General features: G+C 60.8%; 98 protein-coding genes and 2 pseudogenes (2 of these 100 only partly in view). 57 read left to right on the plus strand and 43 right to left on the minus strand.

What is annotated here, in order from left to right; all coding sequences use genetic code 11:
- Both C5L10_RS00525 and C5L10_RS00530 read right to left on the minus strand, forming a co-directional pair.
- Window positions 1-724, minus strand: the 5' portion of a protein-coding gene (locus tag C5L10_RS00525; protein WP_105428068.1) for a sigma-54 dependent transcriptional regulator. 638 nt of this gene lie to the left of the window's left edge; 724 of the gene's 1,362 nt are visible here — the first part of the coding sequence; it begins with the start codon at window positions 722-724; its stop codon lies beyond the left edge, outside the window.
- A complete protein-coding gene (locus tag C5L10_RS00530; protein ID WP_105428337.1) occupies window positions 721-2,574 on the minus strand; it encodes an ATP-binding protein in 1,854 nt (617 codons plus the stop codon). Before C5L10_RS00530 ends, C5L10_RS00525 begins: the two co-directional genes overlap by 4 nt.
- Window positions 2,575-2,796: 222 nt before the next feature.
- Between C5L10_RS00530 and C5L10_RS00535 the strand changes: the two genes are divergently transcribed.
- Window positions 2,797-4,143 (plus strand): dicarboxylate/amino acid:cation symporter, encoded by a 1,347-nt coding sequence (locus C5L10_RS00535; protein WP_371411895.1) that lies wholly within the window; start codon window positions 2,797-2,799, stop codon window positions 4,141-4,143.
- A gap of 99 nt (window positions 4,144-4,242) precedes the next feature.
- Here the strand turns inward: C5L10_RS00535 and C5L10_RS00540 are convergent, their stop codons facing one another.
- The 4 genes from C5L10_RS00540 to C5L10_RS00555 all read right to left on the minus strand — a co-directional run bounded on the left by C5L10_RS00540 (window position 4,243) and on the right by C5L10_RS00555 (window position 6,262).
- Window positions 4,243-4,464, minus strand: a complete 222-nt coding sequence (locus tag C5L10_RS00540) for a hypothetical protein (protein ID WP_046605889.1) — start codon at window positions 4,462-4,464, stop codon at window positions 4,243-4,245.
- Between the two features lie 226 nt (window positions 4,465-4,690).
- The gene (locus tag C5L10_RS00545; protein WP_245447877.1) at window positions 4,691-5,695 is read right to left on the minus strand and encodes a sensor histidine kinase; all 1,005 of its coding nucleotides are present in this window, start codon (window positions 5,693-5,695) and stop codon (window positions 4,691-4,693) included.
- Window positions 5,696-5,702: 7 nt separating this feature from the next.
- Window positions 5,703-5,927 carry a hypothetical protein gene (locus C5L10_RS00550; RefSeq protein WP_105402738.1) on the minus strand — a complete coding sequence of 75 codons (225 nt, stop codon included), beginning with the start codon at window positions 5,925-5,927 and terminating at the stop codon, window positions 5,703-5,705.
- Window positions 5,928-6,052: 125 nt separating this feature from the next.
- Entirely contained in the window at window positions 6,053-6,262 is a 210-nt protein-coding gene (locus C5L10_RS00555; RefSeq protein WP_046632143.1) for a cold-shock protein, read from the minus strand.
- Between the two features lie 361 nt (window positions 6,263-6,623).
- On the opposite strand from C5L10_RS00555, the gene C5L10_RS00560 reads away from it, so the two are divergent.
- The 4 genes from C5L10_RS00560 (at window position 6,624) to C5L10_RS00575 (ending at window position 9,836) form a co-directional block, all read left to right on the plus strand.
- Window positions 6,624-7,232 (plus strand): J domain-containing protein, encoded by a 609-nt coding sequence (locus C5L10_RS00560; RefSeq protein ID WP_105428070.1) that lies wholly within the window; start codon window positions 6,624-6,626, stop codon window positions 7,230-7,232.
- Between the two features lie 172 nt (window positions 7,233-7,404).
- Window positions 7,405-7,701, plus strand: coding sequence for a co-chaperone GroES (gene groES / locus C5L10_RS00565; RefSeq protein ID WP_037079031.1), 297 nt, complete (start codon window positions 7,405-7,407; stop codon window positions 7,699-7,701).
- A gap of 65 nt (window positions 7,702-7,766) precedes the next feature.
- Complete coding sequence (groL, locus tag C5L10_RS00570) at window positions 7,767-9,401, plus strand: chaperonin GroEL (RefSeq protein ID WP_046632139.1); 1,635 nt, start codon at window positions 7,767-7,769, stop codon at window positions 9,399-9,401.
- 171 nt (window positions 9,402-9,572) lie between these two features.
- Window positions 9,573-9,836 carry a hypothetical protein gene (locus C5L10_RS00575; RefSeq protein WP_105428071.1) on the plus strand — a complete coding sequence of 88 codons (264 nt, stop codon included), beginning with the start codon at window positions 9,573-9,575 and terminating at the stop codon, window positions 9,834-9,836.
- A gap of 124 nt (window positions 9,837-9,960) precedes the next feature.
- Here the strand turns inward: C5L10_RS00575 and C5L10_RS00580 are convergent, their stop codons facing one another.
- A complete protein-coding gene (locus C5L10_RS00580) occupies window positions 9,961-10,263 on the minus strand; it encodes a YkgJ family cysteine cluster protein (RefSeq protein WP_080955013.1) in 303 nt (100 codons plus the stop codon).
- 189 nt (window positions 10,264-10,452) lie between these two features.
- Between C5L10_RS00580 and C5L10_RS00585 the strand changes: the two genes are divergently transcribed.
- The gene (locus C5L10_RS00585; RefSeq protein ID WP_105402733.1) at window positions 10,453-11,418 is read left to right on the plus strand and encodes a magnesium and cobalt transport protein CorA; all 966 of its coding nucleotides are present in this window, start codon (window positions 10,453-10,455) and stop codon (window positions 11,416-11,418) included.
- Between the two features lie 58 nt (window positions 11,419-11,476).
- On the opposite strand, the gene C5L10_RS00590 is transcribed toward C5L10_RS00585, so the two are convergent.
- The 3 genes from C5L10_RS00590 to pstS form a co-directional block, all read right to left on the minus strand.
- Window positions 11,477-12,499, minus strand: coding sequence for a DUF808 domain-containing protein (locus C5L10_RS00590; RefSeq protein ID WP_105428072.1), 1,023 nt, complete (start codon window positions 12,497-12,499; stop codon window positions 11,477-11,479).
- Window positions 12,500-12,619: 120 nt separating this feature from the next.
- On the minus strand, window positions 12,620-14,353 hold the full coding sequence (locus C5L10_RS00595; protein WP_105428073.1) for a Na/Pi cotransporter family protein: 1,734 nt from the start codon (window positions 14,351-14,353) through the stop codon (window positions 12,620-12,622).
- 100 nt (window positions 14,354-14,453) lie between these two features.
- A complete protein-coding gene (gene pstS / locus C5L10_RS00600) occupies window positions 14,454-15,539 on the minus strand; it encodes a phosphate ABC transporter substrate-binding protein PstS (protein WP_105428074.1) in 1,086 nt (361 codons plus the stop codon).
- Window positions 15,540-15,839: 300 nt separating this feature from the next.
- Here pstS and C5L10_RS00605 point away from each other — a divergent pair, with 300 nt between their 5' ends.
- Window positions 15,840-16,043 (plus strand): cold-shock protein, encoded by a 204-nt coding sequence (locus C5L10_RS00605; protein ID WP_037079265.1) that lies wholly within the window; start codon window positions 15,840-15,842, stop codon window positions 16,041-16,043.
- A gap of 120 nt (window positions 16,044-16,163) precedes the next feature.
- Here C5L10_RS00605 and malQ read toward each other — a convergent pair whose 3' ends face one another.
- Entirely contained in the window at window positions 16,164-18,059 is a 1,896-nt protein-coding gene (gene malQ / locus C5L10_RS00610) for a 4-alpha-glucanotransferase (RefSeq protein WP_105428075.1), read from the minus strand.
- Window positions 18,060-18,253: 194 nt separating this feature from the next.
- On the opposite strand from malQ, the gene C5L10_RS00615 reads away from it, so the two are divergent.
- Complete coding sequence (locus tag C5L10_RS00615) at window positions 18,254-19,165, plus strand: NAD(P)/FAD-dependent oxidoreductase (RefSeq protein WP_105428076.1); 912 nt, start codon at window positions 18,254-18,256, stop codon at window positions 19,163-19,165.
- 9 nt (window positions 19,166-19,174) lie between these two features.
- Here the strand turns inward: C5L10_RS00615 and C5L10_RS00620 are convergent, their stop codons facing one another.
- From C5L10_RS00620 to C5L10_RS00640, 5 genes are all read right to left on the minus strand, one after another.
- Window positions 19,175-20,092: an SMP-30/gluconolactonase/LRE family protein gene (locus C5L10_RS00620; RefSeq protein ID WP_105428077.1), complete on the minus strand. Its 918-nt coding sequence runs from the start codon at window positions 20,090-20,092 to the stop codon at window positions 19,175-19,177.
- Between the two features lie 24 nt (window positions 20,093-20,116).
- Window positions 20,117-21,064: an ABC transporter permease gene (locus C5L10_RS00625; protein WP_105428078.1), complete on the minus strand. Its 948-nt coding sequence runs from the start codon at window positions 21,062-21,064 to the stop codon at window positions 20,117-20,119.
- Complete coding sequence (locus C5L10_RS00630; RefSeq protein ID WP_105428079.1) at window positions 21,061-22,002, minus strand: ABC transporter permease; 942 nt, start codon at window positions 22,000-22,002, stop codon at window positions 21,061-21,063. Before C5L10_RS00630 ends, C5L10_RS00625 begins: the two co-directional genes overlap by 4 nt.
- Window positions 21,999-23,462: a sugar ABC transporter ATP-binding protein gene (locus C5L10_RS00635; RefSeq protein ID WP_105428080.1), complete on the minus strand. Its 1,464-nt coding sequence runs from the start codon at window positions 23,460-23,462 to the stop codon at window positions 21,999-22,001. The genes C5L10_RS00630 and C5L10_RS00635 overlap by 4 nt, the downstream gene beginning before the upstream one ends.
- A gap of 93 nt (window positions 23,463-23,555) precedes the next feature.
- Complete coding sequence (locus tag C5L10_RS00640) at window positions 23,556-24,572, minus strand: ABC transporter substrate-binding protein (protein ID WP_105428081.1); 1,017 nt, start codon at window positions 24,570-24,572, stop codon at window positions 23,556-23,558.
- Window positions 24,573-24,809: 237 nt separating this feature from the next.
- Between C5L10_RS00640 and C5L10_RS00645 the strand changes: the two genes are divergently transcribed.
- Complete coding sequence (locus C5L10_RS00645) at window positions 24,810-26,048, plus strand: GAF domain-containing sensor histidine kinase (protein ID WP_105428339.1); 1,239 nt, start codon at window positions 24,810-24,812, stop codon at window positions 26,046-26,048.
- Window positions 26,045-26,761 carry a response regulator transcription factor gene (locus tag C5L10_RS00650; RefSeq protein ID WP_105428082.1) on the plus strand — a complete coding sequence of 239 codons (717 nt, stop codon included), beginning with the start codon at window positions 26,045-26,047 and terminating at the stop codon, window positions 26,759-26,761. The genes C5L10_RS00645 and C5L10_RS00650 overlap by 4 nt, the downstream gene beginning before the upstream one ends.
- 215 nt (window positions 26,762-26,976) lie before the next feature.
- Here the strand turns inward: C5L10_RS00650 and C5L10_RS00655 are convergent, their stop codons facing one another.
- Window positions 26,977-30,117, minus strand: coding sequence for an efflux RND transporter permease subunit (locus C5L10_RS00655; protein ID WP_105428083.1), 3,141 nt, complete (start codon window positions 30,115-30,117; stop codon window positions 26,977-26,979).
- A 1-nt stretch (window position 30,118) separates the two neighbouring features.
- Window positions 30,119-31,249 carry an efflux RND transporter periplasmic adaptor subunit gene (locus tag C5L10_RS00660; RefSeq protein WP_245447878.1) on the minus strand — a complete coding sequence of 377 codons (1,131 nt, stop codon included), beginning with the start codon at window positions 31,247-31,249 and terminating at the stop codon, window positions 30,119-30,121.
- Window positions 31,250-31,459: 210 nt separating this feature from the next.
- Here C5L10_RS00660 and C5L10_RS00665 point away from each other — a divergent pair, with 210 nt between their 5' ends.
- From C5L10_RS00665 to C5L10_RS00680, 4 genes are all read left to right on the plus strand, one after another.
- Complete coding sequence (locus tag C5L10_RS00665) at window positions 31,460-32,131, plus strand: response regulator transcription factor (RefSeq protein WP_105428085.1); 672 nt, start codon at window positions 31,460-31,462, stop codon at window positions 32,129-32,131.
- On the plus strand, window positions 32,131-33,462 hold the full coding sequence (locus C5L10_RS00670) for a HAMP domain-containing sensor histidine kinase (protein WP_105428086.1): 1,332 nt from the start codon (window positions 32,131-32,133) through the stop codon (window positions 33,460-33,462). Before C5L10_RS00665 ends, C5L10_RS00670 begins: the two co-directional genes overlap by 1 nt.
- A gap of 101 nt (window positions 33,463-33,563) precedes the next feature.
- A complete protein-coding gene (locus tag C5L10_RS00675; RefSeq protein WP_371411896.1) occupies window positions 33,564-34,451 on the plus strand; it encodes a DUF3313 domain-containing protein in 888 nt (295 codons plus the stop codon).
- Window positions 34,452-34,855: 404 nt separating this feature from the next.
- Window positions 34,856-35,701: a MipA/OmpV family protein gene (locus C5L10_RS00680; RefSeq protein ID WP_105428341.1), complete on the plus strand. Its 846-nt coding sequence runs from the start codon at window positions 34,856-34,858 to the stop codon at window positions 35,699-35,701.
- A gap of 98 nt (window positions 35,702-35,799) precedes the next feature.
- On the opposite strand, the gene C5L10_RS00685 is transcribed toward C5L10_RS00680, so the two are convergent.
- A complete protein-coding gene (locus C5L10_RS00685; RefSeq protein WP_105428087.1) occupies window positions 35,800-36,615 on the minus strand; it encodes an ATP-binding cassette domain-containing protein in 816 nt (271 codons plus the stop codon).
- Window positions 36,616-36,880: 265 nt separating this feature from the next.
- Between C5L10_RS00685 and C5L10_RS00690 the strand changes: the two genes are divergently transcribed.
- From C5L10_RS00690 to C5L10_RS00710, 5 genes and pseudogenes are all read left to right on the plus strand, one after another.
- Complete coding sequence (locus C5L10_RS00690; RefSeq protein WP_105428088.1) at window positions 36,881-37,765, plus strand: helix-turn-helix domain-containing protein; 885 nt, start codon at window positions 36,881-36,883, stop codon at window positions 37,763-37,765.
- Window positions 37,766-37,926: 161 nt separating this feature from the next.
- A pseudogene (locus C5L10_RS00695) lies at window positions 37,927-40,078 on the plus strand (TonB-dependent siderophore receptor).
- A gap of 64 nt (window positions 40,079-40,142) precedes the next feature.
- Window positions 40,143-41,027, plus strand: a complete 885-nt coding sequence (locus C5L10_RS00700) for an ABC transporter substrate-binding protein (protein WP_105428089.1) — start codon at window positions 40,143-40,145, stop codon at window positions 41,025-41,027.
- Window positions 41,011-43,011 carry a Fe(3+)-hydroxamate ABC transporter permease FhuB gene (gene fhuB / locus C5L10_RS00705; protein ID WP_105428090.1) on the plus strand — a complete coding sequence of 667 codons (2,001 nt, stop codon included), beginning with the start codon at window positions 41,011-41,013 and terminating at the stop codon, window positions 43,009-43,011. The genes C5L10_RS00700 and fhuB overlap by 17 nt, the downstream gene beginning before the upstream one ends.
- A 177-nt stretch (window positions 43,012-43,188) precedes the next feature.
- A complete protein-coding gene (locus C5L10_RS00710; RefSeq protein WP_105428091.1) occupies window positions 43,189-43,398 on the plus strand; it encodes a hypothetical protein in 210 nt (69 codons plus the stop codon).
- A 12-nt stretch (window positions 43,399-43,410) separates the two neighbouring features.
- Here the strand turns inward: C5L10_RS00710 and C5L10_RS00715 are convergent, their stop codons facing one another.
- The 3 genes from C5L10_RS00715 to C5L10_RS00730 all read right to left on the minus strand — a co-directional run bounded on the left by C5L10_RS00715 (window position 43,411) and on the right by C5L10_RS00730 (window position 46,416).
- Window positions 43,411-45,405, minus strand: a complete 1,995-nt coding sequence (locus C5L10_RS00715) for a protein-L-isoaspartate(D-aspartate) O-methyltransferase (protein ID WP_105428092.1) — start codon at window positions 45,403-45,405, stop codon at window positions 43,411-43,413.
- A 295-nt stretch (window positions 45,406-45,700) separates the two neighbouring features.
- Complete coding sequence (locus C5L10_RS00725; RefSeq protein WP_205837001.1) at window positions 45,701-45,886, minus strand: hypothetical protein; 186 nt, start codon at window positions 45,884-45,886, stop codon at window positions 45,701-45,703.
- 278 nt (window positions 45,887-46,164) lie between these two features.
- Window positions 46,165-46,416 carry a glycine zipper family protein gene (locus C5L10_RS00730; protein ID WP_080955010.1) on the minus strand — a complete coding sequence of 84 codons (252 nt, stop codon included), beginning with the start codon at window positions 46,414-46,416 and terminating at the stop codon, window positions 46,165-46,167.
- 309 nt (window positions 46,417-46,725) lie between these two features.
- Between C5L10_RS00730 and C5L10_RS00735 the strand changes: the two genes are divergently transcribed.
- Complete coding sequence (locus tag C5L10_RS00735; protein WP_105428095.1) at window positions 46,726-47,163, plus strand: DUF2231 domain-containing protein; 438 nt, start codon at window positions 46,726-46,728, stop codon at window positions 47,161-47,163.
- A 2-nt stretch (window positions 47,164-47,165) separates the two neighbouring features.
- Window positions 47,166-48,734 carry a sorbosone dehydrogenase family protein gene (locus C5L10_RS00740; protein ID WP_205837002.1) on the plus strand — a complete coding sequence of 523 codons (1,569 nt, stop codon included), beginning with the start codon at window positions 47,166-47,168 and terminating at the stop codon, window positions 48,732-48,734.
- 113 nt (window positions 48,735-48,847) lie between these two features.
- Here C5L10_RS00740 and C5L10_RS00745 read toward each other — a convergent pair whose 3' ends face one another.
- A complete protein-coding gene (locus tag C5L10_RS00745) occupies window positions 48,848-49,816 on the minus strand; it encodes a mannonate dehydratase (protein WP_105428096.1) in 969 nt (322 codons plus the stop codon).
- Between the two features lie 386 nt (window positions 49,817-50,202).
- Between C5L10_RS00745 and C5L10_RS00750 the strand changes: the two genes are divergently transcribed.
- From C5L10_RS00750 to C5L10_RS00770, 5 genes are read left to right on the plus strand one after another with little or no spacing between them, the layout of a single operon-like run.
- Complete coding sequence (locus tag C5L10_RS00750; RefSeq protein ID WP_371411902.1) at window positions 50,203-51,747, plus strand: ABC transporter substrate-binding protein; 1,545 nt, start codon at window positions 50,203-50,205, stop codon at window positions 51,745-51,747.
- 26 nt (window positions 51,748-51,773) lie between these two features.
- A complete protein-coding gene (locus tag C5L10_RS00755) occupies window positions 51,774-52,802 on the plus strand; it encodes an ABC transporter permease (protein WP_046632091.1) in 1,029 nt (342 codons plus the stop codon).
- The gene (locus tag C5L10_RS00760) at window positions 52,799-53,701 is read left to right on the plus strand and encodes an ABC transporter permease (protein WP_105428098.1); all 903 of its coding nucleotides are present in this window, start codon (window positions 52,799-52,801) and stop codon (window positions 53,699-53,701) included. Before C5L10_RS00755 ends, C5L10_RS00760 begins: the two co-directional genes overlap by 4 nt.
- Window positions 53,688-54,533, plus strand: a complete 846-nt coding sequence (locus C5L10_RS00765; RefSeq protein ID WP_105428099.1) for an ABC transporter ATP-binding protein — start codon at window positions 53,688-53,690, stop codon at window positions 54,531-54,533. Before C5L10_RS00760 ends, C5L10_RS00765 begins: the two co-directional genes overlap by 14 nt.
- Window positions 54,530-55,267: an ABC transporter ATP-binding protein gene (locus C5L10_RS00770; RefSeq protein WP_046605861.1), complete on the plus strand. Its 738-nt coding sequence runs from the start codon at window positions 54,530-54,532 to the stop codon at window positions 55,265-55,267. The genes C5L10_RS00765 and C5L10_RS00770 overlap by 4 nt, the downstream gene beginning before the upstream one ends.
- Before the next feature lie 140 nt (window positions 55,268-55,407).
- Here the strand turns inward: C5L10_RS00770 and C5L10_RS00775 are convergent, their stop codons facing one another.
- The 10 genes from C5L10_RS00775 to C5L10_RS00820 form a co-directional block, all read right to left on the minus strand.
- Window positions 55,408-55,674: a hypothetical protein gene (locus C5L10_RS00775; protein WP_105428100.1), complete on the minus strand. Its 267-nt coding sequence runs from the start codon at window positions 55,672-55,674 to the stop codon at window positions 55,408-55,410.
- Between the two features lie 93 nt (window positions 55,675-55,767).
- The gene (locus tag C5L10_RS00780; RefSeq protein WP_172716847.1) at window positions 55,768-56,004 is read right to left on the minus strand and encodes a hypothetical protein; all 237 of its coding nucleotides are present in this window, start codon (window positions 56,002-56,004) and stop codon (window positions 55,768-55,770) included.
- Window positions 56,005-56,871: 867 nt separating this feature from the next.
- Window positions 56,872-57,783, minus strand: coding sequence for a bifunctional 2-polyprenyl-6-hydroxyphenol methylase/3-demethylubiquinol 3-O-methyltransferase UbiG (locus C5L10_RS00785; RefSeq protein WP_105428102.1), 912 nt, complete (start codon window positions 57,781-57,783; stop codon window positions 56,872-56,874).
- On the minus strand, window positions 57,780-58,496 hold the full coding sequence (locus tag C5L10_RS00790; protein ID WP_105428103.1) for a ThiF family adenylyltransferase: 717 nt from the start codon (window positions 58,494-58,496) through the stop codon (window positions 57,780-57,782). The genes C5L10_RS00785 and C5L10_RS00790 overlap by 4 nt, the downstream gene beginning before the upstream one ends.
- 64 nt (window positions 58,497-58,560) lie before the next feature.
- Complete coding sequence (locus C5L10_RS00795; RefSeq protein ID WP_172716849.1) at window positions 58,561-59,820, minus strand: HEXXH motif-containing putative peptide modification protein; 1,260 nt, start codon at window positions 59,818-59,820, stop codon at window positions 58,561-58,563.
- 456 nt (window positions 59,821-60,276) lie between these two features.
- On the minus strand, window positions 60,277-61,974 hold the full coding sequence (locus C5L10_RS00800; RefSeq protein WP_245447880.1) for a S8 family serine peptidase: 1,698 nt from the start codon (window positions 61,972-61,974) through the stop codon (window positions 60,277-60,279).
- A 33-nt stretch (window positions 61,975-62,007) separates the two neighbouring features.
- Window positions 62,008-63,030 carry a phosphatase PAP2 family protein gene (locus tag C5L10_RS00805; protein WP_105428105.1) on the minus strand — a complete coding sequence of 341 codons (1,023 nt, stop codon included), beginning with the start codon at window positions 63,028-63,030 and terminating at the stop codon, window positions 62,008-62,010.
- A gap of 39 nt (window positions 63,031-63,069) precedes the next feature.
- Window positions 63,070-65,022, minus strand: coding sequence for an SARP family transcriptional regulator (locus tag C5L10_RS00810; protein WP_205837003.1), 1,953 nt, complete (start codon window positions 65,020-65,022; stop codon window positions 63,070-63,072).
- Between the two features lie 343 nt (window positions 65,023-65,365).
- The gene (locus C5L10_RS00815) at window positions 65,366-67,087 is read right to left on the minus strand and encodes a M28 family peptidase (protein ID WP_105428106.1); all 1,722 of its coding nucleotides are present in this window, start codon (window positions 67,085-67,087) and stop codon (window positions 65,366-65,368) included.
- 177 nt (window positions 67,088-67,264) lie between these two features.
- A complete protein-coding gene (locus tag C5L10_RS00820) occupies window positions 67,265-68,065 on the minus strand; it encodes an IclR family transcriptional regulator (RefSeq protein ID WP_172716850.1) in 801 nt (266 codons plus the stop codon).
- 283 nt (window positions 68,066-68,348) lie between these two features.
- Between C5L10_RS00820 and C5L10_RS00825 the strand changes: the two genes are divergently transcribed.
- The 9 genes from C5L10_RS00825 (at window position 68,349) to C5L10_RS00865 (ending at window position 80,324) form a co-directional block, all read left to right on the plus strand.
- The gene (locus tag C5L10_RS00825) at window positions 68,349-70,001 is read left to right on the plus strand and encodes an ABC transporter substrate-binding protein (RefSeq protein WP_105428108.1); all 1,653 of its coding nucleotides are present in this window, start codon (window positions 68,349-68,351) and stop codon (window positions 69,999-70,001) included.
- A gap of 123 nt (window positions 70,002-70,124) precedes the next feature.
- Window positions 70,125-71,102 carry an ABC transporter permease gene (locus C5L10_RS00830; RefSeq protein ID WP_105428345.1) on the plus strand — a complete coding sequence of 326 codons (978 nt, stop codon included), beginning with the start codon at window positions 70,125-70,127 and terminating at the stop codon, window positions 71,100-71,102.
- Window positions 71,095-72,009: an ABC transporter permease gene (locus C5L10_RS00835; protein WP_105428109.1), complete on the plus strand. Its 915-nt coding sequence runs from the start codon at window positions 71,095-71,097 to the stop codon at window positions 72,007-72,009. The genes C5L10_RS00830 and C5L10_RS00835 overlap by 8 nt, the downstream gene beginning before the upstream one ends.
- Window positions 72,006-73,022, plus strand: a complete 1,017-nt coding sequence (locus tag C5L10_RS00840; protein ID WP_105428110.1) for an ABC transporter ATP-binding protein — start codon at window positions 72,006-72,008, stop codon at window positions 73,020-73,022. The genes C5L10_RS00835 and C5L10_RS00840 overlap by 4 nt, the downstream gene beginning before the upstream one ends.
- Before the next feature lie 83 nt (window positions 73,023-73,105).
- Window positions 73,106-74,008 carry an ABC transporter ATP-binding protein gene (locus C5L10_RS00845; protein WP_371411903.1) on the plus strand — a complete coding sequence of 301 codons (903 nt, stop codon included), beginning with the start codon at window positions 73,106-73,108 and terminating at the stop codon, window positions 74,006-74,008.
- A gap of 63 nt (window positions 74,009-74,071) precedes the next feature.
- The gene (locus C5L10_RS00850) at window positions 74,072-75,025 is read left to right on the plus strand and encodes an NADPH:quinone reductase (protein WP_172716851.1); all 954 of its coding nucleotides are present in this window, start codon (window positions 74,072-74,074) and stop codon (window positions 75,023-75,025) included.
- On the plus strand, window positions 75,025-76,911 hold the full coding sequence (locus tag C5L10_RS00855) for a hydantoinase B/oxoprolinase family protein (RefSeq protein WP_105428112.1): 1,887 nt from the start codon (window positions 75,025-75,027) through the stop codon (window positions 76,909-76,911). Before C5L10_RS00850 ends, C5L10_RS00855 begins: the two co-directional genes overlap by 1 nt.
- Entirely contained in the window at window positions 76,898-78,946 is a 2,049-nt protein-coding gene (locus tag C5L10_RS00860; RefSeq protein ID WP_105428113.1) for a hydantoinase/oxoprolinase family protein, read from the plus strand. The genes C5L10_RS00855 and C5L10_RS00860 overlap by 14 nt, the downstream gene beginning before the upstream one ends.
- Window position 78,947: 1 nt before the next feature.
- On the plus strand, window positions 78,948-80,324 hold the full coding sequence (locus C5L10_RS00865) for a M20/M25/M40 family metallo-hydrolase (RefSeq protein WP_105428114.1): 1,377 nt from the start codon (window positions 78,948-78,950) through the stop codon (window positions 80,322-80,324).
- 52 nt (window positions 80,325-80,376) lie between these two features.
- Here the strand turns inward: C5L10_RS00865 and C5L10_RS00870 are convergent.
- A pseudogene (locus C5L10_RS00870) lies at window positions 80,377-80,484 on the minus strand (aldo/keto reductase); the annotation flags it as partial.
- 108 nt (window positions 80,485-80,592) lie between these two features.
- On the opposite strand from C5L10_RS00870, the gene C5L10_RS00875 reads away from it, so the two are divergent.
- The gene (locus C5L10_RS00875) at window positions 80,593-81,351 is read left to right on the plus strand and encodes a GGDEF domain-containing protein (RefSeq protein WP_105428115.1); all 759 of its coding nucleotides are present in this window, start codon (window positions 80,593-80,595) and stop codon (window positions 81,349-81,351) included.
- 64 nt (window positions 81,352-81,415) lie between these two features.
- Here C5L10_RS00875 and C5L10_RS00880 read toward each other — a convergent pair whose 3' ends face one another.
- The 7 genes from C5L10_RS00880 to C5L10_RS00910 form a co-directional block, all read right to left on the minus strand.
- On the minus strand, window positions 81,416-82,522 hold the full coding sequence (locus tag C5L10_RS00880; protein WP_172716852.1) for a glycoside hydrolase: 1,107 nt from the start codon (window positions 82,520-82,522) through the stop codon (window positions 81,416-81,418).
- Window positions 82,523-82,544: 22 nt separating this feature from the next.
- Window positions 82,545-83,717, minus strand: coding sequence for a polysaccharide pyruvyl transferase family protein (locus C5L10_RS00885; protein ID WP_105428117.1), 1,173 nt, complete (start codon window positions 83,715-83,717; stop codon window positions 82,545-82,547).
- A 54-nt stretch (window positions 83,718-83,771) separates the two neighbouring features.
- Entirely contained in the window at window positions 83,772-84,950 is a 1,179-nt protein-coding gene (locus C5L10_RS00890; RefSeq protein WP_105428118.1) for a polysaccharide pyruvyl transferase family protein, read from the minus strand.
- A gap of 39 nt (window positions 84,951-84,989) precedes the next feature.
- Complete coding sequence (locus C5L10_RS00895; protein ID WP_105428119.1) at window positions 84,990-87,668, minus strand: glycosyltransferase; 2,679 nt, start codon at window positions 87,666-87,668, stop codon at window positions 84,990-84,992.
- Window positions 87,658-89,139 (minus strand): DUF6212 domain-containing protein, encoded by a 1,482-nt coding sequence (locus C5L10_RS00900; RefSeq protein WP_105428120.1) that lies wholly within the window; start codon window positions 89,137-89,139, stop codon window positions 87,658-87,660. Before C5L10_RS00900 ends, C5L10_RS00895 begins: the two co-directional genes overlap by 11 nt.
- Before the next feature lie 180 nt (window positions 89,140-89,319).
- Window positions 89,320-90,567, minus strand: coding sequence for a glycosyltransferase family 4 protein (locus C5L10_RS00905; RefSeq protein WP_105428121.1), 1,248 nt, complete (start codon window positions 90,565-90,567; stop codon window positions 89,320-89,322).
- Window positions 90,568-90,611: 44 nt separating this feature from the next.
- Window positions 90,612-91,124, minus strand: coding sequence for a MarR family transcriptional regulator (locus tag C5L10_RS00910; protein WP_371411904.1), 513 nt, complete (start codon window positions 91,122-91,124; stop codon window positions 90,612-90,614).
- Between the two features lie 255 nt (window positions 91,125-91,379).
- Here C5L10_RS00910 and C5L10_RS00915 point away from each other — a divergent pair, with 255 nt between their 5' ends.
- The 9 genes from C5L10_RS00915 to C5L10_RS00955 all read left to right on the plus strand — a co-directional run bounded on the left by C5L10_RS00915 (window position 91,380) and on the right by C5L10_RS00955 (window position 104,238).
- The gene (locus C5L10_RS00915; protein WP_105428123.1) at window positions 91,380-93,140 is read left to right on the plus strand and encodes a type I secretion system permease/ATPase; all 1,761 of its coding nucleotides are present in this window, start codon (window positions 91,380-91,382) and stop codon (window positions 93,138-93,140) included.
- Window positions 93,141-93,157: 17 nt separating this feature from the next.
- On the plus strand, window positions 93,158-94,558 hold the full coding sequence (locus C5L10_RS00920) for an HlyD family type I secretion periplasmic adaptor subunit (protein WP_105428347.1): 1,401 nt from the start codon (window positions 93,158-93,160) through the stop codon (window positions 94,556-94,558).
- A gap of 272 nt (window positions 94,559-94,830) precedes the next feature.
- Window positions 94,831-95,490: a calcium-binding protein gene (locus tag C5L10_RS00925; RefSeq protein ID WP_046632029.1), complete on the plus strand. Its 660-nt coding sequence runs from the start codon at window positions 94,831-94,833 to the stop codon at window positions 95,488-95,490.
- 65 nt (window positions 95,491-95,555) lie between these two features.
- A complete protein-coding gene (locus C5L10_RS00930; RefSeq protein ID WP_105428348.1) occupies window positions 95,556-97,811 on the plus strand; it encodes a glycosyltransferase family 2 protein in 2,256 nt (751 codons plus the stop codon).
- Window positions 97,808-98,647 carry a class I SAM-dependent methyltransferase gene (locus tag C5L10_RS00935; RefSeq protein ID WP_105428124.1) on the plus strand — a complete coding sequence of 280 codons (840 nt, stop codon included), beginning with the start codon at window positions 97,808-97,810 and terminating at the stop codon, window positions 98,645-98,647. Before C5L10_RS00930 ends, C5L10_RS00935 begins: the two co-directional genes overlap by 4 nt.
- A complete protein-coding gene (locus C5L10_RS00940; protein ID WP_105428125.1) occupies window positions 98,644-99,906 on the plus strand; it encodes a glycosyltransferase family 4 protein in 1,263 nt (420 codons plus the stop codon). Before C5L10_RS00935 ends, C5L10_RS00940 begins: the two co-directional genes overlap by 4 nt.
- Window positions 99,903-100,634: a hypothetical protein gene (locus C5L10_RS00945; RefSeq protein ID WP_105428126.1), complete on the plus strand. Its 732-nt coding sequence runs from the start codon at window positions 99,903-99,905 to the stop codon at window positions 100,632-100,634. The genes C5L10_RS00940 and C5L10_RS00945 overlap by 4 nt, the downstream gene beginning before the upstream one ends.
- A gap of 17 nt (window positions 100,635-100,651) precedes the next feature.
- On the plus strand, window positions 100,652-102,922 hold the full coding sequence (locus tag C5L10_RS00950; protein ID WP_105428127.1) for a glycosyltransferase family 2 protein: 2,271 nt from the start codon (window positions 100,652-100,654) through the stop codon (window positions 102,920-102,922).
- Window positions 102,919-104,238: a glycosyltransferase family 4 protein gene (locus C5L10_RS00955; RefSeq protein ID WP_105428128.1), complete on the plus strand. Its 1,320-nt coding sequence runs from the start codon at window positions 102,919-102,921 to the stop codon at window positions 104,236-104,238. The genes C5L10_RS00950 and C5L10_RS00955 overlap by 4 nt, the downstream gene beginning before the upstream one ends.
- An 81-nt stretch (window positions 104,239-104,319) precedes the next feature.
- Here the strand turns inward: C5L10_RS00955 and C5L10_RS00960 are convergent, their stop codons facing one another.
- Window positions 104,320-105,273, minus strand: coding sequence for a hypothetical protein (locus C5L10_RS00960; RefSeq protein WP_105428129.1), 954 nt, complete (start codon window positions 105,271-105,273; stop codon window positions 104,320-104,322).
- A gap of 371 nt (window positions 105,274-105,644) precedes the next feature.
- Between C5L10_RS00960 and rfbC the strand changes: the two genes are divergently transcribed.
- From rfbC to C5L10_RS00985, 5 genes are all read left to right on the plus strand, one after another.
- The gene (rfbC, locus tag C5L10_RS00965) at window positions 105,645-106,217 is read left to right on the plus strand and encodes a dTDP-4-dehydrorhamnose 3,5-epimerase (RefSeq protein WP_105428130.1); all 573 of its coding nucleotides are present in this window, start codon (window positions 105,645-105,647) and stop codon (window positions 106,215-106,217) included.
- 10 nt (window positions 106,218-106,227) lie between these two features.
- Window positions 106,228-107,289, plus strand: a complete 1,062-nt coding sequence (gene rfbB, locus C5L10_RS00970) for a dTDP-glucose 4,6-dehydratase (RefSeq protein WP_105428131.1) — start codon at window positions 106,228-106,230, stop codon at window positions 107,287-107,289.
- Entirely contained in the window at window positions 107,289-108,218 is a 930-nt protein-coding gene (gene rfbD, locus C5L10_RS00975) for a dTDP-4-dehydrorhamnose reductase (protein WP_105428132.1), read from the plus strand. The genes rfbB and rfbD overlap by 1 nt, the downstream gene beginning before the upstream one ends.
- A gap of 12 nt (window positions 108,219-108,230) precedes the next feature.
- Window positions 108,231-109,094: a glucose-1-phosphate thymidylyltransferase RfbA gene (gene rfbA, locus C5L10_RS00980; RefSeq protein WP_105428133.1), complete on the plus strand. Its 864-nt coding sequence runs from the start codon at window positions 108,231-108,233 to the stop codon at window positions 109,092-109,094.
- Between the two features lie 115 nt (window positions 109,095-109,209).
- A complete protein-coding gene (locus C5L10_RS00985) occupies window positions 109,210-109,428 on the plus strand; it encodes a transcriptional regulator (protein WP_105428134.1) in 219 nt (72 codons plus the stop codon).
- 334 nt (window positions 109,429-109,762) lie between these two features.
- Here the strand turns inward: C5L10_RS00985 and C5L10_RS00990 are convergent, their stop codons facing one another.
- Window positions 109,763-110,158 carry a helix-turn-helix domain-containing protein gene (locus C5L10_RS00990; RefSeq protein ID WP_105428349.1) on the minus strand — a complete coding sequence of 132 codons (396 nt, stop codon included), beginning with the start codon at window positions 110,156-110,158 and terminating at the stop codon, window positions 109,763-109,765.
- 151 nt (window positions 110,159-110,309) lie between these two features.
- On the opposite strand from C5L10_RS00990, the gene C5L10_RS00995 reads away from it, so the two are divergent.
- From C5L10_RS00995 to C5L10_RS33455, 7 genes are all read left to right on the plus strand, one after another.
- Window positions 110,310-110,720: a DoxX family protein gene (locus tag C5L10_RS00995; RefSeq protein WP_105428135.1), complete on the plus strand. Its 411-nt coding sequence runs from the start codon at window positions 110,310-110,312 to the stop codon at window positions 110,718-110,720.
- A 21-nt stretch (window positions 110,721-110,741) separates the two neighbouring features.
- On the plus strand, window positions 110,742-111,425 hold the full coding sequence (locus C5L10_RS01000; protein ID WP_105428136.1) for a glutathione S-transferase family protein: 684 nt from the start codon (window positions 110,742-110,744) through the stop codon (window positions 111,423-111,425).
- Window positions 111,426-111,482: 57 nt separating this feature from the next.
- Entirely contained in the window at window positions 111,483-111,665 is a 183-nt protein-coding gene (locus tag C5L10_RS01005) for a hypothetical protein (protein ID WP_245447882.1), read from the plus strand.
- 288 nt (window positions 111,666-111,953) lie between these two features.
- On the plus strand, window positions 111,954-113,387 hold the full coding sequence (locus C5L10_RS01010; RefSeq protein WP_105428137.1) for a deoxyribodipyrimidine photo-lyase: 1,434 nt from the start codon (window positions 111,954-111,956) through the stop codon (window positions 113,385-113,387).
- 503 nt (window positions 113,388-113,890) lie between these two features.
- Complete coding sequence (locus tag C5L10_RS01015; protein ID WP_105428138.1) at window positions 113,891-114,133, plus strand: DUF982 domain-containing protein; 243 nt, start codon at window positions 113,891-113,893, stop codon at window positions 114,131-114,133.
- 353 nt (window positions 114,134-114,486) lie between these two features.
- Window positions 114,487-114,666, plus strand: coding sequence for a DUF4189 domain-containing protein (locus C5L10_RS34855; protein ID WP_172716854.1), 180 nt, complete (start codon window positions 114,487-114,489; stop codon window positions 114,664-114,666).
- A 608-nt stretch (window positions 114,667-115,274) separates the two neighbouring features.
- On the plus strand, window positions 115,275-115,343 hold the 5' portion of the coding sequence (locus tag C5L10_RS33455; protein WP_172716855.1) for a hypothetical protein. Its footprint extends 117 nt past the window's final position; the window shows 69 of its 186 coding nt (coding positions 1-69); the start codon lies at window positions 115,275-115,277; its stop codon lies off the right edge, out of view.

Raw genomic sequence — 115,343 nt, forward strand, 5'->3', positions numbered from 1 at the left:
AGAGGGTGCCGCCGCTCGAATATTCGATCCTGCCGACACGCTTTTTCTGCGCGCCGGTAAAGGCGCCGGGCTCGTGGCCGAACAATTCGCTTTCGATGATGGTTTCGGGAAGCGCGCCGCAATTGAGCGCGACGAAACTGCCCTTCGACCGCCGGCTCCATCGATGGATCAGATTGGCGACGACCTCCTTGCCGCTGCCGGTCTCTCCGGTCACCAGAACGTCGACGTCGGTATCGGCGATCTGGCGGAGCGTTCTCCGCAGCCGCTCCATGGCCGCGGTCTGACCAATGAGCGGCAGGTCGTCGCGTGCCTGTTCGGCCACTTCGCGGAGCGTTCTATTCTCCAGTATCAGCCGCCGTTTTTCGGCAGCCCGGCGAATAGCCTGCACCAGACGGTCCGCGGCGAAAGGTTTGGTGATGAAGTCGTAGGCCCCATCCTGCATCGCCTTGACGGCCATCGGTATGTCACCATGGCCGGTCATCAGGATGACGGGAAGGTCCGGATCGAGCTTGCGGACGCGGTCGAAGAGCTGCAGCCCGTCGATCTCGGGCATGCGGATGTCGGAAACGACGACGCCAGCGAAACCATCGTCGATCCGGACGAGCGCGTCGGACGCCCTCGAAAATCGGGAGACCGCAAAGCCCGCAAGCTCGATCGTCTGGGCGGTAGCCTTGAGAAGGTCGGCATCGTCGTCAACCAGAACGACAGGTGTTGGATTGCTCATGATACCGCCTTGCGCAGATAGACAATAAAAGTCGTGCCGGTTTCGCCGCTTTCGACCTCGATGCGACCGCCATAGTCCGTGACGATATCCTTCGAGATGACCAGACCGAGGCCCAGGCCTCTTTCCTTGGACGTGTTGAAGGGCGAAAAGAGCGAACTTCTAACCGATGGATCGATACCGGGACCATTGTCGGAGACCCGGATCACGATCTCATCCGCAAACGTCTCTACGGAGACATTCACACTTGCCTCGGTTCTGCCCTCCAGCGCTTCCAAGGCATTCTGGAACAGATTGATCAGCACCTGTTCGAGGCGGACGCGATTGCCGGTGACGGCAAGGCCGGGTGGGGGCAGATCGATCCGGAGTATATCAAGCCTCCCGGCAAAGCGGCTCCTCAAAAGAACGACCGCGCCTTCAATAGCGCCCCGCAGATCGACGGCTTCGGGCGGCGTTCGCCCCTTGCGTCCGAAGGCCTTGAGTTCCTCGGTGATCATGCCGATCCGCTCGGTGAGGGCGGCGATCTCGCCGAGATTTTCCTCCGCCGATTCCTTCCGGTTCCGTTGCAGGAAGACACGTGCATTGTCGGCATAGGCCCGGATCGTCGCGACCGGCTGGTTGATTTCATGGGCAACCCCGGCCGCAACCTGACCAAGGATCGCAAGGCGATTTGCCTGCACGAGCTCCTGCTGCACGACCTGCAGTTTCGACTCGGTGCTGCGATGGTCGGCGATCTCTTCCTGCAGGAGGTCCCTCGCGCGGCTTAAATCCACGGTCCTTTCCGCGACACGGCGCTCCAGTTCCACGCGCAGGTTTTTCTCCGCGGCGATGCGAATGGTGATCATCTGCCGCCGCCTCAAAAGGAATGCGATCAGTGCCAGGATCGGAACGAGCACCGCAAGTGCAACCAGCCGCGCTTCGCGGACCGCAGCGGCGACGGAAGGCTCGGTCGGCACGAGATATTCAAGCCGCCACGATGTCGAAGGGACCGGCGTCAGAAGGCGAAGATATTCTCCCGTGCTCGTTCCCGGCAAAACCGCCGAAACGATCGACGCCTCCTCCGAAAGCGGTTCCTGCCGCACGATCGGAAGAGGCGCCAATGGCGCATTGCCGAATTGCAGGCTTTTGCGGATGGCACCCAGCCGGTTCGCAGGCAGCGGCGCGGCGGCCATGAAACGCCAGGACGGAATGCTAGTGATCAGGACGACACCATCGGCGTCGGTGACATAGACGGGACGATTGGCGTCGTGCCAATCGCCTTCGAGCTGATCGAATTCCATCTTCACCACAACGACGCCGAGCGCACCGGCCTGATTTTCGGCGCGCCGGGAGATGTACAGGCCAGGTCGCTTGCTGACGCTGCCCAGGGCGAAGTGCTCTGCCGTTCCGTTCTCCATCGCCCGTTGGAAATATTCCCGGAAGGAATAGTCGTTGCCGACGAAACTCAAGGGTTCGCGCCAGTTGCTGGATGCGACCGCAATGCCATCCCTGCCCGTGACGTAGAGAACGGAGGCATGGGTGCCGGCCACGAGCCTTTCCAATTTTCGGTCCAGGGCACCGACGGTCTGTGTGTTTCTCGACGCCAGCGCGCCGACCACCTGTTGATCCTCGGCCAGAAGCAGGGGAAGCGCTCGCGGTCTTTCCAGCACCGCACGCAGCAGCGCAACCTTGAGATTGGCATCGGCGCGGCCCTGGTCGAGGAGCGCCCCGATTGCGGAACCGCGGCCGTAAAGACCGGCGGCATAAAGAGCGGATATCAGGATTGCGGCAGCTGCGAAGGCAAAGACAGGCCATGGTGTCCACGCGAAGGCGGGATCCTTGACCGATTTCTCTCGACGGCGCTGCTCAAGCATCGCCGGATGTGTGCATAAATCCGCATAAAAAGCAAAGGTCAATGGCGGAAATCCGCACGTCAGGTTTTCAGGACCCACTCCCGTCGCTCAGTCTGAACATGGAATATCAATGGGTTAGGCATCAGCCGCCTCTCTGGCACGCATGTTGCTCCAGCAAAGCCAGCAGCACACCTGCAGCAACCGTAACGCCACTGCCCCGGGAGGCCAATTGGTTGGGGCGCCATGGAGGACATGATGAACGCAACGATCTCCGACGTGCCAACGCACGACAAACTTCCTTTCTACCGCCACCTTTATTTTCAGGTTCTCGGGGCAATTGCCGCCGGCATCCTGCTCGGTCATTTCTACCCGGATGTCGGCGCTTCGCTGAAGCCGCTCGGCGATGCCTTCATCAAGCTGGTGAAGATGATCATCGCGCCGGTGATCTTCCTGACGGTGGCAACCGGTATCGCCGGCATGGCCGACCTGCAGAAGGTCGGGCGTGTCGCGGGCAAGGCGATGATCTACTTCCTGGCCTTTTCGACGCTTGCGCTCGCCGTTGGCCTCCTCGTCTCGAATATCGTCCAACCCGGCGCCGGCATGCACATAGATCCGGCCACGCTCGACGCCAAGGCGGTGGCGACTTACACGGCGAAGGCCCATGACGCCACGATCACCGGCTTTCTGATGAACATCATCCCGGATACGATCGTCGGCGCCTTCGCACAGGGTGATATCCTGCAGGTGTTGTTCTTCTCGGTTCTGTTCGGCATAGCCCTTGGCATGGTCGGCGAACGCGGCCGTCCGGTTCTCGATTTCCTGCAGGCATTGACCGCGCCGATCTTCCGTCTGGTGACCATCCTGATGAAGGCTGCCCCGATCGGCGCTTTCGGCGCCATGGCTTTTACGATCGGCAAATACGGCATCGGTTCAATTGCCAACCTCGCCATGCTGATCGGCACTTTTTATCTCACCGCGCTCCTTTTCGTCCTGGTCGTCCTCGGCGCCGTCGCCCGATACAACGGCTTCTCGATCATCTCGCTTATCCGCTACATCAAGGAAGAACTGCTGCTTGTGCTTGGCACTTCCTCGTCGGAAGCGGCCTTGCCCGGCCTGATGGCAAAGATGGAACGCGCCGGCTGCACGCGCTCGGTGGTCGGTCTGGTTATTCCGACCGGCTATTCCTTCAATCTCGACGGCACGAACATCTATATGACGCTTGCCGCGCTCTTCATCGCCCAGGCAACCGACACGCCGATCACGCTCGGCGACCAGGTCCTGCTGCTGCTGGTCGCGATGCTGAGCTCGAAAGGAGCCGCGGGCATTACCGGCGCCGGCTTCATCACCCTGGCGGCGACCCTTTCGGTCGTTCCATCCGTGCCCGTCGCCGGCATGGCGCTGATCCTCGGCATCGATCGCTTCATGTCGGAATGCCGGGCGCTCACGAACCTGATCGGCAATGCGGTCGCGACCGTCGTTGTCGCGCGCTGGGAAAACGAGCTGGACCAGACGCAGTTTTCAGCCGCCATGGCAGGCGGCGGCGACGGCGAAAACGCGGTATTGATTCCGTCGGGCCAGCCTGCCGAATAATCGCCTGCTCTATCGCAGCCGAAGAAAGGTCGCCGACCAGCCGGCGGCCTTTCCCGTTTCCGTAGAACACACGTGCTTTTGCCTCGGAATAAGCGGGCTCTACTCTTCAGGCACGCCTTCGAGCAGACCATCATACACCTCGATGAGTGCATTGGTGATCGCCTGCCCCAGCGCATTGCCGGCGACGCGTAGCTCGTCCTCCGTGCCGCTCCGCGAAGCGTTGGCCAGGTCGAAACCCTGTTCGCTGACGATCTGCTTGGCCACCTCGATGGCCCAGAGCCCGAAATCGCCGCGGTTGTCTATCTTGATCGAGTCATCCATCGCGATCTGCCTGTTGCTGAATGGCTTCTATATCGCCTCCGCGATGATGGCCAGCATCCATCAGCATAGTATTCAAGCTGCCCGAAAGAAACGGGCGAAGGATCATCAGCTGGTTAGATATTCTGAACAGCCGGCCAAATCGCCCCGTTTCCGCAGCTCATCAATGAAAAAGGTCAAATATTGAAGGCACCGACGCTGGAGTGCAGGCGTGTTCGTTCATTGAAGGCTAGAGCGACAGTCGAACGCCATCAATGCGCAGGGTGACAAGCAGTCCTTCCGCCGACCATACGTGCTCAAGGCTGCCGCCAAGACGACCAGCCAGCGTGCGGCGGAGAAGCTCGCTTCCATATCCACCAGGCCCCTCAGGGGCGCTGACTTCAGGCCCCCCTCTTTCCGTCCAGCGAATTTCGACGTCATTGCCAACCATCGTCCCCGATACATCGAGCGTGCCTTCCGGCACCGATAGTGCGCCATACTTCAAGGCGTTGGTTGCCAGTTCGTGGACGACGAGCGCCAGACCCGTCGCCGCCGCCTCGCCGACGCCGAGACGCGGAACGGCTACTCTGATTCTTCCGGCAAATGCTCCGTCGTCATCATAGGGAGCGAGTAAAACGGTAAAGATGTCTCCGAGAAGTGCGGCGTCGCCTTGGCCACTCGGCAGCGGCCGAACAAGATCGTGCGCCCGTCCGAGTGCGGTCAGCCGGTTGGTCAGCTGCTTCGTCATGTCTTCGATGGACGCAGAGGATCGTGAGGTAATCAGAGTGAGACCCGACGCGATGGCAAGCAGGTTTTTGACGCGGTGGCTCATTTCGCCCGCAAGGAGTTCATGGCTTTCTTCGGCCTGCTTGCGCCCCGTAACGTCCAGAAAGATCCCCGTCATCGCCCGGTTCTTGATGCCCGCATCACTGCCCTGTCCCCGTGCCGATACCCATCGCACGTCCGATCCGACGAGGATGCGGAAGTCGATCTCGTAAGGGCCGATCACGGCGCGTGTCGCGACAAAAGCCGCCCTCACCCGATCCCTGTCGGCGGGGTGTATTTTCTCGGACAGGTGCTCGAAAGTCAGGGTAACATCGTGTGTGACGTTCCAGAGAGTAAAGCCGTGACCGTCCATTACGAAACGGTCAGTGTCCACGTTCCAGGACCATAGGGCCACGCCCGCCGCATGGATCGCGCCGCGCAATTGCTCCAGTCCCCATTCGGGATGTCCGGCGGGGCGGCTCTCGGTCACGGCGTTGCTACACCTGCCTCTGTTTCGCGCGCTTCGCGAGAGCGATGGCGAGCGCTGCATTCCGATCACGCTCCTCCCTGGCAAGGCGGGCTTCACGAAGACGCAGCGTCTTCGCCTCCCGTACCTGCGCGACATAATCCAGCTCTTCGACCGCGTGGTCGCGCGCGAAGAACTGCGATTGAACCTGGTCGAAGGCCATCTCGGCCTGCTGCCGGGTCTTGCTGTGCGTCATGATTGCTCCTGTTTGCAAACTATGCAGGATCGAAAACCAAAAAGGCCGGACATAATGCCCGGCCTTAAAAAATCAGCTTCCAGCGGTGCCAGTACATCCGTGGTCAAAGCGGAAGCCGCTTTTGGTTAGGCAGCCTGCAGGTTGCAAGCCGACATCTTGCCGGACTTTGCGTCGCGCTCGAGTTCGTAGCCGATTTTCTGGCCCTCGACGATTTCCCGCATTCCGGCGCGCTCGACGGCAGAAATGTGTACGAACGCATCAGCGCCGCCATTGTCAGGCTGGATAAAGCCGAAGCCCTTGGTGGAATTGAACCATTTAACTGTGCCTGTGGTCATGATGATGAACCCTTTCAAAGCAAGATTGAGTGACTGACCCCAGAGCGAAAGCCCTGCGGATGGTGATAGCGATTGATTTTGAAAGGGAAGTTCGTCAGGCGCGGTGCCAATCGCGCGGTAACCAAAGTTCAGCAAGCAAAAGATCGATAAACCGTAAATAGAGGTTACCCGCCCATATGTCAACTTTTAGTTTTGAGGTCCCGGTGGATTTGCATTCCTAGCCCAGCAACTTAGCGAAAAGGCTCTCACGGGTGACCTCGGCCCGTTCGGCTGAGAGCGGAACTGTGGCACAACGGACTGGTCTGCGGTTGACCCGTCCATAATCCTTGCCTGCTGACGCAGTACCGCCATATAAGGCGCGATGACGTCTGATTCAAAGATATTTGTCGGCCTACGGTCGATCCGCAAAAAACCGGCTCCGCACCACGAACCCAACCATCCGAAATGCCAATGGGACGGATGCGAAAAGGGTGGCACTCATCGCGCACCTGTCGGGCGGGATGCCGAAGGGCTTTATCTGCTGTTCTGTCCTGAGCACGTAAAGGAATACAGCAAAGGTTATAACTTTGCGCCAAATCTCTCCGACCCTTTGATCGCGCGCTATCAGAGGGAAGCGGCAAGCGGCAGCCGCCCGACCTGGGGCACCGGCATCAAAAAAGCCTCGGAGATGCCGCTCCCCTCCATGGCCCGCTCCGGTTCCGCAAAGGCGACGAACGCACGCAAAAGCGCTGCACAACGCCAGGCCGCAAACGTGGATCTTCAGCGACGCAAGCTCAAGGTGCTGGAAGCCAAGGCTTTCGAGACGCTTGGCCTTTCGCCGGATGCAACGCCGGAGGAGATCAGAAGCCGCTATAAGCAAAGGCTCAAGATGCATCATCCGGATGCGAACCACGGCGAGCGCAACTCGGAGGATCAGCTTCAGGCGTCGATCGACGCCCATAAGATCCTCAAGCTCAATGGCTTCTGCTAGACGTGCGGCAGTGACCCGCTGGCGGTCCTCGATGTCGGCCGCCCATCCTCAGGCGAAGAGAGCCAGCGTCGCCGCGGAGGCACGAATGGTGCTAGCACTCTCAGCATAAGAGTGCTAAGGATATCCGATCGGGAACCCGCCATTGGGCTGCGCTCTCGCTAAGGAACCCAAAATGAACAATACCAATTTTCGGCCGTTGCACGACCGCGTCGTCGTGCGTCGTATCGAGGCTGAAGCCAAAACCAAGGGCGGCATCATCATTCCCGACACCGCCAAGGAAAAGCCGCAGGAAGGCGAGATCGTCGCCGTCGGCACCGGCACCCGCGACGAGAGCGGCAAGATCGTTCCCCTCGATGTCAAGGCAGGCGATCGCATCCTGTTCGGCAAGTGGTCCGGCACCGAGATCAAGTTCAATGGCGAAGACCTGTTGATCATGAAGGAAGCAGACGTCATGGGCGTCATCGCCTGATCTTCGGCCGCTTCCTTATTTCCTTTTGACGAAGACCATGGGGCCAACGGCCCGGGAGTTTTTCCATGTCTGCCAAACAGATCAAATTCGGCCGTGATGCACGCGAAAAGCTGCTGCGCGGCGTCGATATTCTTGCCGACGCAGTGAAGGTGACGCTCGGTCCGAAGGGCCGCAACGTCGTGATCGACAAATCGTACGGCGCACCGCGGATCACCAAGGACGGCGTCACCGTCGCCAAGGAAATCGAACTTGACGACAAGTTCGAGAACATGGGCGCCCAGATGGTCCGCGAAGTCGCGTCGAAGACCAACGACATCGCCGGCGACGGCACCACGACCGCGACCGTTCTTGCCCAGGCTATCGTTCGCGAGGGCGGCAAGGCCGTTGCAGCCGGCATGAACCCGATGGACCTGAAGCGCGGCATCGACCTCGCCGTTACCGCCGTCGTGAAAGACCTGCTTGCCAAGGCCAAGAAGATCAACACATCGGAAGAGATTGCCCAGGTCGGCACCATCTCGGCCAATGGCGAGAAGGAAATCGGCCAGTATATCGCCGACGCGATGCAGAAGGTCGGCAACGAAGGCGTCATCACGGTTGAAGAAGCCAAGACCGCCGAAACCGAACTCGAAGTCGTCGAAGGCATGCAGTTCGACCGCGGTTACCTGTCGCCCTACTTCGTCACCAATGCCGAAAAAATGGTGGCTGAGCTGGAAGATGCCTACGTGCTGCTGCACGAAAAGAAACTCTCCAACCTGCAGGCCATGCTTCCTATCCTGGAAGCCGTCGTCCAGAGCGGCAAGCCGCTGCTGATCATTTCCGAGGACGTCGAAGGCGAAGCTCTTGCGACGCTCGTCGTCAACAAGCTGCGTGGCGGCCTCAAGATCGCTGCCGTCAAGGCTCCGGGCTTCGGCGACCGCCGCAAGGCCATGCTGGAGGATCTGGCGATCCTGACCGGCGGCACTGTCATCTCCGAAGACCTCGGCATCAAGCTCGAGAACGTCACGCTCGAGATGCTCGGCCGCGCCAAGAAGGTCTCGATCACCAAGGAGAACACCACCGTCGTCGACGGTGCGGGCACCAAGGCGGATATTGACGGACGCATCGGCCAGATCAAGGCTCAGATCGAGGAAACCACCTCGGATTACGACCGCGAAAAGCTGCAGGAACGTCTGGCCAAGCTGGCCGGCGGCGTTGCCGTGATCCGCGTCGGCGGCTCGACGGAAATCGAAGTCAAGGAAAAGAAGGACCGTATCGACGACGCTCTCAACGCGACGCGTGCAGCAGTCGAAGAAGGCATCGTGCCTGGCGGCGGCACAGCGCTGCTTCGCGCCTCGATCGTTCTCGACATCAAGGGCGAGAATGACGATCAGAATGCCGGGATCAGCATCATCCGCAAGGCCTTGCAGTCCCTGGTTCGCCAGATTGCCGAAAATGCCGGTAGCGAAGGCTCGATCGTGGTCGGCAAGATCCTGGAAAGCGATACCGACAACTTCGGTTATAACGCTCAGACCGGCGAATTCGGCGACATGATCACCATGGGCATCGTCGATCCGGTCAAGGTCGTTCGCACGGCTCTGCAGAACGCGGCTTCGGTTGCCGGCCTGCTGGTGACGACGGAAGCCATGATTGCCGACCTGCCCAAGAAGGATGCTGCCGGCGGCGGCATGCCTGACATGGGCGGTATGGGCGGCATGATGTAAACGGTTCCCATCGGGAACTCGATCACGTCTTCTGCTATGAAGGGCTCCGATCGATCGGGGCCCTTCGTTCGTATATGCAGGAAATCGATCGGCAGCCCTGGTGGCGGCGGACGCGGTCTGGGCCGCAGTTATCTGCCAACCGTTCAGGCTGCACCATAAGATGAGGGTGAAATGGTTGTATTGAACAGGCCGCGCAGTTCCGAACCCTATCCGGACAGGGATATCGGTTGCCAGGAAGCCCTGGAGCAAGTCTTTCTTCAGCTTGCAAAGGGACTGACGCCGGACGATATCGTGGCGACGGCCGGCGGCAATCTGCCGCCCGTGTTGGCCGGCCTTGCAAAACGCGCCGAGAACGTCGGCTGGAGCCTGGAAGAAGCGGAAACCGCCATCAGCGAACTGGCTCAAAACCTGCTGGATGACATGTCGCAGATGTAGCCTTTTGGCGGTCCATGAGCGATCCGTATCCCTACGCCTCGGGAAATTGGCCGGCGAGAAACCTGAGATGGCGATGAAAACCTGCATCCGATCGCCGGGGACGGGATAGAAATGTCGGCGAACTCTAGGCGGAATTCAATGCGAAAGCGTCACGCGCCATCAAGCAGGCATCGTCTCCCGGAAGGCATTCGCGACAAACGTCAGGCCTGATATCGTAGACCATGCAGGATGTGCCGACACCGACCTGCCCTGACAATGCGGAACAGCGGGATCCTTCACAACGCATTCCTCCTTCGTCCGCGGCGACGAAACGTGCCGGCAACAGATCGAGGGCGGCTTCGCTTTCCATGGAGAATCGTGGCCAATCGGCGGAAAACGAACAGCACGCACCGCATGACTGGCAATCAAAATCGTTCGATAAGGTCATAGCCGTCTCATATCACGGTGCCGACCGAAACTCCACAAAGGTGCGCCACACGTGATGATCCCCGACCACGATCCAGTAAACCTGGCGGTCGGCGTCGCATAGTCACAAAAGGGTCGTGAGATTGCGGGTATCACATCGCAAGGCATGCCCGTAAGGGCGCCGCATGATCATGGTAATCCAGGAGGCTGCATGAGCGTCGCCGCATCTTTTCTCTATCGCGACGGCCGGCGAGTTGAAGCCGTGCCGTTCGACGAGGCGGCGATCCCCGCAATGGACAACGAGTTCGTGTGGATCGGGCTGCACAAGCCCACCCGCGACGACCTTTTGATGCTGCAAAGCCGTTTTGGCCTTCACGAACTCTCGATCGCCGACGCGCTCAGTCCGCTGCAGATGCCGAAGCTCAGCGTCTATGACGATCAGTTGTTCGTCATCGCGAAGACGGCGCAGCTGGAAGCCGACCATATCACCTATGGTGAAACAGCGATTTTCGTCGGCAAGCGCTATATCATAACGGTCCGCAATGGCTCGGAGCGCGGACATCAAGAGCTGCGCGGCAGGCTGGAAACATCGCCGCAGACATTGTGCCATGGTACCGACTACATCCTGCACGCCATTCTCGATTTCATTATCGACGGCTATCTTCCCATTGTGCGCACGATCGAGGATTCCGTGCTCGACATGGAAAGAAAGATGCTCGATGCGTTTCTGGACCGCAACCAGATCAAGCGCATTTTCAAGCTGCGGCGGGAAATCATCCTGTTCCAGCGGGTGCTGGACGCAATGCTCGACCTTTGCGGAAAACTCTATCACCTCGATTTGCCGTCGCTTGACAGGGAAGCCAAGCCCTATTTCCGGGACGCACTGCAGCACATGCACCGCGTCGAAACGATGGTCGCAAGCTTGCGTGACGTGATCACGTCGGTTTTCGAGGCGAGCAATCTGCTGGAACAGCAAAGACAAGGCACAATCACGCGGCAACTGGCGGCATGGGCCGCCATTCTCGCCGTTCCGACAGCGATCGCCGGCATATACGGCATGAATTTCGACAATATGCCGGAGCTGAAAACCAGCTACGGCTATTTTGTCGTTTTGGCAGTTATCGCCGTCATGTGCATCGCGCTTTTCATTCGGTTCAAGCGCGCTCGCTGGATCTGACGCCTTCAACGATGCCCCGCCATCCGCCCATCGATCATTGCTGCCGATGGACCCAGCCTCATTTCTTCTCGTCCGCCAATGCCTGCTTGCGCCGGCGACGCGGCAGGAGTGATTTGAAATATCGCCAGGTCGGCGAGATGACGTAGCTTGCGACCGGGATCGTGACAAAGCCGAGGACAATACCGACGATGCCCGCTCCTGCCGCTTCGACGATCCAGCGCAGCACGGAGGGCAGAACGGGGATCGCATGCGCGGTCACCTCCCCGGCATCATGGATCAGATGCGCAAGACCACCGAGACCATAAGCCTCCAGCCCGTGAACGATGATGCCGGCGCCGACCCAAATCATCGCGGCCGTTCCCACGATACCCAGCATTTTCAGGAAATAAGGCATGCCGGTGACAAGCCCTCTTCCGATGCCGCGCACGAGCGACCCTATCGGAGGCGCCGTCTGTGCACGCGCCATCATCACGCCCAGATCGTCGGCCTTCACAATCAACCCCACGCCACCATAAACCATGGCCGTTATGCTCAATCCGACGGCCGCAAGGATAAAGGCCTGCGTGATGACGCTACCTGACGGCACCGCCGCGAGCGTAATGGCCATGATTTCGGCCGACAGGATGAAGTCCGTCTTGATCGCGCCGGCAACCTTCTCGTCTTCGAGCGACTGGGCGCCGAGACTTGCCGTTTCAAGGGCTGTTTCGTGCGTGTGTGCGGCATGCGGCAGCAGCATTTCGTAGATTTTCTCCACACCCTCGTAACAGAGGTAGAGTCCACCGATCATCAGCAGCGGCGTGATGGCCTGGGGTGCCGCCAGGCTTAAGACGAGCGCGGCGGGAAGCAGGATCAGAAGCTTGTTCTTCAGCGAACCGAGCGCGATCTTGCCGATGATCGGCAATTCGCGTTCGGCCGAAAATCCGGTGACGTAGCGGGGCGTGACCGCCGCATCGTCGATGACGACGCCTGCCGCTTTCGCACCGGCCTTGGCCGCCTGTCCGGCGATATCGTCGAGCGAGGCGGCAGCCACTTTCGCCAAGGCCGCGACATCGTCAAGAAGGGCGATCAAGCCAACGCTCATTCGAGCCTCCGTGGGTTAAGAGATTGCGCAGCGGCAACGGGTAGCCGTCATCCCTTAACGCGAGGACGTGGCATCTTCTATCGCGAAGATGCCACGTGCGGATCTTAACGGCAATGTCCGTTACTCAGCAGGCATTGGACTGAACCCGCCCTCGTTGCTGACGGGTCGAGCCTGTTCGTCGCGCTGGCGCGGCACGCGCGACAGGATTCTTTGCCGGTTCACAGACTTGCGCTCCGCATCGATCCGGTGGATTAGGATCTGCGCCCGTTCGATCGAACCGAGCAGTGCAAGGATGGTGCCGCGTTCCGCAGCGCCGGCATTGGGCCCGAGTGCCAGCGTGCGGGTACGCAGTTCCTCGACTTCGGGAAGGCTGACATGGCCGGCCGGCATATCCGGGCGGGCGACGCCGTGATCGGGCATGATTTCCTGTAGGGCAGTGCCCAGCTTGTTCAACGCGACATCGACGATCGCCTGGGCCTGGCTGCTAAACTTTTCACGCCTTACCCGCCGGGCCACCTGATGCATCGATTCCGTCAGGGCCGCGGTAAAATCCGCCTCCTCGATCAGGCTTGCTACGAGATCGAGCTGCTCGTAGGGCAAGTCTTCTTTCATCAGCGACGCTGTATAGTCGCGAATATCGCGGCTGAGGATATCGGTGGCGAGATAGTGTTCACCCGGATCGGAGGGTGCCGACTTGGCGGAACGGGCGATGTCCAGAAACATGGCGCCGGCCTGAAGATGCCGAGCGGTTTCCTTCTGCACGGCCGGAACCGCAAGGGCAAAGTTGCCGGCAAGCTTGCGGTCGAGAAATTTCGGTGTCGAATAATCCTCCGCATCCTCGGAATCCGTGCGCCCGATCCGCGACAGGACCCGGTCGAACACGCCGACGAAGGGAAACAGCAGCGCCGTGTTGAAGACGTTGAAGAACGTGGAGTAGAGACCGACGGCCACGGGAACCAGCGGAAACGTTTCCTTGCCCTCGATCACGACGGCGACACCCGGATCGCCACCGAACCATTGCATCGCCCATGCCAGCACGTCGATCGAGACGAAGAACAACGGCACGGTGATGCAGACGCCGATAATGTTGAAGGACATATGGGCGTAGGCGGCGCGTTTGGCATTCTTCGAAAGATTGAGGGAGGCGATCCACGAGGTGATCGTGGTTCCCAGATCGGCACCCAGCGAGAAGGCAACCGCCGTCGTCCAATCGAGGACACCGGCCGCGCCGAGACCCATGACGATGCCGATCGTCGCGGACGAGGAATGGATCATCGCGGTGACGCCGGCGGCGATCAGCACGCATTTGATCAGGTTATAATAGGAGTCCGCCGTCAACGTCGACAGAACGGCCATGACCTCGGGTATGTTGCGCAGCGGGCGAAGGCCTCCCGTCATCAGATTGAGGCCATAAAAGATCAGCGCGAAACCCATGCAGGCCAGTGCGATGTTGCGCACCTTCTCGCTCTTGGCAAAACAATAGACCAGCGAGAACGTGCCGGCGAAGATCAGACCGAGGGGACCAAGCGGCAGGGCGATCAGGCCGTTTCCAAGGGTCGTGCCGATGTTGGCACCCATGATGACGCTGATGGCCGGCCGCAGGCCGACGACGCCCGCGTTGACCAGGCCGACGACCATGACGGTCATGGCCGTGGAGGATTGGATGACGCCGGTGATGACCGTACCAGCAATTACGCCCTTGATCGGCGTACCCGCAGCCTTGGCGAGGAACGCCCGCATCTTGTTGACGGAGAGTGCCTGGATGCCGTTCGACATGAACTCGAGACCAAGCATGAAAATACCGAGGCCGCCGATGACGGGAACCAGGATATCCTTAAAGATATCAATATTCATAACGCCTAACCCCTTTTGACGCCGTGGCGGCACGATCCAATGAGGCCTTTCGCAACCGGCCGGAGCCCGGAGTGAAAAACCTGGCTACGAAAGCACCAGCCTACTGGCTGGCGGCAGTGTCCTTCTTCAGCCAGTACTTGACGATCTGGCTGACCATTTGCGGCGTCACGGGCACGTAGCCCAGCGCCTCGGCGTCCTTGCCACCGTTTTCGAATGCGAGGCGGAAGAAGTCTTGAACCCGCCCGAACCTGTGCGGTCCTATCTTCCTGGAAACGACTGCGAAGGTCGCCCCGACGATCGGATAGGCGCCCTCCGCCGGCTGGTCGGTCAACGACACTGCGAAATCTTTCGCGTCATCCCAGGAGGCCGCGCTTGCAGCGGCGCGCACACCTTCCGGCCCCGGCTCGACGAACTTACCCGCCTTGTTACCGATCGCCGCGTAGGGAAGATTTGCCCGTTTCACCTGGCCGAAATCGGCATAAGCGATGGCGCCTTTGGTCGCCTGCACGGCGCGTATGAGATCCTGGGTGCCCTCCACGGAGGCTCCGACGGGCCAATTGATCAGGGTATCTGCACCATGGGTCGCCTTCCACTCCGGGCTGGCGGACGACAGATACTCCGTGAAGATGAAGGTGGTACCCGAGCCGTCCTTGCGCGTGACGGCGCTAATCGCCAAGTCGGGGAGCGCGATATTGGGGTTTACGGCCTTGATCGCAGGATCGGCCCAGGACCTGATCTTTCCCAAATATATGTCGGCAAGAACAGGTCCGGTAAGGTTGATCCCGATTTTTTCGACCCCGTCGAGATTGACGGCGACAGCCACGCTGCCGAGCACGATCGGAAACTGCTGACGATCATGCTTTGCCAGTTCCTCATGCGAAACGGGCACATCTGATGCAGCAAAGTCGAGCTCCGGCTGGTCGAGGCGCATCAGACCCGCCAGGGAGCCCACCAGCTCGTAGTCGACGGCCCAGTCCGGCGAGCTGAAATCGCCGTCGTCCATGCGCGCCTTCTCGTAGTTCTCGGCCCATCTGGCGATGATTGGCGCAGCAAAGGTCGATCCAGCCCCTCGGATCGGATCGGCCGTGACCACTGTCGGGCAAAACACCAGAGCGAGGGCGATGAGCCCGCAAAGATGGGCGGTGGCCGCACTCAGTCCCCGCATCTGTCGGAGGAAACGTTCCATCGGTTATTTCCCTCATGGCCGTTATCTGTATCCGACCGAATGGCCAGACGGCCGGACATAGTTATTCCGCAGCGAGTTGCCCCGCCCTCTGCACCATCTGAACAGATATTCCGGGGATTTAGGTATTTACCTTTGTTAACATCCTGATGACGGCTTACATCCGACAAGCTCGGCCTAGCCGCGAAGCGCCCAGCAAAGCCACTCTACTTAACAACGAGGGCGCTCACGCCTTGAAAGCGGGAAGAATGCGCTATAGGCTCCCGCTTGCGGCAACGGCCGTGCAAAAAATCAGGAGCCTTCATGCCTACCGGTACTGTCAAATTTTTCAACGAAGACAAAGGGTTTGGCTTCATCACGCCCGAGAATGGTGGAGCGGATGTGTTTGTGCATGTCTCTGCACTGGAACGAGGCGGATCTTTGAGAGAGGGACAAAAGGTAAGCTATGAGCTAGGCCAGGACCGCAAGACCGGAAAGTCAAAAGCCGAAAACGTCAGCGCCCTTTAATCGGCAATGCGCGTTTAGACTAAAAAACGGGGCGAGCTGAAAAGGCGAAGCCAGTGAGATGCCGGCGCATCAATTGACAGCCGCCGGCCTCTCCCACCGTTTGTCGTGAATGCCTTCCCCTCATCTTCGGTTCGATTGCGCCCGCGTTTCTCCCTGATCGGGTCGACCGGGGCATGTAGAACGACGTTCCTCGCCAACCGCGGCGATGATGGGATGGCTGTCGGCCAGCCCCGCAAGTTCCTCGATGGTCATCGCTAGTTTGGGTTTCCAGTTCGGGTAAGTGTCACTGGTCCCTGGCACGTTGGTGGGCTGTTTTTCGTCCGTCACATCAGCCAATCGGGCTGCCACCAGCAACGAAGGCGTCTTCGCGATGAAGCGGTGCGCCATGACAGCCAGTGCCGCAATGTCATTCTCGCGTGCCGTCGCTTCGCTCATTGCGGTGACAGGGAGACCGGCCGTCTTGAATGCCCGCAGAACCTGTCGCCGCTCCCTCTTCCGGTCCCTGATCTGCTGGCGGCCAGCGTCGCCGGAAACGAGGCCGTGGCTGATGCGCATCTCGACGTCTGCCGCCTTCCACCATCCGGCAAATGTCTGGTGATCATGGGTCGACACACAGGCAAGCGCGAGGGACGGATAATCCTCCGGCAGCTTAAACCCACTCTTGGTCTGCTCGTAGGATATTATCCGATAGGAGAGGATATTCGCCGCTGCCAATTGGGCTTGCAGGCCCTTCGGCAGGTTACCGAGGTCCTCTCCGATCACCACGCAGCGGTATCTCTTAGACAGCGCCGCCAGCGTGGCGATCAACGACCGCTGAGGGTAACTGACATAGGCTCCCTGGTCGGGTCCATTCTCGGCGGGGACCAGAAATAGCCGGCGCAGGGCGGCGGCATGATCGATACGGACAGCGCCGGCATATCGCATGACCGCAGACATCAACTTTTCGAACGGTGATGGCTCGCCTTCGGCAATCGCCGACGGGTGAAACGCCGCCAGCCGCCAGTCCTGCCCGCCGGCGGCCATCGGGTCCGGCGGGCTACCGATGCTCGCTCCCTGGACATAAATCTCGCGATTGCTCCAGGTCCCGGAGCCGTCGAGAGCTTCGCCAACCGCGACATCGAGGTATAGTCCTATACGCATCCCCAATTGCCGCGCGTGATCGGCAGCCTCCGAGAGCTGCCGATGCGCCAGCCATTGAAGCCATATATGAAACTCGACCTCATCGGCGTGTTCTTCTTCGAAGCGCGAGACGGCCGTGCTTTTCGGATCACGGTATTGTTCCGGCCACCCGTGCCAGCCCGCCTCTCCGCCCGAAACGACCTGGGCCTCGGAAATGGCTTCGAACAGCGCGTGAAGGCGAAGATCGTCGCCGCCACCGCGACGGAACTCGGAGAATTCGCCGTCGGCGCCGCTCTCTTCCCTTCGCGGTTCTCGCGAACTCCGCCAGATTTTCCGCAGCACGTCGAGCTTCATGCGCGCCACCCGTGGGTAATCCACCAAGGGCAGGAGCCGTAATTGCTCGATCTCGTCCTGCACCTGCCGGGAGGCGGTAAAACCCTCGACCCTGTCGATGGCGATATAGAGCGGATTGAGGAACTGGCGGTTGGAAGGCTCGTAGGGGCTGCATCGGTCGGGTGCGGCAAGGAAAGGGGCGTGGAGAGGATTGAGGCCGATAAAGTCGGCTCCCCAGGCCTTTGCCAGACCGATGACCGACCGGAGATCGGTGAAATCGCCGATACCCCAGTTCCGTCCCGACCTCAGTTCGTAAAGCTGGCACGACAATCCCCAGACGCGATCGGTGCTTGCGAAATCCGGAAGGAAGCACTTCGGGAGGTTGGAAGCGAGCTGCCGGGTCTGGGCAGGCGGAAGCGCCTTCAATGCCGCCAGTATTTTGTGCCGGCCGACTTCCGAGACAGGCACCTCCTCGCCGTTTGGCGAGGGCCGTCTCGCCTCCACCCCGTATTGGTTCGCGAGCTCATCCTGTTCATTCGGGGCCTTCGATCCGCCTCTTCTCATCGAACCGACTTCCAACGAAATGATCCATCGATCTGATGCATCGCGATCCCTTTCTCCCCGCTCTCGTGCAGATCACGAAGCAAGAGCCATGGAACTATCACGGCGGCCAAGTGTTCCGGCGGGCGAGCGAATAACGGGATGACCCGCGCCGCAGAACTGGAAAACGCCGATGCGTGAGTGCATGAGCGCCTTTGATGTTTTATGATTGCGCGGTCATCGGTGGCGGTCCGGCGGGGCTAACCGCCGCCATTTATCTTGCCCGTTTCCATCTCAAGGTGATCGTGCTGGATGATCGGCGCGGACGAGCGGTCACGATCCCGATGACCCGCAACCACGCCGGTTACCCGGAGGGTATATCTGGATACGAGCTGGTCGAACGGATGCGAAGTCAGGCTACGCGCTTTGGCGCGGAGTTTCGCTTGGCGGAAGTCGTCGCTTTGGAGAAGGGCACAGACGGCTTTGTCGTCTCAAGCAAAAGCCACGTCATCCAGGCCAAGACGGTGCTTCTGGCAACAGGCGTCGTCAATCACAGGCCACCTATGCCCGTTCAGATCCACGATGAGGCCTTAGCCAAAGGCCTCATTCGTTATTGCCCCGTTTGCGATGGGTTTGAGGTCACGGATCAGGCCGTCGGGGTTATCGGAACCGGCGAGCACGGTTTCAGGGAGGCGCTATTTCTCCGGAGCTATACCGCGGATGTTTCCCTGATCTCGCTTGATGGTCGTCATAACCTGTCGGAAGACCAGACGGAGCCCCTGATGCGGCACGGCATCGAGATAGTGACCGGGCCCGTTACAGGCTTTGCTCTACACGCCGACGCAATCACTGTCGAAGTCCCGGCCGGAGCGCTGAGCTATTCGACTATCTATCCGGCATTGGGCACCGAGGTGCGCTCGCGCCTTGCAAGGTCGCTTGGGGCGGACTGTACCGAAGAAGGGTGTGTGGAAGTGGACCGCCATCAGCGAACCACCGTAAGCGGCCTCTACGCAGCCGGCGACGTCGTGCCGGGCCTGGACCAGATCAGTCATGCCATGGGTCAGGCTTCCGTCGCTGCGACAGCTATCCGGAACGATCTGTCGGGCCAAAATCCGATACTGCGTTTCTGAGCGGCGCAACTAGCCCAATGCCGCGCCGTTGGTCGCCACGAATACGGAATAGAGTGATTTGGTGGCGGTGATGAAAAGCCTATTCCTGCGTGGGCCGCCGAAGGTGAGGTTCGCAACCGTCTGCGGCACGAGAATCTTGCCGAGCAACACTCCGTCGGGCGAGAAGCAATGGACGCCGTCGCCGGCGCTCGTCCAGATATTTCCCTTTACATCGACACGGAAACCATCCGGCAGGCCGTTGTCCAGGCTGCAGAAAATCCGGTCATTGGAAAGACGCCTGCCGTCGATGACATCGAACACCCGGATGTGCCGCGGCGCCTTGATGTCGTGGCTGGAGGCGGAGTCGGCGACGTAGAGTCTTGTTTCGTCCGGTGAGAAGGCAAGGCCGTTCGGCTGTCCGAAATCGGTGACGGCCGCCTCAAGGTCACCGCTCACCGGATCGAGGCGGTAGACGTTGCGTGTATCCTGTTCCGGCTCGGCCCGGTAACCTTCGTAGTCGGACTTGATGCCGTAGGTCGGATCGGTGAACCAGACGCTGCCGTCCGAGCGCACCACGACGTCGTTTGGCGAATTGAGGCGCTTGCCCTGGTAGCGGTCGGCCAGAATGGTGATCGAACCGTCGATCTCGGTACGCGTCACGCGTCTGCCGCCGTGCTCACAGGAAACCAGCCGGCCCTGCCGGTCGCGCGTATTGCCGTTGACGAAATTCGATGGCGAGCGGAACACCGAAACACCGCCCTCCGGTGCCCAGCGCATCATGCGCTGGTTCGGGATGTCGCTCCAGATCAGGCAATTCAGGTCCGCGAACCAGGCCGGTCCCTCGGCCCAGCGGCAGTCGGAATAAAGCTCCTCGAGTGCTGCACTGCCGACGATCAGCTGCCGGAAGGCTTCGTCGTGGATCTCGTAGATGGAGGTTTTCTGCGGCATGGAAATATGTCCGATTGGAGTTGTTCATCGGTTGGCTTGACGGCCGCCGGCGAGGAGAATGACGGCGATGATGATGAGGCCCGTGAGGATGAGGCGGAACCCGGCGCCGAAGCCATAGGTGTTGAGCATCGACACGACAAGGAACATGAACAGCGAGGCGCCCCATATGCCCGGAATGTTGGAATTGCCGCCCGCGACGGCGGTACCGCCGATCACGACGACGGCGATCGACATCAGCAGGTATTCGGAACCCATATTGAGCGCCGCGCCGCCGGAGAAGCTCGCAAGCAGGTAGCCGCAGATCGAGGCGAGGACGGCGCAAAGAATGTAGGTGACGAGCCGCGTGCCATCGACCGGGATGCCAGTCATGCGGGCGGCAAACGTGCTCTGTCCGATCGCCGAGATCCACCGACCATAGATTGTCTTTTCGAGCACGACCCAGGCGATGACGGAGAGGATGAGCGCGACGATGGCGATATTGGGGACGCCGAACAGGTTGGATGTGGTGAAGCTCGCCAATATCTCCGGCGGCTTGATGCGCAGGCCGCGGTTCGTCCAGATCGCCGTCGACTGGATGATGAAGCTCATGGATAGCGTGGCGATGATCGGCGGGATGCGCAGCAGCTTGATAAGCACGTAATTGCCGATACCGATCCCGAAGCCCAGCAGGATCGCAACCACCAGGCCGACGACGATCATGCCATCCTCAACGTCCATCAGCTTCAGCACCAGCGTGCCGGAAAGCGTCATCGTAGCGGGCACGGAGAGGTCGATATTGCCCGGGCCGAGCGTGATGACGAACATCTGGCCAAGCCCGACGATGACGGAGAACGCTGCGAATGTAAGCGCCGCCTGCGACAGACCGAGCGAGCTTGCTCCGCCGGTGAAGAGGACGGTGACGATCCAGACGGCAATCGTGGCCGCGAAAGACCAGATCCAGGGTTTGGAGAAGAAAAGGCGCGCGCCGTTCATCGGCTCTTCTCCCGCTTTTCCAGCCGGTTGAGGAGAAGGCGCAGCCCCAAAACGACGATGAGGATTGCGCCCTGAGCGCCGATCTGCCAGTCGGGTGAAATGCGCATGAAGGACAGGAACGAACCGGCGAGCGTCAAGGTCAGCGCCCCGATGACGGCGCCGATCGGCGAGACCTTGCCGCCGACGAACTCGCCGCCGCCGAGGATGACACCCGCGATCGACAGCAACGTATAGCGCAGAGCGATATTGGCATCCGCCGAAGTCGTGAGGCCGACGAGCGCAATCCCGGACAGAACGGCGAAGAAACCGGCCAGTGCATAGGTTCCCGCACGGATGCGGATGACCGACCAACCGGCGCGTTCAACCGAGCGGACATTTCCGCCGACGCCGCGGATCAGCACGCCGACGGAGGAGCGCATGATGACGAAATGGGTGACCAGCGCGATGACGATGCTGGCGACGATCGCCATCGGCACGAAGGGTGGCCGGGAGGTCATCAGCCAGCGGGCCCAGCCCGGAGCTTCGCCGCCCGGAGATGGCAGCATGAGAACCGCAAGCCCGCCCCAGACGAAGCTCATGCCGAGGGTCACGACGATCGAGGGCAGTTCTCGAACGTGGATGACAACGCCGATCACAGCGTAGGCCGCAATAGCACCAAGGAAAATCAGCACCCCAACCGCCGGAGAAGCCTGCACGAACGTCGCCGTCACGCAGGCGCAGAAGCTGACGAAGGCCCCCATCGACAGGTCGAGGTCGTTGACCGCCATGATAAGCATCTGCGCCACCGTCGCCAGTGCGATCGGCACGGCGAGATTGAAGAGCAGGTTCAGGCCGGTATAGCTCATGGCGCGCGGCTGCATGTAAAAGACGGCGGTGAGCAGCAGTGCCAGCGACGCGGCAGGGATGACAAGGCGGATCGAGCCGGTGGATATCCTCATGCCGCTTCGCCTCCGCTGAAGGAGGCTTCAAGCACATTCTTCTCGGTGATCTCGTCACCTGCGAGTTCGGCGACGATCGCTCCTTCCCGGAAGACATAGACCCGGTCGCAAAGGCGTATCTCGTCCATTTCGGTCGAATACCAGATGAAGGTGCGGCCGCCTGCCGCTTCAGAGCGGAGGATGTCATACACTTCCTGCTTGGTGCCGACATCGACGCCGCGCATCGGGTCGTCCATCAGCACGATCCTCGCGCTCGTCGCCAAAGCGCGGGCGAACAGCACTTTCTGCTGGTTGCCGCCGGAAAGCGACAGGATGCGGTTTTCCAAATCCGGCGTGCGGATCTCGATGCGCTTCTTCCAGCCGTTGCCGAGCGCGCCTTCGCGGTCATGGTCCACGATGGTCCGGGAGGAAAAATCGCCGAGCGAGGCGATGCTGAGATTCTTCAGGATGCTCCAGAGCGGAAATATCCCGTTCAGGCTGCGGTCGCCGGCGACGAAAGCGATCTCTTCGCGGCGGGCCGGCCACCAGTTGCTGTTGCTGGAAAGATAGAGATCGAGAAGCGTTTCGGTCTGGCCATGACCTCCGAGCCCGGCAAGGCCGATCATCTCGCCACGATGGGCTTGAAAGGCAAGGCCGTGCCCCCGTCGCGGTGGCATGGCAAGCACCGGCGCTCCGTTGCGCTTGTCGCCCGTGCGCTGCCATTCCTTTTCGCGCGCCACGTTACCCATGGCTTCGACGAGGCTGCGTTTGCTGAACTCCGATGCGGAGCGGTCGGCGACGACCCGGCCGTCCTTCATCACCACGATGCGGTCCGAGGTGGAGAGGATTTCGCCCAGAATGTGCGAGATCAGCAGGACCGCGCCCCCCTCGCCGACGAACTTCCGGATATAGGCCATCAGCTGCGCCGCCAGCCCTGCGTCGAGCGACGATGTCGGCTCATCGAGAATGACGAGTTTCGGCTTCTGGTTCAGGCCGGCGAAGCTGACGGCGATCTCGACCATCTGTCGCTCGGCGATCGAAAGGTCGTCGATCGTGCTGTCGCAGTCGATGCCGTGGCCGGGGAAAATATCCTGCAATTGCAGTCTGACGAGGGCGCCCGCCCTGCTGCGCCAGTTCCAGCCGGCGAGTTCCGCGAGCATGATGCGGGCGTTCTCATTGACGGTCAGATTGGGGCAAAGCGACAGCTCCTGGAAGACGCAGCGAACGCCATTGGCTCGTGCGGTCGAGATGCCGTGCTGGGTGCTGACACCGCCATAGCTGATTTCGCCTGCATGAGGGTTCAGGCCGCCGTTGATGACGTTGACGATCGTGGATTTGCCGGCGCCGTTATGCCCGACCAATCCGACGCATTCGCCGGCATGGATGACAAGGTCGGCGCCGTCCAGTGCCTTGACGGCGCCGAAGGTGACCTTGATGCCGCGGGCGGCAACGACCTCTTGTCTTGTTGTCACTTCATTCATGCGAAACACGTCGTCGACAGTTCGGGAGGCGGCCGGGCACAGATCGGGACACGGCGCGCAACGGCGCCGCATCCTGTCTTGGGGAGGATCAGCTTACTTGGCTGCGCTGATGACTTTCTGGGCGTCTTCCAGCGAATACTCGACGTTGGCGACGCCACCCTTCTGGGTGCCGGCGAGATTGGTTTCGAGATTGCCCTGGTCGATGCGCAGGAAGGGCACCACGAGATCCTTCTTCACCTGCTTGCCGTCGAGGATCTGCTGCGCCACCCAGAAGGCGAGCGTCGAAACGCCGGGAGCGATGGAGACGGACATCGTCTCGTAGCCGTTCTTGTCCTTCTGCTGCTTCCACCAGACGAGTTCGTCCTCGCGGTTGCCCATGACGATGGTTGGAGTGGGACGATTGGCGGCGGCGAATGCCTGGGCCGCACCGTAACCGTCACCGCCCTGGGTTACGACGGCGGTGATTTCCGGCAGGCTCGGAAGGATGCCGGCGACGGCGCGCTGCGCGACGTCCTGTGCCCAGTCGCCGTTGACGGCACCGACGATCTTGAACTGCGGGTTTTTCCGAACACCAGCCTGGATGCCCGCATGGATTTCGTCATCGACCGAAACCCCTGCGAGACCGCGGATCTCAAGAAGATTCCCACCTTTCGGCAGCTTCTTGGCGAGATATTCGACCTGGCTTTCGCCCATCGTCTTGAAATCCACCGCGATGCGCCAGGCACACGGCTCGGTCACGATGCCGTCGAAGGACACGACGGTGATGCCGGCGTTACAGGCTTCCTTGACGGCGCCATTGAGCGCGGTCGGCGATGCTGCATTGATGACGATCGCGTCATAGCCCTGCAGGATCATGTTCTGGATCTGGGCGGCCTGCTCGGTCGCCTGGTTCTCGGCCGTCGTGAACGGATCGGCGGCAGCGACGATCTTCTTGGAGACAGCCTCCTTGGTGATCTTGTCCCAGCTTGTGAGCATGGCCTGACGCCAGGAATTGCCGGCATAATTGTTGGAAAGGGCGATCTTTTTGCCCGAAGTGTCGGCCAGGGCCGAGACCGGCCCGGCAACGCAAGCGATAGCGACAGATGCGAAAAGCATCTTCCTGATGATCATGATTTCCTCCCTAGAGTTCTCGACGGGTTCTTTGGGCCGCTCCTCAACGGTTATCCGAAGATAGTGATTGCGCTGAGCCCCGTTTGCTCAGTAAAGCGAGCATGGAGGAGAAATCAGATGTTGTATAGGCGCATACAAGCAACCTCTCTGCGGGTATTCGCGCAAAATTTGCGGGTTCCCGCAAGACAAGAGCAGCAGCGAGGCGTCTAATAATTGGAGGACTGGAGGATGTCCGTCATGCTCAATCCGGCGCCAAATGCATTATTTGATCGCTATCTCGGAATTTCCAGGCTGCTGGCAGGCCAGCTCGATTTCAACGCGATCATCCAGGCGGTGGCAGCTGAGATCAGCCATATCATTCCGCACGATCATCTCGACGTGTGCATCAAGATGCTGGACGGGAAATACCACATCGCCTACGAGAGCGGGCTTGCAACCGCCTGGAGCCAGCAGCCCCCGGCGCTGCTGACCGGCAGCCCGATCCGTACGCTCCTGTCCGGCGAGGTGGATTTCCTGCTTTCGCCGGATGCTTGTGCCGATCCGCGCTTTCATTTCGACGGCGCGTTTTCGAGCCCGATAATCGAACTGTCCCTGAGAAGCCGGCTACATGTGCCGCTCAAGGTCCAGGGCGATATCATCGGTGCCCTGAGCTGCTCCAGCCATGAGCACGACAGGTACTCGATGGACGATGTCGAGAACGCCCGCTCGATCGCCGACCTTTTGGCACCTTATTTCTTTGCGCTGAGGGCTGCCGAACAGGCCAAACGCTCGGCGATCGTCGAGACGGAGGCCCGCGCCCGCGAAGAGGGGTTGCGGCTGGGCGCGCTGAAACTGACCGAGGCGCTGGAGGCCGAACGGCAGCGAATCGGCATGGACCTTCACGACCAGACGCTCGCCGACCTGACACGGCTCGCGCGCCGCATGGAGCGGCTTTCAGGACTACCGGACTTGCATGGAGATGCGCTCGAACCGCTCTGCCGCACCCTCCAGCAATGCATGCACGACCTTCGCCAGATCATCGAGGAGGCCAAGCCGACCGTTCTGCAGCTTTTCGGCGTGGCAGAGGCGATCGAGAACCACCTGGAACGCTCGGTACGCGAAAGCGGTCTGCCCGTCGCCTGGCGGATGGTCGACGAGACGGGTGGAGCATTGCTCGACCTCGACAGGACCGTGGCGACCGCGCTGTTCCGCATTGTCCAGGAAGCCGTCAACAACGCGATCCGTCATGGGCAACCGAAGACCATCCTGGTGCATCTGCGTATCCAGGGCGACGCGCTGTCGATCGAGATCAGCGACGACGGGAGCGGCCTGCGCAACGCCCGCGACAAGGCGGGGCACGGGATAGGCAATATGAAGACGCGAGCGAGGCTGATCTCGGCAAAATTCGAGATCGGCCCCAATCCCGGCGGGCGCGGCACGACGGCCAAGGTCATGCTGTCGATGGAACGCCGACATGTTGCGGAGAGGTTGGCATGAAAGTCTTGATCATCGAGGACGATCCGCTGCACCGGTCCTACCTGCATGAGGCGGTGCGGGCAGCATTGCCGGAATGCGACACGGTCCTGGAGGCGGAAAACGGCCATGTCGGTGAGGTGCAGGCGCGCCAATCCCGGGCCGAGCACGTGGTCATGGACTTGCAGATGAGCGAGCGCAACGGGATCGAGGCCGCCCGCACCATCTGGCGCGAACGGCCGGATACCAAGATTCTGTTCTGGTCGAACTATTCCGATGAGGCCTATGTGCGTGGCGTGGCGCGTATCGTTCCGGAAGGTGCGACATACGGATACGTGCTGAAATCCACCTCCGACGAGCGGTTGAAGCTCGCATTGCGCGGCGTCTTCATTGAATCGCAATGCGTTATCGACCGCGAGGTCCGGGGCATCCAGCAGAAAAGCCTCGGTACGGCGCACGGCCTGAGCGACGCGGAATACGAAATCCTGGTGGATGTGGCGCTCGGCCTGACCGACAAGGCGATAGCCCAGCGGAAAAAGCTCTCGTTGCGAAGCGTCCAGAACCGCCTTCAGCAACTCTATGAAAAACTGGACCTCTACGAGGAGCCCGGCAATGGCCCGGAGGGCTGGTACAATCTTCGCATGCGCGCCGTCGCCGTCGCCCTTCTCCGCAAGGTACTGAATGCCAGCGCGCTCGAAAGAGGCGAGCGTGAATTGCGCAGCGCGCGCGGGAATTAGGCATCAGGGCTGAATTGCCTATCGCAGCACAGCGTTTCGGTGCCGGTGGCAGTTCTGCGATCAACAGGTTTCGGTTTTCCTCCAAGCGTGACGTCACTACATGGTGAACCGCCTCGAGAGAAAAATCAGGAGCACAAGCGGTCCTCCAAGAAGGGCCGCCAGCATGATCGCGGATAGAAGGAACCTGCCGAAGAGGCGGAGAATAGTTTTACGGATCATGGCTGTGCCGATTTCGGCGAGTGAAGTTCGTCTTCGCTGGCCGAATGCGTCCGCACCCTCCCCGCAATCCAAAGTGTCAGACTGTCGATGTAGGAGAGGATGACGGGCACCACGATCAAGGTCAGAAGGGTAGAACTGACAAGGCCGCCGATGACGGCATGCGCCATCGGCGCCCGTTGCGCGCCGCCGCCACCGGCCGCCAGCGCGAGCGGGATCATCCCGGCGATCATCGCGAGCGATGTCATGATGATCGGGCGGAACCGTACCGCGCCTGCATTGACGAGCGCCTCGCTGAGGCTCGAACCCTGCCGGCGCTCCCGGTTGGCGAAGTCGACCAGCAGGATGCCGTTCTTGGTAACGAGCCCCATCAGCATGATGAAGCCGATCATCGAGAACATGTTGATGGTACTTCCCGCGACCATCAGACCAAGGACCACGCCGATCAGCGACAGGGGAAGTGCAGCCATGATGGCGATCGGCTGGGCGAAGCTTCCAAACTGGGACGCCAACACGACATAGATGAAGATCACCGCCATCGTCAGCGCCTTGAAGATGCCGCCTGTCGCTTCTTCGATGTCCTCGGAATCGCCACCGAATTTTATGCGGTAGCCCGTCGGAAGATCTTGCTTGGCTACCATGGCCTCCAGTTCGGCTGTGACATCCCCCGCGGCTCGGCCAGATATATCCGCCGAAATCAGGATCTCCCTGGACATGTCGAGACGACGGATCTCGGAAGCCGCCGGGACGACTGCGATGTCCGCGACCTGATCCAGCCGGACCATGCGCGGGCTGCCGCTTGCGTCATCGCCCGGGACTTTGATCATCAACTCCCCGAGGGCTACAGCGTTGGTGCGCTGGTCGCGGGGAAGCCGGACGACAACGTCGTAGGTTTCTCCGCGCCTATCGGTCCAGGTGGAAACGTCTTCGCCGCCGATCAGCGGCGAGAGCATTCCGGCCAGTTCGGCGATACCGATGCCCAGATCGCTCGCATGCTCGCGCTTGAGCCGGACGGAAAGGATGGAGTTTTCCTCGCCAGCGCTTGAATTGATGTCCACCATGCCGGGCATCCCGCGCATGCCCGTGGTCAGATCCGCGGCGATCTTTTCCAGTACCCGCTGATCGTCACCTAGGACGCTCAGTTGGATCGGACTGGCGCCTCCGCCCAGGCCCTCCTGGATGACGGCGATCTTGATCCCCGGTATGACGGAAAGACGCTTTCGGACGGGACCCGCAATGGTGGCGGGCGTCCGTTTGCGCTGCTCCAACGGCACGAGGCTGACGAGAATGGCGGCTTTGTGTTTGCCCATGGCGCTGCCGGTATTGATCGTCGAGTAGATCGAAGCAACCTCCGGAAACTCATGCAGCGCCTTCTCGATCTGCCCGACCTTGGTGCGCGTGTAGTCCAACGAAGAACCGGCCGGCGTCGTCACGTTGATCTGGAATCGACCTTCGTCCGCATTGGGAACGAATTCGACACCCACCAGAGGAACCATCAAAATGCTGCCGACGAAGATGCCGCCGGTCAGGCCGAGCGTGACCAAACGATGTCGCAGCGTCCAGCGAATGATCCCTCGATAGCGCTCGGCGAGCCTTTCGAACCCGGCATCGAAGCGCGAAATCAGCCGTCCGACCGGTCCGCGCCTTGCGCCGGGCTCAGCATCGGGATCATGCCAGACACTGGAAAGCATCGGGTCGAGGGTGAAGGCGACGAACAGCGAGATCAGCACGGCAGCGGAAACTGTGACCCCGAATTCGTAGAAGAAACGGCCAACCATGCCTTCCATGAACGCGACGGGCAGGAAGACGGCGACGATCGTGGCGGTCGTCGCAGTCACGGCGAGCCCGATTTCGTTGGTGCCATCGAGAGCCGCCTTCAAATGCGACTTGCCCATGTGCAGGTGGCGCATGATGTTCTCGCGCACCACGATCGCGTCATCGACAAGGATGCCGATCGAGAGCGTCAACGCCAGTAAGCTGAGCATATTGAGGGTGAAGCCGAGAAGGTCGATGACAGCGAGCGTGCCGATCATGGCGATCGGAAGCGTCAGCCCGGTGATCACCGTGCTTCGCCATGAGTTGAGGAACAGGAAAACGATGGCGACCGCCAATGCCGCTCCCTCGATCAGTGTCGATTGCACCTGGCCGAGCGATTCCTGAATGGGGGCCGAGGCATCCGTGATGATATGAAGCCGCACGTTTCGTGCGCCCAGTTCGGCGTTCAGCTGATCGAGCCGCTTTCGCACATCGCTCACCACCTGCACGGTATTGGCATCCCGGACCTTGACGATGGCGAGCGCGAGCGCTGTTTCGCCGTTATAGATCGCCAGGCTTCCCAGATCCGCCGCGCCATCCTTTACGGTGGCAACATCCCGGAGATAGACAGCCCCGTCGCCGCGGCGGGCAACGATCATATCCAGAAAGTCTTTCGGCTCCGCAATCCGTCCCTGCACCTGAATGGTACGGTCCGTGATACCGCCGATCACGTTTCCGGCGGACCTGTTCTGGTTGGTGGTCCGAAGGGCCTCGATGATCTCGTCGATGCCGATGCCCAACGCGCGCATTCGCGTCTCGTCGATGCTGATGTCCACCTGCCGTTTCTGACCGCCGATCAGCGTTGCCTGCCCCACCCCGGCTATCCTCGTCAGTTGGCGCAACACGCGCTGGTCGGCGATGGTGGTGAGTTCCGGCATTTCGAGAGAGGGCGAACTGATCGCCACCGAAAGTATCGGTTCGTCCGATGGATTGAACCGCGCCACGACAGGCTTGTCGGTTTCTTCGGGAAGGTCTGCTTCGAAGGCCGCTATCTTGTCGCGGACGTCCTGCGCTGCCGTCGTGCTCTCCACTTCCAGCTTGAACTGGGCGATGACGACCGACCGTCCTTCGTAGGAGGTCGACGTGATCTCATCGAGCCCACTGATCGTATTGAGCGCCTCCTCGATGGGGCTGGTCACCTCAGTCTCGACGGTTTCGGGCGTCGCACCCGGGTAGGTCGTCGTGACCACGACAACCGGAACGTCGACATTCGGAAACTGGTCGACGCCGAGGTGCTGGTGGGAAAACGCGCCAAGCACAAGCAGCACCACCATCATCATGGTGGCGAAGACGGGATGAGCGATCGAAATGCGGGCGAGAAACATGTCAGCCCGCCTTCGAGATCGTGACGGTGACGTCCGGTCGCAGCTCGGGCAGCGGTACGGTCACGATCGTGTCGCCGTAAGCCAGGCCTTCGGAAATCTCGAGGCTGTCACTCCCGCCCCATCCCGATCCCACGGTCACGGGCTGGCGGACGAGACGGCCTTTTTTCAGTTTGAGGACATAGTCTCCCGTCTCGTCCTTGCGCAGCGAGATGGCCGGTATGATGATCGCGTCTTCGTTTTGCCGGATCAGGATCGTGCCTGTCGCGAACGATCCGCCCCGCAGACGGGCGCCACCGTTGGAGAGCTGGATATAGACGGGAATGAAGCGCGTGCCCTGGTCGGCGACCGGACTGATACGATCCACGCGTCCGACAACGGTTTGCCCATCAAGCCCGTCGATATGCAATTCTGCCCGCTGGGCGATCGCAACGCGGTGCACGTCGCGCGTGGAGACCAGGACTTTTGCTTCCAGAATGCGCGTATCGACGATCGTGAAAAGTTCTGCGCCGGCGCTGACGCGGGAGCCGTGATTGATCGCCCGGTTTGAGATCACCCCGTCGAACGGCGCCAGAACTTCGGCGTCCCGCAACGCAGTCCGTGCGATATCCGCCTGGGCTGAAAGGCTTTTTAGTCTGGCGGTCGCGGCGGCAACCTCGCTTCGCGCCTTGTCGAGCTGCTCCTGGCTCGCGATGTTCTTATCCGCAAGTTGTTCGATCCTGTTGAGCGACTGCATGGCGAGCAGCATCTCCGCCGCCGCGACATCGCGATCCCCTTCACGCTGCTTGAGGTTCGATTGGAGATCGTCCGTCTCGAAACGTGCCAGCACGTCCCCTGCCTTGACCGCCTGTCCCGCAACGGCGCGAACCTCGATGATCTTGCCCCCATCCTTGGCGTGCAGGACGGCCCGATTGATCGGCTCGAGGTCCCCGCTGACGCGCAACCGCTCCGCCATCGACGTGGGCCTGATATCAGCAATCTCCGAGAGGGCCAGTTCCAGCGGTCTATGGAGCTGGTTCGCCGCGACCGCCGCGACGACCTCTTTCACCCGCTCATTCGCATCGACCGTTTCGCGTGCGGGATCGATAAACACGACAGCGAGGTAGACGCCTCCCAGAAGCATCCCTGCCTTCATCAATCTCATCGTCCATTTTAAAGCCATAGCGACATCCCCTGGATTTAAAGCACGGCCACCTGCGGGCGGCGCCTCGCATTTCGCGACTGGATGGCTCCGGTTGCTAGGCTTCGACAATTGCAGCAGCATTACCTGATGGTTCCTTTGTCCCCCGTAATGCTGCCGCAATCTTCGCGGCGGAGAAGGACGGGACAGGAGAGCCAAGGGACGATGAGACTTCTATTAATAGAGGACGAGAGAGAGCTGGCCGACGCTCTGTCGGGGGCGCTGAGCAAACACGGCATCGTCACTGATCACACCACGCATCTTGCGGACGCTTTCGAATTGACCCGCCAGAATAGCTACGACGCGATTCTCCTGGATCGGCGTCTGCCTGATGGCGAAGGACTGACCTTCATTCCGATGCTGAGGCGGACGGGCACCGACACGCCGATCATCGTGCTGACGGCGCGCAACGAGCCGTTGGAGCGGGTCGAAGGGTTGGATCTCGGTGCGGACGATTATCTGGGCAAGCCGTTTCTTGTCGACGAGCTGATGGCCCGGTTGCGGGCGGTTCTGCGACGGCCGCCAAGTCTGACGGAACTTCAAATCACGGTGGGCCGAATGGTGATCGATCCCCTGCATTTGAGCGTGACCGTCGAATCGATCCCGCTCGATCTGCCGAGGCGCGAACTTCTCGTCCTGGCGGCGCTGGCCAAGCGGAAAGACAAAACTGTTCTTCGATCGACCCTCGAGGCTGCGGTCTACAATTATGAAGAAGAAATCCAGTCGAACGCGCTCGATGCGCATATATCAAGATTACGCAGACGACTGCTGGATGCCGGCGCCGGTATCACGATCCACAATATCCGCGGCGTCGGATATCTCCTGAAGGAAGAATGATGCACGACAAGGCTACCCCTTCGCTTTGGTGGAAGCTGAGTTGGCAACTCAGCCTGGTCATCGTCGCAGTTATTGCTGCGGTGATCCTCGGGCTTTGCGTATGGGCTGCTACGATCATGTCGCCTAACATTGCCATGGAGGAGAAGATCGGTTCTGCGATGGCCGCGGCCACAACACGCGACAGCCAAGGGGGATTGGAGCTAAGAGATACGCCGGGGCTGACGGCGCTCAAGGAGCAGAATAGCTCCCTTTGGTATGTGGTGGCCACGATAGATGGTGCGTCGGTGTCCTATGGCACCATCCCTCCACCTTATGCTGAGCTCGCCCATCTGGTCCATCTGTTCGACGACGCGGACATACGGGGATCCACTGCGACAAAGGAGGTCGCGACGATTGACAGTGCCGAGGCGGCCGTCGGCGAGATTCGGATTCTGTTTGGCGGCGTGGCCGACAAAGGCTCGCGAGTCTTCACCCTTCTGGCAAGGGCTTACCCGATCTACGTCTCTTTGCTGGCGGTCGCTCTGCCTGCGATCTTCCTCGCCGTCCCGCGAATTGTGCGGCGCGCCCTTGCACGGGTGAGCGATGTCGCTGACAAAGCATCGCAGATCCAGCCACGCCAGCATGGAGCACGCCTGCCGGTGGCAGGTATTCCCAAAGAAGTCGCCCCGCTGGTGATTGCATTCAACGGTACGCTCGAGCGGCTTGAGAGTGAGTTGAAGAAACGCCAGCGCTTCCTGATCGACGCGGCGCATGAGCTCAGAACACCGATCGCCATCATGCAGACGCGGATCGATGGGACGTCCGAGGGCCAGGAACGCAGGAGATTGTTGAACGACGTTGCGCGTTTGGCCGAGACCGCCGAACAGCTCCTCGATTTTGAGCGAAACGACCAGGCGACCGAGCTCCATGAACCGGTCGATCTCGTCGAGATCGCACGGACGGTGGTTGCCAACCTCGCGCCCCAAGCGATCGCCGCGGGCTACCAGATCTCCTTCCAGAGCGAGGTGGAAAGCGTTGAGCGGCGCGGCAGCCCTTCCGCTCTGCCAAGAGCGATCAGCAACCTGGTTCGCAATGCGATCGATCACGGCGGCAATAGAGGAATGATTACCATTTCGGTCTCGGCCGGCGGGCGGATCACCGTGGCCGATGAAGGGTCAGGCATACCGGCCGAACATCAGGAGCTGGTTTTCGAACCCTTCTATCGCGTCGCCCCCAAAAGCAGAGGCGCGGGCCTTGGTTTGAGCCTGGTGAAACAGATCGTCGCAAACCACCGGGGGCAAGTCAGTCTCCAAAGCGGCTCGACCGGAACGCAGGTTGCAATCGAACTCTGACAGACGGCACCGTGCTCGCCCCGTGGCGATCCTCTGTAATGCTGCGGCAATCCTTGCCCCGCACTGTCACCCCAGTACATCCGTGACGGAGACCCGAAGGCGTGCGCAGCAATCCATCCATTGAACCATTTCCCCGATTTGCCGGATCTCCATCCAAATCAGCTTTCAGATCTCTATGTTTCGCTTTGCCCCTGACGCTGGCGGTAACGGGATGCACCTCGGTGCCGCTGAAGGAGGCGGGCACACTGTCTTCCTACAGCAATCTTGGTGCGCCGAAGGGAACGCTGGCCAAGAAACGCCTCTACGTCGATGGGCGACATCTGGCCACGGTCAAGACGGTCAGCATCGTGCCGACAACCTTCTCTTTCAGCGCCGCATCCCGCATCAGAACGGAAGCCGACCGCTCGCTGGTGTCTAACGTTCTGGACCGAGCGCTCTGCGTCGCCCTCAGCGACAAGTACCAGATCGTCCCGGCCGGCCAACCGGCGGATCTTACAATACGATCCGTCGTCACCAATATCGTACCGACGAACAAGACCGTGGCCGGGGTCGCAACCGCCGTCACCGTCGGCACCGGTTTTGTCCTGCCGGTCAGCGTGCCGCGCCTGCCCATCGGCCTCGGAGGATTGGCCGTCGAAGCGGAGGCCGTCGACGGCAGCGGCATTCAGAGCGCGGCAATGGTGTGGGCCCGCGGCGCAAATTCGATCCAGGACAAACCCCGCGTTTCCGAAGTGGGGGACGCCTATGGCCTCGCCTCCAAGTTCGCGTCCGACTTTTCGCGAATGCTCATTTCCGGCAAGGAGCCGAAAGGATTGGACATCTCCCTTCCTTCAGGGCAGCGGATGCGATCCTGGCTCGGCGGAAAACCCAAATACCCGGCCTGCGACGCCTTCGGGCGGGCGCCTGGATTGGTGGGAGCCGTGGCGGCCAAATACGGCGCGCCGCCGGAATGGGCCGACAGGAAGCCGAAACCGGCCATTACACACTGACATATTATCCGAGTGGACCGGCACACGCGTCAGGCGAAGCCGTTGCACTTTTACGGAGGAACGGCGGTCGGACCCTCCAGCGACCGGCCGGCTCCGTAAGTCGGCACGGACGGACGGAACACTGGCCGGCACCCCCAAAGCCTTGCTCCGTTCGTCCGCTGCTCGCCGGCATTGGCAGCAGGATTGGCCGCTATCGCTTCGCCTTGCCGCACCGACATTGCCGGCTGGTTTTCATCTCGACTTGTAATGCTGCGGCAATTCTTCAACCGCAACTTCTCCCCGAAACCAGACCCCGGTTTCTTAAGCTTTTATAATCAGGAGTTAATTTGGTGAGCCAGCACGATCAACATCATCCGGAAGACCGGCACCGCTACACGGTCTTAAGCGGAGTTGGGGCTTCCGACATCATTCAGCGACGGTGGACGATAAAAATCTCGATTGCGGCATTGGCCGCAGCCTCGGCACTCTTGCCGGTCACGGCACTCGCGGCTGACCTTGAAGCAACCGACGCGGCGATTGCCCCTCCCCAGCAGTTCGATACCGCACGCTACGGCGGCATTCGCGGCAAACTGCATGACTGGAAGGTAACGATCGGCGTCGGGGCAGTTTACCTGCCCGAATACGAAGGATCCGACGAATTCGAGGTGCAGCCGTTTCCGCTTATCTCCGCCCAGTTCGGGGAGCGCGTGCATCTCGATACCAGTGGCCTCACCGTCGATCTTTTCGAAACAAACGGCTTCAGGATCGGCGTGACCGGTGGCGTCGAGATGGGTCGCAAGGAGGACGACTCGGACTATCTGCGTGGTCTGGGCGACATCGACATGGGCGGCGTCATCGGAGGGATCGTCATCTATGAGGTCGGTCCATTCGGCGTCTACGCCAAGCTGGACAAGACCATAGGCGGCAGCGAGGGACTGACCGGCACGTTCGGCGCGAAGGTTTCCCATCGCTACGAACGGTTCATCTTCTCCGCCGACGTGTCCGGCACATGGGCCGACGACAAGCACATGGAGTCATATTTCGGGGTGACTTCGATCCAATCAGATCGGTCCGGCCTGGGGGTGTACGAAGCGAAGGCGGGGGTCAAGCGCGTCGATCTCAAGGGCTCCATCACCTACATGATGACCGAGAACTGGAGCGTCACAGGCGCCGGCGGCGCCGGCTTCCTGCTCGGCGATGCCAAGGACAGCCCGATCGTCAAGGACGACGTTCAACCCTTCGCAATGCTGGGAGTAGGATACAGGTTCTAGAAAACGAGTGAGATCGTGCGGCAGCTGTTATGGCTGCCGCTATTCCGTAGTGGGGTTACCGCCTAACGAAACCCACCGGGCTGCTTGCAGACTTGAAATTACTGGGCCAGCGCCACCAACCGGCCGTTTGAGGGCTGGCATATGATATCCATCCGGACGTCGTAGATGCGAACCAGTTCCTCGGTCGTCATGACCTCTCGCGGGGTGCCATGGGCAATCAGCCGGCCGGAATGCAGTGCGACGATCTCATCGCAGAAGCGGGCGGCCATGTTGACGTCGTGCAGCACGGTGATGATGGTGATGCCCTTTTCGCGGCAAAGATCGTGCGTCAAGGACAGGACTTCAAGCTGATGGCCGATATCGAGCGCGGAGATGGGTTCGTCGAGCAGAAGGCAGGCGGCATCCTGTGCCACGAGCATGGCAAGCCAGGCACGCTGGCGTTCGCCGCCCGACAGGCTGTCCACCATCCGTTCTGCAAAAGAGCCGATACCGGTGAGCTCGATTGCCTCCTCCACCTTCTGCTTGTCGATGGCGCTGAACCGGCCGAATGCGCCGTGCCATGGATACCGGCCGAGCGCCACCAGTTCCTTGACCAACATGCCGGGCGCGGCTGGCGTCCGCTGCGGCAGATAGGCGAGCCGGCGGGCGAATTCGCGCGCACTCCAGTCTTCAAGCGGTTTGCCCTCGAACCGGATAGTGCCCCCGCTCAACGCCTGCTGCCGGCCCATCAATTTCAACATTGTCGATTTGCCGGAGCCATTGTGACCGATCAAAGCAATCGACCTGCCTGCCCGAAGATCGAGCGTCAGCGGATGTAAGAGGACGCGGCCTTCGATGGCAAAGCTCGCCTCCTTCAATGACAGGAGAGGGAGATTTGCCTTGGCGATCTCACGCTCGTTTGGGTTCAGCGGCATCGTTACCATCCGTACGTCGTGTTTCAAACCGGAAAATTGGACTCATGTTTCTCCGAATCTGACGCTCCGGTCAACCGACGTCCTTTGCCGTGCCGGTGGTCGCGTTGCCGCCGACCAAGCCCCATGCCGAAGCGCCTGCCACTGTGTGTATTTGCCCCTGCGTGCCGCGCAGATCGGGATGATGCTGCATCCGCAACGCCCGCGGGATTGATACACCGAATTAAAGTTGATAAAAACATGCAAGTTTATTTATTCGGATAGCTGCATGATCTTTCAACCGCGGATGCAGAACAGGATCGAGGGTTTTTCGGTCATCGGGGGGCTGAGGCGCCGTTACTGGAACGGCATCACCGCCGACCTCTGGGAGGTGGAATGCGCCGCCTATGCGGGCGGCCATTACGTGGCGCGGGACCCGCGACTGTTCATCCTGCTCGACCAGCGCGGCCGGGGGCGCCCTGTCGTAAAGCTTTCCCCGAGATCCCGCGGCACGCCACAGGACAGCAATCAGAGCCCGATCTCCTACATTCCCGCCGAGATGGACCTTTGGCTGGACATTGCCGACGTGCAGTATGTGCGCCACCTCGATATCCATTTCGACGCGGACATCCTCGGCCGCCGGCTGATGGAAGACATCAACCCCAAAAAGCTCAAGGATCCCCAATTGCTGTTCTCCGACCAGCGCGTCATGGCGCTGGCCGGACTGATCGCCGCCGAGATTTCGAACCCCGAGCCGTTGCATGATCTCTATGGGGACGGGCTCGCCCTGGCGCTCGTCATCGATGTCCTGAAGATGGTAAAGGTACCACCTCGGCGGCGTGGAACGCTGGCCGTGGCGCAGCTGCGGTGCGCCACGGATTTCATCACCGAAAACTGCATGCGCAATATCCGCCTGCAGGAACTTGCCGCCCTGACGGGACTGTCGCCATCGCATTTCAGCCATTCGTTCAAGGCATCGACCGGAATGGCCCCCCACGACTGGCAGATGAATGCCCGGCTGGAACGCGCAAAAGCCTTGTTGGCGTCGGACGCCTGTGCCTTGACCGAAGTTGCCGCCGAAACCGGTTTCTCGGACCAGGCGCATTTTACCAAAGTCTTCCGCAAACATGTGGGGACCACCCCAGCCCGCTGGCGGAAGGCCAGGCAGTCGTGATGCACCTCGCAAATATTTGCACATTCCTTCAGAAATTGCCCAAAAACGTCCAATTGCCGCCGATCGAACCAAGCCGAAACTTTAAATATGAGTTAACTGCTCACCTTATTGTCGCGCCTCTTCCGGAGAGCGGCGAAAAGTTCGCGTGAGTGGGGCATAGAATGAACAAGAGAAAAACAGCCTTGAGGGCAAGGCTCGGCCTGGGTGCAGGCGTGGCTGTTATCGCCCTTTGCAGCGGGTGGGCGGCTTATGCCCAGGACGCCGATACGACATTGGCGCCGATCGTCATTCGCGGCGAAGGCGAAGGCGACGGAACCGGCCCGGTCAAAGGTTATGTCGCGCGGCAGTCGACCACCGGTTCCAAGACCGATACGCCGCTCAGGGAAATCCCGCAGTCCGTGTCGGTCATCGGCCGGGAAGAAATGGACGACCGCGGCGCCGTCAGCAAGATCGACCAGGTGCTCCTCTATACGCCGGGCGTGTTCGGCCAGCCCTACGGTTCGGACCCTGACACCGACTGGATCTATGTCCGCGGATTCAATGCGTCGCAGACGGGCGTTTTCTTCGATAGCCTCGCGCTCACCAGTCATGCCTATGGCGGCTTCCAGATCGATCCGTTCATGCTGGAGCGCGTCGAGGTCCTCAAGGGCCCCGCCTCCGTCCTGCTCGGCGGCGCCAATGCCGGCGGCGTCGTCAACCTGATCCGCAAGCGCCCGACCGACGAGCCCTACTCCTACACCGAGACCGGCATCAACACGAATGGCAACGCCTTCTTCGGTTTCGATATTTCCGACAAGGTCACCCCGGACGGCAGCTTCAGCTATCGCCTGACCGGCAAGATCGCCGGTGGCGATAACTATACCGACTACAGCGAGGACCTGCGCGGTTTCATCATGCCGCAATTCACCTTCTCGCCGGACGCCGGCACCAGCCTGACGGTCTGGGCCTATTTAAGTGGCCTCGACCAGGTCCATACGACCAACGGCCTGCTGCCTTACGGCGGCACGGTCGTCAGCGCCGGTTACGGCAAGATCCCGCGCGACCTGTTCCTCGGCGAGCCCGACTTTGACAACGGCCGTGTAGTACAGAAAATGGTCGGCTACGAGTTCGAGCATGAGTTCGAAGGCGGTTGGAAGTTCACCCAGAACCTGCGTTACGGGCATCTCTTCAAGCGCGAACAGTATGTCTATCCGTTCGACCTCAACCAGGCAGATGCGGTGGTCGGCCGCTACAGCGAGGATATCACCTCGACCGCGGATGCCTTCAACGTGGACAACCGGATCGAAAACGAATTCGATTTCGGCGGCGCATCGCACAAGATCATGGCGGGCCTGGATTATCGGTATTATCGCCTCCACAGCGATCAGTTCGCAAGCGCTTTCGGATCGGTCCCCGCCTTCGATCCCGCCAACCCTGGCTATGGTGTGGTTCTGCCGCCGCTCAACCGTAACCTCAACCAAGTCTATACGATCAACCAGGTCGGCATTTACGCCCAGGACCAGATCAAGTTTGGCGACGGCTGGATCGCCACGTTCAACGGACGCTACGACTATGTCCACAACGAGATCGAGAACCTGTTCGCGGGAACAGCGAATTATTCCAGCAACGACCGTGCCTGGAGCGGCCGCGCGGGCCTGGCATATGAGTTCGACAACGGCCTGACGCCCTATGTCAGCGCCGCTACCTTCTTCAGCCCGATCGTCGGCCTGACGGGCGGCGCGGCGCCGAAACCCGAGGAAGGCCACCAGTTCGAGGCAGGCGTCAAATACGAGCCTACCTGGCTCGACGGCAGCCTGACGGCCTCCGTCTTCGACATTACCAAGAAGAACTACACGATCACCACCGGCGGGGTAACCAGCCAGCTTGGCGAAGTCCGCTCGAGGGGCGTCGAAGTGGAAGGCAAGTTCAATCTGAACGAGAACTGGAAGGTCATCGCGGCAGCGTCGTATACGGACATCGAGATCACCAAGGACGATCCCACGCTGGTCGGAAATACGCCAAACGTCGTGCCTGACGTTCTGGGTTCTCTCTGGCTCGACTACACCATCACGGAAGGTCCGCTTGAAGGGGCTCAGCTTCGGCGCCGGCGCCCGCTATCGCGGCAAATCCTGGGCGAACAATGCGAACACCCTGCGCGTTCCGGAGGCGACGGTCTTCGATGCGGCTATCCGCTACGAGAAGAACGACTGGAAGGCGTCCCTGAACGTCACCAACCTGCTCGACAAGGACTATGTCGCAGGCTGCAATACGGAGTATTTCTGCGGCTACGGCGAGGCCCGCACCGTCAACTTCAAGATCAGCAAGGTCTGGTAGTTCGACGATCTGAAACACGTTCTGCAGGAAGGCCCGGCTGGGGCCTTCCTATCCCTTTGGAGACATGCCGAGAGTGCAGCAATTTACCCGCAGAACCATGCTTTCAGCCGCAGCCACCTTGGCGGCGGCGCGCACTCTGCGGGCGCAGGAAACAGGGCCGCGGGTTGCAACGCTCGACTGGGCACTTCTCGAAACGCTGCTTGCGATCGGCGCCAATGTCGTGGCGGCGACCGAGCTTCGCCAGTTCCGCCAGGTTGCGATCAGGCCCGATGTCCCTGAGAGCGTTGCCGATCTCGGCCTGCGCGGCACGCCTAATTTCGAGGTGCTGCGCTTTGCCCGGCCGGACCTTATCCTCAACTCGAATTTCTATGCCTGGGCCGATCCGCTGATGAGCTGGATCGCGCCGGTCGAAACCCATTCGATCTACAAGCCGAGTGAAAACCCGTACATCCTTGCAGAACGGGCAACGCTGGCGATCGGCGAGCGCTTGCGGCGGCCGGCGGCCCGCAGGATGGTCGAAGAACTCGCTGCCCGGCTCGATCGCTACAAGAACCTCCTTGCCAGGGGTGACGGCCGACCTATCCTGCCGATCAACCTCGGCGATGCGCGCCATTACCGCGTCTTCGGTTCCGACAGCATGTTCGGCGAAGTGTTGAAACGCGTCGGGCTGGTCAATGCCTGGACGGGCGCCACCAGTTATTCGGCCATGGCGCCGATGGGCATCGAGACGCTAGCCTCCATGCCCGAGGCCTGGATCGTCCTCATTCCTCCGCATCCGGAGGAGGCCTTTGCGACGCTGACCGAAAGCGCTTTCTGGAAGGCCCTGCCTGCGGTGCGGGAAAACCGCGTACTGACGGTCGAATCGATCAACCCCTATGGGGCACTGCCGGCCGCCAGCCGTTTTGCCGATTTCCTGGCGGAAGGGTTTTCCCATGCCCGCAACGGCTAGTCTCCCGATGCCCATGGGCGCAGGCCTGCCCCACGTTCTTCCTGCAGCCGTGCTCGGCATCGCCTGCGTTGTCTCCTTCACTCTGCTTCTGGCATTTCGCCCGCACGTTCCCGGGGCAGCGGCGACTGCGGCTGCGCTCGATGCGATCCTGCTGTGGAACAGCCTTCTGCCTCGTGCCGTGATTGCGCTGATCGCCGGTGCAGCGCTCGGTCTTTCCGGTGCGCTGCTGCAACGGGTATTGCGCAATCCGATCGCCGATGCGTCAACTCTTGGCATCGCCTCGGGAGCACAACTGGCGCTGACGCTCGGCCTTGGTTTTCTGCCGCTTCTGACCGGCCTCTCCCGCGAGCTGCTCGCCTTTGCCGGCGGCTTTGCCGCGGTGGCGATCGTGCTGGCGCTGAGCTGGCGGCGCGGGCTCGATCCGGTCACGGTGGCGCTCTCCGGCATGATCGTCAGCCTGATCGCAGCCTCGCTCAGCGTGATGCTGATTCTGGCGCGCGGCGAATATGCCATGTCGATCCATATCTGGGGTGCGGGCGCGCTCAACCAGCAGGATTGGAGTGGTGTCGTCTCGCTGGCGCCACGGCTTGCGGCGGGCATCCTCGCCGGGGCACTGCTGCTGCGGCCCCTGAATGTGCTGGCGCTTGACGATTCCAGTGCCAAAAGCCTCGGTGTCGCGATGCATGGTATCCGGTTTTCGATCCTCGTCCTCGCCGTCTGGCTGTCCGCCTCGGTCACGGCGACAGTCGGCATCGTCGGCTTCCTGGGGCTCGCTGCACCCGCTATGGCCAGGTTCTGCGGGGCACGAACCACCGGACAGGTGATGATGGCCGCGCCTCTCACGGGAGCTGCGGTGCTTTTCCTGTCCGATTGCCTGACTCAATTGCTTGGACCGGGTTTCTCCGATCTGGTGCCGGCGGGTGCCGCAACCGCGCTGCTCGGCGGGCCTTTACTTCTCCTGCTCCTGCCGCGCGTCCACGGATTTTCTGCCGTGACCGCAACGGCCGACGCCGCCGATCGACAGCTTCGAAATCCTGCTGGCGCATTGTCGCTACTTGCCTTGGCGCTTTTCACCATCTTCGTCCTCGTACTCGCGCTAGGTCGGACGGATCACGGCTGGAGCGTCGCAATCGGCCCGCTCTTTTCCGAGCTTCTGCCGTTTCGTCTGCCGCGTATCCTGGCGGCCGGCGGTGCCGGCGCCATGCTCGGAGCAGCCGGCTTCATCATGCAACGCGTGACCGGCAATCCGATCGCCAGTCCCGAAGTGCTCGGTGTTTCGAGCGGCGGTGGTGCCGGGCTGACGGTTGCTCTCTTCCTGTTCAGCATCCCATCGCCGGCCATCATGCTTCTCGGCATGGCGATCGGCTCGCTCGCCGCCTTCCTGGTGATGATCGCGATTGCTGGCCGCTCCGGTTTTTCGGCCGAACGACTGCTGCTCGCCGGCATCGCCATCAGCGCTTTCTGCATGGCGATCGTCAGCATGGTGCTCGCCCAGGGCGATATGCGCAGCTATATTCTGCTCACCTGGATGGCCGGATCGACCAATCGCGCCGGCATCTTCGAAGCCTCGACGGCGATGATCGCTCTCGTGGTGTTGACCGCGCCGCTCTTCTTCATGATCCGCTGGCTCACCATCCTGCCGCTCGGGACTAGCCTTTCCCGCAGCGTCGGCCTTCGCGTCCTGCCGTCACGCCTTGTGCTCGCCGTCCTTGCGGCATTGATGACCGCTATCTCGTCTTTCCTCGTTGGCCCGTTGAGTCTGACGGGCCTGATCGCGCCGCATCTCGCTCGGCTCATCGGTTTCCAGAAGCTGCATCACCAGCTTGCCGCGGCAATCCTGATCGGCGCCGGCGTGCTCATGGTGGCCGACTGGCTGTCGCGGGTCGTCATCTATCCCTATCAGGTCCCGGTCGGCCTCTTTGCGGCGCTGATCGGCGGACCTTATCTTCTCTGGCTGCTTGGGCTAAAGGAACGTTCCCCGTAGTGGCCTAACGCTTCGCCCTATCCGGCCGCGTCGATGTGTGGCCCTGGGCCCTCGGCCATCTTTGATACTCGCCCGGGTGAAGGTTTGTACGGCACCGCACAGAAGGCGGCAGGACGTCATTATCGGTGGAAAAAGCGCTTCCCGGGGATTAGAATCCGCCGCTTCAAGGAGGCCGATATGACGTATCACAATCCTTTTCCAGCGCGTGCAATGACGATGGGAGACATTTCCCTCCTCCGGGACGCTGTCATTGTTGCAGCCGAAAAATCGGAACGCAGCGCCGATTCAGTCGCACCTATCGTGTACGACCTTTACTGCCGCGGCCTCAAGGATCCTGAAAAACTCGCCGAGGCGGCCGGCTTGCTTGCCACGTCTCGTTCCTTCTGAACAGCAGCTAGCCTATTCGCCAAACGGATAGGTTTCCGGCACGCCTCGATGGTGCTCCGGTCCGAGCGGCGTCACCGCCTGGGTCTCGTCGAACCACACATAGGCATCGAATTGCTCGGGAAGGATTGCCTGGCTGTAGTGGCTCCACAGCTCCGTGTCGGGCCGGTAGATGACGCCGATGAAGCGCTCAAGCCGAGGCTCCGAGAGGCGGCGTCTCAGCGGCTCGTGCTGGGCAGGCGAAAGATCAAGCAGGAACCGGTTTTTACCCGCCTCATGGCACAGCCGCTCATAGCTATCAGGGCGGGAGGGATTGACGCGCATGACCTGCATGTCTCCGTCCCAGTCGTGCGCGGCGGCCACCGTGCCGGTATGCGTGCCAAAACCGACAAGTGCTGCCTCGCTTGCGAAAGCTTCCCGGCAGAGCTGTCCGATATTGAGCTCGTTACGGATCGCGCCCATATCGGTGGACCGGGCATCGCCGATGTGACTGTTATGGGCCCAGACGATCGCCTTGGCATCCGGCCCCTTGGCATCAAGAAGATGCCGTAGCGTTTCGAACATATGGGTATCCCGCAGGTTCCAGCTTTCCGCCCCGCCATAATACATGATCCGATAGTAGCGCTCCGCGGACGCGATCAGCCGGGCGTTCTGGGCGGCATCGAAAAAGGCGTCGCCGTCGTTGTTTGCATAGTCGAGCCGCCTGCGCAGCAGCGCCTGGCATTGCTCGATGACCGCCTGCTCGCATTCGGCATAACCGCGGCTGAGCGCCGCCCGCCCATAGGTCGCGGGGTTCTGCTGCCAGGGCGTCAGGCAGCCGTAGCGCTCGCGCGCCACAGCCGCCGCCTGCGGATCGACCCGATCCAGATAGTCAAGCACGGCCCCGATCGAGCCGGACATGTTGTAGATGTCGAGCCCGTAGAAGCCCGCCCGCTCCTCCATGGCATCGAGACCTGCATTATGCTCCCGCATCCATTCGGTCAGTGCCCGAACTTCCGTGTTGCGCCACATCCAGGTCGGGAAGCGTTGGAACGGAGGCTCTTCACGTTCGGACGCGGGTCGGTGTCGGACGTATCGATCAACTTTCGCCGCATCCGGCCAATCTGCCTCGACCGCGACAATCGTGTATCCCCGATGGACGATCAGGTGACGCGTGATCGCGGCACGGGCTCGATAGAATTCGGCGGTCCCGTGGCTCGCTTCCCCCAGCAAGACCACGCGTCGGTCGCCGAAGCGGTCGAACAGGCGGCCGAATGCTGGATCGTCGAAATCCGGCAGGTCTTCGGCCGCCTCGGCAATCATTGCCGGCAGGCTCTGCTTGCGACAAATGCCCGGCTTGTGGTTGCTCGCGGAACGCCGGCCATCCTCGGCCCAGCCCTGCTCCCCAATAAGCGGCACGAACATCACCGCCCCGAGATTCGATTCCTCATAGCTGGTCGCCGTGTGCCGGATAACCTTGCAGAGCGTCTGGCTAAATTCCCCGCCCACGGGGATCACGAGCCGCCCGCCGATTGCGAGCTGCTCCTTCAGCGCTTCCGGCACCGCCGGACCGCCCGCGGCCACCACAATTGCGTCGAACGGCGCTTGATCGGGAAGTCCTCGAGTGCCGTCGCCAGCAAGAACCTCGACATTGTCATAGCCGAGATCAGCCAGGCGCTGCCTTGCCGACGCGGCCAAGGGCTCGTGGCGCTCGATCGCATAGACACGCTCCGCGATCTGGCCCATCACCGCTGCCGCATAGCCGGAACCGGCTCCGACCTCGAGCACACGATCGCCCGCACGCAGCTCCGCCGCCTCGATCATCGCCGCGACGATGTAGGGCTGCGAAATAGTCTGCCCCTCCTCTATGCGCAGAGGCGCATCCTCGTAGGCGAATTCGGCCATGCCTTCGGCGACAAAGCGCTCTCGCGGCACGGCACGCATCGCATTGAGGACATGCTCATCCCTTATTCCACGTCGCCTTATGTGAATCTCGGCCATGTGATCGCGCATGCGCTGGTAGTCGACCATCAAGGCCTCCTTCCCTTCTGCTCACCTCTCGATCGTTCCCGCCAGGCAACGGTGCCGCATTCAGTAAGGGCGTGACGATCGAGGCGCGCCCGGAGCGTCGCGCGAAGATCGTCTCTCGTCCTGCAGCATCTTCTCCGTCGCTCGGACAGCCTTTTCCATTGCCGCCTCCCGTTCCCTGCGGCTCCGCTCCGTGTCCGCGCACCTTGCGTCATCCGTCCCCGGCTCAGGCGGTACACGCTGCTCCTGCTTCTCTTCCATAACTGATCTCCTCAGGCGGCACTGCCGGTTGGTTCGGCTAGCGGACAATCCCGCGCCGCATCCATTCACGATATGGCGCCAGAACTTGCCCCGGATAGCGCCGCTCAATCTCACTCTCTACCAGGGCAATTCTGGCAAGGATGTTGTCGCGGTCCTCTTCCCGCGCTGCCTCGCTCGCAAATTCCAGCTGACGCATGGTGATGAAAATCTCCTCCTCGGTCATGGTCTCCATCCTGGCTACCAAATTTCCGATCGGCTCGTTTCCAATATTCTCAACGGAGGCCATGGCTTACCCCATAGTTTGTAAGTCCGCCGTCAACGGCTAAAGCGAATGGCTGTCGCCGGCATGGCTGCGATGCGGAATCGTTGAAGTGCTTGCGGTCTCAGTAACCGCTGAGGCCGCGTCCGTTGGTCATGGACGTGAACCCGAATCCACGCGTGTTGTATTGCTCGCGAGCATCGTCGAGGCATCGAGCCTGCCCGGCGACGGCCGGAAAGAACTCAGCATCGATCGACGTAGCGGTTCCCATCGCGATCGCGGTAGTAGCAGCGGCCGGGCTGTCCCGCGACATTCCCGATCAAGGCGCCGGACACGCCACCCACGGCCGCACCAACCGCGGCGCCGCGCACGTTACCGGTTGCCACGCCGCCGACGACGGCACCCGTGGCAGCGCCGATTCCCGCCCCACGTTCAGTCGACGTGCAAGCCGTGAGGCACAATCCTACACACCCGATGACGAAAAACTTTTTCATCTGAACCTCCGTTCGGCGCGACACGCCGAGTGTCGGCTTTGGCTGGAACGTCGCGCTAGGCTCCTCGAACCAAGCCCGATGCAGAAAGTTCCAACGTAAAAGTTCCAGAGCAATTGAGGGAGGCTCCGCCGGCGAAGGCTGCTGCTTCTTCAAGGCTGACAAAGGCCGTTATCTGCCCCGTCCACAATGGTTGGCAGGACTCTACGCCCGAAAAGACTTCCGTTTCAACGGTGCGACCTCGGAACGGAACCATCCCTGCCTCCGCGGGTTGAATGGCATATTTTGCGCTCTTGCCCCTGGGAGCATGCCATGGCTGTACTTTCCTCCAATGATCGAGACGCGGCCGCCTATCCGATGCAGTCGCTTTTCGTCCCATTCCCTTTCGTCTGCTTCACGCTTGCGCTGGCAACCGATATCGCCTTCTGGCAGAGCAACAACCTCATGTGGCAGAACTTCTCGGCATGGCTGTTGTGCGCCGGCCTGGCGTTCGGCGTGATTGCCGTCCTGGCTGGCCTCATCGACCTCGCGCGGCCCCGCACCCGTCCGTTGCGGCCGGCTTTCCCGTCGGCGCTTCTCTACCTGATGATCCTCGCCCTTGCGGTCCTCAACAGCCTCGTCCATGCCGGCGACGGATGGACCGCCGTGGTTCCTTATGGGCTGGCGCTCTCCGCCGTCACATTCGCGCTTTGCCTGGTGGCTGCCGCCGTTTCCGCCCGCAAATATGCCAGATTGGCTTGGAGAATATGATCATGAGGTCCGTTATTCTCAGCACCTCGGTTCTGTCGCTTTCCCTCGGGTTCGGCGCGTTGGCGCAGGAAATCACATTTGATCTGTCCCAGCAGATCGGCCCGAATCCGGTTCTGCCTGACCCGTCTCCTTCCCTGATACCTGATCTGAAGGTCGCGGAAGTGATCGGCTGGAAGGACGGCGAGGCGCCTGCCATTCCCGATGGCCTGAAGGTCACGGCCTATGCCAAGGATCTTGCCAATCCCCGCACCGTCCATACCCTGCCAAATGGCGACGTGCTCGTCGTCCAGTCCCGCGGTCCCGCCGGCGAGCCGACCTCGCGGCCAAAGGACTTCATCCGCGACTGGATCATGTCGATCGCCCACGGCGGCGGCGGTGAACAAAATGAAAGCAATATCATCACCCTGCTACGTGACACCAATCGCGACGGCACGGTTGATGAACGCCGTGACCTCCTGAAGAAGCTCGATTCTCCCTTCGGCCTCGCCTGGATAGACAACACGCTTTATGTCGCCACGACGAGCGCCATCCTTGCCTACCCCTACGAACTCGGCCAGAACGAGATCACCGCGCAGCCGAAAACGCTGACGCCCCTGCCCGGCGGCCCGATCAATCATCATTGGACAAAAGATCTGGCCCTCAGCCCCGACGGCCGGGCGCTTTATGTTTCGGTCGGGTCGAATTCCAACATCGTCGAGAACGGGCTCGAAGCAGAAAAGGGTCGTGCTGCGATCTGGCAGGTCGACCGGCAGACCGGCGCCGCCCGCGTTTTCGCCTCGGGTCTGCGCAATCCGAACGGCCTCGCCTTCAACCCCGAAACCGGTGCGCTCTGGACCGTCGTCAACGAGCGCGACGAGCTCGGCCCGAACCTCGTTCCCGACTACATGACCTCGGTTGAGGACGGCGCCTTCTACGGTTGGCCGTGGAGCTACTACGGCAACCACGTCGATGCTCGCGTTCATCCGCCACGTCCCGACATGGTCGAAAAGGCAGTCCAGCCGGATTACGCCCTGTCCAGCCATGTCGCGGCGCTCGGACTGACTTTCTCGATGAATTCCGCCCTGCCCCCTGCATACGCCAACGGCGCCTTCATCGGCGAGCACGGCAGCTGGAACCGGGACAGCTTCAATGGCTACAAAGTCATCTTCGTACCGTTCCAGAATGGCAAGCCATCTGGCGAGGCGCAGGACGTCGTCACAGGCTTTATCCAGGGTGATCAGGCGAAAGGACGGCCGGTCGGCGTCGGGTTCGATGGGACCGGAGCTCTGCTTGTCGCCGATGACGCCGGCAATACCGTCTGGCGCGTTGCTTCATCAGACGGTCGGGTCACGCCGCAACCGATCGGCACGGACCAGGTGTCTGTCAATCAGCAACTGTCATCGCCGGCGAAGACCAACAGACTGCCCGATGGAGTATCCGGTATCGGAACGGAAATCACCGCGTCGACCACGCAAACCGCGCGGCCTCCCACGTCTGCCGACGAGCGCCTGACCGGTCAGGAGCCGCTTTCCGGCCAACCGGACAAGTTCGTACCCGCCCAGATGCAGATCGCTCCGGCGACCGGCCCTTAACGAGCTAGGCGGCGAGATGAAAGACGGAACCTGCAGCAACCCTTGGGGATCGAAGCCGCCGGGCTCGGCGGCTTCGAGTCAACGACGCGGCGCATGAGTGACCGTCAAACTCGCTATTTCATGGCTTCGAGCAAGGCCGCTATATAGCCGTAGCAAAACGCAAAGGCCACGCCCGTGGGATCGCGACCGCTTATCCTGGGAACGTGATCCGGCATGATCATATAACGATAACCCACCTCTTTATAAATTTTGAGAGAGCGCACCATGTCCATGTCGCCTTCGTCCGGAAAAGTTTCCATGAAGGAGAGCTTTCCGCCCGCGATATTACGGAAATGGACATTGAAAATCTTGCCGCGTGTCCCGAACCAGCGGATGATATCGTCTATCTCCTGCCCGGGGTTCTCCAACATCTCGCCGATCGAGCCCTGGCAAAAATTGAGACCGTGATAGGGGCTCTCGCGCATGAGCACGAACTTCTTCAGACCCTCGACGGTGCCGAGCACACGCGTAACGCCCTTATAGCCGGGCGGGGTGTAAGGGTCATGCGGATGGCAGGCAAGTCGCACCTTGTTGCTCTCTGCGACAGGCACTACGCGTTCCAGAAAATAGTCGATCCGTTCCCAGTTTTCGTCCTCGGACAACACGCCCGCCAGGCCTGGCTCGGCCTGCTGGTCGGCCTTGTCCCATCGAAAGGCTTCGTTCAGTGACCCGCCCCGGCCGGGTTCCATCTCCGTACGCGGGATGCCGATCAGGTTGAGATTGTATTTCACCGACGGGATTCCGGCCTTGGCGGTCTCCTCGATCAACCTGCATACCGCGTCGATCTGCCGGTCACGATCGGGACCCTTGAGGAGGATATCCGGATAGGATGCCTTCTCGATGGGCTGCGACGGAAGCGGAAGCTGGATCATGTCGAGGATGAGCCCGAAGCTTTCAATCTTGTCGCGGTGGCGCTCGAGATCTTCCAGTTTCCAGCTCGACGGCGCGCCGGGCGGATCTGCGCAGATGTGTTTCAATCCCAACTGAGCGAAAACGCGGTAGTCGTCATCGTCTCTCGCGCCAACTTGGGTGCCCACGTACATTTTAACATCCTCCCTGAGCGTATCATATATCATACGACCTAATATGATTTTTGACCGGCTGTCGAGCATCTTCGTGCGACAGACCGTGGGAGATCGGTGGGCGGAGCCATACTTTTACAGCGGGCTGCCATCTCCCAATCCGTCTTGGGATCAGCAGAAAATCGACTGATAATGCGCATTATCAAAAAGATCTGTCGTTTACCCACGCCACTCGCCAAAAAGGAGGCTTGCGGAGAGCTCCTGCGGCAAGCTTGCCATCCCTGGAAAAGTTGGCTAAGTCATCATACAACATTTGAACAACCGGGCTATGTCCTTGGTTCACTCTGGGAGGAGTTACGATGAAATACCTTTGCACCCGATTGCTCGTTGGCGCAGCTTTTGCCGTCATGTCTTTCGGCACGCCAGCGGCCTTTGCCGAGACGCCGGCCAATCAGCTCGTCATTGCGACTTCGCTTGCCCAGGTTCTCTCGCTGGATCCGCATCAGGCGACGGAAGCCAAGGCCAACGAGATCATGGCAAACCTCTACGATCGCCTCGTTTCGACCGACGGTTCCGGAAAGGTTTCCCCGCAACTTGCCGAAAAGTGGGAGATCGATGACAAGGGGATCACGTTCCATCTGCGCAAGGCGGAATTCGCCTCGGGCAACCAGGTCACCTCCGCGGACGTGGTATACTCGATCACCCGCCTCCTGAAGCTCGACCAGGCCGCGGCCGCCAATCTCAAGCGTGTCGGCTACAACGGCGGCAACGTTGAAAAGCTGGTGACGGCGCCGGACGAGAAGACCGTCCGCGTAGACCTGTCCGGCGAGGTCACATCGGAACTCCTGCTCTATCGCCTGGCGATGGTCATCGCGAGCGTTGTCGACAGCAAGGAACTGAAGAGCCATGTCGTCAACGACGACTGGGGCAATGCATGGTTGCGCACCAATTCGGCAGGCTCGGGCCCTTTCACGCTGAACAAGTGGACGCCGAACGAGATCGTCATCCTCGACGCAAACAAGAATTACGTCGCCGGGCAGCCGAAGATGCGCCGCGTCGTCGTTCGCCATGTGCCTGAAAGCCAGGTCGAGCGGCTGATGCTCGAGCGTGGCGATATCGACATCGCCAGCGCACTGACCGCGACCGACCTTGCGACATTTAACGGCAAGCAGGGTTATCAAATCCAGCGCGTCCCGACAGGGGGGTTCTATGTCCTGTCGATGAACGCCGGCAAGGAACCGCTTTCCAATCCGAAGGTCCGCGAGGCGATTGCCTATGGCATCGACTACAAGGGCATGGAAAAGGCGATCATGGGGCCATACGGCCGGGCACGCACCGTTCCGGTTCCGGAAAACTTCGAATATGCCATTCCGAGCCCGGATTGGAAGCTGGACGTGGCAAAGGCAAAGGCCCTGCTGGCAGAAGCCGGTTACAAGGACGGCTTCACGCTGAACCTGAAGACGATTGCCCAGACGCCGCGCATCGATCTTGCAACCGCGATCCAGGCCTCGCTCGGTCAGATCGGCGTGAAGATCAATATCATGCAGGGCAATGGTGCGGATATTATCGCCGCGCACCGAGCGCGAGATTTTGATCTCCTGATCCCGCAGACAGGGGCCTATATGCCGAATGTCCTGGGCGCGATGGAGCAATTTTCGAGCAATCCGGACAATTCGCTGAAGGCCAACAATGCCGGCAACTTCGTATGGCGTTCCGGCTGGGACATTCCCGAGCTTACGGCGATCACCGCCAAGGCTGCACTGGAGCCGGACGCGAAGAAGCGCGGAGCGCTTTACGTTCAGATGCAGGAAATGTTCGTTGCCCAGAAACCTGCCGTTCTGCCGCTTTTCGAACGCTACGAACCGATCGTCCTGACGAGCCGCGTGCAGGGCTATGTCGGGCATCCGAGCCAGACGACACGTCTCGAAGGTGTCACCAAGACCGATAAGTAACTTAACGTCAGGTCAGGCAGCCGATCATGAAGGAACTTTCGTTAGGCGAGCTGGGACGACGACTTCTCCATCTGATCGTCAGCCTGTTCATCCTGTTGTGTGTCACCTTCGTGATCGGCCGCGTGATGCCGACCGATCCGGTCGGGGCCATCGTCGGCGAACTTGCCGATCCGAAAGCCTACGAGGCCATGCGCGTCAGGCTTGGCCTCGACTTGCCGCTCTACCAGCAATTCTTCGTCTATGTCTGGGGACTGCTGCACGGCGATATGGGCACAGCCATCCTGACCGGCAACCCGGTCACCAAGGACCTGTCCCAGGCATTCCCGGCAACCCTGGAACTTGCGACACTCGCGGTGTTGATTTCCACCCTGATCGGCGTTCCTCTCGGCCTGGCGGCCGGTCTTTTCAGGGATAGCGCGATCGACAAGTTCGCCCGCGTCTTCGCGCTGGTCGGACATTCGATCCCGGTCTTCTGGTTCGGTATCGTGGGGTTGGTCATCTTCTACGCCGGCCTCAATCTGGTCGGCGGGCCGGGCCGCGTCGATGTCTTCTACGAAGGCCTGATCGAGCCGACTACCGGGCTGATGCTCGTCGACAGCCTGCTCGAAGGCGAGACGGACATATTCTGGAATGCCCTGTCGCACATCATCCTGCCGGCCTGCATCCTGGCCTATATGGCCATGGCCTATATCACCCGCATGACCCGCGCGTTCACGCTGGAGCAGCTCAATCAGGACTATGTCATCGCCGCGCGCGCCAAGGGCGTCGGTCCGGTCCGCACCGTCATCAGCCACGTCCTGCCCAATATCGCCGTCCAGTTGATCACGGTCCTTGCGATCTCCTACGGCAACCTTCTGGAAGGCGCGGTGGTGACGGAGATCGTATTTTCATGGCCGGGCATCGGTCAGTACATGACCAACGCCCTCATGATCGGCGACATGAACGCAATCCTCGCGGCGACCATCATTGTTGGTTTCATCTTCATGTTCCTGAATTTCGTTGCAGACATTGCCTACGCGCTTCTTGATCCGCGTACCCGGGAGGCCGCACGATGAGCAATATCGCCCAGGACGACGCCATCATCCGTCCCCCGGCAATCGGCACCAGGATATGGAACTCGACCTCCCGCATTCTGCACAAGCTCGCCGACGAGCCGCTTGGCATGATCGGTTTCATCATCCTCGCCATCCTGGTTGTCGTCGCGATCTTTGCGCCGCTGATCGCACCCTACGATCCCGCAGCCCAGACATTGAGCGACGCGCTTCAGCCTCCGAGCTTCGCGCATCTCGCCGGCACGGACGAATTCGGGCGCGATATCTTCAGCCGTCTCGTCCACGGCACGCGCATCACGATCCAGACCGTCCTGTCCGTCTCGGTGATTGTCGGCCCGATCGGCCTGGTGATCGGGGTCGTCGCGGGCTTTTTCGGCGGACGCACCGATGCCATCCTGATGCGCGCCACCGATATAGTCCTGTCGTTTCCGTCCTTGATCCTGGCACTCGCCTTCGCCGCTGCTCTCGGGGCAGGTTTGGGAACCGCGATCGTCGCCATTTCGCTGACGGCCTGGCCGCCGATCGCCCGGCTCGCACGCGCGGAAGCGCTCGTCGTGCGCAATGCGGATTACGTGGCGGCGGCCCGCCTTTATGGCGCCTCACCCTTGCGCATCCTGTTTCTCTATATCGCTCCGATGTGCATTCCCTCCGTGATCGTGCGGCTGACGCTCAACATGGCAGGCATTATCCTGACGGCAGCCTCCCTCGGCTTCCTCGGTCTCGGCGCACAGCCACCGCTGCCGGAATGGGGCGCGATGATTTCCAGCGGGCGAAAATTCATGCTCGATTATTGGTGGGTCGCGGTAATGCCCGGCCTCGCCATTCTGTTGACCAGCCTTGCCTTCAACATCGCCGGAGACACGCTTCGCGATCTATTGGACCCGCGCCATGCCAGATCTTGATGAAACACCCGTCCTCTCCGTTCGCGACCTGAACGTCCGCTTCGGCCGAAACTCCATTCCGGCCGTCTCCAATGTCAGCTTTGATGTGGGGCGGGAGCGCATCGGCATCGTCGGCGAATCCGGTTCGGGCAAATCGACCACCGGCCGCGCCATCATGCGTCTCCTGCCGCAACGCGCCGGCGTGACCGCCGAGCAGATGGATTTCCTCGGCAGCCCGTTGCTGGAAAAGACCGAACGGCAGATGGGAGGCCTTCGCGGCAAAGACATCGCCCTGATCATGCAGGATCCGCGTTATTCGCTGAACCCTGTCCTGACCATTGGAAAGCAGGTTGCCGAGGCTGCAAAGCTGCATCTTGGCGCCAGGGGCAAGGATGCCGTTGCCCGCGCCCGCGACATGCTGGCGAGAGTGCGCATCAACGATCCCGATCGCGTCCTTTCTCTTTACCCGCACCAGATATCCGGCGGCATGGGCCAGCGCGTGATGATTGCGATGATGCTTTTGGCGCGCCCCAAGCTCGTGATCGCCGATGAACCGACCTCCGCACTCGACGTCAGCGTACGCAAGGACGTTCTGATGCTGCTTGATGAACTGGTGCGGGAGAACAACTCCGGCCTGATCCTCATCAGCCACGACATCCGCATGGTCGCCGCTTTTTGCGAACGCATTCTGGTCATGTATTCCGGCCGCGTCGTCGAAACGCTGAGCAGGCTCGAAGATGCGGCGCATCCCTATACCCGAGGCCTGATAGCCGCGATGCCGGATCCCAAACATCCCGTCAGACGTCTGAAAGTCCTCGACCGCAAGTCCATCGCAGTGGAGACCAGCCCATGATCAAGGTCGAAAACCTCGATGTCGTCTATGGCTCCAAGGATAAAAGCAATCACGTCGTACGCGGTGTCAGCTTCGCCGTGAGCCGCGGCGAAACGCTCGGCATAGTCGGTGAATCCGGTTGCGGAAAGTCGACCGTGCTGCGCTCGCTCGCCGGCCTCGAGGGCGCATGGACTGGATCGATATCGTTTGACGGCAAGCCGGTCGGCAAGGTGCGGACACGCGACGAGCTGAAGCTTGCCCAGATGGTGTTTCAGGACCCCTACGGCTCGCTGCATCCACGCCACCGCATCGGCACCGCACTCGCCGAGCCGATCAGGTCGATGGGCGCCGGCGACGGTTGGACAAGGGTCGCGGAGGCACTGCAACAGGTCGGCCTGCCGGCACATTTCGCCAGCCGTTTCCCGCATGAACTTTCGGGCGGCCAGCGTCAGCGCGTGGCGATTGCACGCGCGCTGATCCTGTCGCCGCCGATCCTGCTTCTCGACGAGCCGACTTCGGCGCTCGATGTCTCGATCCAGGCGGAGGTACTCAATCTGCTGGCAGACCAGCGGGAGGAGCGCAATCTGACGTTCATCCTTGTCAGTCACGACCTGTCCGTCATCTCCCACATGTGTGATCGGGTCCTCGTCATGCAGAATGGCGTATTTGTCGACGAACTCACCAGGCAGGATCTGCAGGCGGGCGTGACCCACGCGAGCTATTCCCGCGAACTGTTCGACGCGAGCTTTTTGTAGCCCGCCCTCTCCGCACCTCACCCGGCTATGATTCGACTTCGTTGAGCCGCATATGGTGGGGAGCAGGCAAAACCATATGGGCCATCAGCGACAGAAAAAGCGCCGGGAAATCCCGGCGCTCTATACTCGAACCTTCGGTATTAGCGGGCGCGCGTTAGGCCGTCGTAATAGTCACCGCTGTCGATCATCGGAGACGCAGGAATATCGAGACGCCGATCGCGCTTCAGCGGCGGATAGCCATAACGGGCGACCGAGGGGATGCCCAGGGAATCCGCCGTGACTGCCAGATGGTCGCGGTCGGAAGTGGCGCCCTCATAATATTCGCCTTCCTGCGCAAAGGCAGCGCCGCCAGCAAAGGTGGATACCATCAGAGTGGCGAGCATGGTGGAAATGACAGAGTTTTTCATGGTCGTTGTTCCTTGTTTAGGCTGATCGGCGTCTGGTGCGACCCAACCGATCAATGTCTTGAATGAACTGTTTGGATGCTTTGCTTCCGGGGTCTACTGCTGTTCGTCGCCGGCAAGCCGGTTGTCGCGACGGGTCGGGGCCCGGACCTGCGCCACGTCACGCGTGGCATCGGCCTTTGCCTCGGTTTTGGCGGCATCCGCCGGGGCGGCGACCGAAGCCTCGTTTCCCGAAGTCAACCGATGGCCGTCATAGGCCAGGACGTGTCCGGCAAACGAAGCCATGCACGCCGCAGCGATGAGGAGGGCAATCTTCTCTATAGGCACAGTCATTTTTCACTCCATTGTTTGGCGAAACCCGCTTTTGCGGACGTCGTGCTTGATTTTAAGTCTGCAAGACAGCAGTCGCTGTCATCGATTTCCGAATGACTGGAGGATCTCCTCTCGGCCCGTTGAACGGTGTTGCCGAAGCTCCCGTGAGCTCATCCTTCGGAGACGAAAGTAGGCATGAGGATCTGCCTCACCGGCTTGAAGCGTTTGTGAGCGTTCCCCTGCCGATCGGTTGAGTGCTGCCGAGGACGGCCATGCCAGCCAGCCGGACCGTGTTCTCCACCGTCTTTCGTGATGAGACTTTCTCTCGAACCCGTCATCGCCCCGCCAGCGCGGCGTTAAACTTCCGTAAAAAATCGATGGTGAGAAAACAATGGAGAGGACTCATCGACTAGAATTTCGCACATCGGCGAGTGTAAGAAGATATTCTGATAGAATATCGTAATAATCACAAATATTCCGAAAAATATTTTGGCATTAGACGCCACGGCGCGTGACGCAAGCATGACGTGAATTCCGTTTATATACAGTTATACTCGGAGTTCACGCGGGAATCTCTCGTGATGCCTAAGGGCTTCCCGATACCATCTGGTGCTGGTTGTGAAGGGCTTGATATTGTAATTGTGTCAGGCGGCGCCGGAGAGCGGGATGTTATGGGAAATGAGGCGCTGCAACTGAAAGGGAATGGGCGCCGGACCTTCGATCGGAGGCTCTCCCGACGTGACTAACCGCGCAACCATGGCCAAAGATCGAAAATTTTATCGCAACGTTCCGGTCGCAAAAGCTTGGCTTCCACGACGGACGTTGTGTGCGACCCTGCTGTGCTCAGGAATGCGTGGGAGACAAATTGGGTTGATGTCGGTCCCGGTTTTATGAATATGCGCTTCGCAGGCCGACCGCCCTTGCGGCCTCCCTCCAAAAGCTGCATCCGGCTACGGTCGGGCGGCGAACGGAAGCATGGCGATTGGACGTGACCGCTTCGAACGCCCTTGGGACTTCTGCGCGTTTGCGGTGCGTCACGCCGTCGGAGACGATCTGTTCGCCGGCGCGCGCTATCAGCAGATAAGGGTGTCGGTGATGCGCCAGCTTGCTGATCAGCCGGCGTCGTTTCGCCATTGCCTCCGCCAGTTCCTGCATCTTCGGAACAGTGTGCAGGATATCGCGCCCCAGTCGGGCTGCAGCGCTGTCTTCGAAATGGAACCGGGGCAGCCGCTTGATTTTCCCGACGCTCAATCCGGCATTTTCGTGGACGGACACGATGTCGTCCAGTCCGTCGGGCATCCACCCCAGGCCGAACGTTTCTTTCTCCTCCTGGCGAAGAGAAGGAGGCGCATCGGCGTCGTAGACATAGTGGCAATCCATCAGGAGACCGCCGGGCCTCAGGCATCTCGCTACCATTCGGTAGAGATCCAGCGGCTGCTCGAAAAAGGCAGCACTTCCTCCGCAGATGATGACATCTGCCTCCGATATGAGGCCTGGCAGCGCGGCACTGGCGACGCAGGAAAATATCGCCGTCGAGTCCTCCATCCCTGCCACCTCTCGCGCGACCTCGATTATCGCCGGATTTTCGTCCACACCAATCACTTCGGCTTGCGGAAAGGCCCGTGCAACCCTGCGGCTGATCCAGCCGGTATTGCAGCCGAAGTCGACGATCTTGCGCGCGCCGCTGGGAAAGGCGGCCAGGATCGCCTCCATCATTGCTTCCCCGCCAGGCGGTACGTTCTTCTGTTTCAAAGCTGCGACGATCGAGAAATAGTAGTCCTGGGAAGAGAGGGTCTTCATGGCTGACACACCTTGCAATCGAGGCTCTTGGAAACGGGGTGGAGTGAGGCATGGCCCATGGCCGGATTGAAGAGCCAGCGATGGCCGCGCAATGAACTGCGGTGACTAAGGCGTTCGATGGCGATCTGCGAAACCGCAAAACAAGCGATCAGGGCGTTATCGGCCGGCGACGGCGGCGCTGCGACCCCCGTGTCGGCCGATGCTGGCAATGTCGAATAGCAGAAAGGGCAGGCATCGTCCGGCTGCGCCACCAATGGCCCGGCGACACAAAACGGTCCGATCTGGCCGACATGCAGGTAAGGTGGAGGCTCCGGCGCCGTCGCGTGATATTCCGCCAGGAATTGGCGGGCCAGAGAAACGTCGTCCTCTGCAAGTATCAGGAATGGTTTACGTGTCCGGGCCAGAGTGAGCCGGGCAGCTTCCGCCCCATCGGCGAACTGGGTCATGATTGCAGCCGCGGCGGAAAAGCGGGAGGCGAGATAAGTTGCCAACCGTTCGCTCTTTAATCGACCAGCGTCTTCCGCCGCCCCCCAGCGCATTTGTTCTTCGCTGCTCGCTTCGATGCGGTCGCCGTCCACCAGGAAGAAATTGCGAGCTCCGAGAGCTGCAAGCTGGGAGGCAATCTGGAAGCCGAGGCCTCCGCATCCGACAATTATGAAATCCGTGTCGTGAATGACCTCAAAGAGATCGGTATGATATTCGAAGGCTCTCATGATCGTTTACCTTGCTTGAACCGGCCGAGAACTGCTGGGAACTCACAGGAACCGCGCCCACCCATCACGCATGCTCCATCACCGTGGAACTTGACGTCCCCGCCAGCGCGACATCCTGGATGGCAAGCTCATCCGGAGGCTGCCTGGCCGCTTTGCGGATCATATGAAGCCGGCCATCATACCAGAGGCTCAGACCATCGCCGCTGCTCTGCAGCATCGGGCGGCCCATTCTCGGGTCGATCGGCTGTTCCCCCCGTAGAAGCACCTGTCCGAGATCCCAGGCCTGACGATCCACGACACACAGGCGCTGGGCATAATAGGCCTTGCGTCGGGCCGGCGGCTCGCATTCCAAAAGCCGGTCGATGAGCGCCAAGATTGCGGCGCCCCAGGATGGAATGACGGCGATGTCCCGGAGGTCGAGAAGAACATCGCCGCCCAGACGCTCGATCCCCTCGCGGGCGATATCGATGAGCGGAACTAGGCGGGCAGCATACGCAATGACAAAAGCTGCTTCCCGCGCGCGGTGCTCAGGCGGTGCTTCGAAAGGCAAGCATGCGATGCGGACGGCGCACTCCCAGGGAATGGCGTAGGCCGTATGCAGGATGCTTTCGAGCGTCTGTAAACTGTGTGTGTATGGCGATACGTATCGCCGCTCGACGGGCAGCGATAACGGCGCAGCCGCCGTATACAGCCGCAGCAGGACATGCCCCGCCTCGCGCAGAAGCTCAGCGGCGGTCGCCGGATAGTCTTCAGCGTCCAGTTTTTCCTGCGACAGGACCACGACGGCACTCCCCGGCAGGTCGCCGGAGCTGGAGAACGAGCTTATCGCACCGCGCCGGGTGCCGATATAAAGTGTGTGAAGGCCCGCAGTGAGCCGTTGATAGCCACCGGGATCGACGCTCGGAATCAATTCGATTGCCTTGGTGAGATGATCGTCGATCCGGTCCAGGTCGTGGTCGCTCATCTGGGTCTGCTCGAAGCCGGGATCGGACGGCCGGCCATGAGCGATGCGCTTGCGCATGGTGCGGCTTGCTTCCAGACTGTCGATCGGGACGAGACCGATACCACAGGCAAGCCGGCGGGCAGGACGGCGTTCGAGCGCAAGGTCCTCAGCCACAAGATCAGGCTGCAGGCTGTGGTCCACAACTTCGGAACTGGCGCCGTCGACGTAGCTTTCCAGCCCCCGCTGAAGCTCATCCATCCAAGCCGCCAGCGCGGGAGACCGGTAAGGGTCGCTTCGCACGGGCAGGAAGGCTGCGGTGGGCAGGAAGGCGTCGGCATCATGATATCCGCCATCGGCAAGGCCTGGGAAATAGCGGGCCAACGCCTCGACCCTTTCTCCGCAACCCGGAAGTTCGGAAGCAGCGGCCAGAATTCGGGCATAGCGGGGTCGCTGTTTCAGCATGTTGCCCGTTGCAGCCGCATTCACGAAACCGGGCTTTGAAAAGAGCGGATTGCGCTGGAGCAAGGCTCTGGCCTGATCCGCCAACGGCTCGATCTGATAAGCAGACATCTTAAGCTCTCCTCACCCCGGATGCTTCGAACCTCATCATGAGGCGCGCCACTTCAGGGAAGATTAGTTGCCGCCAGAACCGGCCGTACCGGCCCTCCGGCTTGAAACCACGATCCCGTCTAGTCTTCCGTTGAGAGGAGCTTCTTGTGGACCCGTCATCGGCACGCCAGCACCGCGTTAAACTTCCGTGAAAAGGAAGCTTCGCCGACAAAAAAGCCCCCTTTTTTAGGGGGCTTCAATTCTGGTGATCTTTGCCGAGAACCGGCCTTACGCAGACAATGCGGCAGCGATGGCTGCCGGGACATCGGGCAGGCCGAACCCGAAAAAATAACTCATATCGAGAGCATCTTCGCCATCCGCATTCATGCAGTCGGCAGTCAGTGCGCGTATTCCCGGTGCGACCATCGCATCCAGCCGGGCCGTGGACTGGAGGATTGACTTGACGGAAGGGCCGGAGAGCCGTGCATCGCCACCATTCTGGGTCTTATGGGCCCGCTGGATCAAGGCGCATATGCCCCCCACCTGTGCGGAGGCTCCCGACGTCCCCCCGAACGTGGTGTAGTAACCTCCACCAATGCCGGGATTGGTGGAGGACGGCACCATGGACGACCATGGATCCGCGCCCCGGTCGTAACCGAATGCGCCCGGAAGGTCGGTCGTCAGCAGTGAGAAGTGAGAATACCTATATTCCCGCAGCCCGAATGCCTCATGGTCATGTTGGGCGGCGAAAGGGGACAGGCGGTCGACGCGCAACTGGTGACGATTGAAGACCTCGCCGTCATCGGATGGCGAGACGACCGTAAGCCCCTCTCCGTAATTGCTGTATCCCGAGCGGTAACCCTCGACGGTGACCGCGCCAACGGCGATTATCCCGTTGTCATCGGCAGCAAGATTGGCCGGATAGATCAACTGACTCTCGCCGCTGTTTCCCGCCGCGCAAACGATCGGAATATGATGGCTGATGGCGACGATGAGCTGCTTGAGGATATGCCACGCCCTATCGGGGTTTGATCCCTTTTGCGGGGCTTTGGGCTCCAGTTCGGCGCCGCCCTGCTCGGCCAGAGATATACGGGCGAACAGATCGGCGGCGATCTGATTTTTCCAGCGTTCGAGATCGGCTTTTAGTTCGTTCTTCGGAATAACCCGACTGCGCTTCGGGTCCGGCAGGCCGCGTGGCAGGACGATGACATCGACGCGCTGATGATAGGCGTAGAGGAATGCGGCGATGAACTGCAGGACATCGTCCTCGAAAGACGTCCTGATCGAGATCACCCGGGAGAAGGGATCGACACCGAAATAGGGAAGAACGTTGCGATTGGCGCTCGGGCATGGCGTGCCGCCAGCACCGTAGAATACGCCCTCGGGGAGAGCCGAGGCACCGCCGTCCTGCGTTGCCACGGCCGGTTCGCCGGCAATCAGGCCGGCACAGCAGGTGCCATGGGAGGCAAAAAGCGACTCCGGGTGGAACAGCCGTCGCACGACGCCCTGCGAGGCCGCATATTCCGCGACAATGTCGTCGAGATATTCGCGATCGTCGTTGGATAGGCCGAGATTTCCCAACGGCGCGATATCAAGCCCCCCGAAGAAGGCCTGTTTTTCTTCACGGTCGAAAGATGTGGTTGCATCGAGGATTTCGGCGACACGCGAACCGTAGCGATGGCTCGTCAGGTCGATCGAGGCTTCACGGTCAAGCCGGGTCGCCAGATTCGGATGATCGGGCGCTATCCCAACATCGATCAGCGCCACGCGGGCGGGATGGATAAGACCGGCAGCCGCAATCGTATCCCAAACGCTTCCCCCGATCTCCGGGTCGGGGACGGGACGCGCCGCAGTCTCGTTTTCGGACGGCGGTACGATCGGCGGCGAACCGTAGTCGGCATCGATGACGCCCAACGCCGTCAGATGCCAGAGATAGTAGTAGTTCATCGGCGCGGCCTGCGGCGCTTCCATGTCGGCGGACGTCATGATCTTCGTTCTCCCCAAGGAATAAAATCGGCCTCACACCCATTCGTCGTGGACCGCCTGGAACAGCGGCCCGAACGCGTCATGGAGGTACGGAGCGAAACGCCGCGCCAGGTCCCGGCCGGCTTGCGTGTCGCTCGGATAGTGCAGTCCGGCCCATTCGCGATTTTCAGCGACATTCTGCGCGATACGGGCGAGTTCGTCCGTTGCCGGATGTTCAGGCAGGATCGTCGAAAAAGCGAATACGATCGAAAAACACTGGAAGGCATGGTTGCTGGGATAGGATTCGTGCACCGGCACGGGCAGAAGCGGTCGCAACAGGGATTCGAACTGGTTCGGCCGGAGCCTGTTGAACTGGCTCTTGTAGAGAAGCCCCACATATTCGCAGGCGGTCAAGATCGCCTGAAACAAGCCCTCGGTCTGTTCGTACCCGCCAATGTCCTCGATATACAAGGCGCGGGTAAATTCCGATACGGAAATGGTCGCCTCGGCCTGGATGTCGGGCATTCGCCTCGCCCGCTCACGATCGCGCCGCTGCATGGAAAGCAGCACCGCCGCCTCCAGCCGGGTATAGTCCGGACCGGGTGGCGGCGGGATGTCGAGTATTTCCCAGGTAAAGCGCCGCGCGGCCGTGAACGCGTTGCGCGACGGCTGCTGGTGCAATCGGCGCAATTCGAACGCCGGGATGAGTTGCGACATGCCGAGGCTCGCGCCGTCCATCGTCGACTTGTTTTTGTTCTTATTCTTGTTTTTATTCTTGTTCTTATTCTTGTTCAGCGTGGCCTTGTTGAGCACCGACTTGTTTGCAACGCTCTTGTTGAGGACCGAGGCAGCTGCCATCGTTGCCATCATCAACGGAGGCTCGTCTATGGACAGGCCCTCCTCAGGCATATGGGCCGGCGCAGGTGGAACCGGGGGAGACGGGTCCACCGTCTCGGGGATGGCCTCGACAGGCCTCGGTTCGCAGGGGAGAACCGTGTCCGGCTCAACCCTAAATCTATAAGAATTTAGAAAATATACAATCTTTGATTGTTCTTCCAAATTTGCTTCCCCTGCCATGCCCCAGCCTCCCCAAATGAGATCATCGTGAATGTTGCCTTAGCGAATTCTGGCGCCAGCCTTGATCAGGCCGTCGAGCAACAGCTTTCCACCGCCAGTGCTGAGCAGCGGATAGCCCGTGCCGCGAAACGAGGTTATGGAAAACCCGTTTTCAACCTTATCGAGCCGTTCCACATATTGGCGTGCGGCATCCAAATTGCCCGTGTGAGCATGGCTGGAAGCGAGATAGCGCAACAGGCTATTGAAGTTCGGCCGGGAATGCAGTGCATCCTCGCCTGCCGCTATTGCCGCCACGTGGTCTCCCGCCAACCCGGCGCTGATGCATTTCGTCGTATCAAAGTAGTATTTATGAGGGCTGTAGACGCCGAGCTCCTGCACCCACCGGGCCATTGCACTGGCCCTCTCTGGCTGCCCCGCATAGCAGTGCAGCATGGCATAGAGGTCCCAACCCAGCGGCAAGGCCGGGTTCAGCCGGATCGACTTCTCGAACAGCCCGGCTGCGTAATCGTACTCCCGGAATAGGAAAGAGTGGACATGTCCGACCAGCGCCAGGGAGACGGAATTATTCGGATCGAGTTCGAGAGCCTTTCGCGCATAGGCCTGGGCCTCTTCGATCAAATGCGCGTCCAGCACACTAAAACGCTGGCCGACCTGGAATGTGCGGATGAAGGACAGCCAGGCGAAGGCAGACGCTCGCGGCTGATATTGAATCTGCTCCTGCAGCCGCTTTTCCGCTTTTTCGAGGTCGCCTCTCGAAAGGCGGAAGATCGCGTTGACCGCATCGATGAAGAGACCATCGCGGGTCAGGCGACCGTCGCCGGCGCTCAACTCCTGAAACAGCGACAACTGGTCGACCGCCTGGCTGATCAGAGCCGCGGCGACCCCGTATTCGGACCGCTCCATCTGGATGCGTCCGATCATCCGGCTGCCAAGCCATATGATCCGGTTGTCGAGCAGATGCTTGATCGCCAGCTCCACCAGCACCTGACTGCCATCGAAGGTCAGCCGCAGTTGAAGGCATAGTGGAAGGCCCATCTTTCGGTCCGGTTGCCCAAGATGCGGGTCGAAGGAAAGATCGGTAATGCCGAGCCCCAATCCGTCGAAGATCGCCTTGGCAAGCAGGTTCTGAAACTGCAATGCCGCGATCTGCCCCCCATCCCCAGCGCCGAGGACGATCGGCGGCTGGAGTGCGATGGTCCATTGAATATTGTCCGGCGACGGCGGCTTGTCCGGATCAGTGCCCACAGCTGCCGAGGGCACATTGCCTGGGCGCTGGTCAGGCAAGCCAGTCAAAGGCAAGAGCGCTGATAGCGTGCTGACGTCGCGGCGAGGTTGCTGCCGAGGTTCGAACACATCATCGACGCGCCCTTCTTCGATGCGTCGGTACCAGTTCTGTCTCTCGACCGTCAGCCAGTCCTCGAATTCAGGATCGCGGATATCCATGCCTTCGAGCAATTCGTCGGTGATCTGGTCGACCAGGCGCTCGCTGCGCAGCATCTCCTCGGTGTCGAGCGCGATGCGGTCCATGTCCAGCCACACGGTGTTCTTGTCGGCGATGATCAGATCGCGAGACGAACCCAGGGCTTTATGAATATCCAGCAGGGCCTGCCTTAGGCTCGCAGCCGCCTGATCCTCGGACCGGTCGCTCCACAGTTTGTCTCTCAGCCAGACCCGCGAGCGGGATCCCCGCGCAGACAGAGCAAGCATTGCGAGAATTGCCTGGGCCTTCTGGGACCTGGGGGTGGCAGATTTCCCTTTGCTGTCGACGAGACTGAACGGGCCAAGCAGGTACATCCGGAACACTGCATGTTTTGCATCCATGCGATCCATTGGCCCAACTCGTATTGTGCCCCTCTCGATCATCTCATCGAACCTGGGCTGCCCGTCCAGCAGACAGTCTGACACAAAAGCGGCCCTTGACAAGAGCGCTACAGGCGCACCTGCGTTTCGGCAGCGCATGTCAGCGTTGTGGCCATCGACGAACTGAAGCATAAAAAGCATCCCTGGAAACCGCAAACCTGCCCTAGCGCGCCGCTGTCAAAGCAGCGTCAAAACAGCGTTAAAGTCGAGGCGCAACGAGCGCATTGAAGCGGCGTCTCGCATTTTAACTTGAGAATCCCTGGGTTGACCCGAGACGGGGGGCTTTGCGAATGCCGGTGACGGACACCGATCCAAACTAAAGACAAATGCAGTTTTATATTACCATCCTGTTTGCTGGGGCAGCCGGCAGATGCGGCCATGAGGAGAGAATAGCCGATGCCAGATCGTCGAGGTGAAGCCTTGAGCAAAAAGCCCGCGCCGGTCCCGGCGCGGGCTTTTGTCCAGGTTTCAACAATCAGGCAGCGCGAACCAGCTGTTCTGCCTGACGCAGCGCCGAGATCACGCGGTTCTGGCCGCGCACGAGTTGGGTCTTGGCGAAACCGAGTTTCTCAGGGCCAAGCTTGTCGAGATCGGCGGCCGTCGAGATGGCCGGCAGTTCCGGGATCGGCAGGGCCGGGTCGTGGCGGAAACGCTGCTCGCGGGTGTAGTTGAGCGGCACCAGGATACGGGCGAGCCTCTGGATCACGTGGTTGGCGCTCTTGGCTTCGATCTTGCCGCTGTCGATCCCGGCGTAGAATGCGGCGAGTGCTTCGGCCAAGGACTCGACCGCCTTGCGGCTCGGTGAAAGGTCGAAGCGGTCACCGGCCTTCTTCTGGTAGGTGCCGACCGTGTGGACGAACTCTCGTGCCGTCGCACGCCAGTCGAAGGGCAGGATTTTTGCATTGGCATTGCGCAGCACGGCCAGCAGATAGACCTTGATGTCGCGCAGCATGATGTCCTTGTCGGCGATCTCAAGCGTGTCGTTTTCGGTGTGCCAGGCGATGTTGGCGCCGCAGCCGCCGACCGTGTAGTAGCCCTTTTCCTCGCGGTCGCGTTCCGTCATGGTCGAGGACAGCATCAGGTAGCTCGACAGGCCGATATTGTTGAAGGAATAGTCGCCGGCGCGGTGCGGGCGTTCGGCCTCGGCTTTCTTGCCGGCCACTTCCTCGATGACACCGGAGAGGAAGGCTTCCGTCTCGGTCATCATGCAGAGATTGATGAATTCGGTCGCCCAGCGGCAGCCGGGGCTGTCGCAATTGACCGAGGCGACGCAGTTTTCGTCGAGATCGAGCGCAAAATTGTCCGAGAACCAGGTGGAGCCGGCATAACGGCCGGTCGAGTGGCCCGGCCACCAGCAGATGCGGATCGAGCGCTTCAGCTTGTCGCGGTTGGCCCAGAGAACGCGAGCGATTTCAAGCATCGTCGCATCACCGGTCGCGTTGTCGCCGACGCCGACGTCCCAGCTGTCGAGATGGCCGTGCAGGAAGACGTATTTGTCCGGCTCTTCGGTACCCTTGATGAAGACCTCCGGCAGCTTCGACTTGAACCAGCCTTCTTCCATATCGGCGAAGATGGTGACCTCGGCGCCGGTCCTGGCAAGTTCGATCAGCGCATCGCCGCTCTCGCGGTTGACGGCGACGGCCGGGATCGACGGCTTGCGCGGCAGGTCGTCGAGATCGGGCGTGCCCCAGACGGTGGTGCAGGTGCCCCAGTGGATATCGACGCCGGGATTGATGGCAATGACGCCGACCGCGCCGAGTTCCGTGAACTGCGAAACGAGACCCGGATTGGCAAAGCCTTCCGAGAGAACCACCTTGCCGCGGACCCGGGCGGCGAGTTCCCCGGTGCCGTCGACGGTCTTTTCGAACATGGTCGAGATCGCCTTCGGCTGCAGGCTGGCGATGTAAACGATCTCGCCCTTCACGCCTTTCGATGCGTCCAGCGAATAGGACGGCGGCTTGGCGCGGAAGGTCCTATCCCCTGCTTCGACGCGGGCGAGGCCGGGGAGGCTGAGGAAGAGGTCGGCCTCATGCATCTTGACCTCGACGCCGTGCTTGGCAAGGCGCGCGGCAACCTCGTCCATGGCGCGGTTCACATCGGCCGGATGCTCGCGCTTGTAGGTCGCAAAGCTCTCTACCAGAGCCCAGGGTTCGTCCAGCGTCACCGCCCCCAGAACGGTGGATTCGATCTCGTCCATATCCGATACTCCCTTACTGTTTTATTGAGCGAAACGCTGTTTTACAAAACTCGAAAAAGCTAACAGAGGTTTGATGACCCCGCAAGCGGCTTCGAAGGGCTAGAACGCGCACCGATGAGAACGGGCGCCAAGGCGCCCGTCTATTTGCGGATGATTGGCGATCGGCTTGATCGAGCCTCAAGCCCTTGATTTGACGAGGCCGTTTTCGCCAGGGCCGTGGATGGAAAGTCGCTCGGATATTTCCGCAGCGGCGTCAAGGGCGGCCTTCAAATGGCTTTCGCGCCGCTCCTCGTCGAAACGGGCGACAGCGCCCGCGACCGAGATCGAAGCGATGATCGTGCCGTCGGCGCCGGTGATCGGCGCGGCGACGGAGAAGGCGCCTTCATCGAGATCGTTGAGCACAATATTGTAGCCGTTGGCGCGGATGCGTTCGAGTGCCTGGCGTAATTTCGCCCGGTCGGTGATCGTGTAGGGCGTGAAGGCTTCGAGCGGCTGGGAGAGTGCCGCATCGATGACCGACGGATCTGCGTAAGCCAGCAGAAGCAGCGAGCCGCCGCCCGCATGCAGCGGGCCATTGCGTCCCGCCTGGGCAAAAAGCCGGATTGAATGGCGGCCGGCGCGGGTCGCCAGAACGTAGGTCTTCAAGCCTTCGCGCACGACAAGATTGACGTTCTCGGATGTCTGGTCGCGGAGCATATCCATGACCGGCCGGGCGGCGTAAAGCAGGGCACCGTCCTTGCCAAGGCGCTCGCCAAGCACGCCGATGCGGTAGCCAAGCGAGAATTCGGCACGCTCCGGATCGCGCGATACGAAACCGCGCTCCTCCAGCGTATGCAGCAAGCGGAAGACCAGCGATTTGGTCATCCCCAGCGATTTTGCAAGCGAGGTCACGCCCTGGTCGGGGCGATCGGCAAGGGCTTCGAGAAGGGCCAGCGCCCGGTCCACCGCCGCGATCTTGTAGTCTTTTGGTTCGGTCATCGGATGGTCTCCTCCGGCATCTGATTTGGATTGCTTGAAGCTTCTTGCAATCTTCTTGGAATGTGTTTTACTCAATCTCAATGCGAAACGACGTTTCATAGAGTAAAACATTGAGGGCTGGGTTGCAAACCCTTCGAAGGCGCTCGTGCACAATTCTTTGGATTGAGTATCGGCATTGAACGCGTGGGAAACGTGTTCGAAGCCGATTTCGGATTTGCGATGCGGAGGGAGAAAACCCTTTGCCACATAAGAGAATAGTCAAGCTATTCAGAGGAGAACGACGATGAAGTCCGTTTTGAAAAATGCATTCGCAGCTCTTGTCCTAACGGCCATTGCTCTGCCCGCCTGGGCCGGCGATCCGATCCGCAAGATCACCATCCTGTCCCGTCCGCAGGCCGGCCAGCAGGCAGAATTCCAGTCCGTCCAGCTGATCGCCCAGGAATGGCGCAAACTTGGCCTTGACGTGGAAGTCCGGGCGATCCCCTGGGAGCAGATGTCCGACGAGGTCTGGTACAAGCGCGACCAGTGGGACTCCACCGCCTGGCAGATGGTCGGCCGTCCCGAGCGCTCCGATCCCGACGAGCTCATCTTCAACCTCTTCCATTCGTCAACCGCCAAAGACGGCTACAACTTCGCGGGCTACCTGAACAAGGACTATGATGCGACCGCCGAAGCCCAGCGCGGCGAGATCGATCCGGCCAAGCGCAAGGCGCTGGTCTTCAAGGCGCAGGAGATCCTTTCCAAGGACCAGCCCTACATGATGCTGGTGCATCCGAAGTCGACCTTCGCTTTCGACAAGACCGCCTGGAAGCCGGAATCGGTCATCAACCAGAGCGGTATCGGCATCCGCAACACCTGGACCTTCCTCGGTATCGAGCCGGCGAGCGCGAAGAAGGACCTGATCATCAACTCGTCCGACAATATTAAGGCGATCAACCCGCTTTATATCTCGGGCAGCGTCGACAGCTGGATCACCGAACTCGTCTGGGACCGCCTGCTGCGCGTCGGCCCGGATGGCCTGCCGAAGGCGTGGGCCGCCGAGAGCTTCACCTGGAAGGACGGTACCACGGTCGACGTGAAGCTGAAGTCCGGCATGAAGTGGCATGACGGCAAGCCGGTCACGGCTGATGACGTCAAGTTCTCGTTCGAAGCGGCGGTCGGCGGCGAAGCCCCGATGTACAAGCCCTTCGCCACGAACATCGACTCGATCACCACGAATGGCGACATCATCACCTTCAAGCTGAAGAAGCCGGCCGCCTCCTTCGTGACGTCCAGCCTTGCCAAGGTCAACCTGATCCCGAAGCACATCTGGGAACCGATCCTCAAGGATCTGGCCACCAAGCCGGAGACTGCGGAAAGCTATCAGGAACAGATGCCGATCGGTTCCGGGCCGTTCAAGTTCACCAGCTGGGCAAAGAACGAGTCCGTCACGCTTGCCGCCAACAAGGATCACTTCGCCGCGCCGAAGATCGATCGCTGGATCCTGCGTATCGTACCGAATGCGGAAGCCGCACTCGGCATGCTGCGCTCGGGTGAAATCAACTTCATGGGCGAGTTCACCGGCGATCCGCAGGTGCTGATCGACGCGGCCAAGAAAGACGGCGACCTGGAAGTGGTTTCCACAGTCGACATGGGCTTCCGCTACATCGCCTTCAACGAACGTCGCCCCCCCTTCAACGACCCGGCCTTCCGCCGCGCGCTTTCCGAAGCGGTCGACCGCCAGCTGATCGTCAAGGCTGCCTACAAGAGCTTCGCAGTCGGTTCGAACTCGATCGTCTCTCCGGCGCTCGAATTCTGGCATGACAAGTCGGTCGTCGACAGCTTCAAGACCGGTCAGGCCGTTGCAGCCAAGACCCTGAAGGATGCCGGTTATACGCTGGACGGCGGCAAGCTGCGCTATCCGGGCGATACCAAGGAAACCATCGCCGCCAAGTAATCTTCACGGGAGGCGGTGGACTCTCCCGGCGCCGCCTCCCCTTTTTGCCTGACGCTTGACATCGGCAGCCTCGCCTTTCCTCCCGAAGGTGGGGCGCCGAGCCAAGAGAAGGAATTTTTTCAGATGAAGAATTTCAAGGCTGTGGGCGGCAGGTTGCTGCAGCTCGCTCTTGTTTTATGGGCGGTGGTGACCATCCTGTTTCTGATGTTCCGGCTGATGCCGGGCAATCCGATGGCCGCCTATATCGACCCGACGTTTACGCTCGAGCAGCAGCAGCAGCTCATGGCCCAGTTCGGCCTCGACAAGCCGCTCTGGCACCAATACCTGATCTATCTCGGCAATCTTTTGCAGGGCGAGCTCGGCCAGAGTTTTCGCTATCGCGAACCGGTCGGCCAGCGCATCTGGATCCTGCTGCCGAACACACTGATCCTCACCTTTTCCTCGCTGATCGTCGCCTATGTCTTCGGCATTCTCGCCGGCGCCTATCTCGCCTGGCGCCGCGGCAGCTGGGTGGAGCAGGCGGCCATTCCGCTGGTGCTCACCACCCGCGCCATGCCGGAATTCTGGCTCGGCATGGTGATGCTGGCGATCTTCTCCTTCTCGCTCGGCTGGCTGCCGGCCGGCGGCACGCGCGCTCCCGGCAACGAATATTCCGGCTTTCTCGATCTCTATACCTCGCGCGACTTCCTCGCCCATCTGGCGCTTCCGGCGGCAACGCTGGCAATCTACAGCCAGGGCCTGCCGCTTCTCCTGATGCGCTCCAACATGCTCGACGTGATGAAGGAGGACTTCGTCACCATGGCCCGCATCAAGGGCCTGTCGACCTGGACCGTGGTGGTGCGCCATGCCGCCCGCAACGCTCTGCTGCCGGTGATGACCTCGTTTGCGATCGCCGTCGGCTACCAGCTGCAGGGCAATGTCGTGGTGGAATCGGTGTTCTCCTGGCCAGGCCTCGGCCGCGAACTGGTGAATGCGGTCGCCGCTTCCGACTATCCGCTGGCGCAGGGCGCCTTCCTGATGATCGCGCTCGTGGTGATCTTCATGAACCTGCTCGCCGACCTGCTCTATGCCTTCCTCGATCCGAGGATTTCCCATGCCTGAGATCGCCGCACCCGCCCTCATCAAGCCGAGACGCCCCAATATTATTGCCCGGATGTTTCGCGCGCTGAGACTGCCGATGAACGATCCATTCGCGGTCGCCGGTCTCCTCATCTATCTGGTGTTCGTCGTTGTCGCCGTGTTCGCCGATCAGATCGCCACACATGACCCGACCGAAATTCTCTACACGCCAGCCTACGATCTCGCGGCGGACCTGCGGCCGGGGCAAGATGGTTTCATCATGGGAACCACCAGCCTCGGCCGGGATATCTTCTCGCAGCTCGTCTACGGCAGCCGCTCGGCGCTGCTGATCGGCATCACCGCCGCATTCATGGTCGCTCTGATCGGCTCGGTCATCGGCCTCGTCGCCGGTTATTTCGGTCGCTGGGTGGACGCCATCCTGATGCGGCTTGCGGATATCGCTTTCGGCATTCCATTTCTGCCATTCGTCATCGTGCTGGCGGCCTTCCTGCGACCTTCGATCTGGAACGTCGTCATCGCCATGGCGCTGGTGCTTTGGCGCGATACCGCCCGCGTCATCCGCAGCCAGGTGCTGACGCTGCGCACCCGCGGTTATGTCGAGGCGGCGCGGGTGGCGGGATCCTCCGACTTCAAGATCATCCTGCGCCATATCGCGCCGAACATCCTGCCGCTGTCCTTCCTCTACGGATCGATCGCGATCGGCTGGGCGATCCTGACAGAAGCGTCGATCAGTTTCCTGGGTTTCGGCGATCCAAACTCGATCAGCTGGGGCTACATGCTGCAGGATGCGTTTGCCAGCCAGGCGCTCGCCAAACAGGCCTTCTACTGGTTCGTGCCTCCGGGCATCTGCATCATCCTCGTCGTCAGCGCGGGCTTCTTCATCACCCGCGGGTATGAAAACATCCTCTTCCCGAAGTTGAGCCGATGAGCGAACCCCTTCTTTCCGTCAGAGATCTCCGGGTCAGCTACCAGGTGGGGCGCAATTTCGTCCACGCAGTGGACGGCGCGAGCTTCGACATTCCGCGCGGCTCGATCACCGGCCTGGTCGGCGAATCCGGCTGCGGCAAGACGACTGTTGCCCGGGCACTGACGCGGGTAATTGCCGAGAATGCGGCGATCACCGGCGGGCAAATCCTGTTCGACGGCAAGGATCTGGCAAAAATCCCCGAAAAGGAGATGAATGCGCTGCGCTGGCGCGACATCGCCTTCATTCCCCAGAGCGCCATGAACTCGCTCGATCCGGTCTATACGGTCGAATACCAGCTCGACGAGGTGCTGCGTCGCCGCGGCCGCCTGAGCCGAAAACAGTCCCGTGCCCGTTCCGAAGAACTGTTCGAGATGGTCGGCATCGATGCCAACCGCTTGGCCGACTATCCGCACCAGTTCTCCGGCGGCATGCGCCAGCGCGTCGCGATTGCCCTGGCGCTCGCGCTCGATCCGAAGCTGATCATCGCCGACGAGCCGGTGACGGCGCTCGACGTCATCGTGCAGCGGCAGATCCTCGACCAGCTCAAGGAACTGCAGACGCGGCTCGGTGTTTCGGTCATACTGGTGACGCACGACATCTCGGTCGTTGCTTATATCTGCGACCGTACCGTCGTCATGTATGCCGGCAAGGTGGCCGAATCGGGCACGACGCAGGCGGCGCTGACGGCACCGTCGCATCCCTATACGATGGGCCTGCGCAACGCCTTTCCGGATCTGCAGGGAGCCGCCTCCGGCATCCTGACGCCGATCGAAGGCGCACCGCCGAACCTTGCCAACCCGCCGGGCGGCTGCCGGTTCAAGCCGCGCTGTCCTTTCGCGCTCGACATCTGCGGCACCGAGCCGCCGGTCATCGACGTCGCGCCGGATCACCCTGTGCTCTGCCACCGTGCCAATGAGAGTGCTGCCTTGCGTATCGAAGCCGCCAAGACGGAGACATGGATGGCCCCGGCATGAATTTGGTCACCAAGAAACCGGATGTCCTGGTCTCGGTTTTGAATGCCAAGCTGCATTTTGCCGTCGGTGGCGCGTTCGCGGCGATGCGCGGCAAATCGACGGTGGTGAAAGCCGTCGATGGCGTCAGCTTCGATATCCGCCGCGGTGAAAGCGTCGGCCTGCTCGGCGAATCCGGCTGCGGCAAGACCTCCATGGGCCGGCTGCTGCTGAAGCTCGAGGAAAAGACCGGCGGCACGATCCATTTCGACGGCGAGGAGATCGGCGCGGTGCGCGGCAGCGGGCTGAAGAAATTCCGCTCCAAGGCGCAGCTGATCTTCCAGAACCCGTTCGACGCGATCAATCCGCGCTTCACCATCCGCCAGACGCTGGCCGAGCCGCTGGAAAATGCCGACATTCCGAAGCGCGAGCGCGAGGGCCGGATCATTGCGTCACTCGAACTGGTGAAACTGCCCGAGCCGGCGCAGTTCCTCGACCGCTATCCGCATCAGCTCTCCGGTGGCCAGCTGCAGCGCGTCGTGATGGCGCGGGCGCTGATCCTGCAGCCGGAATTCGTGGTGGCCGACGAGCCGGTCTCGATGCTCGACGTCTCGGTGCGCGCCGGCGTGCTCAACGTTTTTCGCGATGTGCGCGACCGGCTGGGGCTGACCGCGATCTATATCAGCCACGACCTGGCGCTGGTGCGCTACGTCTGCGAGCGGACTATCGTCATGTATCTCGGCCGGATCATGGAAGACGGACCCACCGAGGATATCGTCCGCGAGCCGCTGCATCCCTATACCAAGGCGCTCGTCGCCGCCGTCCCTGTGCCGAATCCCGACCAGAGCCACGAGCCGCTGCCGATCGGCCGCGGGGCCCCGGACCCGCGCAATCCGCCCTCCGGCTGCGTGTTTCGGGACCGGTGTCCGGCGGCTCATGCGCGCTGTGCGGCCGAGATACCCCTGCCGAAGCCCGTCGGCACCCGCACCGTCGCCTGCCATCTGTACTGACTGGAGTTGTTGATGTTAGCGGCTTTCTACATACGCACCGGTCCTGCCGCGGAGGTTCTCTCCGTGGCTGAGATTGCTGCACCCGTCGCTGGTCCCGGCGAGGTGCTGGTGCGCGTACATGCGTCCGGCATCAATCCGGCTGACGTGAAACGCCGGAGCGGCTGGCGCGGCATGGGCATGGATCACAAGCTGATCATCCCGCATACGGACGGAGCCGGCGAGATCATCGGTGTCGGCGCGGGCGTCGATCCGGGCCGCATCGGCGAACGTGTCTGGATGTGGAACGCCCAGGGTGGCTATGGTGAGGCGGGCCGCGCTTTCGGCACCGCCGCCGAGTTTATCGCAATCGCTTCCCACCAGGCCGTGAAGCTGGCCGATGCCTTGAGTTTCGCCGATGGCGCCAATCTCGGCGTGCCGGCGATGACCGCCTATCGCGCGGTTTTCTCCGACGGTCCGGTCATGGGGCAGACGATCTTCGTCAACGGTGCTGCCGGTGCGGTCGGGCATTTTGCAGTACAGATGGCGGTTGCCGGTGGCGCGCGGGTGATCGGCACCGTCAGCACTGCGGAGGCTGCGGTGCATGTGAAAGAAGCCGGTGCCTTCGCAACGATCAACCGCAAACGCGAAGACGTCTCGGCCCGTATTCTCGAACTGACCGGGGCCCAGGGCATCGATCGCGTCGTCGAGGTCGATTTCGGGGCAAACCTGGAGCGCGATGCCGCCGTCCTCAAGCGCAACGGCACCGTTGCCTCCTATTCGTCGAGCAGCAATCCGACGCCGGTGCTTCCCTATTACGCATTCGCTGCCAAGGGCGCCAACCTGCGCTTCATCCAGGGTTTTCTGATCCCCGCGGATCAGCGGCTGGGAGGCGAAAAGATGATCGCCGAACTCGCCGATACCGGCAGGCTCAAGGTCGCCATAGGCGCGACATTCCCCCTCGAAGACATCGCCAAGGCCCATGAGCGCGTCGAGCGCGGCAGCCTTGGCAATGTCGTCGTCCTGATCGGAGGCGCTTGATGAGCAGCCGATCAATCCATTCCACAGCATCCAACGAGGATTCCACGATGTACAATCCCAAGGAAAGCGACAGCACGCCCGCCAGGGGGGTAAAACCGGAAGGGTCCGTCTGCGATCCCGTCTCGCTCGAAATCATCCGCGGCGCGATCGCGGCCGCCCAGTCGGAAATGGAAGCGCTGCTCGAGCGCACCGCAATTTCCGCCTTCATTCGCGAGAAGAAAGATTTTTATACCGCGCTGTTCGATGGCGAAGGCGTCATGGCGGTCGGTTCCATGGTGCCTGTCTTCGGCGACATGACCGGGCCGGTGTTCGACAAGTTTCCGGCCGATACGATGAAGCCCGGCGATCTCTACTGGTACAATGACTGCTACGGTTCGCGCGGCGCGGTTTCGCATTCCAACGACCAGGTCCTGCTGGCGCCTGTCTTCAAGGATGGCAAGCGCTGCGCTTTCGTGATGAGCTGGGCGCATTTTGCCGATATCGGCGGCATGCGGCCGGGCTCGATCAGTCCGGATGCGACCGACATCTACCAGGAAGGTATCATCATCCCGGTCACCAAGCTGATGGACCAGGGCGTTACCAACGAGGCGACGCTGTCGATCTTCCACCGCAATTCGCGCTTTCCCGAACAGAGCATCGGCGACATGCGGGCGCTGATGGCGAGCGTCGATGTCGGCGTGAAGCGCATCGGCGAAATCCTCGACCGCTTCGGCTCCGATGTGGTGGCGGATGCGCTGGCGCAGCTGCTGACCCGCACCCGCAACCTGGTGCGCTCCAAGCTGGCCGAGACCTTCGACTACGGCACCCATAAATTCATCGATGCGATCGATAGCGACGGCCATGGCAACGGCCCGTTCAAGATGCGCCTCTCGCTGACCCGCGAGAAGCTGGCGAATGGCGAGGACAAGTTCACCTTCGATGCGACCGAATCCGACGATCAGGCGCCCGGCCCGGTCAATTTCCTGATGAACCGTGGCGTGCCGGGCATGGCCCTCGGCCTCTTCTATCTCGGGGGCGACCCAGGCCAGGTCTGCAATGCCGGCGGTCCGCAGGCGCTGGATGCGGTGAACCTGCGCCAGGGATCGTTCCTGCAGCCGAACTTCCCCGCGGCACTCGGCATGCGCGGCCTGACCATGATGCGCGTTCTGTCGGCTCTGAACGGTCTCGTCAACACGGCGGGCGGCAAGGCGCCGGCCTCCAACTCGGCCTATGTCATCACCATCATGCGCGGCAACTACAAGGACGATGCGGGCCAATTGAACCGCTTCCTGCTCGCCGACGGCATCGGCGTCGGTTACGGCGCGCGGCCGGATTCGGATGGCATCGACGCGGTCTATTTCGTGGCGCAGGAGAACTATCCTGTCGAGTTCCTCGAAGTCGGGTATCCGGTGCGACTGCGCACCTACGGCATCGTCAAGGACAGCGGCGGCGCCGGCAAATACCGTGGCGGCTGCGGCATTATCCGCGAATACGAAATCCTCGCCGAGGACATGATGCTCGCCGTGCGCATCGACAGCGTCAAGAACCCGCCCTGGGGCATCAATGGCGGCATGGGCGGTGGCACTGGCCGCGTCACCATCAATCCGGGCCGGCCAGACCAGCGCACGGTTCCGCCGCTTTCGGACGGCAACAGGCTGGTCAAGGGCGACGTGCTGCGCATGGAGACCGGCGGGGGTGGAGGTTTCGGCCATCCCTTCGACCGTAGTCTCGATGCCATTCTGGAAGACGTGCTCGGCGGTTTCGTCAGTGCCGAGTCGGCCGAACGCCTCTATGGCGTCGTCGTGAAGGGCACCAAGGTTGACCACGCGGCCACCGCGGCACTGCGCGCCAACCGTCCCGCTACCCGCGCATTCCATCGTCAGGAGTATGTCGATGTCCTCGCCTGAGACCTTTATCGATACGTCCCTTTCCGTCGCAGTCGATATCGGCGGCACTTTTACCGACGTTGCGCTTCTCGACCGGGCCACCGGCAAGGTCTGGCGGGCAAAGACGCCGAGCGTGCCCTCCGATCCTTCGGAAGCGTTCCTCAACGGCATCCGCCTGGCGCTGACCGATGCGGGGCGCGAAGCCTCCTCGCTCGGCCAGGTCCTGCATGGCACGACTGTCGCCACCAACATGATCCTGGAAGACAAGGGCGCCCGCACGGCGCTGGTCACCACCAAGGGTTTTCGTCATGTGCTGAACATTGGCCGCCAGGATATTCCCCGCAAGGCAAACCTTTATACCTGGGTGAAGCCGAAGCGGCCGGTGCCGGCGTCGCGTATCATCGAGATCGACGAGCGGATTGCTGCCGGCGGCGCTGTTCTCGATGCGCTGGACGAAGACAGCGTGCGGATTGCGGCCGAAGCGATCCGTGGCATGGACGTCGAGGCGGTGGCCATCTGCCTGCTGCATGCGTTTGCCAACCCGGTGCACGAGAAGCGTGCGGCGGAAATCCTGCGCGAGGAACTGCCGCATCTCGCCGTCACCACCTCGACCGACGTGCTGCCTGTCGTGCGCGAGTTCGAACGCACACTGACGACCGTGCTCAATGCCACCGTCATGCCCGGCGTCACCACCTATGTGGGACGCCTCGAAAAGCGGCTTGAGGACGAGAAGGTCACAGCCCCGCTGCTTCTGATGCAGTCGAATGGCGGTGTCGCCGGTGCGGCCACCATCCGCCAGGCTCCGGCGCTGACCGCACTGTCCGGTCCTGCCGCCGGCGTGGTCGGCGCGCGCTCGGTCGCCGCCGCCTGCGGGATCAAGGATATCATCACCGTCGACATCGGTGGCACCAGTGCCGACATCTGCCTCATCAAGGACGGCAAGATCGGCCTTACCCAGCACGGCAAGGTCGGCGAATGGCCTTTGCCGCTGCCGATGGTCGACATGGTGACGATCGGGGCCGGCGGTGGTTCGATCGCCAAGGTGGCGGATGGCACTTTGACCGTCGGTCCGCAGAGCGCCGGTGCCCGTCCGGGCCCGGCCGCCTATGGTCATGGCGGCGAGAACCCGACCGTTACCGACGCCCATGTCGTGCTCGGGCACCTGCCGGCCCGGCTGCTCGGGGGCCGCATGGCGCTCGATATGGAAGCCGCCCGCAAGGCGGTCGACGGCAAGGTGGCGACGCCGCTCGGTCTTTCGACGGCGACGGCCGCACGGGGCATTCTGGCGATCGTCGACAACCACATGGTCGGCGCGGTGCGCGTCGTTTCCGTCGAACGCGGCCATGATCCGCGCGACTTCACGCTGGTGCCTTTCGGCGGCGCCGGTCCGCTGCATGGCTGCGCGCTTGCCGAACTGCTCGGCATTTCCCGCGTCATGATCGCGCCGGCTCCCGGCATTCTCTGCGCCGACGGCTTGCTTGCCGCCGACCTCAAGGCCGAGTTCAGCCGTACCTTGCCGAAAGCCGGTGCGGTTGATGTGGTGGCGGTCAACGGCATCATCGCCGAGCTCAAGACCCAGGCATCTTCCTGGTTCGACATGGAAGGTGTGGCCGAAAAGGACCGCCGCATCGCGACCGTGGCTCTGCTGCGCTATCACGGTCAGGGCGGCGAGCTTGCCGTCACCTGGGGGCAGACCCGCGAGGCTGTGGAAGCCGCCTTTGCCGCCGAGCACAAGGCGCTCTACGGTTTTGAGCTCGAAGCGGCGATCGAACTGGTGACCCTGCGGGTCGAAGCCGCCGGCATGACGGTCGAACCGCCGCCGGCAATCCTCGAGAAGGGTTCCGACGTCATCCCGTTCGACCATGTGCCGGTGCATTTCGAAAGCGGCGTGACGAGCGTTCCGGTCGTCGACCGTTCGACGCTCGGTGCGGGCGCCACCTTCAAGGGCCCGGTGATCCTCACACAGCTCGATACGACGACATTGGTCGCACCAGGCTGGACCGGCACGGTGCACGGCTCCGGTGCCCTCCTTCTGACAGCCAAGCAGGATGCATGAGATGACTGAGCAAAAGAGCGATCTCGACCGCGTCTTCGCGCATATCGAGGAAAACCGCGAAAACTTCATCGAACGGGTGATGGACTATGTCCGCCATCCCTCGATCAGCGCCCAGAACAAGGGAATTGCGGAAGTGGCGGCCATCCTCGTCGACATGCTGAACGGCATGGGCATGGAGGCGATCACCATCCCTACCAAGAACCATCCTATGGTGCTCGGCCGCATGGAAAAGCAGCCGGGCAAGCCGACTGTCCTGCTTTATGGCCACTACGACGTGCAGCCGCCGGAGCCCTACGAACTCTGGGACAGCCCGCCCTTCGAGCCGACGATCCGCAACGGGCGCATCTATGCCCGTGGTATCGGCGACAACAAGGGCCAGCATTTCGCCCAGCTGATGGCGCTGGAATCGCATCTGAAGGTGACCGGCGAACTGCCCTGCAACGTCATCTTCCTGCTGGAAGGCGAGGAGGAAATCGGCAGCCCGCACATCGCCGAATTCGTGGCCGAACACGCCGACAAGCTGAATGCCGCCGATCTGGTCGTTACCTCCGATGGCCCGCTGCACGAATCCGACACGCCGATCATCACCTTTGGCGTACGCGGTGTTGCCTCGTTCGAGCTGCGCGCAAAAACCGCCAATCGCGATGCCCATTCCGGCAATTTCGGCGGCGTCATGCCGAACGCGATCTGGAAGCTGGTGCATCTGCTGGCGACGATGAAGAACGACCGGGGCGAAATCACCATCGATGGCCTACATGACGTCGTGGTGCCGCCGACCAACATGGAGCGCGAGGCGGTCGACAAGCTGCCGCTCGATCTCGATGCGATCAAGGCCGATCTCGGCATCAAGGAACTCGACGCGCCACTCGACCGCGGTTACTTCGACCGCCTGATGTTCCACCCGACGCTGACCATCAACGGGCTGCATGGCGGTTACGGCGGGCCGGGCCAGAAGACGGTCCTGCCCTGCGAGGCGTTTGCCAAGTGCGACATCCGCCTGGTCGAGAGCCTGACGCCGGATTACGTGTTCGAAAAGGTGCGGGCGCATGTTGCAGCCCACGCACCGGACGTGGAGTTCATTCCGCTCAACGCCATGCTGCCGTCGAAGACGCCGATGGACAGCCCGTTCGCTCCGGTCATCCAGGACGCGATCTTGACCGCCCGCGGTGTCGAGCCGTTGCTCTACCCGACGGTCGGCGGCTCGCTCCCGGACTACGTGTTCACGAAGATCCTCAAGAAACCCGCGTTCGTCGTGCCTTACGCCAATGCGGATGAAGCAAACCATGCGCCGAATGAGAACCTCAAGCTGGATCTGTTCATTGCAGGCATCAAGACGGGGGCGGCGCTGCTGACGAAGCTGGGTGAGATGAAGCGGTAATGCCAAGAGTCTCTCTGCTTTTGTGCCGAGAGAAATCTTGCCAGGCGCCGAGGCAGAGGGGCAGCATCTCGCGCTCCTCCTCCCTGTAGATGAGGTTGTAGGGAGGCTGCGTCGATACGAACCGCGCCCAGCCCTTCTGCCGCTGCAGCCCGATCGCCTTCCGATGAAATTCATCAGGCCCATTGTTAAAATACCATAAGGTTTATTCACGTGGTATTTTCACGCGATATCTCAAAGATACACTCCACCGCAGAAGCTCCACCAACCGATGACCCTGTATTTCCGTTTTCGCCAAGCTTTAGTCACACCGCATATCAAGATCGCCATACTCCGCACCCTCGCGGCTGCGATTGGAGCGATCGCGATTGTTTGGCTATTAAGCCTGCTTGTTCCCCAACGTCCGTTCTGGGTGGAATTGACAGCCGTGGCGTTGCTATCGGCGGCCGTTACATTTCCGCTTCAATTGGCGCTTTATCTGCGTAACCAAGCGCTTCGGGATACCCAAGAAGAGCTGCGGCACGCGCTCAGTCGCAAACCCGTCACAGGCACAATGCGCGCCGGCGAATTTGCGAATTCGGTCGAGCATGCGATAGAACGCAGGCGCACAAGCAGCACCGAAAGCTCCGATGGCGTTTTGCTCGTTCTCAAGATTGATGATTTCGATGCGATCGACCGCCGTTACGGCCCACAATGGGCTGACACGCTGCTTCAGTCGATGGTCCGGATCGTATATTCTTCCGTGCGCCATAGTGACCTTGTCGCGCGCCTTGCCTCCGACGAACTTGGCATCTATCTGCCCGGCACGACAATGGAAAATGCCAGCAACATCTGCGAGCGTATCCGCGTGCAGGTAAAGGAAACCACATTCACAGCCGGACAGGAGCGCCAGATATTGGTGACGGTGCGGCTTGGCGGTACCAGGGTCGAGCACCAAGCCGACTTTCAGGCACTGCGCGAGGCTGCCAACCGCGCCGCCATCGCGGAGGAGGAAGCTGGCTCGCCCCTATTCCGGGAGCGGTTCTCCTGAACGGGAAACTCTAACGACTGCCGCGCATACTCGGCCCTTGCGATCTTTCAGATCGTGGATTTTCCTACTTCGCGTCAACCTTTCCCGTTTTCGTGGCTGCGACGCCGGCCGGGCTTAACGCGCCGCAACGCCAGACGCTATAGACCGCTTGGGTGTCCCAGTCATAATAGAAGGCCGCTCTCAGCCTTCCTTCGTCCATCAGTTCGTCAAAGCTGCGGCGCACGGCACGAACCGCCACTTCCCGGGCGCGATCGTCCAGTGGGCAGGAAAGCACAGTGTTGGCAATGCCCCATTCGGTCACCCAGCACGGCTTGCCCTCCCCGTCAGGCCTGCAGAAGTTGAGAAGCGTTCTGACATAGCGTGTCAGCGCCGCATCGTCCTTGCGCCCCGGATAGAGATGAATTCCATAACCATCGACCAGCGCGTCGATATCTCGCTCCCGCAGGAGTGAAATGAACTCGCCGGGGTCCAGCCGTTCCATGCCCCGGCTGTCGGCCTCGTCAGTGCCGACATCGGACAGCCCGGCCGAAATCAAAAGCGCATCGCGGCTATGGACCGTCGCCCGCAACTCCTCCCGTGTGATGCGAACGGCACCTGCATAGACGTCGAGCCCCCGCCCGAAGGCCGTGCGGTCTGCGACTTCCGAAACGTTGCGCGGCGTCCGTCGCCCGGGCTTTTCGTAGACGACGAGGTCGCCGTTATAGGCGCTGTAGTTTATCTCGTTTCCGGGCTCAACGGCGTCGACGCGGATGCCCATGCCGTCGATGCGGCGAAGGGCCGAGCGCAACTGCGACCGGTAAAGATCGAGATCGAGATCCGAAAGCCGCTGAACATCCCATATACGGCCGAAACCGGTACGAGGACGCGCCCCCGGAGGATAATAATCCTTGTTGCCGAGCTGGATCTCGAGAAGGACTTTCAACCCCAACCGGTCCGCGATCTCGAGCGCATCGATGCTCTTGTCCACCGGCCTCGATAGTGAAAGGCGGACATGGGTGATACCACTCGCCGCGATTTCCTTCAGGATACGCTCCTGGTCGGTGCGAGAAAGCCAGGCGAGGTTGACCCGGTTGACGCCGATGCGATCGGCAAGCACATCGCGCGCGCCCGCCGGCGGCACCGGGGCAAACGCCCAGAGCACCGCCAGCGCACAGGCAAGGATCGCGCGCATCCGCACCGCCGCCTTCATCCGCTCAAAGTCCGATCTGCCCCAGAGCACTGCGGAAATTCGCCTCGCAAGCGGAATAGCGGTCGATCACGGCCTGCGTGTCGATCTTGCCGAGGAAGTTGGCGAGATAGGCGCGCTTATCCGTCTCCCGGTTCCAGGTGGAGGCCTCGATATAAGGGAAACCGATGAATTCCAGCATCTCGCGCATGCGGTCGTCTACGGCGATCATCAGTGCGGGCGTGCCGGCCTGCATGCCGATAATGCAGCCATGGAAGCGGCGACCGAAGCACAGATCGCGCTCGGACATCGCCCCGCGCCACTGGTTCGTATCGAAATAGACCAGCAACTCGTATTTCCGCTGCCATTTCTCCGAGTGCTTGTATTCCGTGCCCGCGGTGATGCGTGCGTTCGACCGGTCATAGGCGATGTCGGTGTCGCCGCCGGTCAGGGAAAGGTTGTAGGCAACAAGTTCGTCCTGAACGACATAGCTTGCGACGCTGTCTGGCTTGAGCAGTGCGTGGGCGTCGACGATCGTATCGGCAACGCTGCCAAGATAACCGCCAAAGGCGATCTTCTGGGCTTCCGCCAGCGCCGGGTTGGCGAGCGCGGTCAGCGAACGTTTCATATCATTCGGCGAGAAATAGAGTGACGGGCAGCCCGTCGGCTTGACGAACTTCATCCCCTGCTCCCTCAGGAATTCGGCGGTGAAGTAACCGCGGGTGAGGAAGAAACTCTCCTTGTTCCGCAACACGTCCAGGAACTTGAGCGTACCGGCCGGCAGTTGATCCTTGAGGCCCTCCTTGCGCTGGATGCCGATGCCCATCACCACGACCGGCATCGTCAGCTTCGCGAAGATTTCCGCCTCCAGATCGGCGGAATAGCCGGGGCGCAGCAGATTGGCGGAGGCGAAGACGCACAGATCGAACTCGCGGTTCACCTGCTCGAAAATGTCGTTCGAGTCCCGATTATTGGCCAGATGCCAGAACGGCAGATAGGTGACGTTATGACCGCGCAGGCTCTCGGCCGCGCCTTCGCCGATCAGGTAGTTGCCGGTATTGGCGATCTTCCTGACCTGCGCGATCAGATCCTTTTTTGTTCTCGTCTCATCGAAATACGGCCGATGGATAACGGTCGTGCCGGAGACGTCCGCAATCGTTCGCTGCAGATAGGAGGGAATGCCCGTAAGCAAGATACGCATGACTGTCCTCTGAACCGAAGGGTGATGGCCCGCAGGCCCCTGGATAGGGCCTCGCTAGAGACCAATGCCGATTTCGCGAAGCGTGGTGCGGAAGGCGCTCTCGCGATCGGAATAACGGTCAACGAGTTCGCTCGTGTTGAGCTGCGACAGATGGTCGGCCACGAACTCGGCGCGATTCTCCGCCTTGTCGACCTCCGTGATGTCGACAGCCGGCAGACCGGTGAAGCCCAGCATCTCGCGCATGCGGTCGTCCACCGCCACCATCAGACTGGGTACGGCCGCCTGCATGGCGATGATCGAACCGTGAAAACGCCGGCCGAAATTGAAATCCATCGAGGAGGCCCAGCCGCGCCACTGATTGTTGTCGAAGAAGGTCCTAACCTCGAACCGCTGTTTCTCCCGCTCAGTACCGGGATAGGTCAGATCGCCGATCATCCGGCCCGACGCGGAATCATAGACACGTCCCTCGTCGTTGGGCTCCACTTTCATATCGAAGTGAAGGAACTCGTCCTGCACGACATATGGCGGTACGGTATCCTGCGGAGCGAGCGCGTTCGCATCCAGGATCGCATCCTGATTGCCGCCGAGATAGCCGGAAAAAATGGTCTTTGCCTTGCCGATCTCGACGCTCGGCAGCTTCTTCATCGACCGGCGCATGTTGTCCGGCATGAAATAAACGGAGGGGCAGCCGGTCGGACGCACGAAGGAGAAGCCCTGATCCTTCAGGAAGCCGGCGGACTCGTAGCCGCGGGTCAGGAAATAATGCTCTCGCTCCTTCAGGACGGCCAGAAGCCGCTTCGTTCCTTCCGGGAGATTGTTCTCCAGGTCCTTGCGGTTCTGCAATCCGATGCCCAGCATGACGATCGGCATGTTGAGCCGGCTCAGCACATCCGCCTCGGCGTCTGCGGAAAGCCCCTTGCGCAACAGGTTCGCGCAGGTGAAGACGCAGATATCGAAATTGGCATTGAACTCATCGAACCCGCTGCCGCTCTTGCTCAGATTGTAGAGATGCCAGAAGGGAACCTGCTTGGCATGCGGAGCGAGCGCCCGCAGGGCGCCTTCGCCAATGAGGTAGTTCCCGGTATTGCTGATATTGCTCAGCTCCTGCAGGAACTCCTCTTTCGTTTCCGGCTGCTTCTGCCGCTCCGAATAGGAGACGGACGAACCATGGGCGCCATTGGCAAGGCGCGTGTAGTGACCAGGAATACCCGTCACGAGAATTCGCGGACGCATTCGACTAGACCTTTCTGTTTCAAAGAAGCGGCTCGGCGATCAGCCAGCTGCCGCAACCACGGGATTTGCCGTCGCCTGGTCGCGAAAGATCGCGGCGCGGGACAGTGACGAATTTTTCACGGACCGATCGCTCCACGAGATGAAATCCGCGAATGAGGACGTCCACGAGCGGTGCGCCGCGGTCCTGATGCAGCCCTCCATGAGCGGCGCAAGTCGTGCGCGATTGCGCGCAACCTCTTCAATGATGCGTGCCATCTCCCTCACCATCTGAGGATCGGAAGCCGCGTCGATGAGTATGCCGTCCTCGCCGTCGCAAATGAGCTCGTCCACCGCGCCAACCGCGGTCGCGATGGGCACGCAGCCGAGTTGCTGTGCCTCGGCGATCATCAGCGGCGCGCCCTCCCACCGTGACGGCATGAGGAGAACATCGGCCCAGCCGAGCGCCTTGATCAGATCCTTGCTCGCAAAGACCGGCGGACGCACGTCGACACCGAGGTCCTTCAGCCGCTCACTCCAGGAGACCCTGGAATCGGCGAGGATTTCCCCGCCGATGGCCCGGGCGTCGAACGCGACGTTGGAGGCCCGCAATTCCGCGAGCACTGCCGCCAGCCTATCGATGCCCTTCTGCTGGTCAAATCGGCCCATGTAAAGAATCCGTAGGCGGTCATCCTTGCGCTCAATCCGCCTGACGGCCAGGACCTCCGCCAAGGCTTTGGGCGGCACCGAGAAGCTCGCGCCGTTCGCAACGGCGAAGACCTTCTCGTGCGGGACACCGTAGCTGTGTAGATAGATCTTGAGCTGTTCGGAGCAGGTCAGGAAGGCATCGTAGCAATGTTCGTGGGCAATCGCTGCGAAGGGCTGGCCGGCGGGCCTCTTGAAGGCCGTATTGTCCACGACGTGCAGGTAGCAGGCCGTGCGCGTGCCTTCAGCGCGCAGTCGCGCGATAAGGGGATGGACGGCCATCACGTGGTTGTTGATGACCAGGTCGAAGCCGGAAAGCTGCCCTTTGAGCGCCTGCCAGTCGACCGAATGCTCCTCGGCGATGAAGTCCTGTCCCAGGAAGGAACCCGACCCTCCCCAGACCGGAATTCCCGCCTCCCAGAAATGGATGTAGTCGAAGCTGGAATCGAATTCGTCGATCACGTCCATCCGGGACGTGCCGAGCACGAAGAGGTGGGTTTCATAACCGGCCGCCTTCAACTCCCGGGCCGCCGCATAAACGACCTTTTCAGCCCCGCCGAACGAGGCGTTCGGCACGAGCAGCGCCACGGTGCGCCTACCCTCGTTATGCCCGAGCGGCAGGACCGGCGATCCTCCGATCTCCTTGCGCAACGCCTTGTGGAGATCGGTATAGGGTACCAGCCGCGCCGGACGCCAGGTCCACCGCCTGCCCGCCGTCTCGCGGAGGGGGCTCGAGGCAATCGCGTTGAGACAATTGATCATCACCTGCTGAGGCGTGATGAGGGAGCGGCGCGGGAGGCTTCTTGGAAAAGGGAAGCGCACTTTCAGAATGGCTGATGTCGGCCATACCTGCTGGCTTGCGATCGAGGCGAACCAGTCAACGGCATTGTTCTGGACCACGTCCTGGGCGATCCGGGTCGACAGGAAAACGAGATCGGCGGGGCCGATTTTCTGAGCACCCGGACCATGAACGACCGGCTCGATCTTGCGCTGGGCGGCATCGTTGGCGAGCTGGACGAAGACGACGTTGCTCACCTCGCTCAGGCGCTCGAGATGAGCGAGCACGTTCGGCAGCATGCGCGAGCGCCGCAGTAGGTCGAGCGCCGCCCCGCTTCCGGCGACCAGGAATGGTGGAAAATGTTCATTGTCCGGTTCGCCGATATTGCCCCAGAAGGCCGGGATGATGTCGTCGAGGCGAAGCATCGTCGGTGGCTTGGTGGGATCGGTGAAGAAGGAGATCGCCGTATCCTCCGTGCGCGCAAACAGGTAGCGCGGGCAATCCTCGTGCTCGAAATCCACCAGCATCGGGCGCTGGAACAACGGCATGTGGCGCTTGCGCAGGAAGCTGACCGAGGTGGCTCGGTCGCGGTTCGCCTCCTTGAAGCGGCTTTCCGCCCTCAGCCTGTATTCGAAGACTGTGTCGTGGCAGGGCGTTCCGACGAAACCGTGCTCGATGCAGGACAGCCAGAATTCCCAATCCTCGAAACCGTTCTGCCGGTCGTCATTGAAGCGGACGCCGTCCTTAAAAACCTCGATCGAGATCATCGATCCCGTATCGCAGATATTGTCGGTGATGCAGTGCACCAGCCGCGAATAGCGATTGCCGTAATGGGCGCGCCAGCTGACCGAGAATGTGTCGATATTCGTGTAAACCCACCCGCAACCGCTGGAGACGAGCTGCTGGTAAAGCGTCTTGATCGTGCCGGGAAGGATGCGATTGTCGGCATCGAGGAAATAGACGGCCTTCGCCTCGGGAAAGTGCTCGATGACGAAATCGATGGCGCGATTGCGTGCGCCGCCCGGGCCGGCGTTGCGGCCGAATATGACATGGAGGCAAGGATGGGCCGCGGCGTAGAGCAGCAGCTGATCGAACGTCTCATGCCGCGGATCGCCGTCGACAGAGACAACGATGACAATCCGGCAGTTGCCGGGATTGGAGGCAAGCACCGATTCGATCGCCTCAAGCACAAGTGCCGCGTGACCGTAGAGAGGCATGGCCACGGCGATCAGGTCGGATGGCTCCCTGTTACCGGACATCGGCGGCCTCCGTAAATTGCTTGACCATCCTGAAGCCGGACACCTTAAGCCAGGAGAAGTCGACCGAATCCGTCACTGCGCGGCTGAGGATCATCAGATCCATCGGGCCGCGTACCGGCTCATCCAGCTGAATGTTGATGTTGACGACCTCGCTGGAGCTGACTTCGCGCCATCCACTGAAGAATGTCGACGGTCTGGCCGTGCCCTTTCGCGCGATCTCGGCCACTTCGGAACGCGCATTCGAATTTGCTGGCGCAAGCAGGAAGCTGACCGCCGCGGGTTTGCCTTCCGGATGATCGATAAAGGCGCTCACCGAAAAGGATATCGTTCCGGCCTCGACGGCGCCGCTGACCGCGCCGGCCGATATGCCGCTCGGCAACGGATGGCAGACAATGGCATGCTCATGCTCGAGGAAGCGCACCGTCTGGAATTCCGGGACGATGGGCGTGACTGAAACGTCGGCGACCTGACTCAAGGTCGCGACCGCCAGGCGGTAGTCGACAGTGTACTGGCCTTCGAGCAGGTTGCTTGGCGCTATCATGTTGGGTGTTCTGGTAGGCTTGACCCCGGGCAACCCCGTGAACACCTTGAACGCCAGCGGGCGCAGGTCGAGATCCGGATGCGGCAGTTCCGAGCGCGCCGAATAACGCTCGCCGGCGATCGGATAGCCGAGCGAAAGGCCGACGGTATCCGGCCCGGTCGCGGAGATCCGCAGCTTCAACGTCCGTGCCGCTCCTCCACAGGCGCGGGGCAGCGAGAAGAAATTCCAGTTCGGCACGAGCTGCGTATAGGGGACAGTCCATTCTGCAACCCCTTCGCCGCTCTCGAGATAGCTCAACGCGACGACAAGCTCTCCGCTGATCCTGGGCACCGCGTGAAAGTGAAGGGCAAACCCCGCCACGCCAAGGCTGGATACCGGCAGAAGCTGCTCGATAAAGGCTGCGGCAAGCAGCGGCCCGATCCCCTCGTCCTTCGGATCGGCATAGGGATCGTGGGAGAAAATCTCCGAAACCGGCTCCCAGTTTCGCGCCTGGAATGCATCCTCGAGCGCTCGGTAGTTTTCCAGCAGCGTTTCTCGTTCCCTTCGCAGGATCGCAAGCTCGGAGGTGATCGAGGCGCTGTATCGTGCAAGCCGGCCGACACTGCCTTCGGTCAGAGCCTGCAGAAGCGGGAGGCTTTCCGGCCTGTTTGCGGGATCAAGCCGCCGGATGGGGACGGCCGGGATCGTCCCCAATGGTCCAAGCAACGCCAAACCCGCCTGCAGATCCGCCTCGCCCTCATCCGAATAGGCCACAGCGACCAATGGAAAAGCATTCTGCAATGTCACCGGAGGACGGCCATCTACATCGAGGAAAACGACCTGATGTTCGATATCGCTTCCTTCGAAGCAGGAGCGATCCCGGGCCGATGCCGCGATCAGCTTTCTCGTCACCAGTTGTTTTCCAATGCCGGAAGACGTCAAATTTAGCACGCACCGCCCCTGAAGAATTACCCTGCAACAAAGAACAATATCCCGGATAACCGAATTTTATCAAAGTCATCCTGCGTCTTCGAGGGGAAGCCTAACAACTAACATTGCAGTGCACAATAACAAAATTCAACCGATATAGAGAAATAAATTCCAAATATACTTTAAAAATTGAAGTAATAATCATGCTGACGTTCCTTGGAGGCCTCGAGCCGACTTTCCAGTCAGCTTTTCAATAACATTCTGCTGACGATTAAGGCATTCCGCCAGCCGGAAGCGCCTCTCGACTGTCCGGCGCGCCGCAACGCGCATCCCGAAGTGACGTTCCGGATTGGCGAGGGCGCCGAGAATGGCCTCGGCGAGCGCATCCGTGTCGAAGAACGGCACCAAAAGGCCATTTTTTCCGGAACGTATGACCTCCTGAACGGGCGCAGTATCGGATCCGATTACCAGCGCGCCGCAGGCCATCGCCTCCAGCACCGACCAGGACAGGACGAAGGGATAGGTCAGGTACAGATGGGCGGACGAGATCTGGTAGATCTGCCGTAAGAGCGAATGCGGCACCGCTCCGGGAAAGACGATATTCTCCCGCGGTATGTCCAGCGACTTGAGGAGATGATCCTCCCACGCGCCGCCGCCCGGCGGCGGCACGCCATAACTGACACCGTCTCCGCCGACGAAGACGAAGAGACCATCGGGGCGCTGGCGCACGACCTTGGCGGCAGCCTCCAGAACCTGCGGGAAGCCCCGATACGGCTCGAGATCGCGCGCGACAAAGGTAACGATGGGAGGGCCATCGGCGCTCAGCACGCGTCCATCCGGAAGCGTGACTGAAGCTGTCGGGTCGGGTCGAAAACGCACCGTATCGATCCCCTCGTGACACACCGAAATGCGCGCCCGGGCGTCGGCGGGATAAAGACTTCTTTGCCAATGGGTGGGGCTGATGCCGGCCTCGATGGCCTCGAGGGACAGGAGTTGTGCGATATTGCGCAGCCGCAGTCTCTTCCGCGTCTCAAGATCGGGCCGATCGTCGGGGGAGAACCCGATATCTGCCCCTTCCGACCGGTAGAAGAACTCGCAATATCCCAATGCGGGCACCTGCGGGAGCACATCCTTCAGGAACATCATACTTCCCCAGCCGATATGGCCGACGACGACATCGGGCACCAGCCCCTGCCGCACCATGGCATCGAGCGTCTCAGCGACGCGATGACCGATTCGCGCATGGTGATCGGGAGTAGCCATGTGCCGGGCCATATGCGGATCCGCGCGCGGACCCGCTTCCGCTCGATGTCGAATGACGCGAACGGCAGGGATCTTCTGATCTATGGTCTCGGTGATGAGGCTGACCTCATTGCCCAGCTGTGCAAGCTGGGCGGCCAGGGCAGCGAACTGACCGAAACCCCGTCGATGAACAAACGCCACGTGCATCGCGTCTATTCCCCCACGGCAAAGCGCACGCCCTCACCCACCACTCAAACGCCGTACCGTGAGGTGCTGCCCCAGGCCAGTTCGAGCTGATGCAGTGTCTGGAAGGCAGTTTCAAGCATCCGCTGCTCCTGGTCGCCACGATTCACCGCGCGCTCATAAGTCATCGCGGCCTCCCGGAGATTGGCCCTGAGCTGCCGCCCCTTCTCCGTCAATTTGATGCGTGCGGACCGCTTATCGCGCTGAGAGGCAACCCGATCGATGTAGTCACCATCACCAAGCTGTTTCAGATAGTAGGAAACGTTGGAGCCGACATAATGACCGCGATCCAAAAGCTCGGCGACCGAGAGCTCCGAATCGCCGATTGCCAGCAAGATCATCGCCTGTGCCGGCCCGATATCGTCGACCCGAAGCTTGGTCAGCTCCGCGCGGATCAGACCCGAGAACCGCCGGCTTGCCCGCTCCATGAGGCGAGCGAGTTCGAAATATGTAACCTGTTGGAGGGACCCAAACTCGGCATCCTGAGGATGCCTGGGGTCTGTCTGTGCCGCCTGACCCATTTGAACTGTTAGTTCGCCGTTCAGCTCTACAGGCAAATTAAGCACAACTTCTTCTTTCATCCCAATCTCCGTTTCAGGAAACTACTTCAAAAATTGAAGTAATATTCAACTACGCCCAATCCCCCCAATCGCCATGAGCTTGCACAAGCCCTCCGTTATGTGCCAGATTGGAGGAAGCAATACTATCCTTCGGTTTAGCTATAACCAAAACGTCCTCCGACTGATTGATCTAACGTTAACCTGAGGCAAATTGCCATGCGCGATACTGTTCAAAATGAGACAACAAGCAAGGGGCAAATTCGCAGAGGTCGGAGAGAAAGCAGCCCAGGGTTGTTGGCTTCGCAATCCAGGCGTGTATTCATGTCAGGGCTGCTTTATGCTGCGGCGCTCAGCGTGTGCCTGAATTTATTACAGCTGACGATGCCTCTGTTCATGCTGCAGGTTCACGACCGGGTGCTCAACAGTCAGAGCATGGACACGCTGGGAATGCTCGTCATCCTGGCCATAGGCGCCCTGATCGTGCTCGGTGTTCTGGAATTCATCCGCGCCCTTTCATTCCAGGCCATGGGAGGTGCGCTTGTGCGCCGACTGAACATGCCCATCCTGGCGGCGGCCGTTCAGGCCTCGGTCGACCAGGGCCTGTCGCGCGCGACCCAGTCGCTTCGCGACATCTCGGAATTGCGAAGCTTTCTGACCTCGTCGGCAGTCACTGCGCCTCTCGATGCGGCGTGGTCTCCGATTTTTCTCGGCGCCCTTTTCCTTTTGCATCCGCTCTTCGGCCTTATCGGAGCCGTTTCCGCCGCTCTGCTTTTATGCGGCGGCCTGATCACGGACATTTTGACACGCCAACTCACCAAGGAGGCGAATCAGACGAATATCGAGGCGGTGTCCAAGATTGGCGCTTCGCTGCGACATGCCGAGGCAATCGAGGCAATGGGCATGCTGCCAGCCCTGGCGGCCCGCTGGCGCGCCCTGCAACTGCAAGCCCTCAGCGCCTTTGAAGCAAGCGGGAGCAGGAGCAAGGCGATGTCCTCCATTACCCGCAGCCTGCGCTATTCCATCCAGATCATTACGCTCGCGGCCGGTGCCTATCTGGTGCTGCAGCAGGAAATCACGCCCGGCGCAATGATGGCATCGAGCATCCTGGTCGGGCGCCTCCTGATCCCGTTCGATTCGCTCATCGACAACTGGCGGCAGTGGGTGCTGGCGGCGGCGGCCTGGCATCGTCTCGAGGCCATCCTCACGGCGGATGTTGCGATCCGCCAAACGATGCCGACGCCGCATTCGTCGGGCGACATCGTGGTCGACAAGCTCATTTACGCGGCTCCCGGCCTGGATGTGCCGATCATCAAGGGCATTTCCTTCTCTCTCTCTCCCGGCGAGGTTCTGGGCGTGATCGGCCCTTCCGCCGCGGGCAAATCGACGCTTGCGCGCCTGCTGGTGGGTATCCTGCGCCCCACATCCGGCGGCGTCTTCCTCGACGGCAACAATACCTATCTCTGGGAGCGCAGCTCGTTCGGCCAGGGTGTCGGCTACCTGCCGCAATCCGTCTCGCTTCTGGAAGGCACCATTCGGGAAAACATCGGGCGAATGGCAGACAGCGATCCATACAAGGTCCTGGAGGCGGCGCGACTGGCCGACATCCATGAAATGGTCGGGCGCCTGCCGCTCGGCTACGACACGCCGGTCGGCGACGGACATCTGACGCTTTCCGGAGGCCAGCGGCAGCGCATCGCGTTGGCGCGCTGCCTCTACAATCAACCGCGCCTCATCGTGCTCGACGAGCCGAACGCAAACCTGGACGCGATCGGCGAGCGAGCCCTTATCCGCGCGATCGAGCGCGCTCGCGAAAGTGGCGCCATCGTCATCATCATCGCTCACCGGCCGGCCATCATGCAGGTCGCCGACAAGCTGCTCGTGCTCGAAAACGGCCGCGTCACCCAGTTCGGACCGCGTACCTCCGTGATTCCAGTAGCGGCGCCGGGCGAAACAACCCGCGAGGTAGCTGCAATATGACCGCGCAGAAACCTCTCCTGGTTGAGAAAAAACCGCTGGCGATCCGCGCCGATCTTTCCGAGCGTCAAATCCAGCGATATCAGCCGGCCTTGCGGGATGCCGCCCCGTCGAGCCCTGAGTTCGACCACTTTGACAACCGTTCACCGCTGCGCGGTCTCGTCATTGCAGGGCTCGCCACGATCCTCGTGTCCTTCGGCGGATTTTTTGCCTGGGGGTTTTCCGTCGAACTCAGCAGCGCGACGGTCGCCAACGGCACGGTCATCGTCGATTCGAAACGTAAAACCATCAGCCATTTCGAAGGCGGGGTGATGAACCGACTGCTCGTGCAGGAGGGTGACAAGGTCACGGTCGGCCAGCCCCTGATCGAATTGGAGGATACGCGTGCCCGTTCCAGCCTCCGGTCGCTCCAGGCAAGGCGCATCGGCCTGATCGCCAAACTGGCTCGACTGAAAGCTGAGCAGAACGACGCGGCCCAAATCAGCTTTCCTAACGATTTCGGCGACGCCTGGGATGTTGCGATGGACGACTCCGTCAGGGCGGAGACGATATTTTTCGAAAAGCGGCGCGAGACCAAGGTCGGACGCGTCGAGGTCCAGAGAAAAACGATCGAGGAACACCTCGAACTGGCGGCGTCATACGATATCCAGATCGAGGCGATCGACCGGCAAATCGGCTTCATCAGGGAGCACCGCACGTCGATGGACTCATTGGTGAAGATAGGTGCCGTACCCCGTACCCAGGTCATCGAGATTGACTCCAGGCTCAGCGACCTTGCGAGGCAGCGGGGCGAACTCGTCGGCAACAAGGCCCAATCCGAAAAGGCCGCAGCCGGTGCACAGCTTGCGCTGACGGGGATCGAAAGCGACTTTCAGTCGACGATTGCCGGCGAAATCACCACTGCACGCGTCGATCTCGCCGACGTCGAACAACAGATCACCGCGTCGAAGGACGTGCTGCGGCGGCTTGAAATCCGCTCTCCACAGGATGGCATCATCAGCAACATCCTGTTGCGCACGCCCGGCAGCGCGGTCACGCCCGGCCAGCCGTTGCTTGAGATCGTCCCGGAAAACGAGCCGCTGCTGGTCGAGATGCGCGTCAATCCTCGCGACATCGACAGCATCGCCGTCGGCTCGCATACCCAGGTCCGGCTGACGGCCTATAACCAACGGTCCCGCCTGCCGATGGAAGGTACAATCACGTATGTCGCCGCGGACCAGTCGGTCGATGAGAAATCAAACAGTGCTTATTTCGTCGCGCGCGCCAAACTCGACCCGGCATCGCTTGAGGCAAACCCTGATGTGCGCCTCTATCCCGGCATGCCGGCAGAAGTGCTGATCATTCACGCGTCACGCCGCGCGATCGATTACATCACCTCTCCCGTCCTCGAAAGTTTCCATCGCGCCTTCAGGGAAGACTAGTATCCAGGCCGCAAGAAATGCTGCATGGCAGAAACTGTTTCAAATATTGAAGTTGTTTTAAAGTAAAATACGGCAACTTTAATTTTTAAGATGGCCCATTATCGAAACAATGTGCCATTAATATTCAGTTCAGGAAATGTATTTCCCAACATCTGACATTTTAGCTCCTGGTTATGCTTGCGCTTCCGATTTTTGCAGTGCACATTTCAAGCGCGAAATCGTCGCACCCTGCGCCGACAACGCACTCAAACAAACCTGAAGAGGAGAGGCAGATGGCCACATTGGAAGGCGGAGCATACGATGATGCCCTGTTCGGTTCCCGCTTCAACGACTTCATCCGCGCCCATGCGGGCGATGATTTCGTAAACGGCGGCAACGGACACGACACGGTGTTGGGCGGCGAGGGTGACGACATCCTGTTCGGCGGAAAGGGACATGATTCCCTGTTCGGCGGCGAGGGTAGCGACCTGTTGAACGGTGAAGCTGGCGACGACAATCTTGTCGGCGGCTGGGGTGATGATCTTCTTTACGGCGACAAGGGCAATGACACCCTGCTCGGCGGGCATGGCAGTGACCTTCTGTCCGGCGGCAAGGGTGCTGACATCCTCTACGGCGGCGACGGCAACGACATCATCGACGGCGGCGCTGGCAATGACCTGCTGGTCGGCGGCGCAGGCAATGACGTCTTCGTCTTCGGCGGCGGCGGCGGCAATGACGTCATTCTCGACTTCACCGCTGGCGAGGATATCCTGCAGATCTCGAAGGGCATCAATGGCCTCGACGTGACTTCGCCGGACGATCTGGCCTCGCGCATCACGCAGGTCGGCGGCAATGTCGTCGTGGATCTCGGCCATGGCGATACGCTCACATTGGTCAATGTCGACGCTGACGACATTCATGCCAATCCCGAGAACTACTTCACCGTTCACTGAGCATGATTTCTGCGCGCCCCGCCTCCTCCCGCGGGGCGCGCAACTCCGATCCAGAGGGGCAGCGTGTGACGTTCGACGAAGCGATAGACGCCAGCGGCGTTTTTAGAAACGCAAAAACCTTTCGACTCGGTGCGGATTTGGCCATCCTTGTCTGGGATCTCCCCCCGGCCCTTCCCGCAACCACCAAGTGCCTGTTGTCGATGGATCGGTCGCCGGTACCGCTGGTCAGCATGATGCTTCCGCTCGGCCACGGAAGGCAACGCATGTTCTGGGCGATGCGGCCGGAACAGCAGCCGGTGAATGTGGACATCTGCACGGAACACGGCGGCATCATCGAAACCGTCATGATGCAGCCGGCACGCATGCTCACGCCCCTCGATGTGGAAGCGCTGTTTACCGATCTTGCACCGGGTTCCCGTATCAAGTTCGTCAACAACCTGCTGACCGTCTGGCGAAGCGCCTTCCGCATCACCGGCGACCACCTTTTCCATATGATCGTCGAAGACGCCCTTCATGCGCTCGTGCCCGAACCGCAGGCCGCCGGCATCGTCTGCCAGGTCGCCCAGGGACGCCATCTGATCGAGACGGCAATCAATCCGGACCTTGGCGACATCGTAGCGATCTATGCGATCGGCGCGACATCGATCGCACGCATGGCCGCAAGGCCTGTCCTCGGACGCAAGATGAAAAGCGGACTTCAACCGTGCCATTTCATTGCGGAGGCGCCTTATCCCTCTCCTCCGTTTCTCATCGTCCTCCTGAGCAAGAATGGTGCAGCAATCCGCCAGCTTGCTGACGACAAACCTCGCAATCCCAACCTTCAGACCTGGTGGAGCAAGAACCGTGAGGCCGTCGAGCTGCGCGAAATGGTCGTCCGTTGTCTCGCCACGTTGCCGGAAGGCAGCGCCGCGACGGCGACCGACCTTCAGGTCAACGCCCCGCTGCCTGCAACCCGTATTGCCAAGTCGTCGATGCATCCGTCGGGCGAGGTCGATCTCGCCCTGGCGCTCGACGACGGCCTTCTGGCAGGCGGCTGGTTTCATGCACCGTCATCCGCCTTCGCCGGCATCGACTACGTCAAGGAGGACGGCACCGCCGTGCCGCTTGACGCAAACAGCTACAAATTCCCGGCATGGGCAGAAGGCAAGGATGAAAAGAGCAAGACCGATGTGACCGGCTTCGTTGCCTGGATTCCGCTGACGCAATCCCCCGGCCCGCTTCTGCAGCCGCGATTTCAGTTGCGCCTTGCTTCGGGAGCGGTCAGGCCGCTGATACCGAAGCTGCAGCCTTTCGAGCCCGCGACGCAGCGAAACCATGTCCTTCGCGCGGTTCCGCCGCAGCATGCGGTCGACAGTGCCTTCCGCACGATCCTCGCGCCCGCCCTGCAGGACATAGAACGGCGGCTGGGCAAGACCATAGAGGTCGATTCTACGAAGGACTACAACCTGTCCGAAACCACACCCCTCGTTTCGATTGTCATACCTCTCTACAAGGTTCTCGATTTCCTGCGCTTCCAACTGTCGGGAATGGCCACCGATCCGTGGCTCGTCGCCAATGCCGAGATCATCTTCGTCCTCGATTCACCGGAAATCCAGGATGAGACGGAGCATATGCTGGGCGGCCTGCACCTGCTGCACGGGCTGCCGATGAAGCTGGTCATCATGAACCGCAACAGCGGCTACGCGCGGGCCTGCAATGCCGGCGCACGTTTTGCCCGCGGTGCCATTCTGGTCATGCTCAATTCGGATGTCGTGCCAAAGGGACCCGGTTGGCTTCAGGTGCTGTCGCGGCCGCTGCTGGAAAACAGCAGGCTGGGCGCGATCGGCCCCAAACTGCTCTTCGAAGACGGATCGCTGCAGCATGCCGGCCTTTATTTTGGCCGCGACCAGCGCGGGATCTGGTTGAACCATCATTTCAACAAGGGCATGCCCGGTGACTATGCTCCCGCCCAACAAGCCCGCGAGGTTCCCGGCGTCACCGGCGCCTGCCTCGTGACCCGCAGGGCCATCTACGAGCGTGTCGGCGGCTTCACCGAGGACTACATAATCGGCGACTACGAGGACAGTGACCTCTGCCTCAAGATCCGCCGTCTCGGGCTCCAGATCGCCTATGAGCCCGCCGCCTGCCTGTATCATTTCGAGCGTCGCTCGATCCGCCGCAGCCAGGACTATATGCGCGGCGTCGCCAGCCAATACAATTCCTGGCTGCACACCCAGCGCTGGGAAGACGACATCACCGACTTGATGGCGAACCAGTTCGGCAGAGATCAAGATCGCCCCGCCGCCACAAACGGCAGAAGCCAGGAAAGGAACGCAGCGTGACACAGGTAGCACTCGTGCACCCTCCCAAGCCGGCTCGGCTGGTCGATGAGGACCGCGTTCGCTGGCTGCTCGAAGCCGTTCGGGCCAACCGATTTCTGCCGCAGCCGGAACCCACCAATGTGTTCGTTGGTGACGGCGATTTTCGTGCGATAGGCGTGGAATTCCTCGGGCACTTCATCCGTATCGGCGGCCTGCGCGAAGAAGCCCGCGTGCTCGACATCGGCTGCGGTATCGGCCGAATGGCCGTGCCGCTCACCCAGTATCTCGATCCGCAGACGAGCCGCTACGATGGCATCGATCCCGTCGAGGGCGGCATCGACTGGTGCCAGCGGACGATCACGCCCGCCTACTCCAATTTCGCCTTTCAGCGACTGGATATCGCGCACGAACTCTACAATCCGAACGGCAAGGTCAGCGGCAAGACCCTGAAGCTTCCCTTTCCGGATCACCATTTCGACTTCGTCATCATGACGTCGGTGGTCACTCACCTGCCCCCTGCGGAAGTCCTTGTTTACCTCGCCGAGGTTCGCAGGGTCCTGTCATTCGGCGGGCGATTGTTCATGACAGCCTTCGTGGTCGACCGGATCGCGGCGGCAAACGAGCACGGGCGGCGCGATCCGCGCCTTGCGTTCCGCCGTTATGGCGAAAGCCCGTGCTGGTTCGTACCCAACCAGGCGCCGCTTGCGGCAGTCGGCTTCGAAGACGGCTTTCTCGACAAGGCGCTCGAACGCGCCGGCCTCTCCATCACCTTGAAATCGCTGGGCCATTGGCGCGGTACCAATGCGGCTCACCATCAGGATTTCATCGTGGCAAAGCGCCGGGGAAATGGCCGATGAGCAAGCGCATACTGGTCGCTGCCCACAACCATCCGTCCCTTCACCCGGGCGGCACCGAGATATTCGCCCATGACCTGTTTCGCGCCTATCAGCGCGAGGGCCATGAAGCTCTGTTTCTCGGTGCCACAAACCATATTCATCGCGAAGCGAGACCAGGCACGAGCTTCCAGAGCATCGGCTCGGCAGGAGACGAAATCCTGCTGTGGTCCGGACATTTCGACCGCTTCTTCATGAGCCAGATCGACCTCTATGGTGTCGTGCCAGACATAGCGGAGCTACTGCGCGATTTCCGGCCGGATGTGGTTCATCTCCATCACATGCTGCTGCTTGGCGCCGAGTTTCCCCACATCGTCCGCCGCACCCTGCCCGACTGCCAGATCGTCATGACACTCCACGACTACTACCCCATCTGCCACCATGACGGCCTGATGGTGCGCACTGGCACCAAGGAGCTTTGTCACCAATCCAGCCCGGACCGCTGCCATGCCTGCTTCAAGGACATTCCGCTCGATCGATTTGCGTTGCGCGAACGCCACCTGAAGGCCCTGCTGAGCACGGTCGACCACTTCGTCTCGCCAAGCGCCTTCTTGCGCGATCGCTACGTGCAATGGGGACTGGACGAAGATACGATCAGCGTCATTCCCAATGGCATCCCCGCCCGCAAGACCGGCGTGCCAAGAGATCTGCTCCAGGGCGGCAAGCCGGTTTTCGGATATTTCGGCAATCTCAACCCCTGGAAAGGGGTGACCGTCTTGCTCGAGGCGGCGCGTCAGCTTCTTGCCGACGGCCTCGATTTCGAACTTCGCGTCCATGGCGGCGCGCCCTTCCAGAGCGAAACGTTCGTCGAGGAGATCAATCGGCGTTTTGCAGAAACATCCGGATCCGTTCAGGCCCGCGGCCCTTACCGACGCGAAGATATCGGCGATCTGGTGGCCGCGGTCGATTGCACTATCGTTCCTTCTGTCTGGTGGGAGAACGCACCGCTGGTCATTCAGGAAGCCCAGGCGCAAGGCCGTCCTGTCATCGCCAGCAATATCGGCGGAATGGCTGAGATGGTCGAGCATGGCGTCAACGGCCTGACCGTACCACCCAATGATGCCCGGGCGCTCGCCGCGGCGATGCGCGACATCGTCGAAGACCCGAAACTGCTGCACCTGTTCGCGCAAAACGCCCGCAAGCCTGACGACATCGACACGACTGCCCGCCGCTATCTCAAGTGGATGGAGACGGCACAGATTCAGGCATTGGAGAGCGCATGACCAGTCCCGCTGAACGACCGGATGCAGCATCCGAACAGGACAACGTCAAGCCGATGAACGGCCGGGTGGACGCCGTCGACATGGGCAGGATTTTCGGCTGGGCATTCGACCCGATGGCGCCGGATCAACGGCTGACCATCCGTGTCCTTCTCGATGGCAAGGTAATTGCCGAGGCCGTTGCCGATCGCAACCGTCCCGATCTGCGGCGCAACGGTATTGGCGACGGCAAACACGCATTCGAAATCGCGCTGCCCGACCCCCTCCATTCGCGGGCCAACGATATCGTCGTCATGGCGCGCAATGAAAGCGGCTCCGAACAGGCTCTGCGTGTTCCTCAGCCGAACGAGCAGGCGGCCGAAGCCCTGATCGCAGCGCCGCTGGCAAAAGTGCTCGACAAGCTCGATGTGCTGATGGCGTCGCAGCGGCAGTTGCAGGTCTCGCAGCGCTCCCTGCAGCGCGCACCGGAAATTGATGGAGACAAGGCCGAAACCACCGGCCTGACCGAAATCCGCAACGCCGTCGAAAACCTCAAGGTGGAGGTCAGCCAACGCTTGAATGACCTCGATGTCCACCTGATGCGGCTCGACGGGGTCGTGGCGGGGATGGAGAAGAACCTGGATACATTGAAGAAACGGGCGAGCGCTGAATTCAAACCCATGCTGTTGCTGCTGTTCGTCCTGGTCGGATTTGCCGCTGGCGCCGGCCTTGCGCTGATTGCCAGGATTTGAGCGAGGGAGGGCAAGACATGCTGGTTACGGAACAATCCCCCACGGTTACCAATCCTCCTGCCACCAACCCCCTGGTCGCCAAACCATTGCCCGCCAAGCAGGGGACGAGCAGGGCGATGCGCTCCGGAAGGGTAATCGGCTGCCGCGTCGACGAGACAACCCTGCTAATCATCGGCCTCGGCCAAGTCCCGGCCGGTGACGTGACGGTTTGCGTCGGCGAAGACCAAGCCGACACGCGAAATGCATTTGTCTCGGAATGGCGATCGGCCGCATCCTCACCGCGGGCCAAGCATGGCTTTGCGGCGCTGCTTCCGGCAGGGGACACCGACCTTGCCATGACCACGATACGCTTCGGAGAGAAGGAGACGAGTGCGCCCTATATCTTTGCGTCCCGTCTTGCCTCGACGGAGGAAGCAGCCGCGCTCATGCTGGAGGCCGCGGGATCTCAGTCGGCCGCCGTCATAAACCGGCTCGTGGACGCGCTGATGGCCGGCAATCTCAGCCGCCGCAGGCTTCTCGCCATAACCGCGCTTCTACAGGCGACCCACGCCACTGACGGCTTCGTCGAGTTGATCGGCGAGAGCCATGACGGCGTGACATTCCTGCAGGGCTGGAGCCGCGCCATGGCGCCCGGGCCTTGCCGGATGTCCCTGATCGGAAGATCGACACCGGTGGTCGCGGAATGCGGTATAGCCACCTTTGCACGTCCCGACGCCCCTGATGGCGCCGCAGGTTTTGTCGGCCTGCTCGAGACGCACGAGGCTGCCCGCGCTGCCGACATTGAAGGTCTGATCTTTCGAGGGCGCGCCGGTTGGAGGCATGTCGCTATCCACCCTCGCAAGCGCATCACCGATCCCCAGGAAACCCCCGAACACATCCGGTCTGTCCTGATGCGCACCCATGGCACGCCGGACGTGCTCCTGTCCCTGCGGGCCGCTGCCAACAGCTTTGAGGGCAAGGAAACCGTCTCCGGCCTGCCCTATCCCGTCCGGATGGGGATAGACAGCATATTCGAGGCCGATGCAGGAAATCTCCTCATCTCCGGCTGGCTTTATGACCCGGATGGCCACGTCGCGACGGTTAGACTGCGCCGACGTGATGCTGCGAGCCGCCTCGACGAACACTGGACGCGCTTCGATCGCCCCGACGTCACGGACAGTTTCAACGACCAGGCGCATCTTGTGCCGGGTCTGCGGGGAGATCAGCGCGCCCACGGCTTCATCGCCCACGCCCAGTTATCGGCTGAAGATCCCGGTGCCCCCGTTTATTTCGAACTGACGCTGCAGGATTCGCGCCGTGCGTTTCTGCCGGTAAAACCGACACGCCTTCCGGCACGTTCGGCGGCATTGCGCCAGATCGGCTCGATCGATCCCGCCAACAACGCGCTACCAGGGATCGTCGATACACACATTGTTCCGTTCCTCAAACAATCATCGGGAAGGTCAGCGCCGGTCATCGAAACGATCATAGATGCCGGATTCTTCGATGAAGAAAACGGCCCGCCGATCATCATTGGCGTAGGCGACAGCGACGAAGATATCTCCCCGCTGCTCGCCCTGCTTGCGCTCGATCCGGAAACCCGGGGCGCTCCGATCGTGATCGCCATGCCCGCCGAGCGGTTTCGCAGGCAGGCCACCCGCCTCAAGGAGCTCGCACGTTTCTATCGCCTTTCGGTCAGAATGGTGTCGACGAAGGGTACGGGCGACGTCTACGACATGCTGGAAGCGGGCACGCAGGCGCTTTCCTGTGAAACGGTCGTGTCGCTCTCCGCCTCGCTAATCCCGCACGGGACAGGCTGGTATGGCAAGCTCGTGGCCACGGCTTCCACAATGAAAGGAAGCGCAGTCTCGCCTGTCCTCGCTTACGAAGACCATTCGGTTCGCTGGGCGGGAAGCTGGATTGACGACGGCAACGACGACCAACCGGTTGTGGGCCGCTACGCCGGATATCCGCTCAAAGCGGTGACCGACATGAAGGTGACCAGCATCGCGGCGGCATCGCTCGAATGCTGCATCATGCCCCGTGACGCCCTGTCGCGCGCGGGCGGCTTTTCCGGCGGCTATCTCGGAACGCAGGAAAAGGGTCTGGATCTCGGCCTCCGCCTCAGCCGGTCCGGGTTCGACTCCTATTTGCTGCCGTCCGTGCAGATGTGGGGCTGCGACGACGCACGCGCCGGCGACAGTCCTGCGATGGCGGCCTTGGTGGCGGAGATCGACCGAAAGATCTTCAAGAGCCAATGGCTGCCTATCCTTACCATTGAAAAGCACCTGGAAAAGAGGCCCGCATGAACGAGCAGCTTCGCGTCCTTGTCGTCTCGCATGCGCATCCCTCGGTCTCGCTCGGCGGGGCGGAAATCGCGTCCCATAACCTGCACCTCGGCCTGAAGGCATTGCCGAACGTGGAATCGGTTTATCTGGCCCGGATCGGACACCCGGTGCCGCGGCACGCCGCATCCGCGCTGATGAGCCTGCGCCTTGTCGAGGACGAATTGCTGTTCCACACGGACGACTACGACCATTTCTTCCTCTCCAACGGTGATACCCAGGCGATTAGCCGGGACCTCTTGCGTTTTGCGCGCGATCTCAGGCCCCATGTCATCCATTTTCACCATGTTCTCGGTATCGGCCTCGAAGCCCTTTATGCTTTGAGAGAAGCGTTTCCGCACGCCGCCATCATCGTCACATTCCATGAATATCTGTCGATCTGCCACAATCACGGGCAGATGGTGAAAAGGCCTTCCGGCCAGCTCTGCGAAGCCGCGTCCCCGGTCGCTTGCCACGGTTGCTTTCCCGAAATCCCCGTCTCGCGCTTCCTGAAGCGGGAATTGTTCGCCCGCGGCATGCTCGGCCTTGCCGACGCTTTCATCTCCCCCAGCCGGTTCCTGGCGGATCGCTACGCCGCGTGGGGCATCGAAAGAGACAAGATCAGCGTGATCGAAAACGGCATCGCCATGGAAACGGCAGCGCCCGCGCGCGAGGTTCAAGGTGCCAAGCCGCGCCGCAATCGCTTTGCCTATTTCGGACAGATGACGCCGTTCAAGGGCGCCGATCTGCTGATCGAGGCCGTCTCGCGCATCCCGAAGGAGGTATGGGGCGAAGACTCCTGCCTGATGATCTTCGGCGGCAATCTCGAGCGACAGCCGGTCGAATTCCAGGAACGTATCAACAAGCTCATCGCCGAGGCCGGCCACCGCGTTCGCTTCTACGGCGCCTACCAGAACGCGGACGTGCCGCGTCTTATGCGTTCCGTCGACTGGGTGGTTCAGCCGTCCGTCTGGTGGGAAAACTCGCCCGTTGTCATTCAGGAAGCTCTGCTCCACCGCAGGCCGATGATCTGCTCCGATATCGGCGGAATGGCCGAGAAGGTGCGCGACGGAAAGGACGGGCTGCACTTCCGGGCAGGCAGCAGCCAGGATCTCGCGGATCGCATTGTTGAGGTGCTGGGCGATGGCAAGATCTGGGAGCGGCTGCGCGTTTCCATGCGCCAACCCGCCGACCGCGCCGCCTGTGCGCGCGAACACGTCAAACTCTATCGCACCTTGCTGCGGCGGAAACTCGATGCCGCGATCGCCGAAAGCCCCAAGCTTCTCTCGCCCGCGCTTTGAAGACACTCGTTTCGAGAAACGCTGAGGGACCGGCCTTCTTCGCGAAGGCTGCCTTGTCTCGGCAGGCTCGGCAACATTCGGTCACGAATGCGCAGCGCCTGCCGCTCTAAGCCGCGCGATACGGCCGTCCAGTTCCTCCAGCCGGCGGCCGAAGCCGAGATTGTCCGGCTGATACGCCATGGCGTCCGCAAGCATGGCCCGCGCCGTCACAAGCTCACCGTCGCGAATATGGCGGTTGGCCCGATGGTAGAGGAAGTTTGCCTGCTCGACAGGAGAGAAATTTGGGCCGAAGCGCGTGTGAAACCTGTCGGCCCAGGCCCGATGCCGAGCAATCGCCGTCATGGCGATCTGATAGGGCCGCATCGGCGCGATCACGCGCGCTGCACGGGCGAGACCGCGCAGACCCGGAAGATCGTCTGCGCGGCAGGCGTCGATCAGCGACAGCGCGCGCGCCGTCCCGGTAAAGGCGCGAACGGTGCCATGGCCGGTCATGTGGACAGGCACCAGCTGGGTCCTCTCCTGTAGCGCCGCGATCCGAACCGCGTGCTGGTGATCGACGGTGTGAAACGGATCGAAGAACAAATAGGCCCGGCCTGCCGCGTGATCAGGCGCGATCCCCATATTCGCATGAAGGTCGGGCGAGAAATGGCGCGCAAACCTGCGGTCGAAAGAAACGGCCTTTGGATCGATCGAGATTTGTGGGCAAAAGGCGACGGCCACCGTGGCATTGAAGCGCCTCCGGTACCGCAACGCCGCATATCCCCCCTGCGAATGCCCGTAGAGGATCCGCTCCGACGCCGCCTGAAGTATGGGCGCTGCCGCCTCGACAGCCTTGACGACGCTCGCTGCTGGAAACCAGTTCGGCCGCCGGCTGATGAAACCAAGCGCCGAAATGCCGGCCTTCTCGCACAATCGCTGTCCCCAGAAACGACTGCCGTTCGCCCTCATTTCCATTTCGTTGAATGTGACGAGAAGATAGGGAGACGATCCAGAACGATGTATCACCTCCAAATTTTCATCTGAAAATATGATCATACGGCCATCCACAAGCAGTTACTGAATAAAACTAATTCAAATTTTGAACTATATTTGCTCGGTCGCGCAATCATTCGTAAAATGTTGCTTAACGTCAATAACAGATTTACACACATGAGAGGAATATCTATTTATTAATCGTCCATTCCTGGCTATGGAAATTTTATCCGGTTCGGAAAATAACAACCACACCTGCGTTCACGCCAGATGTTTCTGGCCTGCATCGGTTACCCTGGAGACAACGAGGCGGCTTCGTTGCGACGGCACAAAACAAAAAGCCCTTTGGAGATGTCACGAATGATCCAGTAAACGCGGCCGGATGTTTCCATCACGTGGTTGAAATGATCTAGCGATCTGAGTGCGAGGAAGACATGCAATTTGAACGAACGAAAATCCCCGACGTCGTGCTGGTGACACCCAAAAAAATTGGAGACCATCGCGGATATTTTTCAGAGACTTTTCGTTCTGACGTCTTTGGCCAAAACATCGGCGCCTTCAATTTCGTCCAGGACAACCAGTCGTATTCAGCAGACGCTGGCACGATTAGAGGCTTACACTTCCAGATTGAACCTCGTGCTCAAGGAAAGCTGGTCCGGTGTATCGCTGGTTCCATTCTCGACATCGCAGTCGACATCCGGAGAGGCTCACCGACTTTTGGACAGCATGTCCAAACGGAACTAACCGCCGAGAACGGTTGCCAGGTCTGGATTCCCGCAGGGTTTGCGCATGGGTTCTGCACCCTTCAGCCCAACAGTGTCGTCTCCTACAACGTAACAAACTACTACAGCCGCGACCATGACCGTGGAATTTTATGGAACGACCCAGAGCTCAATATCGGCTGGCCGGTGACAGCAGAAAGCGCCGTGCTTTCGCAGAGAGATCGGACGCAGCCACTTCTCGCCGAGCTTGAGACGACTTCATTCACAGTAGCGAGTGGCAGCTAGGGAGCATGCAATGCGCGTCCTCGTTACCGGCGGAGCCGGGTTCATCGGATCGGCTGTCGTGCGTCATCTGGTTCTCGTTAAAAACTACGACGTCTTGACCGTAGACAAGCTGACTTATGCCGGCAACGTAGCGTCGCTCGCCACCGTCGAAAACAATCCGCGGCATCGTTTCCTTCAGGCAGACATTTGCAATCGAGCGGCGATGCAGGAGGCGTTCGACAGTTTCAAACCCAACCGAGTCATGCATCTGGCGGCGGAGAGCCATGTGGACCGATCTATAACTGGCGCCCGCTGCTTCATCGAAACCAACGTCATCGGCTCATTTACTTTGCTGGAGGCGGCCCGGCACCATTGGCAGGATCTCTTCGGTAAAGCCAAAGCAGACTTTCGCTTTCTCCACGTCTCTACCGACGAGGTGTACGGCTCTCTCGGCGAAGGCGGATTGTTTACCGAAGAAACCCCCTACGATCCCTCCTCTCCCTATTCAGCGTCCAAAGCAGCCTCTGATCACCTGGCCAAAGCGTGGGCCCGCACCTATGGCATGCCGGTTATTGTCTCCAACTGCTCGAACAATTACGGCCCGTATCACTTCCCTGAAAAGCTGATCCCCCTGATTGTTCTGAATGCTCTTGAGGGCAAATCGCTGCCAGTTTACGGCAACGGCGCCAATATCCGCGACTGGCTATTTGTCGAGGACCACGCAAGGGCGCTGGACCTCATCGCCGAACGAGGGAGGATCGGCGAAACCTACAATATCGGCGGCCGCAATGAGCGACGCAACATAGAGGTCGTCAAGCGCATCTGCTCGATCATAGATACCCTCCGGCCGCAGAATGCCCCACACGAGCGACTGATCACATATGTCATGGATCGGCCCGGGCATGACGCGCGCTACGCAATCGACGCCACCAAGCTCGAGGCGGAATTGGGTTGGAAGGCAGAAGAAAACTTCGATACCGGGATCGAAAAGACGGTCAAGTGGTACTTGGAAAACGGATGGTGGTGGACGCCGCTGCGTCAGGGATACGGCGGTGGCCGGCTCGGCCTACTTAACGGATCCGGAGGCAAATGATGTCCCGGCGGTATGTGGTCACCGGACGTGGCGGGCAAGTCGCTCAGTCTTTGGTCGAGCGCGTCGAGCGCCACAGCGGGATAAGAGTTATCCCGCTGGCTCGACCCGATCTCGACCTTGCCGATATTGGAACGATTGAAAAGGCTCTTGTGGAAGCGAGACCCGAACTGATCATTTCCGCTGCCGCCTATACCGCCGTCGATCAAGCGGAAAGCGATGCCGCCAAAACTTTTGTCATCAACAGCGCGGCCATAAATGAGATCGGTCGCGTGGCATCCAAGCTTAACGTGCCGGTTATTCACTTGTCGACGGACTATGTCTTTGACGGCAACAAGACTTCGCCTTATCAGGAGAGCGACCCTGTTGCCCCCCTCTGTGTTTATGGTCGGTCGAAGCTCGAGGGCGAACGTTGTCTCATCGCGTCGGGGGCGGATTACGTCATCCTCAGGACCGCGTGGGTCTACAGCCCCTTTAACAAGAACTTTCTGCGCACAATGTTACATCTTGCCGAAAGTCGCGACGAACTCAATGTCGTCGCCGACCAATACGGCAATCCAACATCTGCACTTTATATCGCCGATGCCATATTCACGGTTGCCGGCAATTTGCTGTCGTCACGGGACCGACGCCTGCGCGGCATGTTCCACCTGGCGGGAAGCGGTGAGACCAGCTGGGCGGGTTTTGCTTCCGAGATCTTCCGCATATCTGCCGAGATGGGTGGCCCGTCGGCGATCGTCCATCCGATCCCGACTGCGCAATATCCGACACCGGCTCGCAGGCCAACCAATTCGAGATTGGATTGCAGCAAACTCGAACGGTTTCACGGTGTTCGTCTGCCAGACTGGAAAATCGCGACCGCGACGACGGTGCAACGGCTCTTGGCTGGCGGTGCGCTGAGAAAAGAGGCCGGCATGGAAACGGCATTTTGAGGAGAATTGTCGATGAAGGGTATCATTCTGGCCGGCGGCAACGGAACGCGGCTGCATCCGATGACGCTTGTCACGTCGAAACAGCTCATGCCCGTCTATGACAAGCCGATGATCTATTATCCGCTCTCAACGTTGATGCTGGCCGGAATACGCGACATTCTCATCATCTGCACACCGCATGATCTGCCCGATTTTCGCGGCCTGTTAGGCGACGGTTCGGCTTGGGGAATTTCGCTCTCCTATGCGGAACAGCCTTCACCTGCAGGTCTTGCTCAAGCTTACATCATCGGTGCCGATTTTGTCGGATCGGATCAATCCTGCCTCATCCTCGGCGACAACATTTTCTACGGCCATGGCATCACGGAGCTTTTTGAAAGCGCTGCGGCGCGCAACGATGGTGCCACAGTGTTCGCCTATCATGTCCACGATCCGCAACGTTACGGCGTGGTGGAGTTTGACAAGAGAATGAAGGTGATCTCGATCGTTGAAAAGCCGACGGTCCCGAAATCCAACTGGGCAGTTACCGGGCTTTATTTTTACGACAAGGACGTGGTCGAGATTGCCGCAAACCTCAAGCCATCGCTGCGCGGTGAACTGGAGATCACCGATGTCAACCGAGTATATCTCGAACGTGGCAAGTTGAACGTCGAACAAATGGGCCGCGGTTTTGCTTGGCTCGATACCGGCACTCCCGAGAGCTTGCTGGAAGCAGGGAATTTTGTCGGCACTCTGCAGAAGCGGCAGGGTATCAAGATCAACAGCCCTGAAGAGGTCGCCTGGCGCAGCGGCTTTATAGATGACAAGCAACTGGAAGCCGTCGGCAAGAAGCTTGGCAAAAGCGAATATGGCAGATATCTACAAACGCTTTGTACCTAATTCAAGATTGGTCCCTGCGAAGTATGGCAGTCATATTTTGGCGGCCGCTAAGGCGAGAAATCCCGAAAAGGATTTCCTGCCCTTAGCTTAGCGGGTAGCGAGGCGCTCGAGCTGCTTGAGCCTGCTGAACATTTTCTGGAGAGTACTGGATCTAGCGAACGCGGCGAAAGTCTCGACGCAGACCATCACTCGTCTCGAAAGGGGCGAAGAGTTGCGCACCGCCACACTTCATAAAATCAAAAGTGCTCTAGATGACGCTGGAATTGAATTCATTCCGGAGAATGGCGACGACGTAGGTGTACGTTTCGCACGGGCGAGCGAGCACGAGAAGTAGCGCCACTGTTCCAGACGCTCTTAGGCCTGGCGACTCCGGGCGGCCATAGAAGCTCACAAGATCCTCAAGCTCAACCCCTTCAGCCGAAACTGGCGAAGGTGCTTTCTTGGTCTGGTACGAACCCCTTACTCATCTGTGTAGACAGGATAAAATGTCAGCGCCTTAGGCTCGATCCTCGATCCCTTCGGCCACATTTGGACGCTGGTCGAACGGAAGTCGGAAACTGCAGCGGCCGGAATCCGGGCGGCGAAGTGTCGCGAATGTCTCTCGCAGAGTTAACTTTCGCGACCGAAATTTCCCCGAAAAATCAAGTCCCCTGACTTTGCCGCGAAATTTAGGAGTTACGCGACAACGCGGCCAACAGCTCGGCCAGTTGATCAGCCTGCATGTTGTCCAGCTTGTCGCCCAGATGCCGCTGAATCGCCGCCGCATAGACGTTCCACATGCGCGCTTGCATGGCCCGGCCATCCTCGGTGATGATGACCCACCGGCCCCGGCCGTCCTGGGAAAACACTTCACGCTGAACGAGCCCGGCCTTGTCCATCCGGTCGAGAAGTCGGGAAAGGTTATGCTGCGCCAGTAGCGTGCGTTCCTCGATCTCGTAGGGCCGCAAGCGGCCGCCCTCGACCCGAGACAGCTCAAGCAGCACGTCATACCAGCCAAGCGGCGGAAGATCGGCCGCCTTTAAATCTTGCTCGATAGCGCCAAGCATGAGCTGCTGGGCGCGCATAAGACGCACCCAGGCCCGCGTGATGGCGGGAGAGGGCTGCTGTGCTTTGGTATCTGAACAATCGGACATAGATGCAGATACATGTATCTTGACGGACAACGCAAGCCCTTATATAGATGCAGATACATCTATATAAGGAGACCGTTTTTTCATGACCCAAGAGCGATTAGCGGATTACGGGGTAATCCTGTTGCGCGTCGGCCTCGGCGTGATGTATCTCGCCCATTCGATCGTGCTCAAGCTGCTCGCCTTCGGCCTTGCCGGTACGGCGGGCTATTTCGAGTCCATCGCCCTGCCCGGATGGCTGGCCTCTGGGACCTTTGCGGCCGAAGCCGTGTGCGGCGCGATGCTGGTTCTCGGCAGCTATGCCCGGTGGGTGGCCGTGGCCCTGATCCCGGCACTTCTCGGCGCGATCATCTGGGCGCATGGCGGCAATGGGTGGGTGTTCAACGCGCCGAACGGCGGTTGGGAATATCCACTCTACCTCCTCGCCCTGTCGGTTGCCCAATTCCTGTTTGGCGACGGCCGCTATGTCCTCCGCGCCTCCCCCTTCTTTCGCTGATCCGCTCAAGGAGATTTTATCATGTCCGACCCAAAGCTGACCCTCATCAGCCATCATCTTTGCCCTTACGTCCAGCGCGCGGCGATCGCCCTGACAGAGAAAGGCGTGCCATTCGAGCGCCGCTATGTCGATCTGGCCGCAAAGCCAGATTGGTTCCTCGCTATTTCCCCGCTCGGCAAGGTGCCCCTGCTGATCGTCAAACAGGATAATGGCGCGGAAGCCGTGTTGTTCGAGAGCGCCGTCATCTGCGAATATCTCGAAGAAACGCAGCCTGGCGCTGCTCTCCATCCTGCCGATCCGCTGACGCGGGCGCGGCATCGAGGCTGGATCGAGTTCGGTTCCTCAATCCTCTCGGACTTGTGGGGATTTGAGACGGCCGAGGATGCCAAAGCCTATAACGCTAAGCGCAAGGCCCTGTTCGACAAGTTCGGCCGTATCGAGGTCGAGCTAGGCCACGGTCCATTCTTCTCCGGCGAGACATTCAGCCTGGTCGATGCGGTCTTTGCGCCGATCTTCCGCTATTTCGACGTGTTCGACACCATCTCGCCGGCCGGCGTATTCGACGGACTGCCCCGCGTGACAGCATGGCGTAACGCCCTCGCTGCCCGCCAGAGCGTGCGGGCTGCCGTCACCGATGACTATGGCGACAGGCTCAAGGTATTTCTCAAGAACCATGATGCATGGTTGCTGAAAGCCGCTGCCTGACGGGCAGCCGATGGTGCCGAGATCGACATTGTCATTGAACAGGCTGGAAAGCCAAAGGTGGCGATCGAGGTCAAGCGCGCCGGCGCACCGCAAGCTGAGCCCGGCTTCTTTGTGGCCTATGACGATCTGGGTGTAGACAATAGGTTCGTCGTTAGCGCAGGCGGTGAGGATAATCCGGCGAAAGGTGGGGTCAAGCTGCGCACGCTGCTGCGGCAGTCAACGAGGTTCGTGAATTCCTGAAATCACCGTTCGCGGCGCAAGGGTGATATGGAGCTTGATCATCGCCCCCTGCGGAAGCCCAGGCGTCAGATCCTTCGGTTGTGTGCAGTGCCGCCGACATGCGTGCCTATATCTTCTTGGAATGAACACTGGAATGCTGTTCCGGACCGGCTTACTGCTGCCGGGGAGACTTCTGCAGCCAAGATCACAAAGGATCGAGTAGCTCGACCCTGTGATCCGCCCTTGAACTGATCCGATCCTTCTCGAAGTCCGTACTTTCGGGCAGCGATGCCCTGAACGGAGAAGACCGTGCCTCACGAAAAGCCGGCCCCCGCCATCCTCTGGTTTCGCAAGGATCTGCGTCTCGACGACAACCCGGCACTGCACGCTGCGATCGAGGCTGGCGGCCCGGTCATCCCCGTCTATATCCGCGAGCCGGCACAGCTGAACATCGGACCGCTCGGTGCCGCGCAGGCTTGGTGGCTGCACCACTCGCTTGCAGCACTCAAGGCATCGCTAAAGTCTCTGGGCAGTGACCTCGTCCTTGTCTCCGGCAAGGCCGAGGACGTGCTCGCCGATCTCGCCCGCAAGACCGATGCAAAAACCGTCTTCGTCAACCGCGCCTATGAGCGGACGCTGTTCGACCGGGGCATCGCCATTGAGCTGAAAGAGCACGACATCGCTATCCGCGCCTTCCACGGACAGCTCCTGTACGAGCCGAAATCCATCCGCACCGGTACGGGAAACGCGTTCAAGGTGTTCACGCCATTCTGGAATGCGCTCCAGAAGGCGGGCGAGCCGCACGAACCCATCGACGCGCCGACGAAAAGCCCCTCGCCGCAGCCTCTGCCGCCATCCGAGAACCTCGATCACTGGGCCTTGCTGCCGACGAAACCCGATTGGGCCGCGGAGTTTCGAAAAACGTGGGCACCCGGCGAAGCAGGCGCACAGGAAAAACTTGGCGACCTCATCGATCGCGAGCTGCACGACTACAAGCGCGGCCGCGATCTGCCGTCGATCGATGCCACATCCCTCCTGTCGCCTCACCTGGCGCATGGCGAAATCTCGCCGGCTCGCATCTGGCATGCGGTCCGGGGCCTGCCATCCAAAGCGTCGGAGGATGTTGCCCATTTCCGCCGTGAACTCGCCTGGCGGGACTTCTGCTATAATCTGCTCATTGAATTCCCCGAACTTCACGACAAGAACTGGGACGACAGGTTCGACCGCTTCAAATGGGGATACGCCTCAGGGGAGTTCCGCGCCTGGACGATGGGGATGACCGGTTATCCCATCGTCGATGCCGGCATGCGCCAGCTTTGGCGCACCGGCTTCATGCACAATCGTGTCCGCATGATCACTGCGTCCTTCCTGATCAAGGACCTGATGATCGACTGGCGCCGCGGCGAGAGATGGTTTCGCGAAACGTTGGTTGATGCCGACCCCGCGAACAACTCGGCGAATTGGCAATGGGTGGCGGGCTCCGGCGCCGATGCATCGCCGTTTTTCCGGATCTTCAACCCCGTCCTGCAGGGTGAGAAATTCGATCCGGATGGCGATTACGTCCGGGAATATCTACCGGAGCTGGCAGGACTGGATCGCAAATACGTCCACAAGCCCTTCGAAGCGCCACAGCATGTCCTCGAACAGGCGGGCATCAAGCTCGGCAAGACCTATCCGAAACCGATCGTCGATCACGGTTTTGCCCGCGACCGGGCGCTGGCTGCCTATCGCGACATCCGTTGATCCAGCCGACAGGGTAAGGAGACGAGCTTGGACAAGCGCTGCCAAGGCTCCGGTCAAACTGCAAGGCTTCCTCGCCGGAGGCCTCGGAGTCTCACTTGAAACCTGGTCTCCCACATTTGCAGCGGAATTTGCTGGTTGGCAGGAGGGCGCGCCATCGCTGGCTTTTGGTCCCGGTGTTGTTGCAGAGCCTTTTGGTGATCCTCACGGCAGGATCGATCGTTCATACGGCTTGAGCAGGAAGATCGGTTCGCAAGTCCTGTCTGACAGGCGGTATGCCACGGCGGTCGGATCCGCTCTCGACCGCACGCTAAAGCGACGCACGGCAGATGGCACAAATGCCCAAGTGTATCACGGAGCCTGACTGACCCTTCATCGACTCGCTATGCGTCGACGCTAGCTTTCGCAACTGCGCGTTGGTCAGGAATCGTACCGAGCCCCCGCTCCCACTAGACTCCGCTCACAAAGTGTTAATGATCGTGACAGGAGCGATCAGGAGGACAACGATGACTGAGAGAACTTGGGACGCGCCCGTCAATATTGCGCTGCCGGGGATCGGTCGCAAAGCCGTCAACGGACCATTTGAGGCTCTGGCGCTTTTAACTGAAGGCTGGCCGGCAATGACCGGACCACATTTCGTTCGCGCCAGGATCGCCTGCAAGGCGGCGCTCGACGAACGACTTACGGCGGAACAGGCGCGACGTGCATTCGAAAAGGCCGCGGCGGAAGCACACCGAAATCTGAACTAAGGACAAACGGTAGCAGACCCTGGCGCCCACTGATATTTCCGTGGTGATTGGTTCGGCGGCTGGAGCCTGCTCGACGGCTGTAATACGAGGCTTGATTTGGGGCCGTCCAGCGGCAGGCCTCACAATCATGAACGCTCGCATGGCACCTGCTCGCACCAACGGATGCGGGCTCTAAGTTAACACGAACGGGTATAACCGCTTGAAGCATTGAGCAGCTTTGATATTCCTCACTCGCCGCAATTCGGCGGCCCAGGGAACTTCCAAAAATAAAATTCGCTATCCGCGCCGCGTTCGCCGCCGCAGTTCTTTCCTGCGCTTGCGCGACATCAGCTCTCGCTACCGGCGCTATTTCGGTGAATGACACATCCGGCACAGCGGCGGAAGATGCTGGCTATGCCGTTGGGTATGGTGGTTCGAAGAAGGAAGCATCTTCGAATGCTATAAAGGAATGCAAGGCCGCCGGTAATGCGGCGTGCGAGGTCATGCTGACCTTCGAACAGTGCGGCGCCTATGTAGGCAACAAGGCGAGCTAGGCGACGGGCGTAGGTAGCACAGAAGCAGCAGCGCAGAAGGCTGCGAAGGCCGAATGCCCCGGGTGCAAGCTCATCGTCTCTGACTGTCATTGATGCAGCAAGCCCGCCGGCTTCAAACCCGCGGGCTCTCACTTTATCGTTTGAGCCTGCTTGCTATAAACCCGCCGCGGTGAGGCGACGGGTTTGGGGAGACACACCATCTGACGAAGCCCGTTGAATGGTGCCGGGGACGATATGGCTTCGCGTACTTGCGAGATAAACCCCGCTGCCTCTCGCATGTTCCGGCGTCGGACTTCAGTCTGAACAACGGGCCTCTATCGTAGGACCTTTGTGTTTTGGTCTCATCTTAGGGGTGGATGCCTCGGCAAGCTGCTCTAGGTAGGGCGGCAACACCGGAGGCCCGATCATGGACTACGTCTATGCACCCGCTCTCATGTGCGGCTCGATCATTCTCGGAATTGCCCTCATTTATTTCGCGCTGAAGTAGATGAGCCCGCTTAGGCTTACATCGTCCGGGTCTGGATTACTCCCAAAAGCTGATTGTTCATTGCGAGCAAGGCTGGTTGTATGCAAGGCGGCTGGGGGAGAACTAGCCGGGGAATAGCATCGTGCGTGTATCAGTGAGCGACAGCATCGACCTTGAGCAGCAGGTTCGGATGTTCACCGACGTCATCAAG

The organism is Neorhizobium sp. T6_25 (assembly GCF_002968555.1).
GTDB lineage: Bacteria > Pseudomonadota > Alphaproteobacteria > Rhizobiales > Rhizobiaceae > Neorhizobium.

What these genes read in the sequence shown, in the direction of transcription:
- C5L10_RS00530 (WP_105428337.1), bottom strand. Translation starts at nt 2,574, where the DNA reads ATGCTTGAGCAGCGCCGTCGAGAGAAATCGGTCAAGGATCCCGCCTTC.
- C5L10_RS00535 (WP_371411895.1), top strand. Translation starts at nt 2,797, where the DNA reads ATGGAGGACATGATGAACGCAACGATCTCCGACGTGCCAACGCACGAC.
- C5L10_RS00540 (WP_046605889.1), bottom strand. Translation starts at nt 4,464, where the DNA reads ATGGATGACTCGATCAAGATAGACAACCGCGGCGATTTCGGGCTCTGG.
- C5L10_RS00550 (WP_105402738.1), bottom strand. Translation starts at nt 5,927, where the DNA reads ATGACGCACAGCAAGACCCGGCAGCAGGCCGAGATGGCCTTCGACCAG.
- C5L10_RS00555 (WP_046632143.1), bottom strand. Translation starts at nt 6,262, where the DNA reads ATGACCACAGGCACAGTTAAATGGTTCAATTCCACCAAGGGCTTCGGC.
- C5L10_RS00560 (WP_105428070.1), top strand. Translation starts at nt 6,624, where the DNA reads ATGACGTCTGATTCAAAGATATTTGTCGGCCTACGGTCGATCCGCAAA.
- groES (WP_037079031.1), top strand. Translation starts at nt 7,405, where the DNA reads ATGAACAATACCAATTTTCGGCCGTTGCACGACCGCGTCGTCGTGCGT.
- groL (WP_046632139.1), top strand. Translation starts at nt 7,767, where the DNA reads ATGTCTGCCAAACAGATCAAATTCGGCCGTGATGCACGCGAAAAGCTG.
- C5L10_RS00575 (WP_105428071.1), top strand. Translation starts at nt 9,573, where the DNA reads ATGGTTGTATTGAACAGGCCGCGCAGTTCCGAACCCTATCCGGACAGG.
- C5L10_RS00580 (WP_080955013.1), bottom strand. Translation starts at nt 10,263, where the DNA reads ATGACCTTATCGAACGATTTTGATTGCCAGTCATGCGGTGCGTGCTGT.
- C5L10_RS00585 (WP_105402733.1), top strand. Translation starts at nt 10,453, where the DNA reads ATGAGCGTCGCCGCATCTTTTCTCTATCGCGACGGCCGGCGAGTTGAA.
- C5L10_RS00590 (WP_105428072.1), bottom strand. Translation starts at nt 12,499, where the DNA reads ATGAGCGTTGGCTTGATCGCCCTTCTTGACGATGTCGCGGCCTTGGCG.
- C5L10_RS00595 (WP_105428073.1), bottom strand. Translation starts at nt 14,353, where the DNA reads ATGAATATTGATATCTTTAAGGATATCCTGGTTCCCGTCATCGGCGGC.
- pstS (WP_105428074.1), bottom strand. Translation starts at nt 15,539, where the DNA reads ATGGAACGTTTCCTCCGACAGATGCGGGGACTGAGTGCGGCCACCGCC.
- C5L10_RS00605 (WP_037079265.1), top strand. Translation starts at nt 15,840, where the DNA reads ATGCCTACCGGTACTGTCAAATTTTTCAACGAAGACAAAGGGTTTGGC.
- malQ (WP_105428075.1), bottom strand. Translation starts at nt 18,059, where the DNA reads ATGAGAAGAGGCGGATCGAAGGCCCCGAATGAACAGGATGAGCTCGCG.
- C5L10_RS00615 (WP_105428076.1), top strand. Translation starts at nt 18,254, where the DNA reads ATGTTTTATGATTGCGCGGTCATCGGTGGCGGTCCGGCGGGGCTAACC.
- C5L10_RS00620 (WP_105428077.1), bottom strand. Translation starts at nt 20,092, where the DNA reads ATGCCGCAGAAAACCTCCATCTACGAGATCCACGACGAAGCCTTCCGG.
- C5L10_RS00625 (WP_105428078.1), bottom strand. Translation starts at nt 21,064, where the DNA reads ATGAACGGCGCGCGCCTTTTCTTCTCCAAACCCTGGATCTGGTCTTTC.
- C5L10_RS00630 (WP_105428079.1), bottom strand. Translation starts at nt 22,002, where the DNA reads ATGAGGATATCCACCGGCTCGATCCGCCTTGTCATCCCTGCCGCGTCG.
- C5L10_RS00635 (WP_105428080.1), bottom strand. Translation starts at nt 23,462, where the DNA reads ATGAATGAAGTGACAACAAGACAAGAGGTCGTTGCCGCCCGCGGCATC.
- C5L10_RS00640 (WP_105428081.1), bottom strand. Translation starts at nt 24,572, where the DNA reads ATGATCATCAGGAAGATGCTTTTCGCATCTGTCGCTATCGCTTGCGTT.
- C5L10_RS00645 (WP_105428339.1), top strand. Translation starts at nt 24,810, where the DNA reads ATGCTCAATCCGGCGCCAAATGCATTATTTGATCGCTATCTCGGAATT.
- C5L10_RS00650 (WP_105428082.1), top strand. Translation starts at nt 26,045, where the DNA reads ATGAAAGTCTTGATCATCGAGGACGATCCGCTGCACCGGTCCTACCTG.
- C5L10_RS00655 (WP_105428083.1), bottom strand. Translation starts at nt 30,117, where the DNA reads ATGTTTCTCGCCCGCATTTCGATCGCTCATCCCGTCTTCGCCACCATG.
- C5L10_RS00660 (WP_245447878.1), bottom strand. Translation starts at nt 31,249, where the DNA reads ATGAAGGCAGGGATGCTTCTGGGAGGCGTCTACCTCGCTGTCGTGTTT.
- C5L10_RS00665 (WP_105428085.1), top strand. Translation starts at nt 31,460, where the DNA reads ATGAGACTTCTATTAATAGAGGACGAGAGAGAGCTGGCCGACGCTCTG.
- C5L10_RS00670 (WP_105428086.1), top strand. Translation starts at nt 32,131, where the DNA reads ATGCACGACAAGGCTACCCCTTCGCTTTGGTGGAAGCTGAGTTGGCAA.
- C5L10_RS00685 (WP_105428087.1), bottom strand. Translation starts at nt 36,615, where the DNA reads ATGCCGCTGAACCCAAACGAGCGTGAGATCGCCAAGGCAAATCTCCCT.
- C5L10_RS00690 (WP_105428088.1), top strand. Translation starts at nt 36,881, where the DNA reads ATGATCTTTCAACCGCGGATGCAGAACAGGATCGAGGGTTTTTCGGTC.
- C5L10_RS00700 (WP_105428089.1), top strand. Translation starts at nt 40,143, where the DNA reads ATGCCGAGAGTGCAGCAATTTACCCGCAGAACCATGCTTTCAGCCGCA.
- fhuB (WP_105428090.1), top strand. Translation starts at nt 41,011, where the DNA reads ATGCCCGCAACGGCTAGTCTCCCGATGCCCATGGGCGCAGGCCTGCCC.
- C5L10_RS00710 (WP_105428091.1), top strand. Translation starts at nt 43,189, where the DNA reads ATGACGTATCACAATCCTTTTCCAGCGCGTGCAATGACGATGGGAGAC.
- C5L10_RS00715 (WP_105428092.1), bottom strand. Translation starts at nt 45,405, where the DNA reads ATGGTCGACTACCAGCGCATGCGCGATCACATGGCCGAGATTCACATA.
- C5L10_RS00725 (WP_205837001.1), bottom strand. Translation starts at nt 45,886, where the DNA reads ATGACCGAGGAGGAGATTTTCATCACCATGCGTCAGCTGGAATTTGCG.
- C5L10_RS00730 (WP_080955010.1), bottom strand. Translation starts at nt 46,416, where the DNA reads ATGAAAAAGTTTTTCGTCATCGGGTGTGTAGGATTGTGCCTCACGGCT.
- C5L10_RS00735 (WP_105428095.1), top strand. Translation starts at nt 46,726, where the DNA reads ATGGCTGTACTTTCCTCCAATGATCGAGACGCGGCCGCCTATCCGATG.
- C5L10_RS00740 (WP_205837002.1), top strand. Translation starts at nt 47,166, where the DNA reads ATGAGGTCCGTTATTCTCAGCACCTCGGTTCTGTCGCTTTCCCTCGGG.
- C5L10_RS00745 (WP_105428096.1), bottom strand. Translation starts at nt 49,816, where the DNA reads ATGTACGTGGGCACCCAAGTTGGCGCGAGAGACGATGACGACTACCGC.
- C5L10_RS00750 (WP_371411902.1), top strand. Translation starts at nt 50,203, where the DNA reads ATGTCTTTCGGCACGCCAGCGGCCTTTGCCGAGACGCCGGCCAATCAG.
- C5L10_RS00755 (WP_046632091.1), top strand. Translation starts at nt 51,774, where the DNA reads ATGAAGGAACTTTCGTTAGGCGAGCTGGGACGACGACTTCTCCATCTG.
- C5L10_RS00760 (WP_105428098.1), top strand. Translation starts at nt 52,799, where the DNA reads ATGAGCAATATCGCCCAGGACGACGCCATCATCCGTCCCCCGGCAATC.
- C5L10_RS00765 (WP_105428099.1), top strand. Translation starts at nt 53,688, where the DNA reads ATGCCAGATCTTGATGAAACACCCGTCCTCTCCGTTCGCGACCTGAAC.
- C5L10_RS00770 (WP_046605861.1), top strand. Translation starts at nt 54,530, where the DNA reads ATGATCAAGGTCGAAAACCTCGATGTCGTCTATGGCTCCAAGGATAAA.
- C5L10_RS00775 (WP_105428100.1), bottom strand. Translation starts at nt 55,674, where the DNA reads ATGAAAAACTCTGTCATTTCCACCATGCTCGCCACTCTGATGGTATCC.
- C5L10_RS00780 (WP_172716847.1), bottom strand. Translation starts at nt 56,004, where the DNA reads ATGACTGTGCCTATAGAGAAGATTGCCCTCCTCATCGCTGCGGCGTGC.
- C5L10_RS00785 (WP_105428102.1), bottom strand. Translation starts at nt 57,783, where the DNA reads ATGAAGACCCTCTCTTCCCAGGACTACTATTTCTCGATCGTCGCAGCT.
- C5L10_RS00790 (WP_105428103.1), bottom strand. Translation starts at nt 58,496, where the DNA reads ATGAGAGCCTTCGAATATCATACCGATCTCTTTGAGGTCATTCACGAC.
- C5L10_RS00800 (WP_245447880.1), bottom strand. Translation starts at nt 61,974, where the DNA reads ATGACGTCCGCCGACATGGAAGCGCCGCAGGCCGCGCCGATGAACTAC.
- C5L10_RS00805 (WP_105428105.1), bottom strand. Translation starts at nt 63,030, where the DNA reads ATGGCAGGGGAAGCAAATTTGGAAGAACAATCAAAGATTGTATATTTT.
- C5L10_RS00810 (WP_205837003.1), bottom strand. Translation starts at nt 65,022, where the DNA reads ATGCTTCAGTTCGTCGATGGCCACAACGCTGACATGCGCTGCCGAAAC.
- C5L10_RS00815 (WP_105428106.1), bottom strand. Translation starts at nt 67,087, where the DNA reads ATGGACGAGATCGAATCCACCGTTCTGGGGGCGGTGACGCTGGACGAA.
- C5L10_RS00820 (WP_172716850.1), bottom strand. Translation starts at nt 68,065, where the DNA reads ATGACCGAACCAAAAGACTACAAGATCGCGGCGGTGGACCGGGCGCTG.
- C5L10_RS00825 (WP_105428108.1), top strand. Translation starts at nt 68,349, where the DNA reads ATGAAGTCCGTTTTGAAAAATGCATTCGCAGCTCTTGTCCTAACGGCC.
- C5L10_RS00830 (WP_105428345.1), top strand. Translation starts at nt 70,125, where the DNA reads ATGAAGAATTTCAAGGCTGTGGGCGGCAGGTTGCTGCAGCTCGCTCTT.
- C5L10_RS00835 (WP_105428109.1), top strand. Translation starts at nt 71,095, where the DNA reads ATGCCTGAGATCGCCGCACCCGCCCTCATCAAGCCGAGACGCCCCAAT.
- C5L10_RS00840 (WP_105428110.1), top strand. Translation starts at nt 72,006, where the DNA reads ATGAGCGAACCCCTTCTTTCCGTCAGAGATCTCCGGGTCAGCTACCAG.
- C5L10_RS00845 (WP_371411903.1), top strand. Translation starts at nt 73,106, where the DNA reads ATGCGCGGCAAATCGACGGTGGTGAAAGCCGTCGATGGCGTCAGCTTC.
- C5L10_RS00855 (WP_105428112.1), top strand. Translation starts at nt 75,025, where the DNA reads ATGAGCAGCCGATCAATCCATTCCACAGCATCCAACGAGGATTCCACG.
- C5L10_RS00860 (WP_105428113.1), top strand. Translation starts at nt 76,898, where the DNA reads ATGTCCTCGCCTGAGACCTTTATCGATACGTCCCTTTCCGTCGCAGTC.
- C5L10_RS00865 (WP_105428114.1), top strand. Translation starts at nt 78,948, where the DNA reads ATGACTGAGCAAAAGAGCGATCTCGACCGCGTCTTCGCGCATATCGAG.
- C5L10_RS00875 (WP_105428115.1), top strand. Translation starts at nt 80,593, where the DNA reads ATGACCCTGTATTTCCGTTTTCGCCAAGCTTTAGTCACACCGCATATC.
- C5L10_RS00880 (WP_172716852.1), bottom strand. Translation starts at nt 82,522, where the DNA reads ATGCGCGCGATCCTTGCCTGTGCGCTGGCGGTGCTCTGGGCGTTTGCC.
- C5L10_RS00885 (WP_105428117.1), bottom strand. Translation starts at nt 83,717, where the DNA reads ATGCGTATCTTGCTTACGGGCATTCCCTCCTATCTGCAGCGAACGATT.
- C5L10_RS00890 (WP_105428118.1), bottom strand. Translation starts at nt 84,950, where the DNA reads ATGCGTCCGCGAATTCTCGTGACGGGTATTCCTGGTCACTACACGCGC.
- C5L10_RS00895 (WP_105428119.1), bottom strand. Translation starts at nt 87,668, where the DNA reads ATGTCCGGTAACAGGGAGCCATCCGACCTGATCGCCGTGGCCATGCCT.
- C5L10_RS00905 (WP_105428121.1), bottom strand. Translation starts at nt 90,567, where the DNA reads ATGCACGTGGCGTTTGTTCATCGACGGGGTTTCGGTCAGTTCGCTGCC.
- C5L10_RS00910 (WP_371411904.1), bottom strand. Translation starts at nt 91,124, where the DNA reads ATGGGTCAGGCGGCACAGACAGACCCCAGGCATCCTCAGGATGCCGAG.
- C5L10_RS00915 (WP_105428123.1), top strand. Translation starts at nt 91,380, where the DNA reads ATGCGCGATACTGTTCAAAATGAGACAACAAGCAAGGGGCAAATTCGC.
- C5L10_RS00925 (WP_046632029.1), top strand. Translation starts at nt 94,831, where the DNA reads ATGGCCACATTGGAAGGCGGAGCATACGATGATGCCCTGTTCGGTTCC.
- C5L10_RS00940 (WP_105428125.1), top strand. Translation starts at nt 98,644, where the DNA reads ATGAGCAAGCGCATACTGGTCGCTGCCCACAACCATCCGTCCCTTCAC.
- C5L10_RS00945 (WP_105428126.1), top strand. Translation starts at nt 99,903, where the DNA reads ATGACCAGTCCCGCTGAACGACCGGATGCAGCATCCGAACAGGACAAC.
- C5L10_RS00950 (WP_105428127.1), top strand. Translation starts at nt 100,652, where the DNA reads ATGCTGGTTACGGAACAATCCCCCACGGTTACCAATCCTCCTGCCACC.
- C5L10_RS00955 (WP_105428128.1), top strand. Translation starts at nt 102,919, where the DNA reads ATGAACGAGCAGCTTCGCGTCCTTGTCGTCTCGCATGCGCATCCCTCG.
- C5L10_RS00960 (WP_105428129.1), bottom strand. Translation starts at nt 105,273, where the DNA reads ATGATCATATTTTCAGATGAAAATTTGGAGGTGATACATCGTTCTGGA.
- rfbC (WP_105428130.1), top strand. Translation starts at nt 105,645, where the DNA reads ATGCAATTTGAACGAACGAAAATCCCCGACGTCGTGCTGGTGACACCC.
- rfbB (WP_105428131.1), top strand. Translation starts at nt 106,228, where the DNA reads ATGCGCGTCCTCGTTACCGGCGGAGCCGGGTTCATCGGATCGGCTGTC.
- rfbD (WP_105428132.1), top strand. Translation starts at nt 107,289, where the DNA reads ATGTCCCGGCGGTATGTGGTCACCGGACGTGGCGGGCAAGTCGCTCAG.
- rfbA (WP_105428133.1), top strand. Translation starts at nt 108,231, where the DNA reads ATGAAGGGTATCATTCTGGCCGGCGGCAACGGAACGCGGCTGCATCCG.
- C5L10_RS00990 (WP_105428349.1), bottom strand. Translation starts at nt 110,158, where the DNA reads ATGCGCGCCCAGCAGCTCATGCTTGGCGCTATCGAGCAAGATTTAAAG.
- C5L10_RS00995 (WP_105428135.1), top strand. Translation starts at nt 110,310, where the DNA reads ATGACCCAAGAGCGATTAGCGGATTACGGGGTAATCCTGTTGCGCGTC.
- C5L10_RS01000 (WP_105428136.1), top strand. Translation starts at nt 110,742, where the DNA reads ATGTCCGACCCAAAGCTGACCCTCATCAGCCATCATCTTTGCCCTTAC.
- C5L10_RS01015 (WP_105428138.1), top strand. Translation starts at nt 113,891, where the DNA reads ATGACTGAGAGAACTTGGGACGCGCCCGTCAATATTGCGCTGCCGGGG.